Annotated in this window: 90 protein-coding genes and 8 pseudogenes (1 of these 98 cut by a window edge); 58 read left to right on the plus strand and 40 right to left on the minus strand. The window is 72.4% G+C overall.

The genetic code is table 11. The features are described 5' to 3' along the window. Positions 1–1,210, plus strand: the 3' portion of a protein-coding gene (locus ADK41_RS18610; RefSeq protein WP_030822600.1) for an LVIVD repeat-containing protein. Its footprint begins 293 nt before the window's first position; 1,210 of the gene's 1,503 nt are visible here — the last part of the coding sequence; its start codon lies off the left edge, out of view; it ends in the stop codon at positions 1,208–1,210. Here the strand turns inward: ADK41_RS18610 and ADK41_RS18615 are convergent. From ADK41_RS18615 to ADK41_RS18630, 4 genes are all read right to left on the minus strand, one after another. Beyond that, entirely contained in the window at positions 1,198–1,875 is a 678-nt protein-coding gene (locus ADK41_RS18615) for a TetR/AcrR family transcriptional regulator (RefSeq protein ID WP_030822603.1), read from the minus strand. The genes ADK41_RS18610 and ADK41_RS18615 overlap by 13 nt on opposite strands. Before the next feature lie 176 nt (positions 1,876–2,051). Further along, positions 2,052–2,732 carry a phosphatase PAP2 family protein gene (locus ADK41_RS18620; RefSeq protein WP_030822606.1) on the minus strand — a complete coding sequence of 227 codons (681 nt, stop codon included), beginning with the start codon at positions 2,730–2,732 and terminating at the stop codon, positions 2,052–2,054. Between the two features lie 425 nt (positions 2,733–3,157). Then, the gene (locus ADK41_RS18625; protein ID WP_030822609.1) at positions 3,158–4,093 is read right to left on the minus strand and encodes a M56 family metallopeptidase; all 936 of its coding nucleotides are present in this window, start codon (positions 4,091–4,093) and stop codon (positions 3,158–3,160) included. Between the two features lie 104 nt (positions 4,094–4,197). Beyond that, positions 4,198–4,746 (minus strand): DUF5134 domain-containing protein, encoded by a 549-nt coding sequence (locus ADK41_RS18630; protein WP_030822612.1) that lies wholly within the window; start codon positions 4,744–4,746, stop codon positions 4,198–4,200. 159 nt (positions 4,747–4,905) lie between these two features. Here ADK41_RS18630 and ADK41_RS18635 point away from each other — a divergent pair, with 159 nt between their 5' ends. Then, entirely contained in the window at positions 4,906–6,585 is a 1,680-nt protein-coding gene (locus ADK41_RS18635; RefSeq protein WP_030822615.1) for an FUSC family protein, read from the plus strand. Beyond that, positions 6,582–7,163: a MarR family winged helix-turn-helix transcriptional regulator gene (locus tag ADK41_RS18640; RefSeq protein ID WP_030822618.1), complete on the plus strand. Its 582-nt coding sequence runs from the start codon at positions 6,582–6,584 to the stop codon at positions 7,161–7,163. Before ADK41_RS18635 ends, ADK41_RS18640 begins: the two co-directional genes overlap by 4 nt. Before the next feature lie 22 nt (positions 7,164–7,185). Here the strand turns inward: ADK41_RS18640 and ADK41_RS18645 are convergent, their stop codons facing one another. Together ADK41_RS18645 and ADK41_RS18650 are read right to left on the minus strand one after the other, a co-directional pair. Beyond that, complete coding sequence (locus tag ADK41_RS18645) at positions 7,186–7,950, minus strand: VOC family protein (protein ID WP_030822620.1); 765 nt, start codon at positions 7,948–7,950, stop codon at positions 7,186–7,188. A gap of 78 nt (positions 7,951–8,028) precedes the next feature. Beyond that, the gene (locus tag ADK41_RS18650; RefSeq protein WP_030822623.1) at positions 8,029–8,430 is read right to left on the minus strand and encodes a VOC family protein; all 402 of its coding nucleotides are present in this window, start codon (positions 8,428–8,430) and stop codon (positions 8,029–8,031) included. An 82-nt stretch (positions 8,431–8,512) separates the two neighbouring features. On the opposite strand from ADK41_RS18650, the gene ADK41_RS18655 reads away from it, so the two are divergent. Beyond that, complete coding sequence (locus ADK41_RS18655; protein WP_030822626.1) at positions 8,513–9,055, plus strand: GNAT family N-acetyltransferase; 543 nt, start codon at positions 8,513–8,515, stop codon at positions 9,053–9,055. 4 nt (positions 9,056–9,059) lie between these two features. Here the strand turns inward: ADK41_RS18655 and ADK41_RS18660 are convergent, their stop codons facing one another. Further along, a complete protein-coding gene (locus ADK41_RS18660) occupies positions 9,060–9,743 on the minus strand; it encodes a glycerophosphodiester phosphodiesterase (protein ID WP_030822629.1) in 684 nt (227 codons plus the stop codon). A 252-nt stretch (positions 9,744–9,995) separates the two neighbouring features. Between ADK41_RS18660 and ADK41_RS18665 the strand changes: the two genes are divergently transcribed. The 4 genes and pseudogenes from ADK41_RS18665 to ADK41_RS39470 all read left to right on the plus strand — a co-directional run. After that, a complete protein-coding gene (locus tag ADK41_RS18665) occupies positions 9,996–11,393 on the plus strand; it encodes a DUF6421 family protein (protein ID WP_030822631.1) in 1,398 nt (465 codons plus the stop codon). A gap of 38 nt (positions 11,394–11,431) precedes the next feature. Further along, positions 11,432–12,178: an SDR family NAD(P)-dependent oxidoreductase gene (locus ADK41_RS18670; RefSeq protein WP_030822635.1), complete on the plus strand. Its 747-nt coding sequence runs from the start codon at positions 11,432–11,434 to the stop codon at positions 12,176–12,178. Continuing rightward, complete coding sequence (locus tag ADK41_RS18675) at positions 12,175–13,245, plus strand: threonine aldolase family protein (protein ID WP_030822638.1); 1,071 nt, start codon at positions 12,175–12,177, stop codon at positions 13,243–13,245. The genes ADK41_RS18670 and ADK41_RS18675 overlap by 4 nt, the downstream gene beginning before the upstream one ends. A gap of 75 nt (positions 13,246–13,320) precedes the next feature. Continuing rightward, positions 13,321–13,890 (plus strand): annotated as a pseudogene (locus ADK41_RS39470) (transglutaminase domain-containing protein); the annotation flags it as partial. Between the two features lie 399 nt (positions 13,891–14,289). On the opposite strand, the gene ADK41_RS18685 reads toward ADK41_RS39470, so the two are convergent. After that, the gene (locus ADK41_RS18685; RefSeq protein ID WP_030822644.1) at positions 14,290–15,018 is read right to left on the minus strand and encodes a lysophospholipid acyltransferase family protein; all 729 of its coding nucleotides are present in this window, start codon (positions 15,016–15,018) and stop codon (positions 14,290–14,292) included. A gap of 234 nt (positions 15,019–15,252) precedes the next feature. On the opposite strand from ADK41_RS18685, the gene ADK41_RS18690 reads away from it, so the two are divergent. From ADK41_RS18690 to ADK41_RS18705, 4 genes are all read left to right on the plus strand, one after another. Then, complete coding sequence (locus tag ADK41_RS18690; RefSeq protein ID WP_199822366.1) at positions 15,253–15,633, plus strand: TlpA family protein disulfide reductase; 381 nt, start codon at positions 15,253–15,255, stop codon at positions 15,631–15,633. Positions 15,634–15,829: 196 nt separating this feature from the next. Next, entirely contained in the window at positions 15,830–16,339 is a 510-nt protein-coding gene (locus ADK41_RS18695; RefSeq protein WP_030822650.1) for a flavin reductase family protein, read from the plus strand. A 217-nt stretch (positions 16,340–16,556) separates the two neighbouring features. After that, positions 16,557–17,345, plus strand: coding sequence for an electron transfer flavoprotein subunit beta/FixA family protein (locus tag ADK41_RS18700; RefSeq protein WP_030822653.1), 789 nt, complete (start codon positions 16,557–16,559; stop codon positions 17,343–17,345). A gap of 61 nt (positions 17,346–17,406) precedes the next feature. Continuing rightward, positions 17,407–18,369: an electron transfer flavoprotein subunit alpha/FixB family protein gene (locus tag ADK41_RS18705; protein WP_030822656.1), complete on the plus strand. Its 963-nt coding sequence runs from the start codon at positions 17,407–17,409 to the stop codon at positions 18,367–18,369. A 57-nt stretch (positions 18,370–18,426) separates the two neighbouring features. On the opposite strand, the gene ADK41_RS18710 is transcribed toward ADK41_RS18705, so the two are convergent. Continuing rightward, positions 18,427–19,329, minus strand: coding sequence for an endonuclease/exonuclease/phosphatase family protein (locus ADK41_RS18710; RefSeq protein WP_030822659.1), 903 nt, complete (start codon positions 19,327–19,329; stop codon positions 18,427–18,429). A 146-nt stretch (positions 19,330–19,475) separates the two neighbouring features. Here ADK41_RS18710 and ADK41_RS18715 point away from each other — a divergent pair, with 146 nt between their 5' ends. Next, positions 19,476–20,780, plus strand: a complete 1,305-nt coding sequence (locus ADK41_RS18715; protein ID WP_053635309.1) for a DUF6986 family protein — start codon at positions 19,476–19,478, stop codon at positions 20,778–20,780. A gap of 353 nt (positions 20,781–21,133) precedes the next feature. Here ADK41_RS18715 and ADK41_RS18720 read toward each other — a convergent pair whose 3' ends face one another. Beyond that, a complete protein-coding gene (locus ADK41_RS18720) occupies positions 21,134–22,228 on the minus strand; it encodes a LacI family DNA-binding transcriptional regulator (RefSeq protein ID WP_199821823.1) in 1,095 nt (364 codons plus the stop codon). Positions 22,229–22,425: 197 nt separating this feature from the next. Between ADK41_RS18720 and ADK41_RS18725 the strand changes: the two genes are divergently transcribed. From ADK41_RS18725 to ADK41_RS18735, 3 genes are all read left to right on the plus strand, one after another. Beyond that, positions 22,426–23,379, plus strand: a complete 954-nt coding sequence (locus ADK41_RS18725) for an ROK family protein (protein ID WP_030822668.1) — start codon at positions 22,426–22,428, stop codon at positions 23,377–23,379. Positions 23,380–23,641: 262 nt separating this feature from the next. Further along, positions 23,642–23,833 carry a hypothetical protein gene (locus ADK41_RS18730; RefSeq protein ID WP_030822671.1) on the plus strand — a complete coding sequence of 64 codons (192 nt, stop codon included), beginning with the start codon at positions 23,642–23,644 and terminating at the stop codon, positions 23,831–23,833. Positions 23,834–23,986: 153 nt separating this feature from the next. Further along, positions 23,987–25,027: an NUDIX hydrolase gene (locus ADK41_RS18735; protein WP_030822674.1), complete on the plus strand. Its 1,041-nt coding sequence runs from the start codon at positions 23,987–23,989 to the stop codon at positions 25,025–25,027. Positions 25,028–25,036: 9 nt separating this feature from the next. Here ADK41_RS18735 and ADK41_RS18740 read toward each other — a convergent pair whose 3' ends face one another. After that, positions 25,037–25,801: an MBL fold metallo-hydrolase gene (locus tag ADK41_RS18740; protein WP_051843041.1), complete on the minus strand. Its 765-nt coding sequence runs from the start codon at positions 25,799–25,801 to the stop codon at positions 25,037–25,039. 79 nt (positions 25,802–25,880) lie between these two features. After that, positions 25,881–27,242, minus strand: a complete 1,362-nt coding sequence (locus ADK41_RS18745) for a dipeptidase (protein ID WP_030822680.1) — start codon at positions 27,240–27,242, stop codon at positions 25,881–25,883. A 195-nt stretch (positions 27,243–27,437) separates the two neighbouring features. Between ADK41_RS18745 and ADK41_RS18750 the strand changes: the two genes are divergently transcribed. Continuing rightward, on the plus strand, positions 27,438–28,670 hold the full coding sequence (locus ADK41_RS18750; RefSeq protein WP_030822683.1) for a geranylgeranyl reductase family protein: 1,233 nt from the start codon (positions 27,438–27,440) through the stop codon (positions 28,668–28,670). Here ADK41_RS18750 and ADK41_RS18755 read toward each other — a convergent pair. Further along, the gene (locus tag ADK41_RS18755; RefSeq protein WP_030822686.1) at positions 28,660–29,115 is read right to left on the minus strand and encodes a nitroreductase family deazaflavin-dependent oxidoreductase; all 456 of its coding nucleotides are present in this window, start codon (positions 29,113–29,115) and stop codon (positions 28,660–28,662) included. The two genes, ADK41_RS18750 and ADK41_RS18755, sit on opposite strands and share 11 nt — an antisense overlap. A gap of 186 nt (positions 29,116–29,301) precedes the next feature. On the opposite strand from ADK41_RS18755, the gene ADK41_RS18760 reads away from it, so the two are divergent. After that, positions 29,302–30,036 (plus strand): TetR/AcrR family transcriptional regulator, encoded by a 735-nt coding sequence (locus tag ADK41_RS18760; RefSeq protein ID WP_037803723.1) that lies wholly within the window; start codon positions 29,302–29,304, stop codon positions 30,034–30,036. A 105-nt stretch (positions 30,037–30,141) separates the two neighbouring features. Here the strand turns inward: ADK41_RS18760 and ADK41_RS18765 are convergent, their stop codons facing one another. Next, a complete protein-coding gene (locus ADK41_RS18765; protein ID WP_030822692.1) occupies positions 30,142–30,426 on the minus strand; it encodes a DUF6332 family protein in 285 nt (94 codons plus the stop codon). A gap of 211 nt (positions 30,427–30,637) precedes the next feature. On the opposite strand from ADK41_RS18765, the gene ADK41_RS18770 reads away from it, so the two are divergent. Continuing rightward, positions 30,638–31,033, plus strand: coding sequence for a MarR family winged helix-turn-helix transcriptional regulator (locus tag ADK41_RS18770; RefSeq protein ID WP_030822695.1), 396 nt, complete (start codon positions 30,638–30,640; stop codon positions 31,031–31,033). Positions 31,034–31,058: 25 nt separating this feature from the next. Here ADK41_RS18770 and ADK41_RS43265 read toward each other — a convergent pair. From ADK41_RS43265 to ADK41_RS18790, 3 genes and pseudogenes are all read right to left on the minus strand, one after another. After that, positions 31,059–31,741: pseudogene (locus ADK41_RS43265) on the minus strand (maleylpyruvate isomerase N-terminal domain-containing protein); the annotation flags it as partial. A gap of 38 nt (positions 31,742–31,779) precedes the next feature. Continuing rightward, positions 31,780–32,658 carry an SDR family oxidoreductase gene (locus ADK41_RS18780; RefSeq protein ID WP_234318638.1) on the minus strand — a complete coding sequence of 293 codons (879 nt, stop codon included), beginning with the start codon at positions 32,656–32,658 and terminating at the stop codon, positions 31,780–31,782. A gap of 167 nt (positions 32,659–32,825) precedes the next feature. Continuing rightward, a pseudogene (locus ADK41_RS18790) lies at positions 32,826–33,356 on the minus strand (hypothetical protein); the annotation flags it as partial. 252 nt (positions 33,357–33,608) lie between these two features. Between ADK41_RS18790 and ADK41_RS18795 the strand changes: the two are divergent. Next, the gene (locus ADK41_RS18795) at positions 33,609–34,271 is read left to right on the plus strand and encodes a hypothetical protein (RefSeq protein WP_030822704.1); all 663 of its coding nucleotides are present in this window, start codon (positions 33,609–33,611) and stop codon (positions 34,269–34,271) included. A gap of 175 nt (positions 34,272–34,446) precedes the next feature. Beyond that, positions 34,447–35,079 (plus strand): class F sortase, encoded by a 633-nt coding sequence (locus ADK41_RS18800; protein ID WP_030822707.1) that lies wholly within the window; start codon positions 34,447–34,449, stop codon positions 35,077–35,079. 70 nt (positions 35,080–35,149) lie between these two features. On the opposite strand, the gene ADK41_RS18805 is transcribed toward ADK41_RS18800, so the two are convergent. The 5 genes from ADK41_RS18805 to ADK41_RS18825 all read right to left on the minus strand — a co-directional run bounded on the left by ADK41_RS18805 (position 35,150) and on the right by ADK41_RS18825 (position 41,514). Continuing rightward, entirely contained in the window at positions 35,150–36,787 is a 1,638-nt protein-coding gene (locus ADK41_RS18805) for a cellulase family glycosylhydrolase (protein ID WP_030822710.1), read from the minus strand. Positions 36,788–36,866: 79 nt separating this feature from the next. Then, positions 36,867–37,955 carry a GDSL-type esterase/lipase family protein gene (locus ADK41_RS18810; RefSeq protein WP_030822712.1) on the minus strand — a complete coding sequence of 363 codons (1,089 nt, stop codon included), beginning with the start codon at positions 37,953–37,955 and terminating at the stop codon, positions 36,867–36,869. Positions 37,956–38,499: 544 nt separating this feature from the next. Then, entirely contained in the window at positions 38,500–39,993 is a 1,494-nt protein-coding gene (locus ADK41_RS18815; RefSeq protein ID WP_030822715.1) for a tripartite tricarboxylate transporter permease, read from the minus strand. A 1-nt stretch (position 39,994) separates the two neighbouring features. Then, positions 39,995–40,534: a tripartite tricarboxylate transporter TctB family protein gene (locus tag ADK41_RS18820; RefSeq protein ID WP_030822717.1), complete on the minus strand. Its 540-nt coding sequence runs from the start codon at positions 40,532–40,534 to the stop codon at positions 39,995–39,997. Next, positions 40,531–41,514 (minus strand): Bug family tripartite tricarboxylate transporter substrate binding protein, encoded by a 984-nt coding sequence (locus tag ADK41_RS18825; RefSeq protein WP_030822719.1) that lies wholly within the window; start codon positions 41,512–41,514, stop codon positions 40,531–40,533. Before ADK41_RS18825 ends, ADK41_RS18820 begins: the two co-directional genes overlap by 4 nt. A gap of 303 nt (positions 41,515–41,817) precedes the next feature. Between ADK41_RS18825 and ADK41_RS18830 the strand changes: the two genes are divergently transcribed. The 3 genes from ADK41_RS18830 to ADK41_RS18840 all read left to right on the plus strand — a co-directional run bounded on the left by ADK41_RS18830 (position 41,818) and on the right by ADK41_RS18840 (position 44,764). After that, entirely contained in the window at positions 41,818–42,567 is a 750-nt protein-coding gene (locus tag ADK41_RS18830) for a response regulator (RefSeq protein WP_037803725.1), read from the plus strand. Between the two features lie 152 nt (positions 42,568–42,719). Further along, entirely contained in the window at positions 42,720–43,832 is a 1,113-nt protein-coding gene (locus ADK41_RS18835; RefSeq protein WP_030822725.1) for a Gfo/Idh/MocA family protein, read from the plus strand. Next, positions 43,832–44,764, plus strand: coding sequence for a PmoA family protein (locus ADK41_RS18840; protein ID WP_030822728.1), 933 nt, complete (start codon positions 43,832–43,834; stop codon positions 44,762–44,764). Before ADK41_RS18835 ends, ADK41_RS18840 begins: the two co-directional genes overlap by 1 nt. A gap of 269 nt (positions 44,765–45,033) precedes the next feature. On the opposite strand, the gene ADK41_RS18845 is transcribed toward ADK41_RS18840, so the two are convergent. Next, the gene (locus ADK41_RS18845) at positions 45,034–45,705 is read right to left on the minus strand and encodes a phosphatase PAP2 family protein (protein ID WP_051843045.1); all 672 of its coding nucleotides are present in this window, start codon (positions 45,703–45,705) and stop codon (positions 45,034–45,036) included. A gap of 85 nt (positions 45,706–45,790) precedes the next feature. Next, positions 45,791–48,037, minus strand: a complete 2,247-nt coding sequence (locus ADK41_RS18850; RefSeq protein WP_030822732.1) for a heavy metal translocating P-type ATPase — start codon at positions 48,035–48,037, stop codon at positions 45,791–45,793. A gap of 188 nt (positions 48,038–48,225) precedes the next feature. On the opposite strand from ADK41_RS18850, the gene ADK41_RS18855 reads away from it, so the two are divergent. After that, positions 48,226–49,173 carry a hypothetical protein gene (locus ADK41_RS18855; RefSeq protein ID WP_030822735.1) on the plus strand — a complete coding sequence of 316 codons (948 nt, stop codon included), beginning with the start codon at positions 48,226–48,228 and terminating at the stop codon, positions 49,171–49,173. Between the two features lie 6 nt (positions 49,174–49,179). On the opposite strand, the gene ADK41_RS18860 is transcribed toward ADK41_RS18855, so the two are convergent. Together ADK41_RS18860 and ADK41_RS18865 are read right to left on the minus strand one after the other, a co-directional pair. Next, on the minus strand, positions 49,180–51,015 hold the full coding sequence (locus ADK41_RS18860; protein WP_030822738.1) for a glycoside hydrolase family 15 protein: 1,836 nt from the start codon (positions 51,013–51,015) through the stop codon (positions 49,180–49,182). Between the two features lie 65 nt (positions 51,016–51,080). Next, entirely contained in the window at positions 51,081–51,860 is a 780-nt protein-coding gene (locus tag ADK41_RS18865) for a DeoR/GlpR family DNA-binding transcription regulator (RefSeq protein ID WP_030822741.1), read from the minus strand. A 125-nt stretch (positions 51,861–51,985) separates the two neighbouring features. Here ADK41_RS18865 and ADK41_RS18870 point away from each other — a divergent pair, with 125 nt between their 5' ends. Both ADK41_RS18870 and ADK41_RS18875 read left to right on the plus strand, forming a co-directional pair. Then, positions 51,986–52,867 (plus strand): SIS domain-containing protein, encoded by an 882-nt coding sequence (locus ADK41_RS18870; protein WP_030822744.1) that lies wholly within the window; start codon positions 51,986–51,988, stop codon positions 52,865–52,867. Between the two features lie 20 nt (positions 52,868–52,887). After that, complete coding sequence (locus tag ADK41_RS18875) at positions 52,888–53,754, plus strand: class II fructose-bisphosphate aldolase (protein WP_030822747.1); 867 nt, start codon at positions 52,888–52,890, stop codon at positions 53,752–53,754. A gap of 1 nt (position 53,755) precedes the next feature. Here ADK41_RS18875 and ADK41_RS18880 read toward each other — a convergent pair whose 3' ends face one another. Further along, complete coding sequence (locus tag ADK41_RS18880; protein WP_030822750.1) at positions 53,756–54,889, minus strand: methyltransferase; 1,134 nt, start codon at positions 54,887–54,889, stop codon at positions 53,756–53,758. A 67-nt stretch (positions 54,890–54,956) separates the two neighbouring features. Here ADK41_RS18880 and ADK41_RS18885 point away from each other — a divergent pair, with 67 nt between their 5' ends. From ADK41_RS18885 to ADK41_RS18905, 5 genes and pseudogenes are all read left to right on the plus strand, one after another. Continuing rightward, positions 54,957–55,631: an alpha-ketoglutarate-dependent dioxygenase AlkB family protein gene (locus ADK41_RS18885; protein ID WP_030822753.1), complete on the plus strand. Its 675-nt coding sequence runs from the start codon at positions 54,957–54,959 to the stop codon at positions 55,629–55,631. Between the two features lie 13 nt (positions 55,632–55,644). After that, complete coding sequence (locus ADK41_RS18890; RefSeq protein WP_030822755.1) at positions 55,645–56,886, plus strand: ROK family protein; 1,242 nt, start codon at positions 55,645–55,647, stop codon at positions 56,884–56,886. Then, a complete protein-coding gene (locus ADK41_RS18895) occupies positions 56,861–57,805 on the plus strand; it encodes an NAD(P)-dependent oxidoreductase (protein ID WP_380956604.1) in 945 nt (314 codons plus the stop codon). The genes ADK41_RS18890 and ADK41_RS18895 overlap by 26 nt, the downstream gene beginning before the upstream one ends. A 32-nt stretch (positions 57,806–57,837) precedes the next feature. Further along, a complete protein-coding gene (locus ADK41_RS18900) occupies positions 57,838–58,257 on the plus strand; it encodes a PPOX class F420-dependent oxidoreductase (RefSeq protein WP_030822761.1) in 420 nt (139 codons plus the stop codon). Between the two features lie 463 nt (positions 58,258–58,720). Continuing rightward, positions 58,721–59,007, plus strand: a pseudogene (locus tag ADK41_RS18905) (SHOCT domain-containing protein). Between the two features lie 182 nt (positions 59,008–59,189). Here ADK41_RS18905 and ADK41_RS18910 read toward each other — a convergent pair. Continuing rightward, a complete protein-coding gene (locus tag ADK41_RS18910) occupies positions 59,190–59,735 on the minus strand; it encodes an ATP-binding protein (RefSeq protein ID WP_199821825.1) in 546 nt (181 codons plus the stop codon). A gap of 183 nt (positions 59,736–59,918) precedes the next feature. Continuing rightward, entirely contained in the window at positions 59,919–60,242 is a 324-nt protein-coding gene (locus ADK41_RS18915) for a hypothetical protein (RefSeq protein ID WP_030822767.1), read from the minus strand. Between the two features lie 331 nt (positions 60,243–60,573). Between ADK41_RS18915 and ADK41_RS18920 the strand changes: the two genes are divergently transcribed. Continuing rightward, positions 60,574–61,698, plus strand: a complete 1,125-nt coding sequence (locus ADK41_RS18920) for a PLP-dependent cysteine synthase family protein (protein ID WP_030822770.1) — start codon at positions 60,574–60,576, stop codon at positions 61,696–61,698. A 528-nt stretch (positions 61,699–62,226) separates the two neighbouring features. Here ADK41_RS18920 and ADK41_RS18925 read toward each other — a convergent pair. Continuing rightward, positions 62,227–63,066, minus strand: coding sequence for a DeoR/GlpR family DNA-binding transcription regulator (locus tag ADK41_RS18925; RefSeq protein ID WP_030822772.1), 840 nt, complete (start codon positions 63,064–63,066; stop codon positions 62,227–62,229). Positions 63,067–63,352: 286 nt separating this feature from the next. Between ADK41_RS18925 and ADK41_RS18930 the strand changes: the two genes are divergently transcribed. Further along, positions 63,353–65,722 (plus strand): hypothetical protein, encoded by a 2,370-nt coding sequence (locus tag ADK41_RS18930; RefSeq protein ID WP_030822775.1) that lies wholly within the window; start codon positions 63,353–63,355, stop codon positions 65,720–65,722. On the opposite strand, the gene ADK41_RS18935 is transcribed toward ADK41_RS18930, so the two are convergent. The 3 genes from ADK41_RS18935 to ADK41_RS18945 all read right to left on the minus strand — a co-directional run bounded on the left by ADK41_RS18935 (position 65,692) and on the right by ADK41_RS18945 (position 69,608). Then, the gene (locus ADK41_RS18935) at positions 65,692–68,127 is read right to left on the minus strand and encodes a right-handed parallel beta-helix repeat-containing protein (protein ID WP_030822778.1); all 2,436 of its coding nucleotides are present in this window, start codon (positions 68,125–68,127) and stop codon (positions 65,692–65,694) included. The genes ADK41_RS18930 and ADK41_RS18935 overlap by 31 nt on opposite strands. A 123-nt stretch (positions 68,128–68,250) precedes the next feature. Beyond that, a complete protein-coding gene (locus ADK41_RS18940) occupies positions 68,251–68,856 on the minus strand; it encodes an Rv1733c family protein (RefSeq protein ID WP_030822781.1) in 606 nt (201 codons plus the stop codon). Between the two features lie 323 nt (positions 68,857–69,179). Continuing rightward, positions 69,180–69,608 carry a DUF6643 family protein gene (locus tag ADK41_RS18945; protein WP_030822784.1) on the minus strand — a complete coding sequence of 143 codons (429 nt, stop codon included), beginning with the start codon at positions 69,606–69,608 and terminating at the stop codon, positions 69,180–69,182. A gap of 295 nt (positions 69,609–69,903) precedes the next feature. Here ADK41_RS18945 and ADK41_RS18950 point away from each other — a divergent pair, with 295 nt between their 5' ends. Beyond that, positions 69,904–71,178: a TerD family protein gene (locus ADK41_RS18950; RefSeq protein WP_030822787.1), complete on the plus strand. Its 1,275-nt coding sequence runs from the start codon at positions 69,904–69,906 to the stop codon at positions 71,176–71,178. 17 nt (positions 71,179–71,195) lie between these two features. Here the strand turns inward: ADK41_RS18950 and ADK41_RS18955 are convergent, their stop codons facing one another. Next, positions 71,196–72,413, minus strand: a complete 1,218-nt coding sequence (locus ADK41_RS18955; RefSeq protein ID WP_051843046.1) for a glycosyltransferase — start codon at positions 72,411–72,413, stop codon at positions 71,196–71,198. Between the two features lie 16 nt (positions 72,414–72,429). Between ADK41_RS18955 and ADK41_RS18960 the strand changes: the two genes are divergently transcribed. From ADK41_RS18960 to ADK41_RS18985, 6 genes are all read left to right on the plus strand, one after another. Beyond that, complete coding sequence (locus tag ADK41_RS18960; protein ID WP_030822792.1) at positions 72,430–73,224, plus strand: glutamate racemase; 795 nt, start codon at positions 72,430–72,432, stop codon at positions 73,222–73,224. A gap of 50 nt (positions 73,225–73,274) precedes the next feature. Continuing rightward, on the plus strand, positions 73,275–73,820 hold the full coding sequence (locus tag ADK41_RS18965; RefSeq protein ID WP_030822794.1) for a hypothetical protein: 546 nt from the start codon (positions 73,275–73,277) through the stop codon (positions 73,818–73,820). 272 nt (positions 73,821–74,092) lie between these two features. Beyond that, positions 74,093–75,706 (plus strand): apolipoprotein N-acyltransferase, encoded by a 1,614-nt coding sequence (lnt, locus tag ADK41_RS18970; RefSeq protein WP_030822797.1) that lies wholly within the window; start codon positions 74,093–74,095, stop codon positions 75,704–75,706. A 65-nt stretch (positions 75,707–75,771) separates the two neighbouring features. After that, entirely contained in the window at positions 75,772–76,251 is a 480-nt protein-coding gene (locus ADK41_RS18975) for an NUDIX hydrolase (protein ID WP_030822799.1), read from the plus strand. 54 nt (positions 76,252–76,305) lie between these two features. Beyond that, a complete protein-coding gene (locus ADK41_RS18980; protein WP_030822802.1) occupies positions 76,306–77,106 on the plus strand; it encodes a 3-hydroxybutyrate dehydrogenase in 801 nt (266 codons plus the stop codon). A gap of 87 nt (positions 77,107–77,193) precedes the next feature. Next, positions 77,194–79,182, plus strand: coding sequence for a helix-turn-helix domain-containing protein (locus tag ADK41_RS18985; RefSeq protein WP_030822805.1), 1,989 nt, complete (start codon positions 77,194–77,196; stop codon positions 79,180–79,182). Between the two features lie 42 nt (positions 79,183–79,224). Here ADK41_RS18985 and ADK41_RS18990 read toward each other — a convergent pair whose 3' ends face one another. From ADK41_RS18990 to ADK41_RS43280, 3 genes and pseudogenes are all read right to left on the minus strand, one after another. Then, a complete protein-coding gene (locus ADK41_RS18990) occupies positions 79,225–80,613 on the minus strand; it encodes an MFS transporter (RefSeq protein ID WP_030822809.1) in 1,389 nt (462 codons plus the stop codon). A 321-nt stretch (positions 80,614–80,934) separates the two neighbouring features. Then, positions 80,935–81,642 carry a hypothetical protein gene (locus ADK41_RS43275; protein ID WP_234318639.1) on the minus strand — a complete coding sequence of 236 codons (708 nt, stop codon included), beginning with the start codon at positions 81,640–81,642 and terminating at the stop codon, positions 80,935–80,937. A gap of 172 nt (positions 81,643–81,814) precedes the next feature. Continuing rightward, positions 81,815–82,015, minus strand: a pseudogene (locus tag ADK41_RS43280) (transcriptional regulator); the annotation flags it as partial. A gap of 223 nt (positions 82,016–82,238) precedes the next feature. Between ADK41_RS43280 and ADK41_RS19005 the strand changes: the two are divergent. The 3 genes and pseudogenes from ADK41_RS19005 (at position 82,239) to ADK41_RS19015 (ending at position 83,926) form a co-directional block, all read left to right on the plus strand. After that, positions 82,239–82,561: pseudogene (locus tag ADK41_RS19005) on the plus strand (carboxymuconolactone decarboxylase family protein). A gap of 76 nt (positions 82,562–82,637) precedes the next feature. Next, entirely contained in the window at positions 82,638–83,072 is a 435-nt protein-coding gene (locus ADK41_RS19010) for a cupin domain-containing protein (protein WP_030822818.1), read from the plus strand. Continuing rightward, a complete protein-coding gene (locus tag ADK41_RS19015) occupies positions 83,069–83,926 on the plus strand; it encodes an aldo/keto reductase (protein ID WP_030822822.1) in 858 nt (285 codons plus the stop codon). Before ADK41_RS19010 ends, ADK41_RS19015 begins: the two co-directional genes overlap by 4 nt. A gap of 454 nt (positions 83,927–84,380) precedes the next feature. Here the strand turns inward: ADK41_RS19015 and ADK41_RS44300 are convergent, their stop codons facing one another. Both ADK41_RS44300 and ADK41_RS19020 read right to left on the minus strand, forming a co-directional pair. Next, entirely contained in the window at positions 84,381–84,902 is a 522-nt protein-coding gene (locus ADK41_RS44300; RefSeq protein WP_078661856.1) for a WhiB family transcriptional regulator, read from the minus strand. 153 nt (positions 84,903–85,055) lie between these two features. After that, on the minus strand, positions 85,056–85,448 hold the full coding sequence (locus ADK41_RS19020; RefSeq protein ID WP_051843047.1) for a diguanylate cyclase domain-containing protein: 393 nt from the start codon (positions 85,446–85,448) through the stop codon (positions 85,056–85,058). Between the two features lie 147 nt (positions 85,449–85,595). On the opposite strand from ADK41_RS19020, the gene ADK41_RS19025 reads away from it, so the two are divergent. The 3 genes from ADK41_RS19025 (at position 85,596) to ADK41_RS19035 (ending at position 93,732) form a co-directional block, all read left to right on the plus strand. Beyond that, positions 85,596–87,875 carry a helix-turn-helix domain-containing protein gene (locus tag ADK41_RS19025; protein WP_051843048.1) on the plus strand — a complete coding sequence of 760 codons (2,280 nt, stop codon included), beginning with the start codon at positions 85,596–85,598 and terminating at the stop codon, positions 87,873–87,875. A 1,241-nt stretch (positions 87,876–89,116) separates the two neighbouring features. Then, positions 89,117–92,434, plus strand: coding sequence for a right-handed parallel beta-helix repeat-containing protein (locus ADK41_RS19030; RefSeq protein WP_030822831.1), 3,318 nt, complete (start codon positions 89,117–89,119; stop codon positions 92,432–92,434). Between the two features lie 74 nt (positions 92,435–92,508). After that, on the plus strand, positions 92,509–93,732 hold the full coding sequence (locus ADK41_RS19035; protein WP_030822834.1) for a S8 family serine peptidase: 1,224 nt from the start codon (positions 92,509–92,511) through the stop codon (positions 93,730–93,732). Positions 93,733–94,060: 328 nt separating this feature from the next. Here the strand turns inward: ADK41_RS19035 and ADK41_RS19040 are convergent, their stop codons facing one another. After that, positions 94,061–97,999, minus strand: coding sequence for a type VII secretion protein EccC (locus ADK41_RS19040; protein ID WP_030822837.1), 3,939 nt, complete (start codon positions 97,997–97,999; stop codon positions 94,061–94,063). A gap of 199 nt (positions 98,000–98,198) precedes the next feature. Here ADK41_RS19040 and eccD point away from each other — a divergent pair, with 199 nt between their 5' ends. The 11 genes and pseudogenes from eccD to ADK41_RS19090 all read left to right on the plus strand — a co-directional run. Continuing rightward, the gene (eccD, locus tag ADK41_RS19045; RefSeq protein ID WP_030822840.1) at positions 98,199–99,599 is read left to right on the plus strand and encodes a type VII secretion integral membrane protein EccD; all 1,401 of its coding nucleotides are present in this window, start codon (positions 98,199–98,201) and stop codon (positions 99,597–99,599) included. A gap of 30 nt (positions 99,600–99,629) precedes the next feature. Continuing rightward, positions 99,630–101,123, plus strand: coding sequence for a type VII secretion protein EccB (gene eccB / locus ADK41_RS19050; RefSeq protein WP_030822843.1), 1,494 nt, complete (start codon positions 99,630–99,632; stop codon positions 101,121–101,123). A gap of 150 nt (positions 101,124–101,273) precedes the next feature. Continuing rightward, positions 101,274–101,819, plus strand: a pseudogene (locus ADK41_RS39500) (transposase family protein); the annotation flags it as partial. Positions 101,820–101,964: 145 nt separating this feature from the next. Beyond that, the gene (locus ADK41_RS42165) at positions 101,965–102,306 is read left to right on the plus strand and encodes a hypothetical protein (protein ID WP_030822846.1); all 342 of its coding nucleotides are present in this window, start codon (positions 101,965–101,967) and stop codon (positions 102,304–102,306) included. A gap of 49 nt (positions 102,307–102,355) precedes the next feature. After that, positions 102,356–102,667, plus strand: coding sequence for a WXG100 family type VII secretion target (locus ADK41_RS19060; RefSeq protein WP_030822849.1), 312 nt, complete (start codon positions 102,356–102,358; stop codon positions 102,665–102,667). Between the two features lie 79 nt (positions 102,668–102,746). Next, positions 102,747–103,217: a type VII secretion system-associated protein gene (locus ADK41_RS19065; RefSeq protein ID WP_030822851.1), complete on the plus strand. Its 471-nt coding sequence runs from the start codon at positions 102,747–102,749 to the stop codon at positions 103,215–103,217. Positions 103,218–103,263: 46 nt separating this feature from the next. Next, positions 103,264–106,044: an AAWKG family protein gene (locus ADK41_RS43945; protein ID WP_030822854.1), complete on the plus strand. Its 2,781-nt coding sequence runs from the start codon at positions 103,264–103,266 to the stop codon at positions 106,042–106,044. 59 nt (positions 106,045–106,103) lie between these two features. Then, on the plus strand, positions 106,104–106,553 hold the full coding sequence (locus ADK41_RS19075; protein ID WP_030822857.1) for a YbaB/EbfC family nucleoid-associated protein: 450 nt from the start codon (positions 106,104–106,106) through the stop codon (positions 106,551–106,553). Next, positions 106,546–106,905 carry a hypothetical protein gene (locus ADK41_RS19080; protein ID WP_030822860.1) on the plus strand — a complete coding sequence of 120 codons (360 nt, stop codon included), beginning with the start codon at positions 106,546–106,548 and terminating at the stop codon, positions 106,903–106,905. The genes ADK41_RS19075 and ADK41_RS19080 overlap by 8 nt, the downstream gene beginning before the upstream one ends. Positions 106,906–107,958: 1,053 nt before the next feature. Then, positions 107,959–108,342: an RICIN domain-containing protein gene (locus ADK41_RS40930; RefSeq protein WP_158717647.1), complete on the plus strand. Its 384-nt coding sequence runs from the start codon at positions 107,959–107,961 to the stop codon at positions 108,340–108,342. A 397-nt stretch (positions 108,343–108,739) separates the two neighbouring features. Next, positions 108,740–110,914 (plus strand): annotated as a pseudogene (locus ADK41_RS19090) (hypothetical protein); the annotation flags it as partial.

A 110,914-nucleotide genomic window follows, 5' to 3' on the forward strand; every position in this document is an offset into this window, starting at 1 on the left:
CCAGGGCCGGTACGCCTTCGCCGGCAACTACGACGGCTTCCGCATCTTCGACATCAGCGACCCGAAGGCGCCGAAGACGGTGGCCCAGGTGCTGTGCCCCGGCTCGCAGAACGACATCTCCGTCTCCGGCGACCTGCTGTTCCTGTCCACCGACTCCTCGCGCAGCGACAGCAGTTGCAACAGCACCACGCAGCCGGCGACCGAGAAGTCCTCATGGGAGGGCATGAAGGTCTTCGACATCAGCGACAAGCGCAACCCGCGCTACGTCGCCGCCGTCGAGACCGCCTGCGGCTCGCACACCCACACGCTGGTGCCCGAGCGCAAGAACGTCTACATCTACGTCTCGTCGTACTCGCCGAACGCGGCCTACCCCGACTGCCGGCCGCCGCACGACGGCATCTCGGTGATCAAGGTGCCGCGCAAGGCCCCGCACGAGGCGGCGCTGGTCGGCTTCCCGGTGCTGTTCCCGGGTGAGGGCCCGGACGGCGGCGGCAACCCCGGCGCTCCCACCAACCCGGGTGTCTCCAAGACCACCGGCTGCCACGACCTCACCGTGCTGCCGTCGAAGGACCTGGCCGCCGGCGCCTGCATGGGCGACGGCATCCTGTTCTCCATCAAGGATCCCGAGCGGCCCAAGGTGATCGACCGGGTACAGGACAACGTCAACTTCGCGTTCTGGCACTCGGCGACCTTCAACCAGAAGGCGGACAAGGTCGTCTTCACCGACGAGCTGGGCGGCGGTGGCGGCGCCACCTGCAACGCGGAGACCGGCCCGAACCGCGGCGCGGACGGCATCTACGACATCGTCGGCAAGGGCGACCGGCAGAAGCTGGTCTTCCGCAGCTACTTCAAGATCCCCCGCCACCAGGCGGACACCGAGAACTGCGTGGCCCACAACGGCTCGCTGATCCCGGTCAAGGGCAAGGACCTGATGGTCCAGGCCTGGTACCAGGGCGGCGTCTCCGTCTGGGACTTCACCGACTCCTCGAAGCCGAAGGAGATCGCCTACTTCGAGCGCGGTCCGCTGAGCACGGAGCAGCTCCTCACCGGCGGCTCCTGGTCGGCGTACTACTACAACGGCTACATCTACTCGAACGACATCGCCAAGGGCTTCGACGTCCTGAGGATCGACGACCGGCGCACGGACCCGGCCCGCCGGGTCCACCTGCGTGAGCTCAACGTGCAGACCCAGCCGGACTACTTCGACTGAGCGTCCGGCTCCGTGGCGAAGAACCGGGACATGTCCGTCCGGTCCTTCCCGCACGTCCCGCCGGGCACCTCGGTGTCCGGCGGGACGCCCATCTCCCAGTCGAGCCGGTAGCGCTTGAACAGCTCCGCGCGCAGCACCGGGACCGGCATGGGCGCGCCCGGCATCAGGGCCGCGTACACGGCGCCCATCAGCAGGGCGCGCAGCATCGGATAGTCCGCGTCGACGTCGTGGGAGCCGTGCCGGGCGACGGTGTCGCCCAGCAGCTCGGCCAGCCGCCGCTGCTCGGGGCAGGGCAGGAACCCCTCGGCCTGCAGCAGTCCGGCCATGTGCTGACGCATCAGCACCGGCCGGTCCCGCGCCAGGCCCAGGATCGCGTCGATGGCCCGTGCCATCCGCTCCCGGCCGTCCTCGGTGCGCGGCTCCCGCTCCAGGGCCTCCTCCAGGGTGCGGTGCATCAGCCGGTGCACGGCGGACTGCACCAGCTGGCGTTTTCCCGGGAAGTAGTACGACACCAGGCCCCGCGCGGAGCCCGCCCGGTCGGCGATGTCGCCCAGCGTCGTCGCCTCGTACCCGTGCTCGTCGACCAACTCCACGGCGGCGTGCAGAAGCCGCTCCTTCGAACGCCTCCGCAACTCTTCATTGACCAGGGCGCTGCGCGGGGACATGCTGGACTCCTGCGTTGACTGGCTGCCAGCCAACTATACTCAGCGCGTCCGGTCAGGCCCCTTGGCGGGCCTTTCCGGGGTGCCGTTCACCTCGGGCGACGCGGGGGATCGCCCGAGGTGAACGGTCTCGGACACGGGGAGAGCGGCCTCGGGCCGTCAGCTCCGGGGCGCCGGGCTCACCGGTGCGCCGGACGGCGCCGCCGGTGGATTCCCACGGCCACGACGACCACCAGGGCGCCGATCAGCCAGCCGCCGAGGACGTCCGTCGGCCAGTGGACGCCGAGCCAGACCCGGGTGAGGCCGACGCCGGTCACCGAGAGGGCCGCCACGGCCAGCGCCGTGCGCCACAGGGCGCGGCCCGCCCCGTGGCGGTGCAGCAGCCACAGCAGCAGGCCGCAGACGATCGTCGCGGTCATGGCGTGCCCCGACGGGAACGCCGCGTAGTGCGCGGAGTCCACCGGGTCGGGCCAGACCGGGCGGGCGCGGTCCAGCGCGGCCTTCAGCCCCTGCTGCACCGCCGTTCCGACGGCGACCGTCAGCACCAGCCAGAGCGCCGTCCACGAGTCCGCGTACCGCCGGACCAGCAGCACCGCCGCCACCCCGCACAGCACCCGCATCGTCCACGGATCCCAGACCCAGTCCGTCAGCACGCGGGACGTCTGCGTCAGCCCTCGCTCCTCGACCGCCCAGCGGTGAGTGGTCCGGGCGATGTCGGCGTCCAGCTCGAGCAGCGGACGCCACTCGACGCCGACCAGCGTCAGCAACAGCGCCGAGCACAGCGCGAGCGCTCCGGTGAGCAGGGCGGCCGGGCGGTGCCCCGGCGGCCTGGGCGGGGATGCGGCGTGGGGGGTGTGCATGAGGCGATCCTTGCTGAACGCCGGCGTCCGGTGCCAGTACCCCGTCCCCGCCGGGCTTTTCCGGGCCCGTGTCAGCCCCTTTCAGGACATGCGTCTGCCCTTCCCCGGCTCGCGCAGTCCTTCCCCGGCTCGCGCGGGTCCTTCCTGGACCTGTGTCCGCCTTTTCCGGGCTCGCGCGGGTCCCTCCCGGACCTGTGTCCGCTCTTTCCGGGTCCGCTCGGGCCCCCGGGGCCCGCCCGCTCCCCGGGCCCGTGTCCGGCCCTCTTCGGGTCGGGCCCGTGCCCTCCGGTCCGTGCGCCCTCGTGTCCGCCCTTTCCGCGCCTGCCCGTTCCCCGTTCGTGTACGGGCCCCTCCGGATCCTGCCGGTCCTCCCCGGGCCGTCGGCCCGCTCCGGCGCCGTCCCGGCGCGCCCCGGCGGACGCGGGTCAGCCGAGCGCCCGCAGTCCCGGCACGAACGCCACCAGTACCGGGATCACCGGAACCAGCGACGCCACCGCCGTGAGCCGCAGCCGGCGCCCCGCGGTGAGCCGGTCCGGGGGAGTGAGCAGCCGACGCACCCGGGCCGGTACCTGGGCCTGCGGGGCCGGGCAGGGGCCGAACACACCGCGGTGCTCGTTGAGTTCCACCAGGGCGAGAGCCGTGGTCAGCCGGCCGAACCGGCGGGACGCCACATCGTCGGCGGCGAGTTCGACCAGCCGGTGCATCTCGTCGCGGAACGCCGCGAACACCGGAACCTGCGGGAAACCGCCCGCCAGCGCGGAGGAGCAGTGCAGCAGCCAGTCGTGCCGGGCCCGGGCGTGCCCCCGCTCGTGGGCGAGGACGGCGTCCAGCTGCCTGCCCTTCAGCCGGCGCAACGCGGCCGTGGTGACCACCAGCCGGGGCGGGGTACCGGGCAGCCACCAGGCGTCGGGCCGCTCGCCCTCCAGGACCACGAGCCGGTCGGAGCCCGGCTGCTCCCCGGGCAGCAGCGGGACCCGTACCCGCAGTTCGGCGCGGCGCGTCCGGCGCCGGGCGCGGGCCCGTACGACCTCCCGCACCAGCATCGCCGCGCTCCACAGCCCGCCGCACGCCAGTGCCACCGCGGTGGTCTGCGCCCAGAGCCCGGCCGTGCCGAGCGCGTACGCCTCCACGACCGCACGGGGCGCGGCGGCGAACACCTGGCCGCCCACCGCCCGCCAGGCGGCCGCCGCGCTGAACGTCATCGACAGCGCGCAGCACAGCAGCACCGCCGCGATCACGCACTGCCACGCCCACAGCGCCACCACCGGTTCACGGTCCGGCCAGTCGGCCCGGGCGAGCAGCCGGGGACCCAGGACAGCGGCCAGGACACCGAGCAGCAGCAGGACCGCGGGGAGGATCATGCGTGCAGCCTATGAGCGCGGGCCGCCCGAGGACACGGCCGAACGGACCGGAGTGACGCAGCCAACGGTCCCGCGCGGTCGCCGCCGCACCGCGCGGCCCGCCCTCACATCGTCAGCAGCATCGCCACCATCGCGATCCCCATGGACAGCCGGCAGGCCCGCGCCAGCTCCGGCCGGTCGCCCCAGCCGGTCTCCCGGCCGCCCCCCGCCACGGCGGCCACGGGCACCAGCCGTACACCGGTGGCGAGCACGTACGCGACGAAGTAGAGCAGCAGGGACCCGGTCAGCAGGGGGACGCCCGCACCGCCGTGCCCGTGCCCCTTCCCGGTGGAGGCGGCCATGGCCACCGCCATGTACACCATCGCCCCGGCGCCCACCAGATGGTGCAGGTGCCGCACGCCGGTGCGGGCCGCCCACAACGCGTGCAGCCCGGCCGCGCCGAACACCACCGCGAGGGCCGGCCAGGCCCACGCCGGCGGGGTGAACACCGCCGCGGGCACGGCCATCACGGCCATGCCGAAACCCATGAGCGCCTCGCCGCCCGCGGCGCGGCGCTGCTCCGCCACATGGCTGCGCATGCGCAGCAGACAGTAGGCGCCGGTCGTCGCGCAGAGCGCGACCAGCAGCCAGCCGGACGACGCCGGTCCGTGCACCCGAACCTCCCCCTCGGCCCGCTCGACGGTCGGTCATGGCATGCCCGGCCCCGGCGGTGGACACCCGAGCGCACGGAAGTGCGGGGGGAGCGCCCGGGGGAGCGCGGCAGGGCGGCCCCATATTTTTTACGAGTAAAACACCTGCTAAGGTTGTTCTTCATGCGCAGTACCACCCCCACCACCCCGCAGGCCGTCCGGCGTCTCCCGCTCGCCGCCCCGTTGCGCCTCGGGCGGCCCTCCGACATCTGGTTCAAGCCCGCCCTCAGCGTGGTCGCCGCGGTCGCACCGCCCAATCTGCTCCTGGTGGCCCTCGGCCGGCTCGACCTCGCGATGTACACCATGGCGGGATCCCTGTGCGCCCTCTACGCCCACAACCGCCCGTACGCCGCCCGGGCCAAGGCGCTGGTGTGGGTGGTGCTCGGCATGCTCGCCGGCCTAGCCGTGGCCCTGGTCGCCGCCTCGCTCACCACGAACGCCGTCGTCCTGGTCGCCGTCGGCTCCGTCCTGGCCGCCGCGCAGAAGGCGCTGTGCGACGCAACCCGCATCGGCCCGCCCGGCCATGTGATCCTCATCTTCGTCAGCTCCGCCGCGTTGTTCATGCCCCAGACCCTCGGGCAGGTCCCCGGTCACCTCGCGCTCGCCGCCGTGGCGGGCGTGTGGGCCTGGCTGGTCGGCATGGCGCCCGTGCTGCTCCGGCCGCACGGCCCGGAGCGCCGGGCCACCGCCCAGGCCCTGAGGTCCGCCGCGGCGTACGCCGAGACGGCGGGCGCCGGAGAGGAGCACCCGCGCGCCCGTGCCGACGCCTACGCCGCCGTCCGGGCCGCGTGGCAGTCGCTGTCGGCCGCGGGGAACCGTCCTTCGGCCGCCCGCCGGGGGCTCGAACGACTCGTGATCCGCGCCGAGGTCGCGCTCGCCGCGCCGGCCGACGTCGCCCCCGCGCGTCTGCGCGGCTGGGCCCGCGACCTGCGCGGCACCGGCCCGGTCCCGCGCCCCGACGACCCCCGCGCGGGCGCCGACGAACTCCTGGGCGTGGCCGCGGAACGCGCCGTCGCGCCGCGCTCCCTGTGGAGCGGGCTCGGACCGCTCACCCCGATCGCCGTCCGCACCGCGCTCGGCTGCGCGCTCGCCGGCTACGCCTCCCTGGCTCTCGGCGTCGGCCGCCCCTACTGGGCCCTGGTCACCGCCGCCTCGCTCTACCAGGCCAACATCACCCTCACCTGGGGCCGTACCGTCCAGCGCGTCGTCGGCAACCTCGTCGGCGTCCTGATCTTCGCCGCCGTCGCCCCGGTCGCCCACCTCGGCCCGCTCGCCCTCGTCCTGTGCTGCCTCGCCTTCAACTTCGGCGCCGAGGCGTTCATCAGCCGCAACTACTGGCTCGGCAGCGTCTGCGTGACCCCCCTCGCCCTGCTCGTCACCGAGTTCCCCGGCCACCAGCCGACCGGAGAGCTGGTCGCCGACCGCGTCGTGGACACCCTCGTCGGGGCCCTGGTCGGATTCGCCGCGGCCATGGTGGTCACCAACCGCAGGGCGGGAAGCCGTGTCGAGGGGGCGCTCACCACCGTCGGCCGTGCCCGTGAGGGCGCTGCCCGCCTGCTGGCCGACCCGCAGGCCGCGCCCGCGGCCCTGGACGCCGCCCGCCGCGGCCTGGCCGCCGCCCTGGTCGACCTGCGGGCCACCGCCGACGCCGCGTCCGGCGAGTGGTGGCAGCGCGCCCTGCCCCAGGAGAGGGTCGTGCTCGTCGAGCAGGCGGGACACCGTACGCTCGCGGCGACGGTACGACGCCTGGGACTGCTCCCGGACCCCGGCACGGGCACGAACACGGAGGACGCGCGGCCATGACGGCGACCGAAGGACCAGGGGCGGCCGACGGCGGGGCGCCGGCGACGACCGGCGGGGACGCGCCCGGACGCTCGCGGGACGACACCGTCGCCGCCGTCGTCCGGCAGTGGCGGGCCGTCCATCCCGGCCTCGACACCGGCCCCATGGAGGTCATCGGCCGCATCAACCGCTGCGCCGCCCTCCTCCAGCAGGCGGAGGACGCCCCGCTGCGCCGGGAGGGGCTGACCCGCCCGGAGTTCGACCTGCTGGGCGCGCTGCGCCGCACCGGCCACGAGCTGACACCCGGCGAGCTGGCCCGCGAAACCTTCTCCTCGGGCGCCGCCGTCACCAAACGTCTCAAGCAGCTCGGCGAACGCGGGCTGGTGGAACGGCGCGGCGACACCCGCGACCGCCGGGTCGCCCACGTCCGTCTCACCGACGCCGGACGCGACCTGGTCGACGGCGTCCTGCCCGCGCAGCTCGCCTACGAGACCGCCGTGCTGTCCGGTCTGGACGGCCCGGAACGCGGCGAGCTCGCCGCCCTGCTCAGCGAGCTGCTCGGCCGGCTGGAAGGACGCCTGGGCGCGCTGCGGGCGTGACGGCCGACGGCCCGTCCCCGGCTCACCTCCCGTCCGCCGCCCGGTACACGCCGAACATCGCCCCCTGCGGGTCGCGGAGCACCGCGATGCGCGGCCCCTCCGGGTGCGAGACGGGCTCCATCAGCACCGTGCCCTCCACCGTCGTGGTCGTCACCGCGGCGTCGTCCACGTCCTCCACGGCGAAGTACGGCAGCCAGTGCGCGGGCACCTCGTGCGGGAACTTCTCGTCCATCGTCACCATGCCGCCGAAGGCCGCGCCGTCGACGCCCCACCGCGGGTACCGCCGGGAGGCGTCCACGCTCCAGCCGAACACGCCGGTGTAGAACGACACGGCCTGCCGCGGCGCCCGCGTCATCAGCTCCACCCAGCCCAGGGATCCGGGCACGTCGAACACCCCGGCGCCCGGGAAGGCATCCGCCTGCCACAGCTGGAAGACGGCGCCGGTGGGGTCGACGGCCACCGCGGAACGGCCCGCGTCGAACACGTCCGTCGGGCCGAGCAGCGCCTGCCCGCCCGCCGCCCCCACCGCACGGAGGGCGGCATCGATGTCGGCCACCGCGAACGACACGTTCCAGGCCACCGGCTGCCCCTCCTGGTACAGCGGCGCCAGCGCGGCGACCGCCGCGTCACCCAGGTACGCGACGGTGTGGCCGCCCGACTCCTGACGCGGGTCCGTCTCGGGACGCCAGCCGAACAACCGCGTGTAGAACCGCCGGGCGGACTCCGGATCGGTGGTCCCCAACTCGGCCCAGCAGAGCCCACCGGTCACCGGCGCGGACTGTTCCATGACGCTCCTTCCGTCCCCCCGGCACGCCAAGCCCGGCCCCCGGCCCCGGCCATCCGGCGCGAAACCGGCCGATGCCGCCTAGATGCCCGGCCGGTGGCGCAGCGGGTGCTCGGCCGGGATCTCGACCAGCACGATCGGTGTGCCGTCCGGGTCGGCGATCCACATCTCGAGCAGGCCCCACGGCTCCAGCACCGGCGGACGGACGATGTCGACACCCTTGGCCGCCAGTTCCTCGTGCGCGACCGCGATGTCCTCGACCTGGAGCCACAGCCGTACGTCCGGGGACGAGGACGACGCCGAGGGGTCCGCGCGGCCCGAGAGCTCCAGGAACCCCCCGCCGAGGAAGTAGACGGTGCCGCGTTCCGGTCCGGTGCCGAACTCACGGTGGACGGCGAGGCCCAGCCGCTCCCCGTAGAAGGCGCGGGAGCGGTCGGGATCGGTGGGGCGGAGCAGGACGCGGCTGCTCAGTACATGCACCATGCGGCCGAGCGTAGTGGCCGGGTTAGTCTCGTTCCCGCCCGAGCCACGCCGGAAGGCGCCCAGACGAACCGGAGACGTGCCCATGGAATCCGCCACCGACACCGCACTGACCTTCCGCGACGCGACCGACGCCGACGTGGACGCCCTCGTCGCGCTGATCCAGTCGGCGTACCGGGGCGAGTCCAGCCGGGCCGGGTGGACCACCGAGGCGGACATCCTCCAGGGGCAGCGGACCGACCCGGAGGGGGTGCGGGAGGTCATCAAGGCTCCGGACAGCCGGCTGCTCGCGGTGGAGCGCGCCGGCCGCGTGGTCGCCTGCTGCCAGCTGGAACACCGCGGCGCGCACGCCTACTTCGGGATGTTCGCGGTCAGTCCCGCCCTCCAGGGCGCCGGACTGGGCAGGACGATCATCGCGGAGGCGGAGCGTCAGGCCCGCGAGACCTGGGGGGTGACCGAGATGCACATGACGGTGATCTCCGTGCGCGAGGACCTGATCGCCTGGTACGAGCGGCGCGGCTACCGCCGTACGGGGGAGACGACGCCCTTCCCGTACGGCGACGAGCGCTTCGGCATCCCGCAGCGGGACGACCTGGAGTTCGAGCTGCTGGTGAAGGAGCTGGTCTGACGGCTCACGCCGTGAAGCGGCCGGTGCGCTTGATCTCCGGGTAGTCGGTGGTGGCGCCGTCGAGCCCCAGGGCCCGGACCAGTCTGAGGTGGTCCTGGGTGTTCACCACCCAGCCGATGATCCGCAGCCCGGCCTTCCGCGCCCGCTCCACGGTCTCCAGGGTGAGCCGGCGGATGTTGAGGCAGACGGTGGATGCGCCCGCCCCGACCGCCCGGTCCACGATGCCGGTGTCGTAGCGGCTCGCGATGAGCGCCGTACGCACCCCCGGCACCAGGCGGGCGATCTCCGCGACGGCCTCGTCGTGGAACGAGGACACCTCGACCCGGCCGGCCAGGCCCCGCCCGTTCATCACCTCGGCCAGCGCCCGCGCCGCCCGGACGTCCTTGATCTCGGCCTGCAGCGGCGTCCGGACGGCGTCGAGCACCTCCTCGAGGACGGGAATCCGCTCGCCCCGCCCGGCGTCCAGGGCGCGCAGCTCGGCGAGGGTCTTGTCGGCGATCGCGCCCGTGCCGTCCGTGGTGCGGTCCACCTCCGTGTCGTGCATGACGACGAGCGCGCCGTCCTTGCTCAGGTGCAGATCGAGTTCGATGACGTCGAGGCCCGCTTCCTGGGCGGCGACGAAGGACCGGAGGGTGTTCTCGGGTTCGACGCCCATGACTCCGCGGTGACCGATGGTGAGGAAGTTCAAGATCCGACTCGCTTCCGTCGACGGCGGCGGGGGACCGCGTCCCTACGGCCCTCCTGGACCGTATCGCCTGTGCCCGCCGCGTCCAGAGGTTGAACCGGGATCGTGGGCACTGTCGCCGCACCGATGTTTTGCAGGAAAAAATGCGGTGAGTGTAGGGGTGGAGCAGGATAATTTCCCGAGGCTCCCCTTGCTGGGAGAAACCTCATATGTATACGGTCTGCTTACGCGAGGTTCTCCTGTGGAGGATGGGACATGACGGAAATTCTTGTGCAGGTGGGTGCTGAGGGGCAGGTTCCTTCGGCGACCAGGGTGGTGGAGCACCCGGCATGGCCCGTGCTCAAGGATGCCGTGGAGCGGATCCGGCCCTGGCAGTCCAAGGACGGCTCGATCGACTTCGACGCCGACGGAGCCCCGGTGCGCGCCGACGCCGAGCGCGCGGTGCGCGCCGTGATCGGCGCCGTCGAGGAGCTCTCCCCCCTGCTCCCGCACGACCGCGCCTATCACGAGGCCCTGGCGAAGGACCTGGGCCGCTGGGCCGAGGGCGGCTTCGAGGTGCCCGACTTCCTCGACTCGCTGCTGGCCTTCCAGCCGGCCGCGAGCCGCGCGGACGGCCTCCAGCATCTGGTCGTCTTCCCGATGTACACGCAGAACGGCAATCCGGACCGCAACCTCGAGGCGGTCGTGCTGCGCATGGTCTGGCCCGACTGGCTGGCCGAGCTGGAGCGCACCCGCTACGACAACCCGCTGTTCTGCGGCATCACCTTCGAGGACTTCACCTCGGGCTACGACACCAACTCCGCGGTCCTCTTCCCCGAGACGATCGCCGTGCGGGAGGCCCCCGAGCGGTTCACCTGGGGCGGCATCTTCTGCGACCGCGAGGCCGCCCGCTTCCGCCGCGTCACCGAGGCCGCCGTGGACATCCTGGGCCTGGAGCTGCCCGAGGACGTCGCCGCGATGGTGCACGACCAGAAGCGCTGCGAAGAGGCGTTCGTGCTCTGGGACATGGTCCACGACCGCACCCACAGCCACGGCGACCTGCCGTTCGACCCGTTCATGATCAAGCAGCGCCAGCCGTTCTGGATGTACGGCCTGGAGGAGCTGCGCTGCGACCTCACCGCCTTCAAGGAGGCCGTGAAGCTGGCCGGCGACGGCGTCCCGCAGGCCCGCGACGTCCAGGTCGCGGTGCTCTTCGACCGGATGTTCCGCTTCCCGGTCACCGGCGAGCGCGTGCGCAACTACGACGGCCTCGGCGGCCAGCTGCTCTTCGCCTACCTGCACAAGCACGACGTCGTCCGCTGGACCGACAACAAGCTCTCCATCGACTGGGAGCGCGCCCCGCAGATCACCAACCAGCTGTGCGCCGAGATCGAGACGCTGTACCGCGACGGCATCGACCGCCCCAAGCTCGTCCACTGGTTCGCCGGGTACGAGCTGGTCTCCACCTACCTCTCCCCGCACCCGGGCTCCACGTGGGCCAAGGGCCCCGACGCCCTCGACCTGACGCTGCCGCCGCGCAAACTCGTGGACGAGGTGCTCGCGGACGAGTTTCCGCTGAGCATGTTCTATGAGGCACTCTCCAAGAAGCTGAAGAACGTGATCGCCTCCACTCGGGGCATCACGGCGGACGGTGCCGAGCGGGTCGCCGCGTGAGCGATCGCGGGTCCACAACTGCTCAGGAGGCGGGAACCATGGGGAACGGGGCGCTCGAGGGCGCGGTGATCGCGGTGGCCGGCGCGGGGGGACCCGCGGGCCGGGCGGCACTGCTCAGGCTGGCCGAGGCGGGAGCGACCGTCGTCGGCTCGGACAACGACCCGGAGCGGCTGGCGGAGGCCGTGGACGCGGCGCGCTACGCGCACGGCGGCGCCACCGTCACCGGAGACACGGTCGACCTGCTGGACCTGGACTCCACCCGCGACTGGGCCACCCGGGTCGAGAAGGAGTTCGGCCGGGTCGACGGACTGGTCCACCTCGTCGGCGGCTGGCGCGGCAGCGAGACCTTCACCAAGACCAGCCTGGACGACTGGGACTTCCTGGAGCTGCTGCTGGTGCGCACCGTGCAGCACACCTCGCTCGCCTTCCACGAGGCGCTCCAGCGCAGCGACCGCGGCCGGTACGTCCTGATCAGCGCGGCCGGCGCCACCAAGCCCACCGCGGGCAACGCCGCGTACGCGGCCGGCAAGGCCGCCGCCGAGGCGTGGACGCTCGCCATGGCCGACTACTTCCGCAAGGCCGGGGGCGAGCACGGGCCGACGTCGGCGGCTGCCATCCTGGTGGTGAAGGCGCTGGTGCACGACGCGATGCGCGCCGACCGCCCCAACGCGAAGTTCGCGGGTTTCACGGACGTCAAGGACCTGGCCGAGGCCATCGTCGGAGTCTGGGACAAGCCCGCCGCGGAAGTGAACGGAAACCGTCTGTGGCTGACCGAGAAGCCGTGAACCCACCGAGGACCGACGCGCGTCGTCATCACGACCCGGACGTCCGCGGTTTCGCCAGCGACAACTACGCCGGGGTCCACCCGGAGGTGCTCGCCGCCCTGGCCGTGGCCAACGGGGGACACCAGGTCGCGTACGGCGAGGACGCGTACACCGAGAACCTCCAGCAGGTGGTCCGCAGCCACTTCGGGCCCACCGCCGAGGCGTTCCCGGTCTTCAACGGCACCGGCGCCAACGTCGTCGCGCTCCAGGCGGTCACCGACCGCTGGGGTGCGGTGATCTGCGCGGAGAGCGCCCACATCAACGTGGACGAGGGCGGCGCCCCGGAGCGGGTCGGCGGCATCAAGCTGCTGACCGTGCCCACCCCGGACGGCAAGCTCACCCCCGAGCTGATCGACCGGCAGGCGTACGGCTGGGACGACGAGCACCGGGCGATGCCCCAGGTGGTCTCCATAACCCAGGCCACCGAGCTGGGCACGGTGTACACCCCGGACGAGATCCGCGCCATCTGCGAGCACGCCCACGCGCACGGCATGAAGGTGCACGTCGACGGCTCCCGGCTGGCCAACGCCGCCGCCACGCTGAACGTGCCGATGCGCACCTTCACCGACGCGGCCGGCGTGGACCTGCTCTCGCTGGGCGGCACCAAGAACGGCGCCCTGTTCGGCGAGGCGGTCGTGGTGCTGAACCCGGACGGCATCCGGCACCTGAAGCACCTGCGCAAGCTGTCCATGCAGCTCGCGTCCAAGATGCGCTTCGTCTCGGTGCAGCTGGAGGCCCTGCTCGCCCGCGACCTGTGGCTGCGCAACGCCCGGCACGCCAACGAGATGGCCCAGCGCCTGGCCGAGGGCGTGCGCGCCGTGCACGGCGTGGAGATCCTCTACCCGGTGCAGGCCAACGCGGTCTTCGCGCGACTGCCGCACGACGTGAGCGAGCGCCTGCAGAAGCGGTTCCGCTTCTACTTCTGGGACGAGGCGGCCGGCGACGTCCGCTGGATGTGCGCCTTCGACACCACCGAGGACGACGTGGACACGTTCGTGGCGGCGCTCAAGGAGGAGATGGCCCGCTAGCAGGACATGCATAGGTATGCGGTCGACTGGAAATTCATTGGCTTTCGGTCGACCGCGTTCCTATGCTCCGGCGGCATGCAGCTGATCCAGGAAACCCCGGGCCTCTCCGCCTGTCTCGCTGCCGGCGAGGCGATCGCCCCTCATCATCCGCTGGTCCGCGAGACGGCGGCGCGCCTCGCCGCCGGGGCGGCCGACTCGTACGACTATGCGCGGGCGGCCTTCGAGTTCGTGCGCGACGCCATCCCGCACTCCCAGGACCCTGGTGATCTCCGGGTCACCTGGCGCGCCTCCGACGTCCTGGAGCAGGGCACCGGCATCTGCTACGCCAAGGCCCATGCGCTGGCCGCGCTGCTGCGGGCCGGGGACATCCCGACCGCCCTCTGCTACCGGAACCTCGGCATCGTGCACGGCCTGGTCGCCGTCCGTTTCGACGGCGCCTGGCACCGCCAGGACCCGCGGGGCAACAAGCCGGGGGTCGACGCGCGGTTCTCCCCGGACGGCGAGCGGCCGGCCTTCGTCCCCGATGCGGCATCCGGTGAGGCGGACTGCCCGGTCCTCTACGCCGCACCGCATCCGGTCGTGCTGAATGCCCTCGAAGCCGCCCCCGGCCGGCCGTACCTGTGGCGGACCCTCCCCACCGCCCTCCGACCCGAAGCGGCCCAGGACCTCCACGCAGGACCGTGTCCGCCGAGGTGCGTGCCCTCGCGCCGGGCTTCACCCATGCCGTCGTCGAGGCCCACGGCCCGGCCGGCGGACCGCTGGAGAAGTCCGGTCCCGGCGCGGAGGCGGCCCGGGGCGGCCGTTGGTCCGTCCCTCGTGCGTGACGGGGGACAGGGCGGACGCGGACGCGCGACCGGGGCGCCTCGCCCTGTCGAGGCGGCACTGGCTGCTCGGCTCGGCCGTGGCACCGGTGCTGCCCGCCACCGCGCCGGCGGCCCCGCCGGCCCTGGCGGACTCCGGCGGCGGCCCGCCCTGCCAGGAGGTGCCGGCCTCGACCCGCGCCCTCGCGAAGGACCCGGCTGCCGCCACCCCGGCGCGGTGGGGTCAGCGGGCCTCGGCCTCGCGGACCTGCTCCGGGGTCGGGGCCGTACCGCCGAGGTGGGCCGGCATCCACCAGGTGTCGTCCGGGCCCTTGGGGCGCACCGGATAGGCGCGCTGCGCCGCCTCCAGCAGCTCCTGCACCCGCTCGCGCAGCTGACGGGTGATCACGCCCGCGTACTTGTCCTTGGACGCCTCGATCGCCTCGCCCACGCGCAGGGTGACCGGGGTGTGGCTGCGTCCGAAGTTGCGCGGGTGGCCCTTGGTCCACAGTCGCTGCGTGCCCCACACCGCCATCGGGATCAGCGGCACGCCGGCCTCCTGCGCCAGACGCGCGGCACCCGACTTGAAGCTCTTCAGCGTGAACGACTGCGAGATCGTCGCCTCCGGGAAGACGCCCACGATCTCCCCCGACCGCAGCGACCGCAGCGCGTGCTCGTACGCAGCCTCGCCCTGCTCCCGGTCCACCGGGATGTGCTTCATGCCGCGCATCAGCGGACCGGAGATCCGGTGCCGGAAGACCGACTCCTTCGCCATGAAGCGGACGAGTCGTTTCTGGGGGAGTGCCGCCAGGCCGTTGAAGACGAAGTCCAGATAGCTGATGTGATTGCTCACCAGCACGGCGCCGCCCGAGCGCGGTATGTTCTCCGACCCCTGACAGTCGATCTTGAGGTCCCACACCTTGAACAGGGTGCGTGCGAAACCGACGACGGGCCGGTAGACGAGTTCTGCCATGGGCGGGTCGGAACCCTTCCTTCTCTGCCTGGGAAGGAAGCTCCCAGTCGAAGTTACGGAGCCGTAGGTTTTACGGCTTGTCGCAGATGGTGCCCGAAGAACGGCCGGTGAACCAGTCCCGGTGCCCGTCGGCGGCGAGATTCTCATCACGTCCACCACTTGGGCCACCTCGGGCTTTGCGCCCCGGCCGGGAATGCCCGCCCTCCCGGCGGCGCTGGAGACCGTTGACGGACGATGCACGAGAGGAGTGCGCGAGTGCGGGACGGGGACGACGGAGGACGGCTCGACGTGCCGCAGCCGTGGGCCGGGCTGGGAGCGGACCTGGGGGAGCGCGCCACCCTGGTGCAGTTCTCCAGCGCCTTCTGCGCGCCCTGCCGGGCGACCCGGCGGGTGCTCGCCGAGGTGGCCGCACTGGTACCGGGCGTGACCCACGTGGAGATCGACGCCGAGGCCCGTCTGGACCTCGTGCGCCGTCTGGAGGTCGTGAGGACGCCGACGGTGCTGGTCCTCGACGCCGCCGGCCGGGTCGTGCGGCGCGCGGCCGGGCAGCCGCGCAAGGCCGATGTGATCGCCGCGCTCGGGGAGGCCGTGCGGGGGGAGGCCGGGCCGCGGTGAGGCGTTTTCCGCATCACGGGACCGACTTGACTGTGCATGCCACCCGTCGTCAGCCTGGCCCCATGCCTTCGGGACTCCTTCACCTCCGGCGGGTACCCGGCCGCCCGGCTGCCGCCGCCCGCGCCGCGCGCGTGCGCCGACCGGGTCGGTGAGCAGCCGCGAACCCGTTCGTCACCTCCCGCAGAAGGACAGTTTCATGACGGCCACGTCCGACCTGGGCACCGCCCGGCCCGCCTCGCCCGAGCTGTTGCGCTCCGTCTTCCGCAGGCATGCGGCGGGCGTCGCCGTGATCACCGCGTGCGGTCGGTCCGGTCCGGTCGGCTTCACCGCCACCTCCCTCGCCTCCGTCTCCGCCGAGCCTCCGATGCTGTCCTTCGGCGTCGGCAGCAAAAGCTCCAGCTGGCCCGTGATCGAGACGGGCGAGCACGTCGGCGTGCACCTTCTCGGGGAGCACCAGCAGGAGCTCGCGGAGACGTTCGCGCGCAGCGGCGCCGACCGCTTCGGCCCGGCCACCGCCTGGCGGAAGGGCCCGGAGGGGGTCCCCGTGCTGGACGACGTGCCGGCCTGGATGGTGTGCAGGGTGGTGGCCCGGGTGCCCGCCGGCGACCACCGGATCGTGATCGCCGAGGTCCTGCTCGGCGACCCCACGGGTCACGGCCGTCCGCTCCTCTACCACCAGGGGCGCTTCAACGGCCTGCGCGGCTGAGACGGGGTTCCCCTGGTCGCGGGCCCGTCGAGTTCCGGTTACGCTGCGTTGCGAAGGTCACAGTTCAAAGCGCTTGCTTAGCGGGAAGGAACTGGGTGTACTGACGAGTAATATTTCGTTCGGAGCGCGGGCCGCCCCGACCGGGATCGCCCGCTTCAGGCGCCTATGCTGCCTGCAGGCAGGCAGCCAGAAATGACGATGCAGTAGGAGAGCCGGCGTGAGCTTGAGGATCGTTGTCACCGTGAAGTACGTGCCCGACGCCACTGGCGACCGGCACTTCGCCGATGACCTGACCGTCGACCGGGACGACGTGGACGGCCTGCTCTCCGAACTGGACGAGTACGCGGTCGAGCAGGCGCTGCAGATCTCGGAGAACTCCGACGACGACGTGGAGATCACCGTACTGACGGTGGGCCCCGAGGACGCCAAGGACGCCCTGCGCAAGGCGCTGTCCATGGGCGCGGACAAGGCGATCCACGTCGAGGACGACGACCTGCACGGCACCGACGCCATCGGCACCTCCCTGGTCCTCGCCAAGGCGATCGAGAAGGCCGGCTACGACCTGGTCGTCTCCGGCATGGCCTCCACCGACGGCACCATGGGCGTCGTGCCGGCGCTGCTCGCGGAGCGTCTGGGCGTGCCGCAGGTGACCCTGCTGTCCGAGGTGTCCGTCGAGGACGGCACGGTCAAGGGCCGCCGCGACGGCGACGCCGCCTCCGAGCAGCTCGAGGCCTCCCTCCCCGCGGTCGTGTCGGTCACCGACCAGTCGGGCGAGGCGCGGTACCCGTCCTTCAAGGGCATCATGGCGGCGAAGAAGAAGCCGGTTCAGTCCTGGGACCTGTCCGACCTCGACATCGACGAGGACGAGGTCGGTCTCGAGAACGCCTACACGGTCGTCGACTCCGCGACCGAGCGCCCGGCCCGCACCGCCGGCACGATCGTCAAGGACGAGGGCGAGGGCGGCAAGCAGCTCGCCGAGTTCCTCGCGAGCCAGAAGTTCGTCTGAGCCACGAGGCTCCACTCGCTTCCCGCCCCTCACCCTTCGCAAGCAGGAGAGAAGAAGTCCCATGGCTGAAGTTCTCGTCTACGTCGACCACGTGGACGGTGCCGTCCGCAAGCCCACCCTGGAGCTGCTGACCCTGGCCCGCCGCATCGGCGAGCCGGTCGCCGTCGCGCTGGGAGGCGGCGCCGCGGACACCGTCGCCGCGCTCGCCGAGCACGGCGCGGTGAAGGTCCTCACCCACGAGGCCGCCGAGTACGCCGACTACCTGGTCGTGCCGAAGGTGGACGCTCTGCAGGCCGCCCACGAGGCCGTCTCCCCGGCCGCCGTGCTGGTCCCCTCCTCCGCCGAGGGCAAGGAGATCGCCGCCCGCCTGGCGCTGCGTCTGGGATCGGGCGTCATCACCGACGCCGTCGACCTGGAGGCCGGCGACGAGGGCCCGGTGGCCACGCAGTCGGTGTTCGCCGCCTCCTACACCACCAAGTCCCGCGTCTCCAAGGGCACCCCGGTCATCACGGTCAAGCCGAACTCGGCCGCCGTGGAGGCCGCCCCGGCCGCAGGCGCCGTCGAGGCCCTGTCGGTGACGTTCTCCGCCCAGGCGACCGGCACCAAGGTCACCGGCCGTACGCCGCGCGAGTCGACGGGACGTCCGGAGCTGACCGAGGCCGCGATCGTGGTCTCCGGCGGCCGCGGTGTCAACGGCGCGGAGAACTTCGGACTCATCGAGGCGCTCGCCGACTCGCTCGGCGCCGCCGTCGGCGCCTCGCGCGCCGCCGTCGACGCCGGCTGGTACCCGCACACCAACCAGGTCGGCCAGACCGGCAAGTCGGTCTCGCCGCAGCTGTACATCGCCTCCGGCATCTCCGGCGCGATCCAGCACCGGGCCGGCATGCAGACCTCGAAGACCATCGTGGCCGTCAACAAGGACGCCGAGGCCCCGATCTTCGACCTGGTCGACTACGGCGTCGTCGGCGACCTGTTCGACGTCGTGCCCCAGCTCACCGAGGAGATCAAGAGCCGCAAGGGCTGATCACCCGAGCCGTCCCAGGCCCCCGCGACCGGCGCCGGTCGCGGGGGCCTCGGCGTGTCACGGGGTCGGGGCGGCCCGGACCGGCGGATGGCCGCTGGGGAACCGGCCGTCCACCGCGAAGGCGTCGACCGACGCCCGGCGCACCGTGACGCCGGGCGTGGCCAGGATCCAGTCGATGCGCGCACCGCCCGGCACCGGGGGCCGGTACCCGTGGAACGTCCCGTACGCGTCCCCGCGCTCGGCCGCCGCGTCCCAGGTGTCGACGAGCCCGGCGCCCAGCATCGTGTCGTACACGGGGTCGCCGTGGGCCGCGACGTCGAAGTCCCCCGTCACGATCACCGGGTGTAAGCGCGACAGCGCGCCGACGCGTTCGGCGACGAGGGCGGCGGCCCGCTCCCACGCGTACCGGCTCGCGTTGTCCAGGTGGGTGTCGAGGACGCAGAACTCCCGGCCACCGGCGCGCAGATCGCGGAAGCGGACCCAGGTGGCCATGCGGAGGTGGGCGTTGCCCCAGGTGTTCGAGGCGATCACGTCCGGGGTGTCGGACAGCCAGAAGTGGTCGTACTCCAGCGGGTCGAGCCGCCGGGTGTCGTGGAAGACCGCCATGGACTCGTCCCGGCTGCCGCCCGCCCGCCCGGTGCCGATCCAGTCGTACGACGGCCCCAGGCCGGCCTCGACGTCGCGCAGTCGCCCGTACAGGGCCTCCTGGGTGCCGAGGAGGTGCGGGCGCTCGCGGCGCAGCAGTCGCCGCATCACGGGCCTGCGGGCGGCCCAGCTGTTCGGCTCGGCCGTGCTCGCGAAGCGCAGGTTGAACGACATGACCTCCAGCGGACGCCCCGGGCGTCCGTCCGCCGGGGCCGGCTCCGGGGGCGGTGCTGTACTGGACAGGGGAAGGGCGACCGAGGCGGCGAGCGCGCCCTTCGGTCCCGGACGGCGTGTGACACGGCTGCGAGTCGGCACGGTCACACGGTGCCAGAGAGACGTGAACATGCCGAGATACGGGAGCGGGCCGGGGCGCGGGAGGGCGTTGACCGGCGAGAAGGAGGCCCGATAGCTTCATTCAACGGATTGTTGATTCCGTATGGCGGAAGTGCGGAGGGTGCAGGATGGGCCAGGAGCGGCGGGAGCGGGTGGCGACCAGTCTCGCGGACGCCGTCGGTGAGGAGATCGGCGCCTCCCTCACGCCGGTCGACGCCGAACTGGAGCGCCGCTACCCCGGGGACCCCGGCACCCGCCAGCCCGTCCACACCGTCTACGTCCCCGGCGACGCCTTCGCCGCCGGCACCCTCCGCACCTGGGGCGACCGGGCCCTCGCCGCGCTCGACGCACACGCCCCGGACGCCGCCTCCCTCGCCGCCGTCCTCGGGCTCGACGGCGACCTGGCCGAGGACGTGTACGACCGCGTCCGCGCCAAACTGGAACGCGAGCCGGTCGAGGACCTGCGCGTCGACTTCGAGGACGGCTACGGCAGCCGTCCCGACGCCGAGGAGGACGAGGCCGCGGCCCGCGCGGCACGGATCGTCGCCGAGACGTACGACGACGGCACCGCGGCCCCCTGCACGGGCATCCGCGTGAAGTGCATGGAGGCCGCCGTCCGCGACCGGGGCATCCGCACCCTCGACATCTTCCTCACCGGTCTGCTGGAGGCCGGAGGCCTGCCGGACGGACTGGTCCTGACCCTGCCCAAGGTCACGTATCCCGAGCAGGTCGCCGCCATGGCCCGGCTCCTCGGCGCCTTCGAGGAGGCACGTGGTCTCGCACCCGGCCGGATCGGCTTCGAGATCCAGATCGAGACCAGCCAGTCCATCCTCGCCGCCGACGGCACCGCCACCGTCGCCCGTATGATCCAGGCCGCCGGGGGCCGCGTCACCGGGCTGCACTACGGCACCTTCGACTACAGCGCCTGCCTCGGCGTCTCCGCCCCGTACCAGGCGAGCGACCATCCGGCCGCCGACCACGCCAAGGCCGTCATGCAGGTCGCCGCCGCGGGCACCGGCGTACGCGTCTCGGACGGCGCCACCAACGTCCTGCCCGTCGGCCCCACGGAGCAGGTCCACGCCGCCTGGCGGCTGCACTACCGCCTCACCCGCCGCGCCCTCGCCCGCGCCTACTACCAGGGCTGGGACATGCACCCCGGCCACCTCCCCACCCGCTACGCGGCCGTCTTCGCCTTCTACCGCGAGGGCTTCGCGCGGGCCGCCGACCGTCTCGCCCGGTACGTCGACCGGGCCGGCGGCGACGTCATGGACGAGCCCGCCACCGCCAGGGCCCTCGCCGGACACCTGCTGCGCGGCCTGGACTGCGGCGCCCTGGACGGCGCCGAGGTGGCGCGCCTGACCTCCCTGTCCCGCGCCGGCCTGGAGGGCCTCGCCTCGCCCCGGCGGGGCGACCGCACGGCCTTTGCGCGGTAGCCCGGGGCATCCCCTTGCCCCGCCTGTCGATTTCCGATGGATTTCCCTCGCGGTTCGGTTCGAGGAGGGGGTGACGGGACGGCCGACCGTGCTCGCGCTGCGCGCCGTGACGGCCCTGACCGTCGTCCGTGCCCCCGCCCCGGAGGCGGCGCCGCCGACGCGTGTGGGAACCGACCGCGAGCACGGGCGCGCGGTCCTCGTGCACCAGGCGGTCCGGCAGCAGCCGCTCCCCGTCCAGCAACCCCGAACCCCGCGGCCACGCGCCCGGACACGGCAGCGGGTGCTCGCGCGGCGCCTTCTCCAGCCCCGGCGCCCGCGGGGGCGCGGTCCTCCACCACCGGCGCCGCCCGTCGCTAGTCCGCCGGGGGCAGCTCGCCGGAGCCGCGGGTGATCAGCCGGGTGGGGAGCTCGATCCGCTCCGGGGCGAGCAGGGTGCCGTCCAGCTGGCGGAACAGCCGCTCCGCCGCGGTCCGGCCGAGGGCCGCCGCGTCCTGGGCGACGACCGTGACGCCCGGCTGGAGCAGATCGGCGAGCTCGATGTCGTCGAAGCCGACCAGGGCGACCCGGCGGGCGTGCCCGGCCAGCACCCGGATCACGGTCACCGTCACCCGGTTGTTGCCCGTGAAGATCGCGGTGACCGGATCCGGGCCGGAGAGCATCTCCTCGGCCGCCCGGCGCACCCGCTCCGGGTCGGTGACGCCCAGCGACATCCAGGAGTCCGCCACCGTTATCCCCGCGTCCTCCATGGCGGTCCGGTAGCCGCGCAGCCGCTCGGCCGCGGTGTGGATGCGGGGCATGTCGCCGATGAAGCCGATCCGGCGGTGACCGTGCGCGATCAGATGGCGCACGCCGTCGCGGGCGCCGCCGAAGTTGTCCGAGACGACGACGTCCACGTCGATGTGCCCGGCCGGACGGTCTACGAAGACGGTGGCGACGCCCGCCTTGATCTCCGGCGCCAGGTAGCGGTGGTCGTCCCCGGCCGGGATCACCACCAGCCCGTCCACCCGGCGCGCGCACAGCGCCAGCACCAGCTCCTGCTCGCGGTCGGCGTCCTCCGCGCTGGAGCCGTTGATCAGCAGGGCGCCGTGCGCGCGGGCCACCTCCTCGACCGCCCGGCTCAGCGGCCCGTAGAACGGGTCCGCGAGATCCTCCAGGACCAGACCGATGCTGGCGGTGCGGCCCTTGCGCAGCACGCGGGCGCTGTCGTTGCGGCGGAAGCCGAGCGCCTCGATCGCCTCCTGGACGCGGCGCTCCGTCTCCGGCGTGACCCCGGGCTCGCCGTTGACCACGCGGGAGACCGTCTTGAGTCCGACCCCGGCGCGCGCGGCCACGTCCTTCATCGTCGGGCGGTTGCCGTAACGGGTCCCTGGGATGCGGTCGGTGCGGCGGGTCGTCTCCGGCACGGTGCGGTGTCCTGTCCTGTCGGCCACGGGGATGCGTGGGGCCATGGGGTCGTAAGAGGATGTGGCGTCGAGCATAGAGCCTGGACAACGTTGTCAGGCTCGGGGGACACTGTCCCACGCGCACTCCGGTCCGCACCTCGCCGCACGATCGGGCCGTTGCTCGCGCCCCATGTGTTGCCTCGTGGTCGCACATGGTCGTTCTCGGCGGTTTTCTGATGTTTCAACGGGGAGAAACGACACTGATGCACACCGACCTCGTGGCCGCGCTCGACATAGGCGGCACCAAGATCGCCGGCGCGCTGGTGGACCGCCAGGGCCGGATCCTGGTCCGCGCCCAACGTCCGACGCCCGCGCAGGAGAACGGTGAGACCGTGATGCGGGCGGTCGAGGCGGTGCTCGGTGAACTCGCCGCCTCCCCGCTGTGGCAGCGCGCCGGCGCGGTGGGCATCGGCAGCGCCGGCCCCGTGGACGCCTCCGCCGGCACGGTGAGCCCGGTCAACGTGCCCGGCTGGCGCGGCTATCCGCTCGTCTCCCGGGTCCGGGACGCGGCCGGGGGCCTGCCCGTGGAGTTGATCGGCGACGGGGTGGCGATCACGGCCGCCGAACACTGGCAGGGCGCCGCCCGCGGCCACGACAACGCGCTGTGCATGGTCGTCTCGACCGGGGTCGGCGGCGGCCTGGTGCTCGGCGGCCGGCTGCATCCCGGCCCCACCGGCAACGCCGGCCACATCGGTCACATCAGCGTGGACCTCGACGGCGACCTGTGCCCATGCGGTTCGCGCGGCTGTGTGGAGCGCATCGCGAGCGGCCCGAACATCGCCCGCCGGGCCCTGGACGACGGCTGGCGTCCCGGTCCGAACGGCGACGCCTCCGCCGCCGCGGTGGCCTCCGCCGCCCGGGCCGGGGATCCGGTGGCCGTGGCGTCCTTCGAGCGGGCGGCCAGGGCGCTGGCCGCCGGGATCGCGGCCACCGCGACACTCGTCGAGATCGACATCGCGGTGATCGGCGGGGGCGTGGGCAAGGCGGGCGAGGTCCTCTTCGCCCCCCTCCGCAAGGCCCTCACCGAGTACGCCACCCTGTCCTTCGTCCGGCGCCTCGCCGTGGCCCCGGCCCGGATGGGCACGGACGCGGGCCTGGTGGGCGCGGCGGCCGCGGCGCTGGCGGGCAGGACGGACACGGCGGTGGCAGGGGTCTGAGGGCCGGGTCCGGGCCCGGGCGTCCGGGGCCGCTGGTCCGGTCGCCGGGGTCGTGGGCGGCGCGAAGGGTGCGGAAGCCCTCCGGTCCGGGCGCGGACGTCGTGACGTCCGGTCGCCGGTGTCCGCCGCCGGTCGCTCCCGGCCGGTCGCCGGCGCCCGGGCTCCGCGGTGCGGCCCGTCGTGCGCGACGCCGCGCCGGCCACCGGGGCGCTCCGGGGAACACGTGCGTGACCCCGGGGCCGTTCCGGCCGTTGTGGAGGGTATGAAGAAGCGCAGCATGCTGGCCATCGCCTCCCTCGCCACCGGCTTCGTCGTCGCGGCCGTCACCCCGTCGCACGCGGTCGCCGACGGTGTCGCCCCGCTCGGCGTCGACGACGCCCTCGGCGCCCTCGACCGGACGGTCGCCGAGGACAACACCCTCGACCTGGACGTCGACCGGGGCGACAAGGCCTGAGGAGTCCCACGGCACGACGTACGGCGCCGGCGCCCCCGGACGACGGGGGCGCCGGCGCCGTACCCGTGGTTCTCGCGCGTTCTCAACCGGATCTGGTTTCCGTGGCAGGGTGGAGCGGGCAAGCCACAGGGGGCCAACAGAAGAGGGGGAAACGTGATCGTCTGGGTCAACGGCGCGTTCGGTGCGGGAAAGACCACCACCGCGCACGAACTGATCGAGCTGATCCCGAACAGCACGCTCTTCGATCCCGAGGTCATCGGCGGAGCACTGGACCGGCTGCTTCCGCCCAAACGCCTCGCCGAGGTCGGCGACTTCCAGGATCTCCCGATCTGGCGACGACTCGTGATCGACACGGCGGCCGCGATGCTCGCCGAGCTCGGCGGGACCCTCGTGGTCCCCATGACCCTGTTGCGCCAGGAGTACCGCGACGAGATCTTCGGCGGGCTCGCCGCCCGCCGGATACCGGTCCGGCATGTCCTCCTCGCCCCGGCGGAAACGATCCTGCGTGAGCGCATAGCCCGCCGCGAGGTCCCGGCGGACCTCCCCGACGGCGAGCTGCGCGTCCGGCAATGGTCGTACGACCACATCGAGCCGTACAAGGCGGCCCTCGCCGCCTGGCTCACCGCCGACGCCTACCCGGTCGACAGCACAGCCCTCAGCCCCCACGAGACCGCCCTGCGGATAGCCGAGGCGGTCGGCAGTGGGGAGGCGGCGGCCTGCGACATCGTGCAGACGCCCGAACCCACCGCGGAGACGGTCGCCGCCGGCGTCCTGCTCTTCGACGAGCGGGACCGGGTCCTGCTCGTCGACCCGACCTACAAGCCCGGCTGGGAGTTCCCTGGCGGGGTCGTGGAACGCGGCGAGGCGCCCGCGCGCGCGGGCATGCGCGAGGTCGCCGAGGAGACCGGGATCCGCCTCGACGACGTGCCGGCGCTCCTCGTCGTCGACTGGGAGCCACCCGTGCCGCCCGGGTTCGGCGGCCTGCGGCTGCTCTTCGACGGCGGCCGTCTCGACTCCGCGGACGCCGGACGCCTCCTGCTGCCCGGACCGGAACTGCGCGGCTGGCGCTTCGCCTCCGAGGCCGAGGCCGCCGATCTGCTGCCCCCGGTCCGCTACGAACGGCTGCGGCGGGCCCTGCGGGCACGGGAACGCGGGAAGGCGATGTACCTGGAGGCCGGGGTGCCGGTCGGCTGAGGCCGTCGGTCAGTCCGGGACCCGGTCCGCTCCGCCTGCCGCCGCCACGTCCCTGTCCGCCCGGTCCACCGCCGCACGCAGCGCCCGGGCCGCGCCTTCGGTCACCGGTTCGCCGTGGCCGAAGCAGGCCACCTCCGCGTCGAGAGCGGCCGGCCGGTGACAGGCGGTGAGGACCTGCCGCCCGTCGAGGTGGAACACACCCGGCATCACGGCGCCGTCCACGGGCGAGGCGGCCACCGTGTCGCCGGTGAACAGCACGTCGTACCGGGGCAGATGCAGCGCGACACTGCCGAGCGTGTGTCCCGGCACGTGCACGACGTGCGCCCCGCCGCCCACGTCGAGAACGTCGCCGTCCGACAACTCCACGACCCCGGCCGGGCGCGTGAAGTCTCCCGGGGGGAGGAGCCGCGCCGCCCGCTCGTGCAGGGGCCGCTCCCACTCCTCGAGCACCGGGGGCGGGCCCGGAACCTCACCGCGCACGTGCGGTGCGTCCAGCCGGTGGGTCAGGACCTCGGCACCGGTGAGCGCCGCCACCTCGGCCGCTCCGCCGGCGTGGTCCTCGTGGAAGTGGGTGAGCACGACGCGGCGTACGTCCCGCGGGTGCCGGCCGAGCGCGGTCACGGCCTCGGCGATCGCCGCCCCGGAACCCGCGGGCCCCGCGTCGATCAGCGTCAGCTCCTCCCCGTGCCCTGCCGCGCCGTCGCGCCAGAGGTACGCCTGACCGACGGGGAAGCGCAGGAGATGGAGGCGGGGGTGGAGTTTCACGACGTCCATGGGACGACCGTAGGGCGAAGCCCCCGCCCGCGGACGGGGACTCTGCCGTCGGCAGAGCGGCGGACCGCTCCCTTCGGCGTCAGTTCGCGCCGGCCGCGTAGGCGCGCAGGAACAGGGCCTCCGCGACCGACAGCCGCTCGAGTTCGTCGGGGGACACGCTCTCGTTCACCGCGTGGATCCGCGCCTCCGGCTCGCTCAGGCCGATGAGCAGGATCTCCGCCTTCGGGTAGAGGGCGGCGAGGGTGTTGCACAGCGGGATGGAGCCGCCCTGACCCGCGTACTGCATCTCCTGGCCCGGGTACGCCACCGCCATCGCGTCGGCCATGGCCCGGTAGGCCGGGCTGGTGGTGTCCGCGCGGAACGCCTGCCCCTGACCGATCTGCTCGGTGCTCACCCGCGCACCCCACGGCGTGTGCGCCTCCAGGTGCGCCCGGAGCAGCCCGGTCGCCTCGACCGCGTCGACGCCCGGCGGCACCCGCAGGCTGATCAGCGCGCGGGCGCTCGACTGCACCGACGGCGTGGCCCCGACCACCGGCGGGCAGTCGATGCCGAGCACGGTCACCGCCGGGCGCGCCCAGATGCGGTCGGCGACCGTGCCGGAACCGATCAGCTCCACCCCGTCCAGCACCTTGGCGTCCTCGCGGAACCGCTCGTCGTCGTACTGCAGTCCGTCCCACTCCTCGTCGCCGGTCAGCCCGTCGACGGTGGTGCCGCCGTCCTCGGCGCGCAGCGAGTCCAGCACGCGCACCAGCGCGGCCAGCGCGTCCGGTGCGGCCCCGCCGAACTGGCCGGAGTGCAGGTTGCCCTCCAGGGTGTCGATCCGCACCCGGATGAGCGTCATGCCGCGCAGGGTGGAGGTGACCGTCGGCAGGCCGGCGCGGAAGTTGCCCGCGTCGCCGATCACGATGGCGTCGGCCGTCAGCAGACCGGGGTGTTCCTCGGCGTACCGTTCCAGACCGCCGGTGCCCTGCTCCTCCGAGCCCTCGACGATCACCTTGACGTGCACGGGGACGCCGCCGTTCGCCTTCAGCGCCCGCAGCGCCAGCAGGTGCATGATCACGCCGCCCTTGCAGTCGGCGGCCCCGCGCCCGTACCAGCGGCCGTCGCGCTCGGTCAGCTCGAAGGGCGGAGTGGTCCAGCCGGACTCGTCCAGCGGCGGCTGCACGTCGTAGTGCGCGTACAGCAGCACGGTCCTGGCGCCCTCCGGGCCCGGCAGGCAGCCGTACACCGACTGCGTGCCGTCCGGGGTGTCGAGCAGCGCCACGTCCTCGAAGCCCTCGGCGGTGAGCGCGTCCGCGATCCAGCGCGCGGCGCCCTCGCTCTCCTCGCGCGGGAACTGGCCGAAGTCCGCCACCGACTTGAAGGCCACCAGTTCGGTGAGCTCCTCCTTCGCCCTGGGCATCAGCGAGGCGACGGTCGCGGCGACCGGATTCGACGACATGGGCACGCTCCTTGTGGGTGCGACGTTGAAGCTTCTGCGAACTTCTTTGTACGAGATGATCGTGCGGTGTGCGTGAGGACCCGTGTACGGGGCACTTGCGCCGCCGATCCTCCCACAGTGGCCCGAGGTGAACGCCGCCGTAGGATGCGGGAGGACAGGAGCGGCAGGCGGCTGGATCGGGAGCAGTAGACCATCGTGAGCAGCGAGAACTCTTCGGCGGACGACGTACGGCAGGTGTGGGACGTCGTCGTGGTGGGCGCGGGACCCGCGGGGGCATCGGCCGCCTACGCGGCGGCGGTCGCGGGGCGGCGCGTGCTGTTGCTGGAGAAGGCGGAGCTGCCGCGCTACAAAACGTGCGGCGGCGGCATCATCGGTCCCTCCCGCGACTCGCTTCCGCCCGGCTTCGAACTTCCGTTCAAGGACCGGGTGCACGCGGTGACGTTCTCGAACAACGGCCGCTTCAGCCGCACCCGCCGTTCCCGGCAGATGCTGTTCGGGCTGATCAACCGGCCCGAGTTCGACCAGCAGCTCGTGGAGCACGCGCAGAAGGCGGGCGCCGAGCTGCGCACCGACGTCGCCGTGCAGCGGGTGGAGCAGCACGGCTCGGCCGTACCCGACCGGCGCACGGTCGCCGTCGTCCTGCAGGGCGGCGAGACGGTGCTCGCCCGGGCCGTGGTCGGCGCGGACGGCAGCGCCGGCCGCATAGGGGCCCACGTCGGCGTCAAGCTGGACCAGGTCGACCTGGGCCTGGAGGCGGAGATCCCGGTGCCGGAGACGGTCGCCGAGGACTGGAAGGGGCGGGTGCTCATCGACTGGGGCCCGATGCCCGGCAGTTACGGCTGGGTCTTCCCCAAGGGCGACACGCTCACCGTCGGTGTGATCTCGCGGCGCGGTGAAGGCGCCGCGACCAAGCGCTACCTGGAGGACTTCATCGGGCGGCTCGGCCTCGCCGGCTTCGAACCGAGCGTCTCCTCCGGCCACTTGACGCGTTGCCGCGCCGACGACTCGCCGCTGTCGCGCGGGCGGGTGCTGGTGTGCGGGGACGCGGCCGGGCTGCTGGAGCCGTGGACCCGCGAGGGCATCTCCTTCGCGCTGCGCTCGGGCCGGCTGGCGGGGGAGTGGGCGGTGCGGATCGCCGAGGCGCATGACGCCGTGGACGCGCGCCGGCAGGCGCTGAACTACGCCTTCGCCGTCAAGGCGGGACTCGGCGTGGAGATGAGCGTCGGCAAGCGGATGCTGGCCGCGTTCGAACGGCGCCCGGGGGTGTTCCACGCGGTCCTCACCGGCTTCCGCCCGGCCTGGAAGGCGTTCAAGGACATCACGCAGGGTTCGACGACGCTCGGCGAGCTGGTCCGCACCCACCCGTTGGCGCACCGCGCGCTGGTGGCGCTGGACCGGCGTCCCGCGGGCGACGAGGTCAGCTCCTGACGGTGATCCGGAAGACCGGGTGGTCGTGGGCGGCCGCGACGATCTCCGCGTCGGAGGACCGGGCGGTGACCCCCTGGAAGTACTGGTTCACCTCCCAGCCCCACTTCTCCAGGTAGGCCCGCAGGATCGGGAGCTTCTCCTCGTCGGGAAGCTCCACCGCGGTGAAGCCGCGGACCTTGCGTCCCACCTGCAGTTCCCCGCCGCCGGCGGCGCGCATGTTGCGCACCCACTGGGAGTGGCCGCGTGCCGAGACCAGGTACTGCTCGCCGTCGTGGGTGTGTGGGTTGACCGGGATGCGCTGCATCCGCCCGCTCTTGCGGCCGCGGACGGACATCTCCGCGGTTCCGGCGAGGCTGAGACCGTGCCGGGCCAGCCAGCCGATGACGCGGTTGAGCCGAATGGCCAGAGGGCTGCCCTTGAGGTAGTACGGCGTTGACAACGACATCGGTGACCCCCGGGTCGGAGTGGTTCGGAGTGATGGCGAGAGCGCTGCTCTCTTTTGTGAGCACTGCTCTCGTGGTGCGCCTTCAGTCTGTAGGACGCTGGACGGCAAAGCAAGAGCAATGCTCTCGTTTGTGTGCGCCGCTCTTGTTTGTGTGCACTGCTCTGAGTTCATGGAACACTGGACGGCATGACCAGCTCCGCACACGGGGTCCGCGCCCGGGCCAGGATCGAAGTCACCGCGGCCATCAAGGAAGAGGCCCGCAGGCAGCTCGCGAAGGAGGGCGCCGTCAAGCTCTCGCTGCGGGCCGTCGCCCGCGAGCTCGGCATGGCCTCCTCCGCGCTCTACCGCTACTTCCCCAGCCGTGACGACCTGCTGACCGCGCTCATCATCGACGCCTACGAATCCCTCGGCGCGGCGGCCGAAGCGGCTCGGGACGCGGCCGCCGACGTCGGACCGGTGGGGCGCTGGACCGCCGTGTGCGAGGGCGTGCGCGGCTGGGCGCTCGGGCACCCGCACGAGTACGCGCTGATCTACGGCACGCCGGTGCCCGGCTACACCGCGCCCGACACGACCGTCCCGGCCGCCGCCCGCTCCGCCCTCGTCGTCATCGGCATCCTCCGCGACGCGCACCGGGGCCTCGGTCTCGCCGAGCCCCCGCTGTCGGCCGAGCTGAGGCCCGAGGCCGTGCGCATGGCCGCCGACCTCGCCCCCGACCTGCCGCCCGGGGTGGTGGCGAGGATGGTGGCCGCCTGGGCCCAGCTGTTCGGGCTGATCGGGTTCGAGGTGTTCGGCCAGTTCAACCGGGTGGTGGAGGACCGCGACGCGTTCTTCCGCCACGCGGTGGGGCGGCTCGCGCACACCGTGGGCCTGGTGTACCCGCAGCAGGGTCCCGCGGGCGGGCGCGCCGCCGAGCCGTCGTAGGAGGCGGGGCCGGACGGACGCACTGCGTCAGGAGTACGCGCGATCACCACGCCGGGCCGGCGTCGCACCGGGCGCCCGTGACCGGGCCCGACTGGTGGCGCCGGCCTACGAGCCGTGGTCGGTGCGGCCCGGCAGGCCGGGTTGGTCCGCCCGCCGGAACCGGATCAGCACGGACACCGTGCGGACGGCGAACAGCAGCGTCGCGAGCAACGGTCCGGTGTGGCGCAGCACCGTCTCGAAGGCGCCCGGCAGTTCGAAGAGCAGCGCCGGCCCCGTCACGGCCCCGAGGACGACCGCCGCCGCGAACGCCGCGCTGCACAGGGCGTATCCGATCTCGACGGTGATGGCGTCCCGCGCGGCCTGACTCCGCCGTCCCCCGTACCTCGTCACTTCCGCCCCCCCCCGCGTCCGGTCACTCAAGGAGTGAAACAGGCGTGCGCCCGGCGGGCAAGGAAACCGGCCGGTGCGCACGGGGGACGGCCCCCCTGTGCGCGGGCGTCGGCGGGGCGCGCCCCGGGCCCGGTGTCCGTCGGGGACGGAGGCGGCGGGGGAGGGGTCATACCCGGGAGACGTGCGTGCGCATGCCTGCTACGGTGCGCCCATGGCGGCGAAGCAGGCCGAACAGGCGCTCGTGGAACGGTGGCGGGGTGTACTCGCGCTGCATGCGCGCACCCAGTGCGAGATCGACCGCGCCCTGCACCGACACGGTTTGTGCGCCAGCGACTTCGAGGTCCTCGACATCCTCGCGCAGGGTTCCGGACCGGGCGGCTGCTCCTACCGCGTCCAGGAGATCTCCGAGCACGTCCACCTGAGCCAGAGCGCGCTGTCCCGGCTGGTCGCCCGGCTGGAGAAGGAGGGCCTCGCCGAGCGCGGGACGTGCCCGGAGGACCGGCGGGGAGTGCGGGTGTCGCTCACGCCGAAGGGCCGTGCGCTGCACGGCGAGGTACTGCCCGTCCAGCGCGCGGTGCTGGCGCGGATGCTCTCGGACGCCGGCTGACCGGGCCGGCGAGGGACCCTCGGAGCACGGCGGACGTCTCCCGCCGCAGCGCGGCGAGCCCCGGATCACCCGACACCGGCGCCCGCTTCCACAGCGCGGGACACAACCGCGCGGCGGGTCCGGCGAGTTCGCACTCCGCGTCCACGGTCGCGTCCCCGGTGGTCTCCGGCGGCTCCCGGGACAGCCGTACGGTCCACGCCGCGTCCGCGTCGGTCGCGCGCACCCGCGGGACCCGGGGCGCCCGGGTGGGCACCCGGCTCCCGGGCCGGGCGTGGAACCCGCGCGGCAACCCGTCGACGCCGTCCACGGCGAGATCCGCGGTGATCGGCGACGGCGTGCCGCCGCGTGCCGACTCGGCGTCGAACCGGTGGACGGTCGTCTCGTACGCCTGCCGGCGGGCCCGGAACGCGAGGGCGGTCCGGGCGGAAAGGTGAAGCACTCCACGTCGGGCGCCGCGCCGACCGGGGTGTCCACCGGGCGGCGGTGACCGTCGCGGTAACGGGCCACCGGCCCGGGGCGTTCGCCCCTCGGACGCGGCGCGGTGTGCCCGTCCGCGACGAAGGCCGCGGCACACCGGTGCACCACGCCGGTGTGCCGCACCAGGTCCCGCGTACGCCACCCCGGGCAGGCCGCGCCGGCCCGCTCCGCGGCGTCGGCCGGCAACCGGCCCTCCTCCTCCCGTACGTCCGGGAACCAGGCGGTGGCCATGGGCAGGGGACCACCGTACGGACACGCCTGCCGGGGCCCTACGGAAGCGGGGTCCCGCCCGTCGCGTTGACGATCTCCGCGGTGATGTACGACGCCTCCTGCGAGGCGAGGAAGACGTACGCCGGGGCCATCTCGGCCGGCTGGGCCGGACGCCCGATGGGCGCCTGCTTGCCGAACTCCGTGGTGTCCGGCAGGGTCGCCGGGATCAACGGCGTCCACACCGGCCCCGGCGCCACGGCGTTGACCCGGATGCCCCGCTCGATCAGCATCTGCGCCAGCCCCTGGGTGAACGTGACGATGGCGCCCTTCGTGGTCGCGTAGTCCAGCAGGTGCGGGCTGGGCTTGTAGGCCTGCACGGAGGCCGAGTTGATGATGCTTCCGCCCTCCCGCATGTGCGGCACGGCCAGCTTGCACAGCCAGAACATGCCGTACAGGTTGGTCCGCAGCACGCGGTCGAACTGCTCGGTGGAGATCGCCTCGATGCCGTCGGGCTGCGACATCTGGTACGCCGCGTTGTTCACCAGGACGTCGATCCGGCCGAACTCCGACACCGCGCGGTCGATCAGCGCCCGGCAGTTCTCCTCCTCCCGCACGTCGCACACGACGGGCACGGCCCGCCGGCCGGCCTCCTCCACCCACCGCACGGTCTCGGCGGCGTCGTCCTTCTCGCTGTCCAGATACGTGAAGACCACGTCGGCGCCCTCGCGGGCGAACGCCAGCGCGACCGCCCGGCCGATCCCCGAGTCCCCGCCCGTGATCACGGCCACGCGGTCCGTCAGCCGGCCGCTGCCCCGGTAGGAGTCCTCCCCGTGGTCCGGCGGCGGGTCCATGGGACCGGTCCAGCCGGGATGCGGCTGGTCCTGGGACGGGAAGTCGGGGGTCGGGTGCTGCTCGACGGGATTCTGCTGCTCGGTCACGGTCTCTCCCATGTCCGTGGAGGGGCGGTCGGGTGATCGGCGCCCGCCGACGGAAGACCGGCGGGCGCCGATCACCCGGGTACCCCGGCACCGCGCACCTGATCCGGCACCTCCCACCGCCACCCGGACGGCCGGGGGACCGCACGGAGTCGGTCCGTGTGCACGTGGCGGGTCGCGAAGCCGACGACGGTGGCCACCGCCGCCGGCACCGCCACGCCGGTCAGCGCGGCCGGAAGACTGAACCAGTCCGCCATGAAGCCGATCGCGGGCGGGCCGAGGAGCATGCCGCCCTAGCCCAGGGCGGAGGCGGTGGCGAGCGCGCCCGCCCGCTCGACGGCCACGGGGAACGGGTTCGCGAGCCCGAGGCCGGTGACCGCGTAGCCGAGCAGGGCCGCCCACAGGGACGGCGCGGGCGCGCCGAGCAGCATGCCGGCCGCCGCGGTGGAACCGCCGGCGAGGACGGTGCGGGTCCGGCCCAGCCGCTCCAGCAGCGTCGTTCCGAAGAGCCGTCCGACCGTCATGGTGATCACGGCCCCGGCGGAGACGCCGAGCAGGGCCAGGCCGAGGGCGCTCGCGGAGGCGCCGGTCTGTTCCTTGACGGCGGGGATGCGTACCACCCAGCCGGCGAAGACGAAGCCGTCGAGGGCGAAGAAGGCGGTCAGGGCGAGACGGAGTCGGACGAGGTCGGCACCCGGCACCACACTGTGCGAACGGGCTTTGTTTATTAGCGACATAAAGTCAGGTCAGGGGGGTGTGCGACCCGGGGCGAGGGAGGCCGGACGGGGGTGGGCGCGGCCGGTGTGCCGCCGGAGGGGTGGAGGCGTTAACCCGTGTGAACCTCCTGGATGGTGGGACCGGGCGCCATGGCCGAGCGTGGATCATGCCGGAGCCCGGGACACCTGTGCTGACGAGGAGTCAGCTGCCCGGCCTCCCGTGGAAGGACTCCCAAGATGCGTTCTGCCCGCATGGTGCTCGCCACCGCGACGGCCACGGCGGCCCTCGCCATCGCCGCGCCCGCAGCCTACGCCGACCACTCGGGCGACGAGGGGCACGACAAGTCTTCCTACAGCAAGGAGCACGAGAAGGAGAGCAAGGAGCAGGGCCAGGAGGACAAGGAGTACGACAAGGAGAGCAAGGAGCAGGGCCAGGAGGACAAGGAGTACGGCGAGGAGAGCAAGGAGCAGGGCCAGGAGGACAAGGAGTACGGCGAGGAGAGCAAGGAGCAGGACAAGGAGGCCAAGGACTACGAGAAGGACGGCAAGGAGTACGACAAGGGGGCCAAGGAGTACGACAAGCCGCACGGCGGCATGAACACCGGCGGTGGGGCCCTGGCCGCCGTGAGCGAGGAGGACTGGGGCGCCGCCAAGGACCCGAAGTACGACCCCGAGACGTACAAGGAGAAGGACGACTCGCACGGCGAGGAGTCCTACGGCGGCAAGCAGGACAAGCAGGAGAAGGAGTGGAACAAGGAGAAGCCGCGCGGCGGGATGCACACCGGCGGCGGTGGGCTCGCCGAGTCCGGTGTCACCGCGGGCGGCCTGGCCGCACTGGCGGTCCTCGGCACCGGCGCCTACGCGCTGCGTCGTAGGAAGGCCGCCGGGAGCGTGGCCTGAGCCATGCCCGGCGCCATAAACGGGGCCGTCGTACGCGCCTCGCGCGTCATGACGGCCCCGCTCGCTCGTCCGTGTGCCGTGTCCGAATGAGGTGGTCCTCCCCATGCAGGCCAGTCCCCCTTCCCCCCTCGAAACAGATCAGACGTCGCCGACCCGGCGGAGGCTGCGCGCCGTCATGACGGCGGTCTTCTGGAGCGGTGCCGGCCTGCTGCTGGCCACGACGCTGATGGGCGGCGGGGAGGGCCCTCCCGACGACGCCCACGGGCCGCGCGCGGCCTCCGCGGTCTCCGCCGCGCCGTCCGCGAGCGCCTCGGCCGCCGGCGGGTCCGCCACCCGCGAGCCGGCGGCCGGGCCTCTGCCGCGGTCCGAGCCGACCCGGCTGCTCATCCCCGCCATCGACGTCGACGCCCCCTTCACCGACCTCGCCATCGGCGGCAAGGGGCGGCTGGAGCCACCTCCGCCCCACGACACCAACCTGGTCGGCTGGTACGCCAAGGGAGTCTCCCCGGGCGAACGCGGTACGGCGATCATCGCCGGGCATGTGGACACGACGACGTCCCCGGCCGTGTTCGCGCGGCTCGGCGAACTGGAGAAGGGCGACCGTTTCCGGGTGCTGCGCGCGGACGGCAGCAAGGCGACGTTCGTGGTGGACGAGACGGAGTCCTTCGAGAAGGACGACTTCCCCGACGAGCGGGTGTACGCCGACACCCCCGACGCCCAGGTGCGGCTCATCACCTGCGCCGGGGACTACGACCGCGCCGCCAAGGACTACACCGAGAACCTGGTGGTCTTCGCCCATCTCGTCTGAACCGGCTCCGAACCGGCCGGGACGGCGGACTGCCCGGAAGGGGGGAGAGCGCCTTCCGGGCAGCGGTCCGTCAGGCCACGGAGCAGTCCGCGCCGTTGAGGCTGAACGCCGTGGGGCCGGGGTTCGCGCCGGTCCGTGAGGCCGTGAAGCCGAGGCTGACGGAGCCCGAGGCGGGGATCGACGCGGTGTACGAGGCGGAGACGACGCTGACTGCGGAACCGCTCTGCGTCGGCGTACCGCCCCACATGTGGGTGATGCGCTGGTCGGCGGGGAAGGTCCAGCGCAGCGTCCAGCCGTTCACCGCCGAGCCGCCCGTGTTGCGGACGGTGACCTCGCCCTGGAACCCGCCGGGCCACTCGCCCGTCACCCGGTAGCCGATCTCGCAGGCGCGCGTCGTGCCGCCGGAGGACGTGGTGACGGTCACCGTGGCGGAGCGCTGCGAGCGGTTGCCGGCGGCGTCCCGGGCGTAGACGGCGAAGGTGTGGGACGTGGCCGGGGTGAGTCCGGTGACGGTGGCGGTGGTGCCGGCCGTCGTGACGACGGTGCTCTCCGCACCGCCGGCGATCCGCACGACGTCGTAGCCGGTGACCCCGTTCGCGTCGGTGGCGGCGCCCCAGGCGAGGGTCACGGACGAGGAGGTCACCGCCGAGGCGCTCGGAGCGCCGGGAGCGGTCGGGGGCGTGGTGTCGCCGCCGGAGCCGGACCCGTAGACCGCGGCCTCCTCGGACGTGGCGGCGATCCCGTCGGCGCCGTTGAAGATGCGCTCACCCCAGCCGGTCAGCTGGTTCGGGTCGAAGTTCGTGACCATGTCGAGGTACTCGACGCCGCCGCCGTTGCCGCTCCAGGACCAGCCGAGGTAGCCGAGGCCGAGCTGCCGGGTGACGGCCAGGATGGTGTCCTCGTCGGGGTCGCCGTCGGAGTGGTTGTGCCCGAACTCACCGACCACGATGGGGAGTTTCGCCGACACGAAGCGGCCCAGGTAGTCGCTGATCTCGGCGGCGGTGTCGAAGACGCCGTACATGTGGATGGAGAACACGGTGTTGGCGTCCGGGTCGGCGGCGAAGACCGAGGCGGCGTTGTCGCGCATGGTGAACGCCCAGTCCTGGCCCCAGTTGGGGGCGTCGACCATGATCGTGTGGTCGAATCCGGCGTTGCGCAGCTTCTGGATCGCGGCCTTGGTGTCGGCCGTCCAGGCCGTGTAACCGGTGTTGCCGTACGGCTCGTTGCCGATGTTGACGATGACGTGGTCCTCCTGGCCGGCCAGGGCGCTCTGGACGCTGATCCAGTAGTCGGCGGCGCGGGAGAGGGTGACCGCTCCGCTCTGCTCGCCGTAGCCGGTGGTGTCGTGCACCTCCAGGACGCAGATCAGCCGGTTCTGCTTGCACTGCGCGACGACGCCGGCCACGTCGGCGGTGTCGTTGCGGGTCCAGCGGTCGCCGCTGGAGAGGACGACGCGCACGGTGTTGGCGCCCTTGGCCTTGATGTGCGCCAGCGAGCCGAGCCGGTCGGCGTACCAGGTGTGCGCGTGGTTGACACCGCGCATCACGAAGTCGTTCCCGGACGCCTCGAGGAGCCGGCCGTTCTCCACCCGGAAACCGGGGGGCGCCGCGTGCGCCGGAGTGGTGAGGGCGAGGAACGGGAGGAGGAGTCCCAGGAGGACGGCGAGCAGGCCGGCGGTTCGTGGGGAGGCGGGCGTACGGGGTCTCATGGCGGCTCCAGTGGGGGTGCGGTTGGCTGTCCGTGCCGTGCGGTTGCTCTGTGCGCCGTGCGGTGGTCCGTGCCGTGCGTCAGGAGGTGGCCGTGCAGTCGACGGTCGCCGCCGGGGCGGTGGAGGTTGCCGGGGCGGTGGCGATGAGGCCGAAGGCGGCACTGGCCCCGGGCGCCAGGGTCCCGTTCCACTGCGCGTTGGTGACGGTGGCCGTGCCGTCGGCGGACGTGCCGAGGGTGCCGTTCCAGACCTGGCTCACCCGGGCGCCGTCGGCCGGTACGACCGTCACCGTCCAGCCCGTGACGGGGGCGGCGGAGGTGTTGCGCACCGTCACCTCGGCCTGGTACCCGCCCTGCCAGCCGGAGACCGCCCGGAAGGACGCGGTGCAGCCGGCGTCGCCGGGCTCCTCCGGGTCGTCCGGGTCGCCGGGGACGCCCGCCTCCAGGAGCGCGGCCAGGGCCGGGAACCAGCGCGCGGCGATCTTCTCGTTGCCGGCGGCGTTCGGGTGGACGCCGTCGTAGGTGTCGGTGGCCGTGTCGAACCCCGTCCACTGGTCGACCACGGTCACCGGGGAGCGGTCGGTGCTCGTCGCCGCGGCCCACGCGGGGATCCGGGCGTTGAAGTCGACCACGCGCTGGGCACAGGCGGCGCAGGTGCTGGGGTTCATCGGGATGATCCGGGCGACGAGGACCCGCATGTCCGGGTTGGACTCCCGCATCTGCCCCACGAGCCTGGTGTAGGCGGCGAGGATGCGGTCGGGGGAGACGTTGCTCCAGACGTCGTTCGTGCCGAAGTGCATGACAACGATGTCCGGCAGTGTCGCCGCCAGCCGCGCGGGGAGCAGGTTCCGGTCCGCCACGTTGGTGACCAGTTCGCCGCCGTGCCCTTCGTTGTCCCCGTCGTGGGCCACGCCGCAGCCCTGTGCGGGCAGGGTGCCGACGAAGTCGATGTCCGTGTGTCCGGCGTCCAGCAGCCGGTTCCACAGCAGGGCCCGCCAGCAGCCCGGCGACCCGGTGATCGAGTCGCCGAGCGGCATGACGCGCACCGGGTCGGCCGCCGCCGGCGAGGCCGCCGCGGTCGGTGCGGGGGCCGGTCCGAGGAGGAGCAGGGCGGCCAGCAGGCCGAGGAGCGGAAGCGTGCGTAAGCGCAGGGGGAGGATGCCGCGCATGGTTGTTCCCCTTCCGTAGAGGATGTGGGAGCGCTCCCATGCAGGACATCAAGCCATTGTTGTCATTGACGCGTCAAGAGGTGGGGTCGAGGTCGGTGCCCGCGAAGGGCCGGACCTCGCCCTCCGGCCCGCCCGCTCGCCGTGGTGGACGGGCGGGCCGCGACCACCGTACGGCCGGGTTCGTCGCGGGCCGGGCCGGTCCTGCGGTGCCGCGGCGGGGAGCCGGGTGGGTACCGCCGGGAGCATCGTGCCGTCGCCCAGGGGCGCCGTGCGCGGTACGAGGGCGCCCTCCCCGGCGATCCGGAGCAGGTCCGGGAGCGCGTAGGGCCCGGCGCCCTCGAGGCCGGCCTGGCGGCCCATGCCGCCGAGGCCCGCCGCGGCCGTCCGGCTCAGCGGGTCGCCCGCAGGCCGGACCCGCCCTCGGGGCCGTGGTCGTGCGTCCCGTGCCGTGGGCGGAGCCGACGTACCGCGGGCGCACCGGCCGGTGTGATCCGTGCCCGCCCGTCGGGGCACGCGCGCCCCGACGGGCGGAACCCGCGAGCGGTCAGGCCCCGGCGCCCTTCCGGGGCAGCGCCTTGCGCACCAGCGGCCAGGCCAGCAGCAGCACGACGACCGCGTAAACGATCACCGAGAACGGCGTGTCGGCCAGCCCCGTGACGCTGCCGTCGCTGATCTGCAGGGCGCGGCGCAGCTGCTGTTCGGCGGCCGGGCCGAGGATGACGCCGATGACGGCGGGCAGCACCGGCAGCCCGTACCGCCGCATGCCGAAGCCGATCAGACCGATGACCAGCAGGATCACCAGGTCGATCACCTCGCCGCCGACCGCGTACGCGCCCACCGCCGCGAAGAACATGATCCCGGCGTAGAGGTACGGCCGCGGGATGCGCAGCAGCTTCGCCCACACCGGGGCCAGCGGCAGGTTGAGGGCGAGCAGCAGCACCATGCCGACGAACAGCGAGGCGATCAGGCCCCACACCAAGTCCGGTTCGCGCTCGAAGAGCAGCGGGCCGGGCTGGATGCCGTACTGCTGGAACGCGGCCAGCATCACCGCGGCGACCGCCGTGGTCGGCAGGCCCAGGGTCAGCATCGACACCAGCGTGCCCGCCGCCGAGGCCGACGCCGCCGACTCCGGGCCCGCGACGCCCTCGATGGCGCCCTTGCCCCACTCGTCCTTGTGCTTCGACAGCCGCTTCTCCGTGACGTACGACAGGAAGGTCGGGATCTCCGCGCCGCCCGCCGGGATCGCGCCGAACGGGAAGCCGATGAACGGACCGCGCACCCAGGACTTCCAGGTGCGCCGCACATCGGCACGGCCCAGCCAGGGCCGGCCCACCGGGATCGGGTCCGGCGGCCGGCGCCGCAGATGCGCGGCGACCCAGAGCGCCTCACCGATGGCGAACAGGCCCACCGCGACGATCACCACGTCGACGCCGTCGGCGAGTTGCAGCGAGCCGAACGTCAGCCGCTGCTGGCCGGTCATCCGGTCCAGACCCACCAGACCGATCGTCAGACCGATCAGCAGCGAGGCCATGCCCCGGATCCGGGACGAACCCAGCACCGACGTCACGGCGATGAACGCCAGCACCATGATGGCGAAGTAGTCCGGGGCGCCGATGTCCACCGCCAGGTCGGCGACCGTCGGGGCCAGCGCGACCAGCAGGAGCGTGCCGACCATGCCGCCCGCGAAGTGCCCGATGGCGGCGGCCGCGAGGGCCTGGGCGCCGCGCCCCGACTTGGCCATGGGGTTGCCCTCCATGGCCGCGACCACCGCCGCGCTCTCCCCGGGCGTGTTCAGCAGGATCGAGGTCGTCGAACCGCCGAACATCGCGCCGTAGTAGATCCCGGCGAACATGATGAACGCGCCGGTCGGGTCGAGTCCGTACGTCACCGGCAGCAGCAGCGCCACCGCCATCGCCGGACCGATGCCGGGCAGCACCCCGATCGCCGTGCCGAGCAGCACGCCCACGGCGGCCCAGAGCAGGTTGAGCGGGGTGAGGGCCGTACCGAAGCCGTCCATGAGGGAGTCGAGGGCGTTCACGTCACAGCACTCCCATCAGCGGACCGCCGGGCAGCGGCACTCCGAGCAGGTGGTCGAACACGGCGTAGGTGACGAAGGAGAGCACCGCCGCGATCAGCGGATCGCGGTCGGCTCTGCGGCTGCCGAGCGCGAAGGCCGCGCCCCAGAAGAGCAGCGCGCCCGCGACCGGGAAGCCGAGCGGCTCGATGAGGACGGCGGCGCCGAGGAACACCCCGGTCAGCAGCAGTACCGTGCGCCAGTCGGCGGGTTCGGACAGGTCGACGTCCTCGCCGGTCTCGGCCTGGCCCCGGCCGCCGCGCAGGACGTCCACCGCGAGCAGGGCGGCGACGACGAGCAGGCCGGCGCCGACCACGACCGGCACGGTCCGCGGGCCGACGGGCCCGCGCTGGGCGATGTCGACGTCCATGGTGAGGGCGTCGGTCAGGACGAGTACGCCGAGCGCCAGCAGCAGGACGCAGACGCCGAGTTCGGAGTGGTCGCGGAGCCAGGAGCGCCGCTCGGCGGCGGGCTCCGGGGAGGTGCCGGTGTCCGGTGTCGTCACAGTCCGAGCTCCTTCAGCACCGAGACCACGCGCTTGTCCTCCGCGTCCAGGAACGCGCCGAACTCCTCGCCGGCCAGGAAGGCGTCGTCCCAGCCGTTGCGCTCCATCGACTCCCGCCACTCGTCCGAGGCGTGCAGTTCCCGCACCAGGCGCACGAGCTTGTCGCGCTCGGCGTCGGTGAGGCCGGGCGGGGCGACGATGCCGCGCCAGTTGGTGAAGCGCACGTCGTAGCCCGCCTCCTCGAGCGTGGGCGCGTCGAGGCCGGCGACCCGCTCCGGGCCGGTGACCGCGAGCAGGCGCAGCTCGCCGGACGTGATCTGGTCGAGGTACTCACCGACACCGGAGACGCCGAAGGCGACCTTGCCGCCGAGGATCGAGGCGAGCAGTTCGCCGCCGCCGTCGAAGGGGATGTAGTTGACCTGCTCCGGGGGGATCCCGGCGGCCCGCGCCATCAGCATCGGCGCGAGGTGGTCGGGCCCGCCGGGGGAGGAGCCGCCGCCCACCGGGAGTTTTCCGGGGTTCTCCTTCCAGGCGCCGATCAGATCGTCGATCGTCGCGTACGGGGAGTCCTTCCCGACCACGACGACGTCCTGCTCCTCGGTGAGCCGGGCGATCGGGGTGGTGTCCGCGAGGGTCTTCGGCGCGTCGTTGGAGCGGACGGCGCCGACCACGCCCAGGCCCATCGACATGGCGAGCCTGCCGTTGCCGTGCTCGCTCACCAGCCGGCTCAGGCCCACGGTGCCGCCGGCGCCGGGCAGGTTGAACACCTCGACGGTATGGGTGAGTCCGGCGTCCTCGGCGTTCCTCGCGGCCGTGCGGGCCGTGATGTCGTAGCCGCCGCCGGGCGAGTTGGGAACCATGAGGCGCAGGCCCGGGATCTGTGTGCCGGTCTCGGCGCCGTCGCCGGTCGTGAGCAGCGGCGGGCCCACGAGCACGAGTACGGCGGCCCCGAGCAGGGCGAGGGGTGTGCGCAGGCGCACGAGTGCCACCACCTGTCGGTCGGTCGTCTGGGATCACGTCAGGCCCCGCGGGGAGGGTGACGCGGGCCACATGGTGCCCGCGCGCCGCCGGACTGTCGCGCTTGCGGAACCAATGGAGGTTGTGGTCATTGCGTCAGCGCGGGTGTGCCGGTGGTGCACGTCCCTTTCCCCGGCCGCAGGTGGGGGCCATGATGGGCGGTTCCGGCGCCCGCGCGGCGCTGCGTCGCGGCCGCCGGAGGGGACGGCCGCCGCCCGGGCGGCCGCGGTCACCTCACCGGCGCGGTGGCGGAAGGGGCGGAAGCGATGAGCAGCACGCGGGACGGGCGGTCCGCGGCCGTCGACGCGATCGGTGTGCTCGTGGTCGACGACGACTTCCGGGTGGCCCGGGTGCACCGTGCCTACGTCGAACGCCTCGACGTGTTCCGGGTCGTGGGCGTCGCGGGGACCGGTGAGCAGGCGATCGCCGCCGTGGACGAACTCCGTCCCGATCTGGTGCTGCTCGACCTGTACCTGCCCGATCTGTTCGGTCTCGACGTCGTCGCCCGGCTGCGGGCCGCCGGGCACGACTGCGACGTGATGGTCATCAGCGCCGCCCGGGAGGCGGACGCGGTGCGCGGCGCGGTCCGGCACGGGGTCGTCGACTATCTGCTCAAGCCGTTCGACTTCGAGGACCTGCGGGGGCGGCTGGAGCGTTACGCCGGCCGGCGCGGCCGGCTGCTCGACACGGTGGTCCGCGGTCAGGCGGACGTCGACCGGGTGCTGGCCGGGGCGGCGGGGCCGGTGCGCCCGGGGCTGCCCAAGGGCATGAGCGCGGAGACCGCCGGGCTGGTCGAGCGCACCCTGCGCGAAAGCGACGGCACCCTGTCGGCCACCGAGTGCGCCGCCCTGACCGGGGTCTCGCGGGTCAGCGCCCGCCGGTACCTGGAGTACTTCCACACCGTGGGCGCCGCGGAGGTGTCGCTGCGGTACGGGGCGACGGGGCGGCCCGAGCGGCGGTACCGGTTCCTGGGGCGGGGCGGGGGACCGCGGTCGGGGGACGGGGCGCGGGCGTAGGGGTGGTCCGGAGCCGGATTTCGGTTCCGGGCGGTCCCGAATACGGGGTCCGGGGTTGTTCCCGTCGGCGGGCGGGCCTAGGGTCGACGGTGAGGGAAAGCGCTTTCTAACGCTTTCCGGCCTGCCTACGCCGTCGTTCCGAGGAGCGCCGCATGTCCTTGCCCCCCGTCCGCCGCCGTGTCGCCGTCGTGGGCACCGGCGCCATCGTCAGCGAAGGCCACCTGCCCGCGCTGCGCGACCACGCCGACCGCACCGAACTGGTCGCCGCCGTCGACGTGGACCAGGGCCGGCTCGACGCCTTCCGCGCGTCCGCGGGGGGACGGGTCGCCGGATTCACCTCGATGGGCGCGATGCTGGACGCCGTACGGCCGGACCTGGTGCTGATCGGGACCCCGCCGTCGCTCCACCGGGAGCAGACGGTGGCCGCGCTCAAGGCCGGCGCCTGGGTGCTGTGCGAGAAGCCGCTGTGCCTGTCGCTCGCCGAGTACGACGACATCGCGGCCGCCGAGGAGGCATCGGGGGCGTACGCGTCCGTGGTCTTCCAGCACCGCTACGGCTCCGGCGCCGTCCACGCCCGCGAACTGATCCGCGGCGGTGAGCTGGGCGCCCCGCTGGTCGCGCACTGCCAGACCACCTGGCACCGGGACGCCGCGTACTACTCCGTGCCCTGGCGCGGACGCTGGGCCACCGAGGGCGGCGGGCCGACGATGGGGCACGGCATCCACCAGTTCGACCTGCTGCTGCACCTGCTGGGGGAGTGGGAGGAGATACGGGCCATGGCGGCGCGCCTCGTCCACGACACCGAGGGGGAGGACGTCTCCACCGCCCTGGTCCGCTTCCGCGGCGGTGCGCTCGCGACCGTCGTCAACAGCGTGCTCTCACCGGACGAGGTGAGCCGCGTCCGCGTCGACTGCGCGGACGCGACGGTCGAACTCACCCACCTGTACGGGCATTCCAACGGCGACTGGAGCTACACCCCGGCCCGGCACGTCCCCGCCGAGCGCGCCGAGGCGTGGCGTACGCCCGCACAGGACGTGCCCAGTTCGCACACCGCGCAGCTGGGGGCCCTGCTCGATGCCTACGACGCCGGCACCCGGCCGCCGGGGAGCGGACCGGAGGCGCGGAGCACGCTCGAGTTCGCCGCCGCCCTCTACAAGGCCGCGTTCACCGGGCTGCCGGTGCGGGCCGGGGAGATCGGCCCCGGTGATCCGTTCCACGCGGCCATGCACGGCGGTCACCCCGACTGGGCGCCCGAGGAGCACTGATGAGCATCCGCGTCACTCATGAGATCGGCGAGGCCGTGGTGGTGGCCGCCGGGGGCACGGAGATCCTGCGGTACGTCTACCGGCCCGATCCCGAGGCGTTCGAGTCCCGGAAACCGTACGCCCATCCGGTGCGGACGCTGGGCGGGCGCACGGTCACCGGGTACCGGCCGAACGACCACCGCTGGCACAAGGGGCTGCAGATGACGGCCAGCCACCTGTCGGGACAGAACTTCTGGGGCGGTAACTCGTACGTGCACGGGCGGGGTTATCTGCCGCTGCCCGAGCGCATCGGATCGATGCGGCACGACGGGTTCTCCGCCTTCGGGGCCGGGGGCGACAGGTTCGACTGCGCCGAGGACCTGACGTGGGTGGAGAACGGCGGCGCCGAGTGGGCGCGCGAGGAGCGCGGACTGAGCGTCCACTCGGTGGACGAGGAGGCCGGGGCCTGGGTGCTGGACTGGTCGATCCGGCTCACGAACCTGCGTGACGTGGCGCTGGAGTTCGGTTCACCCACCACCGCCGGCCGTGAGATGGCCGGCTACACCGGGCTGCAGTGGCGCGGGCCGCGCGACTTCACGGGAGGCACGGTCCTCGTGCCGGACGTCGGCGCGGGCGCAGGTGCGGAGGCCGGGAAACTCATGGGCACGCAGGGGCCGTGGCTCTCGTTCAGCGCCGAACACGACGAGCACGACGCTCACTCCACGCTCGTCTTCGCCCACGCGCCGGAGAACCTCGACGGGAGCGCCGTCCACCCGTCGCACTGGTTCGTGCGCGCGCAGCCCATACCGTCGGTGGCGTTCTCCTGGGCGTTCTTCGAGGAGTTCGCGCTGCCGCCGGGGGAGTCCTTCTCGTACCGCTACCGGATCGTGGTCGCGGACGGCGCGTGGGACCGGGAGCGGGTGGAGGCGCACCTGGACGGTCTGCCGTGGTGAGCGGCCCCGCTCCGCTTCCCGGCGCGGTCGGTCTCTCGCATCTCGACGCCTACGACGGGGAGGCCGCCGCCTCCACGGGCCGGCCCTGGCGGACGGCCACGAGGACGTGGCGCGTGCCCTGACCCATGTCTTCGGCGAGGCGACCTGTCCGCAGTGCGAGAGGCGCTGCTCCGTCGTCGGACAGGTCATCGCTCGTCCGGGCTGAGCCCGCGGGCGCGGGAACACGGCCGACGGGACGGCGCACCGCCCCCGTCACCGGCGTCCGCGGGTCACGGCCGGCGCAGGAGCCGCATCCGGTGCGGTGCGTACGACGCCGGAAGCCGGGCCGCCCCCACGGCCAGCGCGGTGGCGGCGCTGGCGATGCCCAGGATCGCCCCGGCGGCCACATCGCCCGGATAGTGCACACCGGTGTGCACCCGCGAGTACCCCACCGCACACGCGAGCGCCCCCAGCGGCACGGACGCCGCGGGCAGCACCGTCCCGACCGCCGTGGCGAACGCGACCGCCGACGCCGTGTGCCCCGAGGGGAACGACGCCGACGTCGGCATGGGCACGTGCCGGTCCACGGTCACCCGCGCGGCCTCCCGGTCCGGCCGCGCCCTGCGCACCAGCCGCTTCCCCAGCAGGTTCGCCGACGCCGACGCCACGGCGACCGCCCCCACCCCCGCCAGCGCCGCCCGCCGCGGCCGTGCCCCGCTCAGCGCGAGGACCCCGGCGACGGCGAACGAGATCTTGGAGTGGTCGGCCGTGTGGGACAGCCTGCGCAACGCCCGGTCGAGCGTCGGCGTCGGCGTGGCGGCGACCGCCGCGTACAGGGCGCCGTCCACCGCTCTGAGGTCGCCGAGGACCGCGGCGGCGACCCTGCGCAGTCCGTCGGCGGGCGGTACGTGCCTGGTGAGCGGACGGCTGACGTCCTGGTCGGTGGTGGGCGGCTCGCTCATCTGTCTCTCCCGCGGTGTCATCGTGGGCGAATCACCAGGTGCCCACGGTACGCATGATCCATCCGCACGGACGCGCCCACCCCGGTCAGCCGGCCCGGAAAGTACGCAGGCGCAGCGAGTTGCCGACCACGAAGACCGAGGAGAAGGCCATGGCCGCCCCGGCGAGCATCGGGTTGAGCAGTCCGGCCGCGGCGAGCGGCAGGGCGGCGACGTTGTAGGCGAAGGCCCAGAACAGGTTGGACCGGATGGTGCCCAGGGTGCGTCGGGCGAGCCGGACGGCGTCCGCCGCGGCACGCAGGTCCCCTCGGACGAGGGTGAGGTCGCCGGCCTCGATCGCGGCGTCCGTGCCGGTGCCCATGGCCAGGCCCAGGTCGGCCTGGGCGAGCGCCGCCGCGTCGTTGACCCCGTCGCCGACCATGGCGACCGAACGGCCCTCCGTCTGAAGCCGCTTGACCACGTCCACCTTGTCCTGCGGCAGCACCTCGGCGATGACGTCCTCGACGCCGACCTCGCGGGCGACGGTCCGGGCCACCGCCTCGTTGTCCCCGGTCAGGAGGATGGGCCGCAGACCGAGCGCGCGGAGCCGGCGGATCGCCTCGGGGCTCGTCTCCTTCACGGCGTCGGCGATCTCCAGCACGGCGCGCGCCGTACCGTCCCACGCGGCCAGGACCGCGGTGTGTCCGGCCCGCTCCGCCCGCTCCACGGCCCGGGCCAGGTCCTCGGGCAGTTCCAGGGACCACTCCCGCAGCAGCCGGTCCCGGCCGACGAGGACCGCGTGTCCGTCGACGACGCCCTGGACGCCGAGGCCGGGGACGCCCGCGAAGTCCTCCGGTACGGGCAGCTCGCCCAGCTTCTCCCGTGCGCCGTCGGCGACGGCCCGTGCGATCGGGTGCTCCGAGGAGTGCTCCAACGCGCCCGCGAGCCGCAGCACTTCGGTCTCGTCGACGCCGTCGGCCGGATGCACGGCCAGCAGGGTCATCCGGCCCGTGGTCACCGTGCCGGTCTTGTCCAGGACCACCGTGTCGACGCGGCGGGTGGACTCCAGGACCTCGGGACCCTTGATGAGGATGCCGAGCTGGGCGCCGCGTCCGGTGCCGACCAGCAGGGCGGTGGGGGTGGCGAGTCCGAGGGCGCAGGGGCAGGCGATGATCAGGACCGCCACGGCGGCGGTGAACGCGGCCGTCGGTCCGGCGCCGTTGCCGAGCCAGAAGCCCAGGGTGCCCAGCGCCAGGGCGATGACGACGGGGACGAAGACGGCGGAGACGCGGTCGGCGAGCCGCTGGGCTGCGGCCTTGCCGTTCTGCGCGTCCTCCACCAGCCGTGCCGTGCGCGCCAGCCGGGTGTCGGCCCCGACCCGTGTGGCCTCCACGACCAGCCGTCCGTCCACGTTGACCGTGGCCCCGGTGACCGGATCGCCGACGGCCACCTCCACCGGCACCGACTCACCGGTGAGCATCGACGCGTCCACCGCGGAGGAACCCTCGACGACGGTCCCGTCGGTCGCGATCTTCTCGCCGGGGCGCACCAGGAAGCGGTCGCCCGTGCGCAACTCGGCCACGGGAACCGTCTTCTCCCCTCCGTCGGGGGTCAGTAAGGCGACGTCCTTCGCGCCCAGTTCGAGCAGTGCCCTCAGCGCCGCGCCGGCCTTCCGCTTGGCGCGCGCCTCGAAGTACCGCCCGGCCAGGACGAAGGCGGTCACGCCGGCGGCGGCCTCCAGGTAGATGTTCCCGGCGCCGTCGCCGCGGGCGATGGTCAGCTCGAACGGGTGCGTCATGCCCGGTGTGCCCGCGGTGCCGAGGAACAGCGCCCACAGCGACCACAGGAACGCCGCCGACGTGCCGACCGAGACCAGCGTGTCCATGGTGGCCGCGCCGTGCCGGGCGTTGGTGAAGGCGGCCTTGTGGAAGGGCCACGCCGCGTACGTCACGACCGGAGCGGCCAGGGTCAGCGACAGCCACTGCCAGTACTCGAACTGCAGGGCGGGGACCATGGCCATCGCCACGACGGGCGCCGCCAGTGCGGTTGCCGTGACCAGTCGCCGTCCGAGCGGCCGGAGTTCGCCGGAGTCGTCCTCCTTCCGGGAGGGCTCGTCGGATGGTGCGGGCCGCTCGGCCGTGTATCCGGTGGCCTCGACGGTGGCGATCAGGTCGGCCACGGTGGTCTCGCCGCCGTAGCTGACCCTGGCCTTCTCGGTGGCGTAGTTGACGGTGGCGGCGACCCCCTCCATCCGGTTGAGCTTCTTCTCGATCCGCGCGGCGCACGAGGCGCAGGTCATCCCGCCGATGGCGAGTTCCACCTCGGCGATGTCGGCGCCCGCTGTACGGACGGTCATGGCTGCTCCTGGAACAGATGGGTGACGGATACGGGGCAGGGGTATCGGGGCGAGTGATCCATGTATACCCCGGGCGGGTATGTGTGGCAAGGATTCCATGAGTTGACTTCATACCCCGTGGGGGTATCTTGAGCTGTATCGAGCGGCTCGTGGCGAGCCGCCGGCCCCCTTTCCGAGGAGAGACGGTCATGAACACCGGACTGAAGATCACCGCGTTCGCCGCCGCCCTGGCCGCCGCCTTCGGCACGGCCTACGGCGTCGGGGAGAGCCTTGATCCGGTCGTCGCGGACCGGGCGCCGGCGCACGACGAGCGGCACACCCCGCCCTCGACGGAGGCGGACGGTCACGCGGGGCACGACACGCCGCCGGCGGGAGGGCTCCAGATCTCCGAGAGCGGCTACCGGCTCGATCTGCGGACCCCGCGCGTCACCGCCGGGCACCGCACCGAGCTGCGCTTCGCCGTCCGGGACGACCACGGCCGGGCGGTCACCGAGTACCGCCGCGAACACGACAAGGAGCTCCACCTCATCGTCGCCTCGCGCGACCTGCTCACCTACCGCCACCTGCACCCCACCCGCGCCGCCGACGGCACCTGGACCACCCCCGTCGACCTGCCCCGCGCCGGCGGCTACCGGGTCTTCGCCGACTTCACCCCGGCTGCCGAGGGCGCGCGCGACCTCACGCTCGGGGCGGACCTCGCCGCCTCCGGTCCCTACCGGCCGCAGGAGCTGCCGCGGGCCGTCGGCACGGCCCGTGTCGACGGCTACGAGGTCGAGCTGGCCGGGGCCCTGCGCCCCGGGCGGGCGAGCGAACTGAGCCTGTCGGTCTCGCACGGGGGGAAGCCCGTCACCGACCTCCAGCCCTACCTCGGCGCCTACGGCCACCTGGTCGCCCTGCGCGCCGGGGACCTCGCCTACCTGCACGTCCACCCGACCGGCGCACCCGGCGACGGGAGGACCGGGCCCGGCCCGGCGGTCTCCTTCACGGCCACGGCGCCCAGCAGCGGCGACTACCGGCTGTTCCTGGACTTCAAGCACGACGGCGTCGTCCGTACCGCCGCGTTCACGGTCCACGCCGGAGCGGCGGAGGAGGCGGCCCCGCCGGCGCCGGAGCACTCCGACGGCCACGGGCACTGAGCGCACTCAGCCCAGGGCGCGGTCCAGGTTGAACGCGGCGCTGATCAGGGCGAGGTGGGTGAACGCCTGCGGGAAGTTCCCCTGTTGCTCCCCGGTGTGACCGATCTCCTCGGCGTACAAACCGAGATGGTTGCCGTAGGTCAGCATCTTCTCGAAGGCGAGGGCCGCCTCGTCGAGCCGCCCGGCGCGGGTCAGCGCCTCGACGTACCAGAACGAGCAGATGGAGAACGTGCCCTCGGCGCCGTGCAGTCCGTCGGGGCTCACCAGCGGGTCGTAGCGGTAGACCAGCGAGTCGGACACCAGGTCCTCGGCGAGGGAGTCGAGCGTCGACAGCCACTTCGGGTCGGTCGGCGCGATGAACTTCGCCAGCGGCATCATCAGGATCGCCGCGTCCAGCACCTCCCCGTCCTCGTGCTGCACGAAGGCCCGGCGCGACGCGCACCAGCCGCGGTCCATGATCCGCCGGTAGACGGCGTCGCGGCTCGACTGCCAGTGGGGGAGATCGGCGGGCAGGCCGCGCCGGTTGGCCATCCGGATGGCCCGCTCGATCGCCACCCAGCACATCAGGCGCGAGTACAGGAAGTTCTTCCGCCCGCCGCGGGTCTCCCAGACCCCCTCGTCGGGCTGGTTCCAGTGCGCGCACACCCAGTCCACCAGCGCCGTCACATGGTCCCACTGCTCGCTGGAGATGGGCTCGGCCCACTTGTCGTAGAGGTAGATGGAGTCGATCAGCGCCCCGTAGACGTCCAGTTGCAGCTGGTCGGCCGCCGCGTTGCCGACGCGGACCGGCGCCGAGCCGCAGTGGCCCTCCAGATGGGCCAGTTCGCGCTCGGGGAGGTCGGTGCGGCCGTCAATGCCGTACATGATCTGCAGCGGGCCGGAGGGCTTGCGGTCGCCGGGGCTGATGTGCCGGGAGACGAACCCCATGAACGCCTCGGCCTCCTCGGTGAAGCCCAGCCGCAGCAGCGCGTACACGCAGAACGCCGCGTCGCGCACCCACACGTACCGGTAGTCCCAGTTGCGTTCCCCGCCGAGCTCCTCGGGCAGGCTGGTCGTCGGCGCCGCCACGATCGCCCCGGTCGGCGCGTAGGTGAGCAGCTTCAGGGTGAGGGCGGAGCGGTGCACCATCTCCCGCCAGCGGCCCCGGTACCGGGAGGAGGACAGCCACCGCCTCCAGTACGCCACCGTCGCACCGAACTGCCGCTCCGCCTCCCCGCACTCGCAGTGGTCCGGGGCCACCTCAGCGCCGACCCGGTCCAGGGCGAGGACCGCCGTCTCGCCCTCGGCCAGCTTGAACTCGGCCCGTACGTCCGTCCCGTCGGTCTCCGTCGGGACGGTCGCGGTGAGCGCCAGGGACAGCTCCTCCGAGTCGAAGACCGCGATGCCGCCGGTCAGCCGCACGGTGTGCGGCCGGGAACCGTACGCGAACCGCGGCGCCACCAGCGCCCGGAAGGGCACGGAGCCGCGTACGCACAGCACCCGCCGGATCAGCCGGTGCCGGGCCTCCTCGGCCGGCGTGCCGCCGACCGGCATGAAGTCCTGCACCTCGCCGACCCCGTCCTCGGTGAAGAACCGGGTGATCAGAACGTTGGTGTCGGGGAAGTAGAACTGCTTGGTGCGGGCCGGCGCGGACGCCGCCAGCTCGAAGCAGCCGCCCTGCTCGGCGTCCAGGATCGCGCCGAACACGCTCGGTGAGTCGAAGGACGGGCAGCAGTACCAGTCGATGGTGCCCTCGGTCCCCACCAGCGCCACACTGCGCATGTCGCCGATCAGCCCGTGGTCGGCGATCGGCACGTACCGGCGCGCGCGGGCCCCGTCCCGCTCCTTGGTCGCCCCGTCCATCGCAGCCTCCCTGGGCCGGCACGCCGTGCTCACCTGCCAGCTTAGGCAGCTTCGGCCCGGCCGGCTCAGGCCAGCACGACCCGCAGTCCCGCCTCCTCGAAGCGGCGTACCGTCTCCGGGTCCGCGCCCGCGTCCGTGACCAGGGCGTCCACCTGCTCGGCCGCGCAGATCCGGGCGAACGCGCGCCGGCCCAGTTTGCTGGAGTCGGCGGCCACGATCACCCGCTCGGCCCGCTCGCACAGCAGCCGGTCGACCGCCGCCTCCGCCTCGTCGTGGGCCGCCGCCCCGTGCACGGCGTCGAAGGCGACGACACCGAGCACCGTCACATCGAGGGTGATCTGCCCCAGCACCCCGTCCGCGAGCGGCCCGACCAGCTCGTACGACTGGGCCCGCGCCACCCCGCCGGTCAGCACGATCTTGAACTGGGGCCGTACGACCAGCTCGTTGGCGATGTTCAGCGCGTTCGTCACCACGGTCAGCACGGGCGACCCCGCGGCGAGGTCCCCGCGCACGGCCAGCGCCCGCGCCACCTCCGTGGTGGTCGTGCCGCCGGTCAGCCCGACCGCCTCGCCCGGCGCGACGAGACCCGCCACCGCCCTCGCGACGCGCTGCTTCTCGGAGGCGTGCCGCGCGGTCTTGTAGCGCAGCGGCAGCTCGTACGACACCCCGTGCACCACCGCGCCGCCACGGGTGCGCACCAGCATCTGCTGTTCGGCGAGCCGGTCGAAGTCGCGCCGGATCGTCGCGGGCGACACCGCCAGCTCTCCGGCCGCCTCCTCGACGTCCAGCCGGCCGCGCTCGACGAGCAGCTCCAGCAGGGCCTTCCAGCGGGCGTCCCGCGACATCCGCCCTCCCGTCTCCCGTGGTCTCCGGCGACCCTAACGCACCCGACCTTCGACCGAATGCTTGATTCTGCTCGAAACCTCGCTCAATCTTGCAAGAACAATCACCGAGCCTTCGGGGGTGCGACATGACCCATGTCGAGGACGAACTGGGCAGCCAGCCCGAGTGCTGGAGCCGCGCCGCCGCGCAGGCCGCGTCCCACGTCCCGGTCCTCCCGGCGCCCGGGGAGCGGGTCGCGGTGGTCGGCTGCGGGACGTCGTACTTCATGGCGCAGGCGGTCGCGGCCCTGCGCGAGGACGCGGGCCGGGGCGAGAGCGACGCCTTCGCCGCCTCCGAGTTCCCGCGGCACCGGGCCTACGACCACGTCGTCGCCCTCACCCGTTCCGGCACCACCACCGAAGTCCTCGACCTGCTGGGCCGGTTGAGGGGCGGTACGCGTACCACCGCGGTCACCGCCGATCCGGCCGCCCCCGTGGTGTCGCTCGCCGACGAGACGGTCGTCCTCGACTACGCGGACGAACGCTCCGTCGTCCAGACCCGGTTCGCCACCACGGCCCTCACCCTGCTCCGTGCCCACCTGGGCCTGCACACCGAAGAGGTCGTCGAGGACGGGCGCACGGCCCTGCGCGATCCGCTGCCCGAAGGGCTGGTGGACGGCGCCCAGTTCACCTTCCTCGGCCGCGGCTGGACCGTCGGCCTGGCCAACGAGGCCGCACTGAAGATGCGCGAGGCGGCCCTCGCCTGGACGGAGGCCTACCCGGCGATGGAGTACCGGCACGGACCCATCAGCGTCACCACCTCCGGCACCGCCGCCTGGATGCTCGGCGACGCCCCGCACGGGCTGGCCCGGCAGGTGCGGGACACCGGCGGACTGTGGATCGAGGGCGCCCTCGACCCGCTCGCCGAACTCGTCCGCGTCCAGCGGCTCGCGGTCGCCGTCGCCGCGGCCCGCGGCCTGGACCCCGACCGGCCCCGTCACCTCACCCGCTCGGTCGTCCTCGCGCCCTGACCCGTCGGAAAGGACGGACCGTGCCCCTCACCACCACCGGCGAGCTCGTCACCCGCGCCGCCGTCCACCGCTCGGCGGTCGCCTCGTTCAACGTCATCACCCTCGAACACGTCGAGGCCGTCATCGCCGGCGCCGAGTCGGCGAACGCCCCCGTCGTCCTCCAGGTCAGCGAGAACGCCGTCAGGTTCCGCCGCGGCCGGCTGCTCCCGCTCGCCCGCGCCGCCGCGGCCGCCGCCGAACACGCCGCCGTCCCCGTCGCCCTGCACCTCGACCACGTCCGGAGCGACGCCCTGCTGCGCCAGGCCCCGGACGCCGGATTCGGCTCCGTGATGTACGACGCGGCCCGGCTGCCCTATGCCGACAACCTCGCCGCGACCCGGGCCGCCGTCGACTGGGCGCACGCCCGAGGACTCTGGATCGAGGCGGAGCTGGGGGAGATCGGCGGCAAGGGCGGGCAGGGCGCGCCGGATGCCCACGCCCCGGGCGCCCGTACCGACCCCGACCGGGCCCGCGCCTTCGTCGCCGACTCCGGCGTGGACGCGCTGGCCGTCGCCGTCGGCACCACCCACGCCATGACCACCCGCACCGCCGCCCTCGACCACGCCCTCCTCCGACGGCTGGCCGCCACCCTGGACGTCCCCCTCGTCCTGCACGGTTCCTCCGGCCTCCCCGACCACGAACTCGCCGCGGCGGTCACGGGCGGCATCACCAAGGTCAACGTGGGAACCGCCCTGAACATCGCCATGACCGGCGCGATCCGGGAGTTCCTCACCGCCCACCCCGAGGCGGTCGACTCCCGCGGCTACCTCACGGTGGGCCGGGAGGCGATGGCACGGGCGGTGACGGGGATCATCGGGGCGCTGGACACGGTCCCGGCGTCGTCCTGAGTCAGCGCCTCACGGCCTTCAGGACCACGAACTTCGGGTCCGACGCCACCACTTCGCTGTTGCCGAACAGCCGTCGCAGCTTCACGTGGTACCCCAGGTGGCGGTTGCCGACCACCCACAGTTCGCCGCCCCGGCGCAGGGCGCGCCGGGCGCCGGTGAACATGCGCCAGGCCGTGGCGTCGGTGGTCGCCTGGTGGGAGTGGAAGGGCGGGTTGTTCAGCACGAGGTCGACACTGCCGGCCGGTACGCCCGACAGGCCGTCGCCGACCCGGAACTCGGCCTGTCCGCGGACGTCGTTCTCCCGGTACGTGGCCCGCGCGGACGCCACCGCCTGGAACGACTCGTCCACGAACAGCACCTCGGCGCGCGGATCCGCCAGCGCCATCGCCGTACCGACCACGCCGTTGCCGCAGCCCAGGTCCACCACCCGTCCGCCGTCCTTGCCGGCGGGCAGGTGCTTCAGGAAGAACCGGGTGCCGATGTCGAGGCGGTCGGCGCAGAAGACGCCGGCGTGGTTGACGACCGTCGCACCCGACACCGGGCCGATGCCGTCGGGCAGCGCGTAGCGGTACGGCCAGGGGTTCGCGGGACGCTCCCGCGCGGGGTCGGGCGTGCAGAGGATCAGCCGCGCCTTCTTCTCGGCGAGCGAGGTCCTGGTCGGGCCGAGGATCCGCTCGAAGAGGTCCAGCGTCGAGGTGTGGATCTCCTTCACCATGCCGGCGCCGACGACGACCGTGTCCTCGTGCACCGCCGGCGCCAGCCGCAGCAGCTGGTCCTCCAGCAGCGCCAGACTCTTCGGCACACGGACGAGCAGGACGTCGATCCGGTCCGGCGGGGGGTCCTGCGTGGTGAGCAGCCGGACCGTGCCCGGCGCGACGCCGTTGCGCGCCAGGTTCGCGCGGGTCGCCTCCTGCCCGAGCCAGGAGTCGGTGATCTGCGTCGGCCGGTGCGCGGCGAGCGCCGTGACCAGCGCCCCCCAGCGGTCGCCGACGACCACGACCGTGCCGGACGGCGGGACCCGCCGTTCGGCGAGGTGCCTGAGGAGATACTCGTCGGACGCGTCCCAGGCGCGCAGCCCGTCCCGCGGGTCCTCGGGGAAGCGGGCCAGCACCGGCTCGCCCCACGCAGTCGTCATACGGTCGTTCATCGTCCGACCAGGCTAGCCCAGCCGCGGCTCAGGGCGCGTCCGGCAGGATGGGGGCATGGACACCGAGCTGTTCCCCAGGGCACGCGGCGAGATCGCTCCCGGCGCGGTGCACGTGCCGGACTGGCTGAACGCGCGGGAGCAGCGCGAGCTGCTGGACGCCTGTCGTGACTGGGCCCGGCCGCCCGCCGGACTCCGTACGGTCCGCACGCCCGGCGGCGGCGCCATGACCGCCCGGCAGGTGTGCCTCGGGTGGCACTGGTATCCGTACGCCTACGCCCGCACCGTGGTCGACGGTGACGGCGCGCCGGTGAAACCATTCCCCGCGTGGCTCGGCGAGCTGGGCCGCCGCGCGGTGACCGAAGCGCTGGGCGCGGACGCCGCGCGCGGTGCCGCGTACGACATCGCGCTCGTCAACTTCTACGACGGCGACGCCCGCATGGGCATGCACCGTGACGGCGACGAGAAGGCGGACGCGCCCGTGGTGTCGCTGAGCCTCGGCGACACCTGTGTCTTCCGCTTCGGCAACACCGCGACCCGGACCCGCCCCTGGACGGACGTGGAGCTGCGCAGCGGCGACCTGTTCGTCTTCGGCGGGCCCTCCCGGCTCGCCCACCACGGCGTTCCCCGGGTGCACGCGGGCACGGCGCCGCCCGAGTTGGGGCTGACCGGCCGCCTGAACATCACGCTGAGGGTCAGCGGTCTGCGGTCCGCCTCCGGGTGCGGATCATGACAGACTCGCGTGCATGAGCGGGAAGGCGGACCCCCGGCCGGCGGGGGAAGGGACCACCTCGAGGACGCGGCTGGACCGGGGGCGCGGCGCGCTCGGACCCGCGCTGGAGCTCGTGCACACCGGACGCGCGCCGACCCGTGCGGTGCTCACCGCGGAGCTGGGCGTGACCCGCGCGACGGCCGGTGCGGTCGCCGCCGAACTGGAGGCCCTCGGGCTGATCCGGGTGGACGCCCGGCCCGGTGCGGCGGCCGGTTCGCAGGGGCGCCCCTCGCACCGGCTCTCGGTCGCCGAGGACGGGCCCGTGGCGCTCGCCGCACAGGTGCACTCCGACGGTTTCCGGGCGGCCCTGGTCGGGCTCGGCGGCCGGATCGTCGCCACGGCGCCCGGCTGCGAGGTCGTCGACGCCGACCCGGCGAAGGTGCTCGGCTCCGTCGTCGCGGCCGGCGCCGAGCTGCTGGAGGAGACCGGACGGCGGTGCGTGGGCGCCGGGCTCGCCGTGCCCTCGGCGGTGGCCGAACCGGAGGGGCTCGCCCTCAACCCCCTGCACCTGGCCTGGCCCGCGGGCGCCCCGGTGCGGGAGATCTTCGCCGAGCAGGTGCGCGCGGCCGGCCTGGACGGGCCCGCCTTCGCGGCCAACGACGTCAACCTCGCCGCCCTCGCCGAACACCGGCACGGTGCCGGGCGCGGCTCCCGCGACCTGCTGTGCGTGGCCACCGGCCACCGCGGTGTGGGCGGCGCGCTGGTGCTCGACGGCCGCCTGCACTCGGGCAGTTCGGGTCTCGCCCTGGAGGTCGGCCACCTCGCCGTCAACCCCGAGGGCCGCCCCTGCCACTGCGGCAGCCGCGGCTGTCTCGACGTCGAGGCGGACCCGCTGGCCCTGCTCACCGCGGCGGGCCGCGCGCCGGGCCCCGAGATGTCCCTGCTGAAGCAGGCCGACGACCTGATCCACGGCCAGTACGACGACCCGGCCGTGCGCACCGCCGCCGAGTCCCTCATCGACCGCCTCGGGCTCGGTCTGGCCGGACTGGTGAACATCCTCAACCCGGACCGGATCATCCTCGGCGGACTGCACCGCACCCTGCTGGAGGCCGACCCGGACCGGCTCCGCGCCGTCGTCGCCGACCGCAGCCTGTGGGGCCGCAGTGGCGGCGTCCCCATCCTCCCCTGCACCCTGGACCACAACAGCCTGGTCGGCGCGGCGGAACTGGCCTGGCAGCCGGTGCTGGACGATCCTCTCGGGGCACTGGTGCGATGAAGCAGCCCGACAGACAGAAAGCGACGTCATGACCGACAAGCTCACCGTCAGCGTCCTGGGTACCGGCATCATGGGCGCGGCGATGGCCCGCAGCCTCCTGCGCGCGGGGCACACCGTACGGGCCTGGAACCGCACCCGCGCCAAGGCCGAACCGCTCGCCGCCGACGGCGCGCGCATCGCCGGCACCCCCGCCGAGGCGGTCGAGTCCGCCGACGTGGTGCTGACCATGCTGTACGACGGCCCGGCCACCCTGGAGACGATGCGCCAGGCCGCCCCCGCCCTGCGCGACGGGACCGTGTGGGCGCAGTCCACCACCGCGGGCATCGAGGGCGTCGCCGAACTGGCAGGTTTCGCCCGCGAGCACGGCCTGCTCTTCTACGACGCCCCGGTCCTGGGCACCCGTCAGCCCGCCGAGACCGGACAGCTGACCGTGCTCGCGGCCGGCCCCGCCGAGGGCCGGGACAGGGTGACCCCGGTGTTCGACGCCGTGGGCGCCCGCACCGTGTGGGCGGGGGAGGACGGCGCCACGGCCGCGGCGACCCGCCTGAAACTGGTCGCCAACAGCTGGGTGCTCGCCGCGACCACCGCCGCCGGTGAGGCCCTGGCCCTGGCCAAGGCACTCGACGTCGCACCGGACGGCTTCTTCGACCTCATCGCCGGCGGTCCGCTCGACATGGGCTACCTGCACGCCAAGGCCGGGATGATCCTCGACGGGCGGCTGTCCCCGGCCCAGTTCGCCGTGACGACCGCGGCGAAGGACGCCAGACTGATCGTGCGGGCCGGTGAACAGCACGGGGTCCGCCTGGACGTGGCCGCCGCGAGCGCCGAACGGTTCGAGCGGGCCGACGCGCGGGGCCACGGCGACGAGGACATGGCCGCCGCCTACTACGCCAGTTTCGACGACGACCCGACCACCTGATCGGCCGAGCCGCGAGCACGAAGGAGTCCGCAGTGTCCAAGCCCCCGCTTCCCCCCGAGGCGCAGGAACTGCTGCGCAAGCCCAACCCCTGCGTCATGGCCACGCTGCGCTCCGACGGCGCGCCCGTGTCCACCCCCACCTGGTACCTGTGGGAGGACGGCCGCGCGCTGATCAACTTCGACGAGGGCCGGGTGCGCCTGAAGCACGTCCGCCGTGACCCCCGCGTCACCCTCACCGTCCTGGCCGGCGACGACTGGTACACCCATGTCACCCTGCTCGGCCGGGTGACCGAGATCTACGACGACGAGGACCTGGCCGACATCGACCGCCTCTCCCGGCACTACACCGGCAACCCGTACCCCGACCGGGAGCGGACGCGGGTCAGCGGCCGGCTCGAGGTCGAGCGCTGGCACGGCTGGGGCGCGATGAAGGACAGCGACCAGTCCGGCTGACCGCCCGCTCCGTGGCCGGCCCCCGGGGCCGGGCCACGGCGAGGGCCCGGACGGGGTTCTCGGACAGGACGGGCGCCCCGGGGACTGACACGTGCGGCACGGCGCCGGGGACGGCGGGGACCGCGCTCGCCACTGACGCCCCCCGGGGCAGCCGGTTCCGCTCCGGGTGCCGACACGTGCGGCACCCGGAAGACCGCGGCGTCCGTCCCGGGCGCGTCGTGTCCCCGGAACGAGAAGCGCGCCGGCTCCCGGCGGGCGGTGTCCGCGGCGGCCGCGGCGAGCGCCGCGCCGCCCCGGCCGCCCGCACCGTCGAGTGCTTCCCGGGGAACGCGGCCGTCCGTGGACTTTCCGCGGAGCGTACGCGGTGCCGCCGGGCGTACGACGAACCGGCCCCCTCGTGGGACGGCCCTCGGAGGCGTCGCGCAAGGAGCGACGAGGCAGCGCGTCCGAGGAGCCGACGATCATGCGGACCCCGGCGGACTCCGGTGACGGCGGGCCCGGCCTGTGGATCCTGTTCCTCGCCCTGATCCGTCCCCTGGCCGTCGGCGGCGGCGTCGCCCTGCCGCGTCGCACGGTGGGGCGGGGACGCCGTGGCCCCGGGCCGGACGGCCCGAGGCGGAGGACGACTCGCCCCTCGCGGTGCTCGGTCGCCGCTTCGCCTCCGGCGAGATCGACGAGGACGAGTACCGGCGTCGGCTCTCGGTCCTGGACGAGCGGTTCGACCGGCGCGGCGAGGGGAGCGGGCGATGACCACGAGGAGCGCCGGTGCGTTCGCGGGGATCGTGGCGCGGGTGTGAGCCGGGGCGGGGCCGCGCGGCCCGGCGCTCGCGGGGCGCCTCCCTCAAGGGCGGGAGGCGCTCCGCCGCCGGGGGCGCCTCCCGGGCCCGCAGGGCGCCGAGACGGGCGCCGGCCGTCCGCGGATCGCGGAGCGGTCAGCCGGGGACGGCGGAGCGGGCCGGGGCCCGTTCGGAGTGGCGGTCCCCGGTGGTGCGTTCCACGAGGGCGACCTCCGCGAAGCGGTGGTCGGCGGGCTCACCGGCCGTGATCCGCGGCCGCCGGTCCCAGGCGGGCGCGGCGGCCGCGGCCGGCGTCGGCAGGGTGAACCACACGATCTTGCCGGACGCGCCGTCCGGCACCGCGCCCCAGCTCTCGCTCATCGCGGCGACCATCGCCAGCCCGCGCCCGCACGTGGCGAGCGGGCTGGCGTCCGCCACGACCGGCAGGCGCGGGTCGTGGTCGCGCACCGAGACCTTGAGCCGGTCGAGCAGCAGCTCGATCTCGACGGTGCACGTCTTGTCGGGCAGGGCGTGCCGGTGGACGTTGGACAACAACTCCGTGACGCCGAGCGAGGCCCGGTCTATCAACGAGTCCATGTGCCAGTAGCGCAACTGCGCAGATACGATTCTGCGGACCTGGCCGATCCGCGACGGCAGGGCTTGGAGCTCCACCGCGCAGTGCCTGCTTGGGTGAGTGATCACGGCTGCGACTCCCCGACGTGAGGTCCGGAAGAACACGGAAGACGGATCCAGCAGGGCGCCTGCGTGACGCTGCCGCCTGCTGTCGTGGCCGGCGGGCTGGTTCGCAGCGTTATCGCCGGTAAACCCAGAGTGACGTGAGACCAGCGTGGCGCACGAGGTGAAGTGACGCAAGTCACGGGCATCTCAGGCGCCGCGCCCCGACGCCCGGCGTACGGCCTCGATGAAACGGCGGGCGGCCGGCGGGCCGGGTTCGCCCGGCGCGGGCTCGTGGTCGCCCAGGGTCAGCGAGTACCGCTTGCCGTTGAGGTCCGCGAGCGCCCGGTCCTCGGGTGCGAACCAGGGCCTGGACGCCCGTACCGCCTGCACCGGCGCGCTGTCGATCTCGCTGCCGTAGCTGGTGAGCAGCTCCAGTCGGCCCTCGCTGATCCGGACCTGGCCGGCCCGGGTGAGCGAACGCAGCCGCTTGCCGATCCGCACGCCCGTGGCCGTGAACTCCGGCTCCGCCATGCCGCCCGCCCCCTTGTGCGCGTCGGTGTGCCGGACCGTGCTCCACGGGCCGGCTCCTGCCCAGCTCCAGTGTGCCCCCGTACGGGGCCCTGCTCACGCCGGTGCAGTCTGCCCGCACCCGCCGCCGAGCACCAGTGCGCGCACCTTTGTTCCCCGGGCCCGGGGAGCACTCGCGCCCGTGCGCCCCCCTGTCGCCCCCTGCGCTCCCCAGGGGTGCCTTTGAGTGGCTCAAAGGAGTGTTTATGCAGGTGAGAGGGGGTGCGGAGGGTGCCTATGATCGGGGTGCCGACCGCGCGGGACGCCGTCGGCGCTCAGCGTAAGGAGCCCCGCCGTGAGCACTCCCCGACAGACCCCGACCGGCGCCACCCTCGACGTCGACCACAGCGACGCCGCCTACCGGTCCTGGCTGAAAGAGGCCGTGCGCAGGGTGCAGGCCGACGCCAACCGCTCGGCCGACACCCACCTGCTGCGCTTTCCGCTGCCCGAGCGGTGGGGCATCGACCTCTACCTGAAGGACGAGTCGACCCACCCGACCGGCAGCCTCAAGCACCGGCTGGCCCGTTCGCTCTTCCTCTACGGGCTCTGCAACGGCTGGATCCGTCCGGGCCGCCCGGTGATCGAGGCGTCCAGCGGTTCCACGGCCGTGTCGGAGGCGTACTTCGCGAAGCTGATCGGCGTGCCCTTCATCGCCGTCATGCCGCGCACGACGAGCGCCGAGAAGTGCCGCCTGATCGAGTTCCACGGCGGCCGGTGCCACTTCGTGGACGACCCCCGCACGATGTACGAGGCGTCCGCCGCCCTCGCGGCGGAGACCGGCGGCCACTACATGGACCAGTTCACCTACGCGGAGCGGGCCACGGACTGGCGGGGCAACAACAACATCGCCGAATCGATCTTCCGCCAGCTGGAGCTGGAGCGCTTCCCGGAACCCGCGTGGATCGTCGCCACGGCCGGCACCGGCGGCACCTCGGCGACCCTCGCGCGCTACGTCCACTACATGCAGTACGACACCCGCATCTGTGTCGCCGACCCGGAGAACTCGTGCTTCTTCCAGGGCTGGACCACCGGCGATCCGGACGTCGCCTGCGACCGCGGCTCCCGTATCGAGGGCATCGGCCGGCCCCGTATGGAGCCGAGCTTCGTGCCCGGCGCGATCGACCGGATGATGAAGGTGCCCGACGCGGCCAGTGTCGCCGCCGTGCGGGCCCTGGAGCGGGTCATCGGCCGCAAGGCGGGCGGCTCCACCGGCACCGGGCTGTGGAGCGCGCTGAAACTGGTCGCGGAGATGGTCGCGGAGGGCAGGCGGGGGAGTCTGGTGACGCTGCTGTGCGATCCCGGGGACCGGTACCTGGACAAGTACTACTCGGACGCCTGGCTGGCCGGGCAGGGCTTGGACATCGCGCCGTACACGGCGGCGATCGAGTCCCTGCTGCGGACCGGCGTCTGGCCCGACTGAGGGCCGCCCGCGAGCCGGCGGGCCGGCGAGGTCACCGCGGGGCGGAACGTCCGCCGCGGTCCCGGCCGGGCGGCCCTCGGCAGGAGACGGCACGGGCGCCGTGCCGTCGGCCGCGAACGTCCACGGCGTCCGCGTGCCCGCCCCGGCCGGGGCGGGCCGCCGCTCCTCGGCCGGGGCACGGGCGCCCGGCGCGTTCGTCACGCCGACGCGGTAGGCGTACCCCTCGGGCTCCTCGCTCACGAGGTCCGTCTCGCGGAAGCGGGCGTCGCCCCGGAGCCGGATCCCGCGTCCCGCGCCGTCGTCGAGCGGGCGGGGCGGCGTGACCGGCCGGACCACTCCGTCCGGCCGGTCGCGTCCTTCGCGAGCGCGCGGTGGACGGACCCCGGCGCGACGGCGGTCTTCCGCCCGAAGACCGGACGTACGGGCGCGGTCCGGACGAACTCGTGCCCCGCGGGGCGTGGACGGCGGGCCGCGGACGTGACCCCCTGGACGGAGACCGGACCCGGCGGTGGACGGGCCGGAGGCCCGTCAGACGTCCGCGGCCTTCGAGGACGCCTCGGGCTCGCCCGCCACCACCAGCCGCCGCAGATGCTCGGACACCTCCGCGCGTGCCCCCGCGGGCAGCCCGGAGTCCGTCACCAGGGTGTCGACCTGCTCCAGGGAGGCGAACGAACTCAGCCCCACCGTGCCCCACTTGGTGTGGTCGGCGACCACGACCACCCGCCGGGCCGACTGCACCAGACGCCGGTTGGTCTCCGCCTCCGCGAGGTTCGGCGTCGACAGTCCCGCCTCCACCGATATGCCGTGCACCCCGAGGAACAGCAGGTCGAAGTGGAGCGCCGCGATCGCCTGGTCGGCCACCGGCCCCACCAGCGAGTCGGACGGCGTGCGCACCCCGCCGGTCAGGACGACCGTGGCCGCGCCCTGTCGGGTCCCCGACGTGCGCTGCGCGGCGTGGAACACATCGGCCACCCGCACCGAGTTGGTGACCACCGTGAGGTCGGGGACGTCGATCAGCCGGTGCGCCAGCGCGAACGTCGTCGTACCACCCGAGAGCGCGATCGCCGCGCCGGGGGAGACCAGTTCGGCCGCCGCCCGCGCGATGTCCTCCTTGGCGGTCGGCTCCAGGCCCGACTTGGCCTCGAACCCGGGCTCGTGCGTACTCGCCTCCACCACCGGGACCGCGCCGCCGTGCACCTTCTCCAGCACGCCCTGCCGGGCCAGCGCGTCGAGGTCGCGGCGGACCGTCATGTCCGACACGCCGAGCTTGCGGGTCAGCTCGTTGACCCGGACCCCGCCCCGGCGCCGGACCTCGTCGAGGATCAGGGTGCGCCGCTGCTCCGCGAGCAGGTTCTGATTCTCGCTCACGTACGCTCCGGTCCTTTCGCCGCAAACCGCCCGACCCGCCCCGCACTCTCCGCGACGAGCGGGTTTCCGCCCGTCATCGGTGCGCGGGCGTCCCATCCTCGCACGCCGTGCCCCGGCCGGCGTCACCAGTGTCTCGTCGCGCTCATGTCATTGACGCCCCGCATGCCGCTTGCCCGTCGCACGGAACGGGGAGATTACGTGACGAGAGGCGCGGGCCGTTCCGCCGCGGGCGGTCCCGTGCCCGCACGGACGGAGCCGACGGGGCGTCACGGGGGAGGTGCGAAGCATGGGGAACGCGCAGCCGCACGGACCGGCCGAGGGTACCGAGGGACCCGCGACGCGGCCCGGGGAGCCCGGGACCTCCTTGGAACTCCTGGTCCACGGAGTGGGCGGCACCACCCCCGAGGAGATGCTCGACGATCCGCGCACGGTCCGGATCACCGGTGACGACATCGCCGCCGTGTTCCGCCGCGCCGACGACGTCGACGCGGAGCGGCGACCCGCCGGACGACGCGAGGGGCCCGTCCCCGAGGCCTACGTCTGGTGCAACCTCACCTCCGGGAACGGCACCCGCGCCCTGTGGCTGCTGCTGCTCCCCTTCATGGTGGTCAACCTCGCCCACTGGATGCGCCCCACCGCCCACGGTCGCCGGCGCACGGTCCGGCTGTACGGGCTGCTGGTGCGGCTGACCGGACTGAGCCTGACGGTGCTGCTCGTCGCGGCCGCCTGCGAGGTCGCCCTCGACCTGGCCGCCTGGCAGTGCGCGGGCACGCACGCGTGCGCCGCACGGCACTCCTGGCTCGGCTTCCTCTCGCCCCGGGCGTCCGACGGCGGCTGGTGGAGCACACCGGGCCGCAGGCTGGCGCTCGCCTCCCTGGTGCCCGCCGCCCTCACCGGCCTGCTGTGGTTCCTGTCCCTGCGCACCTGGAGCGCCTACGAGTCCCAGCAGCCGATGACCCACGAGCCCGGGCCCGAGGAGGGGGACGGGCACACCGCACTGGGCCGGCCCGGCTTCTGGTACGGCCGGCGCCTGGTCGCCCGGCTGCGCGCCGCGCACACCGCCGCCGGACTGCTGACGGTCGCCGCCGCGGTCGGCTCCGCCGCCGCCCGCCACGACCGCGGGCCGGGCGGCCCGGTCGTCCTGGGCGTCCTCGGGATCCTCCTGGAGACGGCGCTGGCCGTCGGGGCGGGCGTCGTGGTGGCGGTGGTGTGCCGCCGGGGCCGCACCGAACGCCGTCTGGACGGCGAACTCGACCGGCGCCTGGTGCGGTGCCTGCCGCTCGCCGCGCTCGTCCTGCTCGCCCTCACCCTGCTCTACGCCGGGTGGGAGCGCCCCGGCTGGGAGTCGGCGGGCAGGCTGCCGGGCGACGTCACCTTCGGCGCCCTCGCCCTCGCCCAGGGCCTGCTGGTGATCGTGCTCGCCGGAGTCGCCCACAGCCTGCACCGCACCGACCCCGACCGGCGCGCCGCGATGCGCGGCCTGGCCGGGCCGGCGGTCGCCATGCTCGCCTGCGCGCTGGGCGGCGTCATGTCCGGCGGCGTCTCCCAGCGGGTCTCCGACTGGCTGGACGGCACCGGGACCTCGATCCCCGGCCCGCCGGTGCTGCTCACCTGGCAGGCGTCCGTGATCCCGCCGCTGCTCCTGCTGCTGCTGGTGCTGTGCGGCTGGCTCGCCCGGCGCGCCTGGCGCATCGCCCGGGGGGAGCGCGCCGCCGTGGAACGCGAGTACCCCGGCGAGACGGGCGACCCCGGCCGCACCCGCCGCATCGCCTCCGTGCGCGCCGTGGCCGCGCTCACCGACCGCGGACCGCGCGTCCTCGCCGTCACCTCCGCCGCGACCCTGCTGCTGGGCGCCGCCGCCCTCGTCGGCGCCCTGACCACCGACGAGACACCCAGCGAGGCGACGCGGGACTCGTACGCCGTGGTCCACGGCGCCGCCGAGACCGCGCAGGCGCTGGGCTCCTGGCTGATCGGACTCGGCTTCGTCCTCTTCGTCACCTGGGGCCGCCGCGCCTACAAGGACGCCTCCGCGCGGCGCACCATCGGCATCCTGTGGGACGTCGGCACCTTCTGGCCGCGCGCCGCGCACCCCTTCGCGCCGCCCTGCTACGCCGAGCGCGCGGTGCCCGACCTGACCTGGCGCATCGCCACCTGGACCCGGGCCACCGGCGGCCGGCTGGTGATCTCCGGCCACTCCCAGGGCAGCGTCCTCGCCGCCGCCACGGCCTGGCAGCTCCCGCGGTCCACCCGCAGACGCGTCGCGCTGCTGACCTACGGCTCCCCGCTGGAGCGGCTGTACGGCCGCTGGTTCCCCGCCCACTTCGGACCGGACGCGCTCAGCTCCCTGCACCGGGAGGTCGACTGCTGGCGCAACCTCCACCGGCGCACCGACCCCATCGGCGGCCCGATGCGGCTGCCCGGCGATCGCGGCCCCGACGTGGACCGCCCCGCGCTCAAGGACCCCCTCGCCTACGGCCGCACCGAGACCCACCCCCTGCCCGCGCCGATCCTCGGCCACTCCGGCTACCAGACCGACCCGGCGTTCGCCGAGGAACGCCGCCGCCTCCTCGCCCGTCTGCGTCCCGAGGTGCCGGCGCCCCGGCACGCGGGGGAGCCCGACGGCGCTCAGGGCAGCACGGGCAGGTCCTCGGCGTAGAGGAGGGTCAGGTCGTCGGTGGTCGGCTCGTCGAGCTGGGCCACCCGGCTCGCGTGCCGCTCGACCATCGCCTCGAAAGTCTGCCGCGCGGTGCGCCCGTTGCCGAACGCGGGCCCCTTGGGGAGGTCGGCGAAGTACGCCAGCACCGCCTCGTCGGCGCCCGGCGCCAGCCGGTACTCGTGCTCCTCGGCCTGCTGCCGCACGATCCGCAGCAGCTCCTCGGGGCCGTAGTCGCCGAAGGTGATCGTCCGTGAGAAACGGGACGCGACGCCCGGGTTGACCGACAGGAACCGCTCCATCTCGGCCGTGTATCCGGCCACGATCACCACCACCGCGTCCCGCTGGTCCTCCATCAGCTTCACCAGCGTGTCGATGGCCTCCTTGCCGAAGTCGCGCCCGGCGTCCTCCGGGGAGAGCGCGTACGCCTCGTCGATGAACAGCACACCGCCGCGCGCCTTGTCGAACGCCTCCTGGGTGCGGATCGCCGTGGAACCGATGTGCTCGCCGACCAGGTCCACCCGGGACACCTCGACCAGGTGCCCCTGCTCCAGCACCCCGAGCGAGGCGAGGATCTCGCCGTACAGACGGGCGACGGTGGTCTTGCCCGTGCCGGGGGAGCCCGTGAACACCAGATGCCGTTTGACCGACGCCGCCTTCAGGCCCGCCCGCTGCCGGCGCCGGCCCACCTCGATCATGTCGGTGAGGGCGCGCACCTCGCGCTTGACGCTCTCCAGGCCCACCAGCGCGTCGAGTTCCCCGAGCACGGCCTTGGACGTGCGGGTCTCCCGCTCCGGCCCGGGGGCGGGAGCGGGCGGTGCCGGCTCGGCCGTCCGGGCGGCGGGGACCGTGCTCAGCAGACCGGTGGTGCGGCCCACCGGCTGCACGGCCGGCTCCGGCGACGCCGGCGGCCTCGGACCCCCGCTCTCGTCACTGGTGCAGTCCTCCACGACGGGACCGCCCGAGCCGGACGCCGCGTCGCCCTCGGCGAACTCGTACCCACCGCGCGCGCAGCGCTCCGTACGGCACTTCCGCAGCGTCGTACGGCTGCCGTCGATCACGTGGAAGCCGTAGCCGCCGCTGTCCGTGACCCGGCAGTTCACGAAGGTGCCGCGGCCGCCGGCGGAGACGTAGACGCCGGCCTCGGCGGGGGAGCCGACGGTGCAGCGCTCGACGGTGGGGTCGGCGCCCTTGGTGACGATCACGCCGGTCTGCACGGCGTCCAGGGAGCAGTTGCCGAGGGTGCCGCCGCTGCCGTGGTCGCGGAACCAGGCGCCCGTCGCCGCCTCCCGGATCCGGCAGTCGTCGAGCTGTGCGGTGGCGCCGTCGCTCACCGACACGGCCGTGTTGCGCACCTGCGTCAGATCGCTGTCGACGACGTCCGCGCGGGAGCCGCGGTCGAGCACGAACAGGGCGTCCGGCACGTCGTGCACCCGGCAGGAGTCCAGTACGGCGGTGGCGCCGTCGCTCACCCACACCGCCGGGTAGTCGCCGGTGCTGTCGAAGATCTCGCACTGGTTGGCGTCCACGCGCGTGCCCGGGTCCCACACCGACAGACCGTTGCGGCCGAACCGCCGCACGCTGGTGCGGGTCAGGGTGAGCACCGAACGGGACCGCAGGTCGACCGCGTTCTCCGGGACGTCGTGGATGCGGCAGTCGGCCAGCGTCAGCACCGCGTCCGTGTCGAGCGTGACCCCGTCCCCGGTCGTCCGGTGCACCTCGCAGTCGGTGAGGTGCGCGGTGGCGCGACCGGTGACCTGGACACCGCTGCCCCGCACCTCGTAGACCTCGCAACCCACGGCCTCGAGCGCCGAGTTCTCCCCGGTCGCGGTCAGTCCCGAGCCCGAGGCGTGGTGCACCCGGCAACGCTCAAGGCGGGGACGGGCGCCGCCGCGCACCGCGACCCCCGCCTGCCCCGCGGCGACCACCTCGCACTCCTCGAACACCCCGCCCCCGCCGTCGACCACGGCGATGCCGGCGCCCGCCGGATTGTCGACCGTGCAGCGGCGCACCGTGGGCCGGGCGCCGCCGCGCACCTCGATGCCGGCCGCGGCCCGGGCGACCACGCGTATGTCGCGCAGTTCCGGAGTGCCCTCCTCGACCAGCACGGCCGGGGCGGTGGCGTCCTGCCCCTCCACGTGCAGGTCCTGGACCACCGCCGAGGCGCGCACGGTCAGCGGAACGCCGTCCGGGGGCGCGATGCGCACCGAGCCGGGTGAGCCCTCGGGGCCGCGCAGGGTCACCGCCCGCTCCACGACGAGGTTCTCCCGGTAGGTCCCGGGAGCGACGGTGAGCACGTCGCCCTCGGCCGCGGCCTCCAGGGCGGCGGCGAGCGATGCGTACTCACCCGTGCGGCGTCGCCACCTCGATGTGCCGGTGTGCGTCACCTGGACCGTGCCCTGTGCCATGGCGTAGCTGTGCCCCCACCTTGTCGTACGTGGCTCGTTCGCGCGTGTGTCGTCGCCGATCGGTTCGGCCGGACCACCGTAGCGTGCGCGCGGGCGCCGGGTTGACCGGAGCCGTGACGTCGGTCAGCTGCCGGCCCCGGTCCTGCCCCAGTCCGGGCCCGCACTCTCCCACGCCCGGTCCCAACGCGCGTACCGGCGGCGGACCATGCACCAGACGGCCAGCCGTCTGAAGCCCTCGACGAGGGCCGCGGTCACCAGGGCGGCGCCGACGCCGGCGAGCACGGCGTGCGTCGTGGCCGTCGCGGTGTCCAGGGGGCGGGCCACCGTCGTCCCATGCCTGTCGGTCCACGTCCGGAAGCGGTCGCCCGGCCGGGGGTCCTCCAGGCGCGTCGGCACCGGCCCGCTCCGCTCGGTGCCGTCCGGCGCGGTCCAGTGGGCGAGGACGCGGTGGCGCGGCTCCCCGCCGACGGGTGTCTCCGGATCGGCGGCCGGCGGGGACGGATCCGGCATGCGCACCACCGTGGCCGTCACCAGGTGCCGGGACTGGTGCTGGGCGCGGACGGAGCGCTGCAGGGCGTCCTGGACGGCGCCTCCGACGAGGACGCCGGCCACCGGGACGGCGACGAGGAGGAGCAGCAGCGCCGCGAACGCCGTCCAGGCCTCGGCCAGGTCGGTCCCGCGGCACAACGGGTTGTGCCGCCAGCGCCGGAGTCCGCTGATCGCTCGCACGGGCCGCGCCCCCTTCCCCCGCGGGTCCTTTCACGGATCTCTCGTGTAAGGCCAACGCGCGAGCCCGGGGCCCTGTTCCCGCACCCGCGACGGGAACCGCGGCGTGCGGACCTCCACGACGACGCCGGTGCCTCCGTTCCCGGCGCGGACAGCCGGGCGCCGCCGTCCGAGGCGCCACCGCGTTCCCCGCCCCGTCGGGCGGAAGTCCGGTCCCCCTCCCCCGGGGCAGCCGGAAGCGGCCTCGGGGGCCTCCGGCGAGTCGGATGCGGACGGGCATGCCCGCGGGGCCGTCGTGCCGTACGGCACGACGGCCCCGGGCGGGCTCAGTACCCGCGGTACTGCTGGCTGTTGTACGGGTCCTGGTAAGGAGCGGGACCCGGCCGCGGGGCCGCGGGGCGCATCGCCTCGTAGCCGGCGGGCTGGACCGGACGCGGCGGCTGCGGCTGGGGGCCGGGGTAGCCGCGCGGCGCGGTGGCCTGCTGCGGGATGTACGCCGCGGGCGCCTGCTGGAGCGGGGCGGGCTGCGGCGCCTGCGGGTAGCCGTAGGAGGGCTGGGACGGGGCCGCCGGGAGGGCGGGCAACGCCGAGGGGAGGGCGGGCAGATGACTGGCCGGCGCCTCGTACGCGGCGGGGACCCGGATCGGGGCGATCTGCGGGGTACCCCGCTCGGCGACGAGCGAGTCGTAGATCGGGGTGTCCGGGAAGGCAGCGGAGTAGTAGCCGCCGCCATAAGTGGAGCGGGGGGAGGTCATGGCACATAAGTTAAGCCCACGATGTGCTGGTTGGGGAGTCCGATAAGAGGGTTGTTTTCCATGCCCGCCGTGACCGGGGATCCCCAATACGAGCGAACTTATGGAAAACGGGCACATCGGCAGGCATATTTCGTGTAAAGGCCGAGTTCCGGGCCGGTTACCGGCGGTTGGCCACCGGTTCCCGCACACTCCCCGTGGGAGCTCCCCGCGCGGAGGAATAAGTTGTGCGGACGAAGACCGACGGACGCCGGGACCCGACCTGGCGCGGCGACCCGTGATGGGGGCGGACATGTCAATGCCGAAGGGATCGAACACACCGGTGCCGACGACGGCGCTGCGGGTGGACGTGGGCCGGCGCTCCGGCCCCGGCGTACCCGACACGGACGCCTCGGCCCTCCTGCTGGCCGGCGGGAAGGTCCGCTCCGACGACGACTTCGTCTTCTACAACCAGCCCGCCCACTCCTCCGGCGCCGTGCGCCACGAGGGCAAGCGGGAGACGGGAGGGCGGGTCACCGACACCCTGCTCGTCGACCTCGCGCGCGTGGAGCCCGGCATCGAGACGGTGATCCTGGCCGCCTCCTGCGACGGCGGCACGTTCGGACAGGTCCCGGACCTGTGCATCGAGGTCGAGGACGCCGCGAACGGCACCGTGGCGGCCCGCTTCGACAGCACGGGCGCGACCACCGAGACGGCGTTCGTCCTCGGCGAGTTCTACCGGCGCCAGGGCGCCTGGAAGTTCCGCGCCGTCGGCCAGGGCTACAGCAGCGGGCTCGAGGGCCTCGCCACCGACTACGGCATCACGGTGGACGAGCCGCAGCGCACTCCCACGCCCCCCGCCGCCCCCGCGGCGCCGGCGCCGCCCGTCGCACCCCCGGTCACCGTGCCTCCTCCGGTCGCACCGCCCGTGCCGTCCGCGCCCCCCGCGCCGGTCCGGCTGACGAAGGTGACGCTCACCAAGGCGTCCCCCTCCGTCTCCCTGGCCAAACAGGGCGGCACCTCGGGCACCCTGCACGTGAACCTCAACTGGGAGGTCCGCAAGCAGTTCTCGGGCTGGGCCGGCAAGCTGGGCCGCCCGGTCGCCGTGCACTCCGACCTCGACCTCGACCTGTGCGCCCTGTTCGAGCTCACCGACGGACGCAAGGGCGTCGTCCAGGCCCTCGGCAACGCCTTCGGAGCGCTGCACCAGCCCCCCTTCATCCACCTGGACGGCGACGACCGCACCGGCGCCGTGGCGAGCGGCGAGAACCTCACCGTCAACCTCGACCACAAGCACCTCCTCCGGCGCGTCCTCGTCTTCGTCACCATCTACGAGGGCGCCCGCTCCTTCGCCGACCTGCACGCCACGGTCACCCTCCGGCCGCAGCACGGCGCACCGATCGACTTCTCCCTCGACGAGTGCACCGTCCCCTCGACCGTGTGCGCGCTCGCCCTGATCACCAACACCGGCGGCGGCGAACTCGTCGTCCGGCGCGAGGCCCGCTATCTGGTCCCCGAGCGTGGAGTGAGCCCGCAGCGCACCGTCGACCACGCCTACGGGTGGGGCATGAACTGGACCCCCGGCCGCAAGTGAGGCGAGGTGACGGGCGGTCAGCCCTCCTCGGGCACGGCGTCCGGACGCGCGTAGGTGCGGCCCTTCCAGGCCGCGCCGCGCCCCCGGTGGTGCCGCACCGCCGAGTCGACCGTCATCAGCAGGTACAGGAACGCGGTGAACGGCAGCAGGGGAGCGAGCCACAGCGGCTGCCGGTAGTAACGGAGCATCGGGACGTACGTGCCCGCCATCATCAGCCAGGCCGCCGCACCGAGGACCGTCGCCGCCCCGTCCCCCGCCACCGCGCCCGCGGCCACCGCGACGGGCGGCACCAGATACACCAGGGTCAGCCCGGCGACCGTACCGGCCAGCAGCACCGGGCTGTGCCGCAGCTGCGCGTACGCGCTCCGCGCCACCATGCGCCACAGATCGCGCAGCCGCGGATACGGGCGCACGCTGTCCACCCGGTCCGCGAGCCCCAGCCAGACCCGCCCGCCGCTCCGCTTCACCGCGCGGGCCAGCGCCACGTCGTCGATGACGGCCTGCCGGATCGCGTCCGGGATCCGCGCCCGCCCGGCCGCCTCGGCACGCAGCAGCACACAGCCGCCCGCCGCGGCGGCCGTCCGGGTCCCCTCCCGTCCGATCCGGCGGAACGGGTACAGCTGCGCGAAGAAGTAGACGAACGCCGGCACGACCAGGCGTTCCCCGAGACTCTCCACCCGCAGCCGGGCCATCTGCGACACGACGTCGAACCCTCCGGTGCGGGCCGCCGCCACCAGCCGGCGCAGACCGTCCGGGGCGTGCGCGATGTCGGCGTCCGTCAGCAGCAGGTACTCGGGGTCCCGCGCGCGTGCCAGTCCGACGCCGTGCCGCACCGCCCACAGCTTGCCGGTCCAGCCGGCGGGCGGCTCACCCGGGGAGTCCACCGTGAGCGGCAGCCCGCCGTGCCGGTCCGCGAGCTCCCGCGCGAGCTCCCCGGTGCCGTCCGTGCTGCCGTCGTCGACGAGGAAGACCTCGGCCCGGCCCGGATAGTCCTGGGCGAGCAGCGAGGGCAGGCTCGCGGGAAGCACCGCCGCCTCGTCGCGCGCGGGGACCACGACGCACACCGACGGCCAGGTCCCCGGGTCGCGGGACGGCGGGAGCCGCACGTCCGTACGCCAGAAGAAGCCCTGGCAGAGCAGCAGCCACCCCCAGGCGGCGAGTGATCCGGCGGCACTCCACACGATGGCGCTCACCTGCCGCAGTCTGCCCCACGGCAGGGGTCCGAAGCGGCTCATCGTCTATCGTGGCCGGGTGAAGATCGCGCTCATGGACTCCGGAATCGGCCTGCTGGCGGCCACCGCCGCGGTGCGGCGCCTGCGCCCCGACGCCGATCTCGTCCTCTCCCTCGACCCCGACGGCATGCCCTGGGGGCCCAGAACCCCGGAGGACCTCACCGGGCGAGCCCTCGCCGTCGCCGAGGCGGCGGCCGCGCACCGGCCCGACGCGCTGATCGTCGGCTGCAACACCGCCACGGTGCACGCCCTCACCGCCCTGCGCGCCCGCCTCGAGCCCGGTCTGCCGGTCATCGGCACCGTCCCGGCGATCAAACCGGCTGCGGCCGGCGGCGGACCGCTGGCGATCTGGGCCACACCGGCCACGACCGGCAGCCCCTACCAGCGGGACCTGATCGAGAACTTCGCCGACGGCGTCGCCGTCACGGAGGTGCCGTGCCGGGGACTCGCCGAGGCCGTGGAGCGCGCGGACGAGACGGCGATCGACGCCGCCGTCGCCGCCGCCGCCGAGCTGACCCCGGACGATGTGACGACCGTCGTCCTGGGCTGCACCCACTACGAACTGGTCGCCGAGCGCATCCGGGCCGCCGTGCAGCGCCCCGGCCGGCCGCCGCTCGCCCTGCACGGCTCCGCCGGAGCGGTGGCCGCCCAGGCCCTGCGCCGCCTCGGCGAGCAGCCCGCCCCCGGGGCACCGGCGAGCGGCGCCCTGACGGTGCTGCTGAGCGGACGCGAGGGCGCCCTCCCCACGGCCGCCCTCACCTACGCGGAGGGCCGGCTGCTGCGGCAGGCCGCCGCCACCCGGACGGCGCAGTAACGCTGTGCTGCGCGGTACCCACTGAGCGGATCCTGAGTAACCTCGAATCCATGAGGGACCACCGCCACGGCGAGCACGCCCCGTACTCCGGGGTCTGGACCGGTCGCGCGACCAACCGCTTCCAGTGGCTCCTGGCGCTGATCGGCGCCGCCTGCCTGGCGCTCGGCATCACGCTGGCCGTCGACTCCGCGTGGACGGCCGGCGCCGCACCGCTGGCCATGGCCGTCGTCGGCTGCATCGCCGCCGGGCTGCTGGTCCTGTTCGGCACCCTCGCCTTCGTGCACGTCGCGCTGCGGGTCGACGAGGAGCACCTGGAGGTGCGCTGCGGCCACATCGGCGTGCCCCGCCGCCGGATCCCGCTCGCGCACGTCGTGGGCGCGGAGTTCATCCCGCACGTCACCCCGCGGCACTGGGGCGGCTGGGGCTACCGCTGGCGGCCCGAGAAGGGCACGGCGGTCGTCGTGCGCCGTGGCGAGGGCGTCATCCTGCGCCTGTGGGACGGCCACACCTTCACGGTGACGGTGGACGACGCGGAAGCGGCGGTGACGGTCATCCGCGACCGCCTCCGCCCCCACCAACCGGGCGCGACCCACTGACCACCGCGCCGGTCCGGCCCGCCGCGCAGCCCGCGGCCACGGCCCGGCCCGCGAGCGGCATGCCCTCGGGGCGGCCGCTCCCGGCCCCGCCGCCGTGATCGGCGGCCGGGCCGCGCGGACCCCGGCACCGCGACCCCCGCCGCGTCCGGACCGGCCGAAGCCCTCGCCGTGGAACCCACCCCGCACACCCGGGCAAGCGCGGGCCCGCCCGGCCTCCTCCGCCCCGCCGACCGTGCTGTCGGCCACCAGGTCACGCGCCGTAGACTCCCGGAGTGACCGTCACCGCAACCTCCGTCGGCGAGTCGGACCCGAAACCGCCGCAGACCGCGCCCCCGGCGCGGGGCAGGTGGCTCGTGCGCCTCCTCCCGGCCGCCGCAGCCGCGCTCTCGGGCCTGCTCCTCTACGTCAGCTTCCCGCCGCGCACCCTGTGGTGGCTGGCCGTGCCCGCCTTCGCCGTCTTCGGCCGGGTGCTGCGCGGCCGGAGCTGGAAGGCGGCGCTCGGTCTCGGCTACCTCTTCGGCCTCGGCTTCCTGCTGCCGCTGCTGGTGTGGACCGGGGTGGAGGTCGGTCCCGGCCCGTGGATCGCCCTCGTGGTGATCGAGGCGGTCTTCGTCGCGCTGGTCGGCGCGGGCGTCGCCGCGGTGTCGAAACTCCCCGGATGGCCGGTGTGGGCGGCGGCGCTGTGGATCGCCGGGGAGGCGGTGCGCGCGCGCGTGCCGTTCAGCGGCTTCCCCTGGGGCAAGGTCGCCTTCGGGCAGGCGGACGGTGTCTTCCTGCCGCTCGCCGCGCTCGGCGGCACTCCGGTGCTGGGCTTCGCCGTCGTGTTGTGCGGCTTCGGACTCCATGAGATCGTCAGGCTGGCCCTCCGGGCCCGGCGCACCGGAGGCCTGCGGCGGGCCGCGGCGGTCGTCGGCGCGCTGAGCGTCGTCGTGCCGCTGGTGGCGGCCCTCGCCGCCCGCTCGCTGGTCGGCGACAAGGCCGAGGCCGGCACCGTGACCGTCGCCGTCATCCAGGGCAATGTGCCCCGCCTCGGCCTGGACTTCAACTCCCAGCGGCGCGCGGTCCTCGATCACCACGCGCGGGAGACGGAGCGCCTGGCCGCCGACGTCGCGGCCGGCAGGGCCGAGCAGCCCGACATCGTGCTGTGGCCGGAGAACTCCTCCGACATCGACCCCTTCACCAACGCCGACGCGCGCGCCGTCATCGACAGGGCGGCCAAGGCCATCGGCGCGCCCGTCTCGGTCGGCGGCGTGGTCGACAGGGACGGCGAACTGCTCAACGAGCAGATCCTCTGGGACCCGGCGAAGGGCCCCGTCGACACCTACGACAAGCGGCAGATCCAGCCGTTCGGCGAGTACCTTCCGCTGCGCTCGCTGGTGGGGGCGATCAACGAGGAGTGGACGTCGATGGTCCGCCGGGACTTCAGCCGGGGCGGCGAGCCGGGCGTCTTCACCATGAACGGCGCCGGCGTCGGCCTGGTCACCTGCTACGAGGCCGCCTTCGACTGGGCGGTGCGCGACACGGTCACCGCCGGCGCCCAGCTGATCTCGGTGCCCAGCAACAACGCCACCTTCGGCCGCAGCGAGATGACCTACCAGCAGCTCGCCATGTCCCGGGTCCGCGCCGTGGAGCACAGCCGCGCCGTCACCGTGCCGGTGACCAGCGGGGTCAGCGCGATCATCATGCCCGACGGGGAGATCACGCAGAGGACCGGCATGTTCGTCGCCGACTCGCTGGTGCGGGAGGTGCCGCTGCGCACCTCGCAGACCCCCGCCACCCGCCTCGGCGTCCTCCCGGAGGCCGCCCTCGTGCTGGTCGCCGCGGGCGCACTGGGCTGGGCCGTCGCCGCCGGGGTGCGCGGGCGACGCGCCGGTGACGTGCGGTAGTACGTCCGCCGCACGTTCCCTGAAGCGAGGGAGAGGGCCCCGACCGGCCGGTTAGGGTCGGGGACATGGCTATCCCTGACTTCATCCGCACCCTGCGCGCCTCCGCCGGTCATCAACTGCTCTGGCTTCCCGGGGTCACCGCGCTCGTCTTCGACGACGAGGGCAGGGTTCTGCTGAACCGCCGGACCGACACCCGCAAGTGGTCGGTGATCGGCGGCATCCCCGATCCCGGGGAGCAGCCCGCGGCCTGCGCCGTACGGGAGGTCGAGGAGGAGACCGCGGTGCGCTGTGCCGTCGAGCGGGTCGTCCTGGTCCAGGCGCTGGACCCGGTGACGTACGGCAATGGCGACGTCTGCCAGTACATGGACATCACCTTCCGCTGCCGTGCCCTCGGCGGCGAGGCGCGGGTCAACGACGACGAGTCGCTGGACGTCGGCTGGTTCGCCGTGGACGCGCTGCCTGAGCTCGACGAGTTCGCGCACCTCCGGATCAAGCAGGCCATGTCCGACGCACCCACATGGTTCGACCCCACTGGGCTTGGCTGAACTGTAGGGCCTGACCACATGGGGCGGCATACGGGTGCTGCCTAGGGTCGAGACATGACCGCGCCCCGTGCCCTTCCGGCCCTCCACGCCACCCCGCTCGACCTCGGTGGCCGTACCGCCCTCGTCACCGGCGCCGCCGGCGGCATCGGCCGCGCCTGTGCGCTGCGGCTCGCGGCCGCCGGGGCCGAGGTCAGAGCCGTCGACCGGGACGCCGCGGGCCTGGAGACGCTCGCCGAGGCGGTCTCGGACCTCGGGGGCGTCGTCGAGCCGCACGTCCTCGACCTCACCGACCTGGACGCCGCCGAACGCGCCGCCGCGGGTGCCGACGTGCTGGTCAACAACGCCGGGCTGCAGCTGGTCCGCCCCATCGAGGAGTTCCCGCCCGACGCCTTCCACACGGTGCTCACCGTGATGCTGGAGGCGCCCTTCCGGCTCATCCGGGGCGCCCTGCCCCATATGTACGGCCAGGGATGGGGCCGCATCGTCAATGTGTCCTCGGTCCATGGACTGCGCGCCTCGGCCTATAAGTCCGCCTATGTGGCCGCCAAACACGGTTTGGAGGGACTGTCCAAGACCACCGCTCTCGAAGGCGCGCCCCATGGCGTCACCTCCAACTGTGTGAACCCCGCCTATGTGCGCACCCCGCTGGTCGAGAAGCAGATCGCCGACCAGGCCCGGTCCCACGGCATCCCCGAGGAACGCGTCCTGTCCGAGGTGATGCTGCGGGACAGCGCCGTCCGGCGGCTCATCGAGCCGGAGGAGGTCGCCGAGGCGGTGGCCTACCTCTGCGGCCCGCGGGCGTCCTTCGTGACCGGCACCTCACTGGTCCTGGACGGCGGCTGGACCGCGCACTGAGGCATCGGCCGTCAGCGGCCGGCCGTCGGCCGACGGGGTTTTCCACAGGCCTGACGGGGCGGCCGGGGGATGAGGAATCCTGTGAGCATGTCCCGTGATCACGTGCAGTCCGCCGAGCGTCCCGCCCCCGTGGCCGGAGCGCCGGACCGGGCGCATCCCGACGCCGGCCCCGCCACCGGCGGCGCCGAGACGCCGTTCCTGGAGCTGCTGGCCCGCGGGGCCTCCGCCGAGGCGTACGAGCAGCCGGTGCTGCTCGCCCGCGCCGAGGGACTGTCCACCGAGCGGATCACCGCCCTCCAGCGGGCCAAGGTGCTCGCCCTGCGGGTGCGTGCGGAGCTGGAGGGCCGCCGTCGCCGGGAGGCCGAGCTGTCCGCCCTCTTCGAGACCGCCCACGACCTCGCCGGACTGCGCGACCTGGACGCCGTGCTCCGGGCGATCGTGCAGCGCGCCCGCTCCCTGCTCGGCACCGACGTCGCCTACCTCAGCCTGAACGACCCGGCCAGGGGCGACACCTACATGCGGGTCACCGAGGGCTCGGTCGCCGCCCGCTTCCAGCAGCTGCGCCTCGGCATGGGGGAGGGGCTCGGCGGCCTCGTCGCCCAGACCGCCCGCCCCTACGTCACCGACGACTACTTCCGCGACGACCGCTTCCGGCACACCCACAGCATCGACACCGGCGTACGGGACGAGGGGCTCGTCGCGATCCTCGGCGTGCCCCTGATGCTGGGGCACCACGTCATCGGCGTCCTGTTCGCCGCGGACCGGCGCGCCCGGGTCTTCGAGCGGGAGCAGACCGCCCTGCTGGGTTCCTTCGCCGCCCTCGCGGCGGCCGCCATCGACACCGCCAACCTGCTCGCCGAGACCCGCTCGGCCCTCGCCGGCCTGGAGCGCGCCAACGAGATCATCAAGGACCGCAGCGCGGTCATCGAGCGCGCCTCGGACGTCCACGACCGGCTGGCCGAGCTGGTCCTGCGCGGGGGCGGGGTGCACGACGTGGCCGCCGCCGTCTCCCAGGTCCTGGACGGCACGGTGGAGTTCGCCGAGGCCACCGCGGCACCCGCCCCGGCCCTCGAGTCCTCGCGGGCCGAAGGCCACGCGGTACGGCACCGGGACGACTGGATCGCCGCCGTGGTCGCAGGCGACGAACTCCTCGGCGCGCTCGTCCTGCGCGGCCACCCCGGCCTCGACCCCGTCGACCAGCGCACGCTGGAACGCGCGGCCATGGTCACCTCGCTGCTGCTGCTCGCCCGCCGCTCCGCCGCCGAGGCCGAACAGCGCGTCCGCGGCGAGCTGCTCGACGACCTGCTCGACGCCCGCGACCGGGACCCGCGCCTGCTGCGCGAGCGCGCCGCCCGGCTGCACGCCGACCTCGACGCCACCCACGCCGTGCTCGCCGCCCGGCTGGAGGGCTCCGCCGCCGACGCCGACGAGGAGGCGGACGCCCGCAGACGGCTGTGGGCCGCGGCCTCCCACCTCGCGGCCACCCGACAGGGCCTCGCCGCCGCACGTGACGGCGGCACCGTCCTGCTGCTGCCCCTCGCCCCCGGCGACACCGCCGCCGACCTGGCCCGGCGCACCGCCCGGCACCTGGGCACGGCCGTCCACGCACCGGTCACCGTCGGCGCCTCCGCCCCGGTCGAACCCCTCACCGCCCGCCCCGACACCGTGGCGGCGGCCTACGCGGAGGCCCGGCGCTGCCTCGACGCCCTCCGCCTCCTCGGCCGCTCCGGCGACGGCTCGGCCGCCGAGGACTTCGGCTTCCTGGGGCTGCTGCTGGCCGGCGAGCGGGACATCGCCGGCTTCGTCGGCCGCACCATCGGCCAGGTCGTCGCGTACGACGAACGGCGCGGCACCGAACTGCTGCGCACCCTCGACGCCTACTTCGCCTGCGGCATGAGCCCCGCCCGCACCAAGGACGAGCTCCACGTCCACGTCAACACGGTCGCCCAGCGGCTGGAACGCGTCGGCCGCCTCCTCGGCGACGACTGGCAGAGCCCGGCCCGGGCCCTGGAGATCCAGCTCGCCCTGCGCCTGCACCGCCTGGCGGCGGGCACTCCGCCCTCCGCGCGGCACTGACCCCGTACGCCGGGGAGCGTACGGGGCCGGCGCCGCGCCGGATCAGACGGGGCGCGCGTCCCGGGAGGCCGGGGCCGCCTCGACGGGCCCTCCCGGGTCACCCGACGGGGCCACGTCCGCCAGGTCACGGTGGCGGGTCTCCTTGGCCGCCGCCACGGCGACGACCGTCAGCAGGCTCGCCGCGATGACGTACAGGGCGATCGGGGTGGAGCTGCCGTGGTCCGCGAGCAGCGCGGTGGCGATCAGCGGCGCCGGCGCGCCCGCCGCGACGGAGGCGAACTGGGCGCCGATGGAGGCGCCGGAGTAGCGCATCCGGGTCGCGAACATCTCCGAGAAGAAGGCGGCCTGCGGCGCGTACATCGCCCCGTGCAGCACCAGACCCACGGTCACCGCCAGCAGCAGGCTGCCGAAACCGCCGGTGTCGATGAGAGCGAAGAACGGGAACATCCACAGCCCCACCCCGACCGCGCCGATCAGGTACACCGGACGTCGGCCGAGCCGGTCCGACAGCGCGCCCCAGGCCGGGATGACGGCGAAGTGGATCGCCGAGGCGACGAGCACCGCGTTGAGCGCGGTCTGCTTCGAAACCCCCGCGGAAGTGGTCGCGTACACGAGGATGAACGCGGTGATCACGTAGTAGCTGATGTTCTCCGCCATGCGCGCCCCCATCGCCACCAGCACGTCACGCCAGTGGTGCCGCAGGACCGCCACGACCGGCATCCGCTCCGTGCCGGCGTCCGCCTTGCGGGCCTCGGCCCGCTCCAGCGCCTGCTTGAACACCGGCGATTCGTCGACGGAGAGACGAATCCACAAGCCGACGATCACCAGCACCCCGGACAGCAGGAACGGGATCCGCCAGCCCCAGGCCCCGAACGCGGAGTCCGACAGCACGGCGGTCAGCAGCGACAGCACACCGGTCGCCAGCAACTGCCCCGCCGGGGCGCCGGTCTGCGGCCACGAGGCCCAGAACCCGCGCCGCCGGGCGTCCCCGTGCTCGGACACCAGCAGCACGGCGCCGCCCCACTCACCGCCGAGGGCGAACCCCTGGACCAGCCGCAGCACGGTGAGCAGCACGGGCGCGGCGCTGCCGATGGTCGCGTGCGTGGGCAGCAACCCGATCGCGAACGTCGCCCCGCCCATCATCAGCAGGCTCAGCACCAGCAGCTTCTTGCGCCCGAGCCGGTCCCCGTAGTGCCCGAAGACCAGCGCGCCGAGTGGCCGCGCGGCGAACCCGACGGCGTAGGTGAGGAACGACAGCAGTGTGCCGACGAGCGGGTCGGAGTCCGGGAAGAACAGCTTGTTGAAGACGAGCGCGGCGGCGGAGCCGTAGAGGAAGAAGTCGTACCACTCGATGGTGGTGCCGATGAGGGACGCGGCGACGATGCGCTTGAGGTTGTTCGGGGCCGGTGGAGCGGTTGCGGGCGACGACATCGGCACCACTTCCTGGGGTGTGACGGGGACGTTTGCGTGTCGCCACACCGATCCGCAGGTCAGGCGCACATGTGGCGGGGCAACATAGTTCGAGGGCCGGCTATGCGCGCGGCCACCATGCCGACTCATGGAAAGGCGTCTCAAGGGACCGGTGGTGGTCGAGACGAGTGCCGTCCGGGACGTGTGGTTCAGGGTGATGTGACGGTGCCGTGCTGACTCCCGTGCTGGTTTGGTGCTGACTAAAATCCCACGTCATCACCCGTCCTCACCTGGGCCTTGACCCCTGATTCTGGCAGCGCACCTTTCCTGCCATGCGCTCGTTCAGTACCGTGCCGTTCGTGATGCTCGAGGACTGGGTGATGCAGGACCCAACGGCGACCGAACCTGATGCTGTCGGGCCTGATCCCGGATCCCGGCTGTGAGCCGGCGCGATGGGTGTGGTCGCTGTGCGACTGGGCCGACGTCGATCCGTTGACGGTTGTCGGCTCGGCGTAGCGGTGGGGTAGGGCGGTCAGGACCCGGTGTCGGCTCGTTCCTGAGCGGTGGATGCCCAGGACGCGAGCAGCACGAGGGCGTCGTGGTCGGGGTGTCTGGTTCGGCGCTGTAGGTGCTCAGGGTGAGACCGGGGTGGGCGGGCAGTTCCATGGCGTCGAAGTCGAGGGTGATCTCGCCGATGGCCGGGTGGCGGAAGGCTTTGCGGCCCGTGTGGTGGAGGCGCACGTTGTGCCTGGCCCAGGCGGTGCGGAACTCGTCGCTGCGGATGACGAGTTCGCCGATCAGGCCGGTCAGATCAGTGTCGCCTGGGGCGTGACCGGCTTCGGTGCGCAGCAGCGAGACGGTGGTGTTGACCGAGGCGTCCCAGTCGGGGAAGAAGCCGCGGCTGGTGGCGTCGAGGAACTGGAAGCGGGCGATATTCACCGGGGTAAGGGCCGCGGTCGTGAACAGGGGAGCGTACAGGGCGCGACCGAGGTCGTTGACGGCGAGGATGTCGAGACGGCCATTGCGGATGAAGGCCGGTGAGCCGGTCATGGACTGCAGGACCCGCCTGAGGCTGGCGGGGGCAGTGTCCTTGGTCCGGCGAGCGGTGCGGCGGGCCGGGCGCCGGCGCTGGGCGCCGGCGCTGGGCGGCGGCCAGGTCGTGCAAGTGGGAGCGTTCGGCGTCGCCGAGACGGAGGGCGCGGCAGAGCGCGTCGAGGACTTCCTCCGAGGCGCCGGCGAGCCGGCCGCGCTCCAGGCGGACGTAGTAGTCGACGCTGACACCGGCGAGCACGGCGACTTCCTCGCGGCGCAGTCCTGGGGCCCTGCGGTTGCCGTTCCCGAAGGCGGGCAGGCCGGCCTGCTGCGGAGCGATCTTGGCGCGGCGGGTGGCGAGGAACTCTCGGATCTCGCGGGCGGTGTCCATGACGTCCAGGTGAGGAGCAGTGGAGCGCGGCTGGGAGGTTCTGCCGGTACCTGGAACGACAGAACCTTCCGCGCGCCTTTGAGCTGCGGTTTCCTCGATGGTGGCAGCGGATGCAGCCCCGGGCCCCGAAGGCGGGCACCCTCTGCGGATACCTGTCGGCCCCGGTGACCGACGGTGTTCAACACCGCGCCCTCATGTTCGTACCATTGCAAGGAGTCACCTCATGGCACAGCAGTCCGCGCCTCAGGAGCTGGCCGGCATTGCACCGAAGCTCGTCGAGCTCACCAACGAAGTCCTGTTCCAGGAGACGTGTGGGAGCGCCCCGGGCTCTCCCCGCGGGACCGCAGCCTGGTCACGGTCAGTGTGCCGGCCTCCCTCTACCGTAGCGAGCAGCTGCCGTACCACCCGGGTGTAGCCCTGGACGACGGGCTCACCGTGGAAGAGCTGTCCGAGGCGATCACGCACCTGGTGTTCTACGCCGGATGGCCCGACGCCATGACTGCGGTCACCCTGTTGAAGAAGATCGCGGACGAGCGCTCCGTCTGATCCTCGGCGCCAGCGGTAAACCGGCCCCGCATGATCAGTGGGGCGTAAGAACCACAGCAAAGGAGCAAGGCACAACATGGCCGGCAACGGATTCGACCAGATCTTCCCGCTCGGCGAGAAGAACGACGCCTACGCGCAGTACTTCATCGGCCAGAGCTACCTGGCCCCGCTTGCCTCGGGCAGTGTCCCCGTCAGCAACGTCTCCTTCGAGCCGAGCTGTCGCAACAACTGGCACATCCACCACGGCACGGACGGCGGCGGTGACCAGATTCTGCTGTGCACGGCGGGCAGCGGCTGGTACCAGGCCGAGGGCGAGGACCCCATCAGCATGGAGCCGGGAACGGTGATCCGCGTCCCGGCAGGCACGAAGCACTGGCACGGCGCGAAGGCCGACGCCTGGTTCTCCCACCTCGCCTTCATCACCCCGGGTGAAGGCGTCAGCAACGAATGGCTCGAGCCCGTCACCGACGAGGTGTACGGCAAGCTGCCGAAGAACGGATCGAACGCATGACCATCCTGGATGAGACCTACACCCTGTCCAACAACGTCGAGATCCCCAAGCTGGGGCTCGGCACCTGGTTCATCGACGACGACCAGGTGGCCGAGGCGGTCCGCGCGGCCGTGGAGATCGGCTACCGCAACATCGACACCGCCCAGGCATACGGCAACGAGCGCGGCGTCGGCCAGGGCGTGCGCACCGCCGCGGTACCCCGCGACGAGCTGTTCGTGTCGACGAAACTCGCCGCCGAGATCAAGGACCACGACCAGGCGGTCGCCTCGATCGACGAGTCACTTCACAAGCTCGGCCTCGAGTACATCAACCTGATGCTCATCCACAGCCCGCAGCCGTGGAACGACTTCCGCGGCGGCGACTACGCCGAGGGCAACCGCGCAGCATGGCGCGCGCTCGAAGAGGCACACCAGGCCGGCAAGATCCGCTCCATCGGGGTGTCCAACTTCCAGCAGCAGGACCTGGAGAACCTCCTCCAGGGCGCGACGGTCGTGCCACACGTGAATCAGATGCTCGTCCACGCGGGCAACACCCCGTCGGAGCTGCTGGACTACTGCGAGGGCAAGCAGATCCTCGTCGAGGCGTACTCGCCGATCGCACACGGCGCGATCCTGGAGAATGCCGAGGTCAAGGCGATGGCGGAGCGGTACGGCGTGTCCGTCCCCCAGTTGTGCATCCGCTACACCCTGCAACTGGGCACGGTGTCGCTGCCCAAGACGGCGAACCCCGAGCACATGCGCTCCAACGCCCAGGTCGATTTCGAGATCTCAAGCGACGACATGGACGCTCTGCGGGGCCTGCGCGCCGTGGACTACGGCGAACACAGGGCGTTTCCCGTCTACAGCGGCAAGTGACGCCAGACGAGCGGCACTTCTTCGACGACCTCACGCTGAGCGGCAGCTCGAAGGGGTCCCTCGACCGATGACCTCCACGCTCTCCCGCCGCGACATCCACCCTCGCGGCGGGACTGTGAATCGTTTCGATTGGCCCTGTCCCACATGCGGTGGTGGCGGTGAGTCATGACGGCGACAGACAGGTCATCGGTCGTAAACCCGCAGGCCGGTGCCTCGCAACAGGCCTTCCCGGGGATCCGGCCGATCGCTTGGCGCCCGGTCGTGAGAGTTCGACGCGACAAGTCCGGTGGCCCGGCGCGATGCCGTCCACCTCGGAGTGTCAAGGCCGGAGCACCAACCGTATCCTCCGTAAGGGAGAGGTGCTCGCCGTGTACGAGCTGTCACCACCGCATGTGAGCCGGAGCTGCTCACCGTACAGACCCCGCTGCTCAGGTGGTGACTGCTCAGGGCCGGCTCAGTACACCTCCTCAGCGACGGCTGCGCGCGAGCGGACACCGGGTGCCGGCGGCTCCGGCCCTCGGGCGTGGGCGGCCAAGAGTCGGCGAGGCCCGCGGTTGTCCCGCCTCTTGTACTCGCGGTCCGGATGCGCGAGACGTGCCTGACTGACGGTTGGCGGCTGATGTCGTGCGGCGAGCACACGCTCGCGCCGTGCACGGTCCACAGTAGCGACGATCGTGATCCAATCGGGCCCGAGACGGGCAATCAGGCGGGAACGCAACACGGTCCGCTGCCGGGCGGTGGTGCCCGCCCAGATACCCGTCGGTGTCTCCTCCGGATGCGCGAGGGCCCACTTGAGGCACTGAGGCGCGATCGGGCACACCGCGCACTGTGCCTGGGCAGCCGCTATGCGCTGGGCGACCTGGTACCCACGTTCTTCGTATTCGTGGACGAAGAGCTCAGGATTTGTCCGGCAGCTGGTCGGTTTGTGGATGCGGGGGAACGGGATGTCGGCGGCAGAGGGATTGGCGGAGCTCATCGGGTGTACCTCGATTCGAAGGCGCGGACAGGCGGACGAGGGTTTGTGCGGCCGGATCGTGTCGGCGGCGAGCCGGTCACAAAGCGTCGGGCGCTCGATTGCGTGCCGGGTGTTCGGTCGAGGGCGGTTCTCTTCGGTACGGGGCAGGGACGGTCATGATGCTTGTGCCGGGTCGCGGGTGCCGGGGCGTCCGGCCCGGCGGCCTTTGACGGGCGCATCCGCCCCGTGCCGGGCCCCGGCGAGGGTTGCCCGGTCGGTGTGCTTGCCGTCGTAGAGAGCAGCATCAGCAGCTCTGAGCAAACGCGACAGGTTGGTGGTGCCGATCGCGTCGGGCGTCGCAGCCCCGACGGAGGCCTCGACGTTGACGACCTGGCCGTCGTCCAGAAGGCCCGGCTGGGTGAGCGAAGACATCAGGCGTGCGAGGCGTGCGTGCTGGAGATCGGAGCCGAGCCGGGTCGTGAGAGCGAACTCGTCCCCGCCGAGCCGGCCGACGGCGGCCGTGTTGCCCGCCCACTTGGCGAGCCGCTGCGCGGTCGCGGTCGACAACTGGCGAGATCCCGGTGGGCCTCGTGGCGAACTAATCTGGTACCTCGACCTTCCGTCACAGGTTCCCCCTTGAGGCGGAGCTGAGTTCCTTCTGGCTGCGGGGACTCGGCGGGGTCGATCGCGTAAGGGCTTGGTGGAAGGCGTTCGGTGGACTCACAGCAGGATTTCGGGATGCAGTTGCGGACGTTCCGGCGCGTTCGGAGCTTGTCACTGACCCAGCTGTCGGCGTTGACCCACTTCAGCAAGGGGTATCTCAGCAAGATCGAGAACGGCGCGAGGCCGCCGACGCACGAGCTCGCGGTTGCGTGCGACCGGGCCCTCGAACTGGACGGTGTGCTGGAAGCACTGGTGTCCGTTTCCCCGCCGAGAGCGGCGGTCGAGCGCAAAGCACCTGTTCCGGTGCCGGCTCAGCTGCCCTCTGCTGCATCGATGGTCGGCCGGTCGGAGACGGCTCGTCACCTGTTTGAGACGGTGACGGGCATGGCCGGTCGGGCCGTGGTGATCGGCATCGACGGGATGGCCGGGGTGGGCAAGACCACGATGGCTCTGCATGTCGCGTACAACCAGCGGGATCGCTACCCCGATGGTGCGTTGTACTGCGACCTGCAGGGCCACTCGGAGGCTGCGGGGCCGCTCCCGCCGGGACAGGTGCTCGGAGACTTCCTGCGTGCGTTGGGCGTTGAGGCCGGCGTCATCCCCGACGCCACGGCCGAGCGTTCCAAATTGCTGCGCTCGACACTGAACGGACGACGCGTCCTCATGGTGCTCGACAACGCGGCGACCAGCGCCCAGGTCCGCCCCCTGCTTCCCGGCGCGGCCGACTGTCTTGTGCTGGTCACGAGTCGCAGCCGGCTCGCCGGTCTTGCCGTCCACGACCACGCGCGCCTCTTCACACTGGATCCGCTCGAAGAGGAAGACGCGTTGGCGCTGTTGCGAGCCCGGGTCGGCGGAAGCCGGGTCGATTCCGAGCCCGGCGCGGCCACGGACATCGTCCGATGGTGCGCGCGTCTTCCCCTTGCCCTGGCGATCGCCGCGGATCTGGCTGCCGAACGCCCTCACGTCGTGCTCGCCGACCTGGCGGCTGACTTGGCGCAGGAACCCAACCGCCTCAATCTGCTGGCCTCCGAGGAAGACCCGAGGACGGCGGTGAGCGCCGCCTTCTCCCGGTCCTACGCCACTCTGGCCGCGCCGGCGGCCCGTGCGTTCCGCCTTCTCGCGCTGCACCCCGGGCGGGGCATCAGCGCGGAGGCAGCCGGTGCCCTGCTGGGCACGACCGCCGAAGACGCCCGGCGCCAGCTGCGTACGCTCGTGCGCGCACACCTGCTCACAGAGCCGACGCCACACCGCTACGGATTCCACGATCTGCTGCTCCTGTACGCGATGGACAAGGTCAGACAGGAGGAGCCGGCCGAGACGCGCCGGCAGACCATGCGTCGATCGCTGGAGTGGTATCTGCACACGGTGAGAGCCGCTTCGCAGGTGATCACTCCGAACCGCTGGCTGAATGAGCTGCGCGATGTGTCGCCTCCCGGTGACGGGGTGCCGACGTTCACCGAGCGTGCGCAGGCCCTGCTGTGGTGCGAGACCGAGCGGCGCAATCTGATCGCCGCAGTGGATGAGGCCGCCGCACTTGGAATGCACGCGGTGGCTTGGCAACTGGCCGCTGCGCTGGTCGGATTCCTCTATCTGCGCAAGCACCGTTCCGACTGGGATCACGTAACGCGGCTGGGGCTCGCCTCGGCCATGCAGGTCGAAGACCTGGAAGCCCGGGCTCGCATGCACACCTACCGGGGTGGCTCCTGCGCGGAGTCGCACGACTACGCCGAAGCGATCGCTCAGTTCGAACAGGCGCTCAGTGTGTACCAACGCGTCGGAGACACATGGGGACAGGTCAACGCGCTCAGTAATCTCGGTGACGTGAACCTCCGACAGGGGCGCTACGCCGAAGCCCTTGTGCACCTCGAGCCCGCCGCGGCTGCCGGACGCGATGTCCAGCAGCCCTGGATCATGGGAATCCTCCTCAACAACCTCGGTGAGGCGCGGGTCCACGTCGGCCGCTGCCAGGAGGCAGTGATGGTTCTTCAGCAGGCTCTCGTGATGCACCGGGAGATCGACAACACCTGGGTCGAGGCCATCACCCGTACGAACCTGGGCATTGCCCACTACCACCTCGCGGAACCGGAACAGGCGGTCACCTACTTCGATGAGGCCTTGCGACTCCACCATGCCGCCGGAAATGAGTGGGGAGAAGGCTGGACCCTCCACCACCACGCCCTGTGCCTTCAGAAGCAGGGTTACGGGGCCGAGGCGCTCGAGATGTGGAAGAAAGCGTTGACCGTGCTCGAATCTCTCGGCGATCCACTCGCCGAGACGGTCCGTGCCCACGTCGAGGAACCGGCCCTCGGCCCGCTGGGACCGGACGCGTGAAGGCGTCCCCAATTCCAGCCTCCCTTCCGGCGTGATGCGTTCGGCAAGGTCGGGAACACTGGCCGACTGCATCCGGCGCGGATGGCGAACGACACGGCGTGCGTACGGTTGCGCAGCCCGTGGCGGCTCAGGAGGGCAGCCAGGGAGCTCATGATGGTGCGCGGAGAAGAGCTCGGCCTGACGGCGCGACCGCCTGCTCGGTCCTGTTCCGGAGGAACGGATCCCCGGCGATGGCTTCGCCTGCTCAGCGCCTCCCTGAGCACCGGCAAGTGAGGATGGGGCGAAGCCGGCCGAGATCCGTGGGTCCGATGTCCCCGGAGCGGGCCACCGACGCGTCGGGTGGATCGTCGTGGACACTGCCGCATCGGGGCATGAGGCGGATGCGGTCATCGAACTGGTCTCCTCACTGGAGAATGCTCTCCTTCGGCCGACAGGACGGGCACAGGCTTCGTGCTCGATGATCGTGCGCTGGGACGCGACCCTCCAGGGTTGCCAAGTGGACAACTGCGTTGGCTACAGCCGCGACGCTGGGACCGGGACGCGTGGGCGTACGGTGGTGCGCGCGACCGGTCCGTCAGGCGCTGCAGGTCCAGTTCGGCCAGGAGGCCGACGAGGACCAGAGAGGGCGTTCACTGCAACCGGGCTGCAGCAGTGTGTGATCAGTGATGATCCGGTGGTGCGGGGCTCCATGCGGATGCGGACGCGCCTGGAGGAGCTCTTCCCGTCGCTCGCCCGAGTCCGGGGCCGGTGAGAGTGCTCCCTGGTGGGCGAGCGCTGGTAGCGCTGCGGTGGTGGACAGCGGCTGCTCCGCATGGGCGGGAAGGTGCCCCTGGCGGGTATGGTGGAATGCCGTCGTAGGCAAGGCTCAGGGGTACCCTTGCGCAGCAAAGGCTCGCTCGTGCCTGCTCGCCTCCTTTGTTCACCCCGTGAGTAAAGTTCCTGGCTGAAGGCGAGACGGGCGAAGTCGGCGGTCTCGTGGAACGTGCGATCCCCATACGGCCGTCGGTCGGCAGGGAGCCGGCTGCTCGCCACTGGCAGCGGCGGGCGCCGAAATGGTGTGCAGTCGACCACCCCGCCGCAGAGCCGGCTTCATGGTGAGATGGGTCCCGGCATGCTGTGCGGCGCGAAGTCGATGCCCCTATGGAGTAGTTCGACACCTCGGTACCGGCATGATGTCCCTGCCCATTCGTGGCACCAGGGGTCTCGTGGGCGCCACGGTGCCGAACGGAGGAGGAAAGTGCGTGTCACGCCAGGTACTTGCGGTCAGCCCGGAGCGGCCCGACGGCTTTCGGACGATTGGTGAGGCTCTGGCCAGGGCGCGCAGTGGTGCTGTCGTCAGAGTCTCGCCCGGCATCTACACCGAGAACCTGACCATCACCACCCCGGTCACCATCGTGGCGGAGCAATCCCGTGGCACCGTGGAGATAGCACCGCGTCGCGGCAGCGCGATCGTGCTCAAGGCGGAGGCCGCGATGCTGACCGACCTGGTGCTGCGCGGGCGGGACGACGAGCTGCCGGTCGTCGACGCCCCGCGCGGGCAGGTCGCGATGGAGGGCTGCGAGATCACGGGCTCCGCCTGGACGGCCGTGCTCGCCCGTGGCAGCGGTTCGCTCGCCCTCCGCGACTGCCGGGTCAGCAACCCGGGCGGTGCCGGGATCGTGGCCACCTCCGAGGTCGAGAGCTCCGTCGAGTCCTGCATCATCGAGCACCTCGGTACCACTGGGGTGGTGATCGGTGAACGAGGCCGGATCATGCTGCGTGGCTGCACCATCCGCAACGCCCGCGGGAACGGCGTGCTCGCCAACGGAGAGTCCCAGGGATCGGTCGAGGAGTGCGACATCTCCTCGACCGACAAACCGGCCATCGCCCTGGAGGGCAACAGCGCAACTCGGGTGCTGCGTACGGTGGTCCACGACACGAGCACGGGCATCATGCTGAACAGCCAGGCCCGAACGGCGCTCGAGGACGTGCGGGTCACCGGCACCACCGGTGTCGGCATCGCGGTCACCGGAGGCAGCAACCCGGTGCTGCGCCGTTGCCGGACCGCGCGTACCAAGGGGCATGGACTGCTGGTCAGCGACCGCTCCCGGGGCACGTTCGAGGACTGCTGGCTGGACGCCGCGCAGTCCCCCGGGCTGCGCGTGAGCGGGCCGTCGTCTCCCGTGCTGGTCGGGCTCACCGTCCGGGACTGCGCCACGACCGCGGTGCTGCTGGAAGAGGAGTCGACGGCCGAGCTGGACCGCCTCGAGGTCATCGACGCCCAGGGAACGGGCGTTTCCATCCGCACGAGAGCCAATCCGCTGATCCGCCGGGCGCGGATCAGCGCTCCGAGCGGTCATGGTGTGGAGACCGTGAAGGAAGGCCGGGGGCGGCTGGAGGACTGCACCGTCGACGCGGCCGGTCGCTGCGGCATCAGGGTCGAAGACGACGGCAACCTGTACGTCGGCGGCGGCGCCGTCACCTCGGCCGCAGAATCGGGCCTGTCGATCGCCGCCGGGGGAATCGTGACCGTACGGGATCTGGAGATCACCGGTGCCAAGGGCTCGGGGGTCACCGTCGACGAGGATGGCGAGGTGACCGCCACCCGCGTCCGGGTGGGCGGCAGCGGCCGCCACGGTGTCCGGATCGCCGAAGGCGGCGGCGGCTCGTTCAACTCCTGTGAGGCCGGGAGCAGCTCCGGCGACGGGTTCCGCATCGAGTCCGCCGCGCCCGTCTCCGTCGTCAACTGCACCGTCCGGGACAACAGTGGCGGCGGGCTCCTCCAGACCCGGCCCGGTGAGCGGCTCGCCGTCGAAGGGCTGGTCAGCACGGGCAACGGGAAGCAGGACTCCTGGGGCGCCGGGGGCACCGGCGACAGCGGAATAGGCGGTGAGGACGCGTGGCTGAGCCGTGAGGACGGTCCGCTGTCCGCCCTTGACGCTCTGATCGGCCTCGACAACGTGAAGCAGCAGGTGCGTACGCTGGTCAACCTCACGCGGCTGGCCCAGCATCGCACCCGGTTGGGCATGGCCGCTCCGCCGATGAGCCGTCACCTGGTCTTCGCGGGCCCGCCCGGCACCGGCAAGACCACGGTGGCCCGGCTCTACGGGACGATCCTGGCGGAACTCGGTGCGCTGCGCTCAGGTCACCTGGTGGAGGTCTCCCGGGCCGACCTGGTGGCACAGGTCATCGGTGGTACCGCCATCAAGACCACCGAGGCCTTCAACCGTGCTCTGGGGGGTGTCCTGTTCATCGACGAGGCGTACACCCTGCTGTCCGATGGACGCGGTTCCGGCGCCGACTTCGGACGGGAAGCGGTCGACACGCTTCTCAAACTGATGGAGGACCACCGCGACGACGTGGTGGTGGTGGCCGCCGGCTACTCCGCCGAGATGCAGAGCTTCCTGGCATCCAATCCAGGTCTGGCTTCACGCTTCTCCCGCACCGTGGAGTTCGAGAACTATTCGGTGCCCGAACTGGTGGCCATCATGGAGAGCATGTGTGCGGGACACCAGTACGTGCTCGGTGCCGCCACGCGCAAGGCACTCACGGTGCATTTCGAGCGCATGCCCAAGGACGGGTCCTTCGGTAACGGCCGGGCCGCCCGTCAGGTGTTCGAGCAGATGGTGGACCGCCAGGCGTCCCGTCTGGCCACGCTCACCCACATGACGGCGGAGGACCTGCCACTGCTGCTGCCCGAGGACGTGGGGGAGGAAGCCGCGCGAGCCGTCTCCGAGGAGGCCGCACCCGCGGACAGTGAGAACAACCCGCTGGCCCGACTCGGTGACCTGGTGGGACTGGCCGGGGTCAAGCGGGACGTCACCAACCTCGTCAACCTGCTGTCCGTCACGCGCCAGCGGGAGGCCGCGGGACTGCCCGCGCCGCAGATCAGCCACCACCTGGTCTTCACCGGCCCGCCCGGCACGGGCAAGACCACGGTGGCACGGCTCTACGGTGAGCTGCTCGTCTCGCTGGGCGTACTGCCCCGCGGCCAGCTCGTCGAGGTGGCCCGCGCCGACCTCGTCGGCCGGTACGTCGGCCATACGGCCCAACTCACCCGGGACGCCTTCGAACGGGCCCTGGGGGGCGTCTTGTTCGTCGACGAGGCGTACACGCTCACGCCCACCGGGCCGGGCTCCTCCTCGGACTTCGGGCAGGAGGCGGTGGACACTTTGCTGAAGCTCATGGAGGACCATCGGGACGAGGTGGTGGTCATCGTCGCCGGCTACACCGAGGAGATGGAGCGCTTCCTCTCCTCCAACCCGGGCCTCTCCTCCCGCTTCTCCCGGCGCGTCGGGTTCACCCACTACTCCTCGGACGAACTCGTCACCATCGTGCGGCAGCACGCGGCCACCTCCGGGTACGAGTGCGGGCCGGGCACCGGCCAGGTACTGCGGGCGTACTTCGAGTCGGTCCCGCGTGACCGCTCGTTCGGCAACGGGCGCCTGGCCCGCCAGGTCCTGGAAGGCATGATGACGCGCCAGGCCGGCCGCCTCAGCACGATGACCGCCCCCAGCGTGCAGGACCTGCGCCTGCTCCTTCCCCAGGACGCGGTGCAGGAGGAGGCCGTACCCGAGTGACGAGCGGCGGGGGAGGCGTCCGCGAAGCACACGAGGCTCAACGACCATGACCGGACACCGTCTACGTTTCCAGGATGCACACCATGCGCCGTCACACGCTCCGCCGCTCGTCGATGGCGGCCCTGCTCACTCTCCTGTCCACGTCCACGCTGGCCATGGGCGGCACCGCGCAGGCCGGCGCCGTGACCCGTGAGCCGGTGCGCCTGCCCGCGATGCCGTCCCGGCTGGCGGACGGGGCCGCCTGCACCGGCGGCTCGGAAAAGGTGATCGACGCGGTGCCCCAGGAGCAGCAGGACCTGCAGCTCGCCAGGGTCCGGCAGTTCGCCGACGGCGACGGGGTGACCGTGGCCGTCGTCGACACGGGGGTGTCGCTCAAGGCACCGACGCTGAAGGGCAGGGTCACCGCCATCGGCGAGGCCGACGACGACTGCGTCGGTCACGGCACCTTTGTGGCCGGGCTGATAGCCGCCACCACTGCGGAAGGCTCCGGATTCTCCGGGGTGGCCCAGCAGGCGGATATCCTGGCCGTGCGGGGCACCGACGCCCGCGGCAGGGCGACCGACACCACGGTCGCGGCCGGTATCCGGGCGGCGGTGGACGCCGGAGCGGAAGTCGTCCAGGTGTCCCCGGCCCTGACCCGCAACTCCGCGAAGCTCAGGAGTGCCGTCGCCCACGCCGCCGCCCACGACGTGCTGATCGTGGCCGCCGCCGTCCCCGACAGTCCCCAAAGCCCTGCCTCCGCCGCCCCGCCCAGGGACTACTGGCCCGCGGCCGAGCAGGGTGTGCTGTCCGTCATCGACCTCGGTGCGCAAGGCAGCCGTCCACGGGGCGCACTCACGCCACGGCGCGCGGACCTTGCGGCACCGGGCGACGGTGTGGTCGGCATCGGCCCGACGGGACGGGGCCACTTCGTCGGCTCGGGAGCGTCGCTCGCCGCCGGATACGTGGCCGGCACGGCCGCCCTCATCCGGTCCGCCCATCCCGAACTGACCGCCGGGGAGACGGCACGGCGGCTGACCTCGACCGCTTACCCGGCGGGTGTACCCCGGCTCGACGCGTACGGCGCCGTCACCACGGTTGCCGCCCCCTCTGCCGCGCCGGCGGAGGCGGCAGACGATTCCGAGCCGGTGCGGCTGCCGACGGATGAGGCGGGTGCCCGCGCGACACAGCGAGCTCTGGTGATGGTGGGCGCCGGCGCCGGTCTGCTCGTGCTCATGGCCTGGGCCGCAGTGATCGTCCCGAGAGGCCGTGCCCGCGGATGGCGGCCGGCCCGGGACGACGCTTCGACGACGACCTGAGCCGAACGGCGGATCACCACCGCTGGGTACGGGCCTTCACGTACCTGTGTCCGATTCTGCGACCGCCTGTTGCGCGAGCGGTTCCCGAAAGTCGTTGTCACCAGGGGAATGGCGTCAGTCGGCGCCCGCGTATACGCAAGGCCCCGGCGGCAGGCAGGGCACGGCCGGGCACTGTGGGCCTCCCACCGTTGAGACGATCCACACGGCGACGAGCGACCCCGGGGGCGCGAACTCACCCGCGACCCCGGAACCGTCAGACCCTCGGACCACATCCGCACACGTCGACCGGGACGAAACGCCGCCCTGCGCGAGGTCACTTCTCGCCCGGCTACTCCTCGGCCTGTTCGCCGACGATGGCCGTCTGCATCAGTACGGCCTTGCGGCGGGCGATGTAACGTGCCCGGCCGGGCGGCAGGTTGCGTGGCTTGACGTTGTCGAAGACGTAACCCTCCGACGGCGGACACGACATCAGCAGGCCCGGGGTGTTGACCTCGTCGAGGCGCCTGAGCAACTGGTCGCTGAGGCCCCGGCCGGCACCGGTCGCGGAACGCAGCACCACCAGGTGAAGTCCCACCTCATGTCCCAGAGCCAGGTACTCGAGAAGGGCCTCGAACGGGTGGTCCATGATGCTGCCGGAGCCGACCATGTCGTAGTCGTCCACGAGCACGAACAGCCGTGGCCCCGTCCACCAGTCCGCGAGCCGCATCCGGGCCGGAGAGATGTCCTCACCGGGGAGGCGGGTCTTGAGGGCCCTGGCCGATCCGGCCACCAGCTCCTTCAGGTGATCGAGCGACACCGCGTGCCCGAGGCGGTACTCCTCCGGGACCGCCTCGGCCAGTTCACGCCGGTAGTCCACCACCAGGATGCGAGCTTCACCCGGGCTGTAGCGGGCGGTGACCGCCTTGGCGACCAGCCGCAGCAGATTGGTCTTGCCGCTTTCGGTGTCTCCGATGCCCACCAGGTGGGGCGTGCGGCTGAAGTCGTGCCACACCGGCGACAGGGTCTCCTCGTCGAGCCCGAGAGGAATGCGCAGTCCGTCCGCCAGTTCCGGTTCCGGCAGTTGTGTGAGGGGCAACCGGTGCGGCAGCATCCGCACCGGCGGCGCGGGAGGCCCCGCCCAGTGCTCGGCGATCTGTTCCACCAACGCGGCGACACCGTCGCTGAGATCGTCGGAGGTATCCCGGCCGTCGATACGCGGCAGGGCGGTCAGGAAGTGCAGCTTGCTGTCGACCGTCAGTCCGCGGCCGGGGCTGCGCGGCACGGTGGCGGCCTTGCGGATGTCGACCACGGAATCCATCGAGTCGCCCAGCCGCAGCTCCAGCCGGGTGGCCATCTGGTCACGCAGCTGGGACGACAGCTCCATCCATCGCGCGGTGGAGACGACCAGGTGGATGCCGTAGTTCAGGCCCTGGGACGCGATCTGGCCGAAAGCGGGCAGGAGCGCGTCGAACTCCTGACGCATCGTGCCCCACCCGTCCACCACCAGGAAGACGTCACCATGGGATTCGTCCTCGAACTCCCCGGCCGCACGGCGTCTGCGGTAGGTCGCCATCGAGTCGATGTTGTGATCGAGGAAGAACTGTTCGCGATGGTCGAGCACGGCCGTCACCTCGGCCACCGCGCGGCTGATCCGCTCGCCGTCCATCCGGTTGGCCACTCCACCGACGTGCGGCAGGCCGGCCAGCCCGGCCAGCGTGCCGCCACCCAGATCCAGGCAGTAGAACTGCACTTCGCGCGGGGTGTGGGTGAGCGCGAGAGCCGCGATCAGGGTACGCAGCACCGTCGACTTGCCGCTCTGTGAACCACCCGCGACAGCGATGTGCCCACCGCTGCCCGAGAGATCCACCACGAGCGGATCACGCCGTTGCTCGAACGGCCTGTCCACCAGCCCGACCGGCACCCGCAGAGAGCCGACGCCCGGCCAGCCGGCGGAGACGAGCCCGCGCTCCGGATCGGCGGTCAGCCCCGGCAGCAGGGCGTCCAGGGCCGGTGGCTCGGCCAGCGGCGGAAGCCACACCTGGAGGGCCGGCAGCCCCGTCCCCCGCAGCCGCTCCACGGCGACCGACAGCAGCGACGCCCCGTTCCCGTTCTCCTCGACCTGCTCCTCCTCCTGCTCTGCTTCCGGCAGCTCAGCAGGCGCGCGCGGCACCACATAACCGGCCGTCCACGGAACCACCTGGCTGGCGACCCGTGCCTGAGCCACCGCCCCGCGCCGCGGTTGGTACACCCCGGACACGTACGCCGCCCGGAACCGGGTCAGCGCGTCCACGCCGCTCTTGAGGAAACCGGCGCCCGGCTGCGACGGCAGCTGGTAGGCGTCCGGCACGCCCAGTACGCCACGGCTCTCCATGGCGGAGAAGGTACGCAGACCGATGCGGTAGGACAGGTGGCTCTCCAACTGGTGCATACGCCCTTCGTCGAGGCGCTGCGACGCCAGCAGCAGATGGACGCCGAGGGAACGGCCCAGCCGGCCGATCATCACGAACAGTTCCATGAAGTCCCGGTGCGCCGAGAGCAGTTCACTGAACTCGTCGACGACGATGAACAGGCTCGGCAGCGGATCCAACGGCGTCCCCGCGGCGCGAGCCTTCTCGTACTCGAGTGCCGAGGAGTAGTTGCCGGCCGCCCGGAGAAGTTCCTGGCGGCGTATCAGCTCGCCGTGCAGGGCGTCCCGCATCCGCTCGACCAGAGCAGCCTCGTCGGCCAGGTTGGTGATCACGGCAGAGGTGTGCGGCAGTTCGTCCAGGCCCAGGAACGTGGCGCCGCCCTTGAAGTCCACCAGGACGAAGTTCAGGGTCTCCGAGGAGTTCGTCAGCGCCAGGCCCAGCACCAAGGTGCGCAGCAACTCGCTCTTGCCCGAACCGGTCGCGCCGATCAGCATGCCGTGCGGACCCATGCCCCCCTGCGCCGCCTCCTTGATGTCCAGCTCCACCGGAACTCCGTCGCCACCCACCGCGATCGGGACCCGCAGCCGGGCAGCGCCCTTGTTGCGCCCCCACAGAGCGGCCGGCTGATGACGGGACAGGTCGGGGATTCCCAGCAGAGCCGTCAGCTCCACATCCGTCGACAGCGGCTCGACGGTCTCCGTGGTCAGCCCCGTGCGATACGGGGCGAGCATCCGCGCAAGGGCCTCGGCGCCCACCGGACCGACCGCGTCGGGACGACCCAGCGGGGTCGACTGCTCCTTGCGGTTCCGGTCCGTGCGCACCAGCCGCACCCCGTCCGGCTGCACATCCAGCCGCAGCGTCGTTCGTCCCGGACGCCACCGCAGGGACTCCGACAGGTCGAACACGATCACGTTGCGGAACCCGGGGCCGTCGAGCCGGTGCCCGGACGGCACCTGGACCCCGTCCACCACGAGCACGGTGAACGGCTCGTCGCGGCCGGGCACGGCCTCGGGGTCGAACGCCGGACGCTCGGTGAACTCCCCTCCGAGCAGGTCCTCCAGGCCGTTGAAGTCCGACGCCACCATGCGGGCCGGCCCGGCGCCGTCCTGCTCGTGCGGGTGCAGGTTGTGCGGCAGCCACTTGACCCAGTCCCACTCGGCCCGGCGCTCGTCGCTGACAGCCAGCGCGATCCGCACGTCCTCGGGGGTGTGGAAGAGAGCCAGTTGGCACAGGGCGGCCCGCACCATGCCGCGCACCGCCGCCTCGTCCCCGCGCAGCAGCACCCGTGCCCAGGACCGCAGGTAGAGCGCGATGGGCTGGTCCGGCACGGTGCTGTAGGCGCGCATGAACCGTCGCAGCGCGTGTGCTGACAGGGGCTCGAGGTCCTCCACCGGCTTGGTGGACAGCGGGGTCAACCGCAGCGCCAGTTGCTGGTCACCGACGGCCACCCGCACCTCGGCGAAGTCGTCGTCCTTGACCCGGCGCTCCCAGAGCCGCGTCGTCCGCACCAGCGAACGCATCGACGCCGGCTCCGGGTGACGCCAGGCGAGCGCCAATTGCTGCTCGCTCACAGCCCGGTGGACCTGCCGCCGGGTCTGCGTCAGGTAGCGCAGATAGTCCCGGCGCTCGCCCCTGAGGCGCTGCTTGCGCTCGCTGCTCTGGCGCATCACCTGGCCGATCATCATCACTGCCGAGGCCAGGACCATGATGCCCAGGGCGATGTACGTGAAGACACTGCCGGACCCACCGGGCCGCAGGAAAGCCAGCATCATGGAAACGGACATCATCGCCATGGGCAGATACGTCCACACCGCCGAGTTGTCCGGAACGGTCTCCGGCAGTGTCGGCGGCTCCTGGAGGGTCAGTTCACCCTCGGGCATGTCCGGCCCGCGCCGACGGGCAGGGCGACGGAAAAGGACGATACTCAACTACTGACTCCTTAACGAGCGCACGGCTCCTGGACGGGGTCATCAACGGGAAGTCGCGTAGCGGGCCATGAGCGGCCCAAGGTCTCAGTACTCTGCAGGCGTTCAGAACCAAGCCCAGCGGATGAACCCCGGGAAGCGTGGCCCCCCACCAATGACTGAGAGCTCTGTGGCCGGCCTGTGCCACATCACCGTTCGTGCCCCTGCCAAGACGATAGACCTGGCTGTACCCGCCGATGTGCCGGTTGCCGACCTTCTGCCGACCGTACTGAGTTACGCGGACGGTGACCTGGAGGAAAACGGCCTGGAACACGGCGGCTGGGTCCTGCAACGTCTGGGCGGAGCCCCTCTCGACGAGGAGGCGACTCTCGAGACGCTGGACCTCAAGGACGGGGAGGTAATGTACCTTCGTCCCCAAGCCGATGCCCTGCCGGAGGTGCGCCTCGACGACCTCGTCGACGGGATCGCCGGGGTCACAGGGGAACGGCTGCACGGCTGGAACCCTCAAGGCAGCCGCCGTGTGCTGCGCTGTGCGGTGGTCGTCTGTGTGTTGACGTCCCTGGGAATACTGGCCTGGCCGTCGGGCTCGCTCGCCCTGCGCGTCGCGACCACCGTCGTCGCCGGGCTGCTGCTCCTCGCGGGTGCGGCCTCGGCGAGCCGGGCAGTGGGCGATGCGGCAGCCGGTGCGACGCTGGGAATCCTGGCGGCGCCGTGCCTGGCGTTGGCGGGCTGGCTGCTGCCCGGAGGAGAGATAGCGGGCCCCCAGGCGCACCACGTGCTCGGCGCCCGGTTGATGGCCGCAGGTGTGGCGGCTGCCGGAGCAGCCGTGCTGGCGGTCGCGGCGGCGGCCGTGTACACGCCTTTCTTCATCGCCACAGCGCTGATCGCGATCCTCTCCGCGGCCGCCGGGGCGCTGATGAGCGTCTTCCATCTGCCCGTGGACAGTGCTGGCGCGGGGGTGGCCGCAGCGGTCGTCGTTTTCGGCAGCTTCGTACCGGTGCTGTCCTTCAAACTCGCCGGCATGCGGATGCCCGCTCTGCCCAACAGCGCCCGGCAGTTGCAGGAGGACATCGAGCCCTACAGTGGCCGTGACGTCGCCGTCAGGACCGAACTGGCCAGCGACTGGATGACCGCCCTGTACACGGCCACCGGGGTCATCTGCGCCGGCACCCTGGTCGCTCTGGCCCACGCGCCCGGCCTGGCCGAGACGCTGACCGCGGCGGCACTCTCACTGCTCCTGCTGCTGCACGGACGAGGCATGGTCAACGTATGGCAGCGCCTGGCCCTGGTGGTGCCGGGCATGTGGGGAGCCGTCCTGCTGGCCGTCGGCAGCGCGGCAAGCCTTGCTCCGGCCGACCGGCCGGCCCTGGTCATAGGGCTGCTGGCACTGGCCGCAGTGCTGGCCGTCGCCTCATGGACCGTGCCCGGCAGGCGCATGGCGCCGCACTGGGGCCGCGCGGCCGAACTGCTGCAGTCGCTCCTGGCCATCAGCCTGCTGCCGCTGACGCTCTGGGTGCTGGGCGTCTTCGGTGCCCTCCGGGCGATGAACGGCTGAACAGGCAAGGACCGGGAGGGATACGAACCGATGCAGTCCAAGCGTGACCAGGTACAGGCCCACACGTTCGCCATGGGCAGACTCACCGCGGGCATGCTGCTCGCCGACCCCGATGCTCCCGAGAGTCCGACGGGACGTACCACCCGTGGTGTGTTCATCGGCCTGCTCGTCGCGGCGCTGATCTCCGCGGGCGCTTTCGTCTACGGGCTGATCGTGCCGGGCGGGAACGACTCCTGGCAGACCGGGAACAGTCTGATCGTCAACAAGGACACCGGAGCCCGCTACCTGTACATCGACGGCCGCCTCAGGCCGGTACGCAACTACGCATCGGCCAGACTCATCGGCGGCGCCGACCTGAAGACCACCGACGTGCGCACGCCATCGCTGCGGGGAACCCCGGTCGGGGCCCCGGTGGGCATCCCCGGCGCCCCTGAATCCGTTCCAGCGGCGGACGACCTGGACAACGGCGCCTGGCATGTCTGCTCCACCATCAACATGTCCGGCACCGCGGACGGCACGGACACGACACCGACCGCGGTCACGACGCTCGTCGTGGGCGCCCCCCTGGAGAACAAGGGGGTCTCCGGTGACCAGGGACTCCTGGTGACCGGCCCGGACAAGGCGACCTACCTGGTCTGGAGGGGAAGCCGCCTCGAACTGGACAGGGCCTCCGGCGCCGCCGTCTCCCTGGGATACGGTTCCGTGACACCGCGGCAGGTGTCCGCCGCCTTCCTCGACGCCCTGGCCGCCGGCCCGGACCTGACCTCACCCGACGTACCCGGCCGGGGCGTCGCCGGGCCGTCCTTTGCCGGCCGCAGCAGCACGGTGGGACGGGTGTACCTGGCCGAACTGCCCGGTTCGGCCGAGCAGCAGTACTACCTACTGCGGAAGGAAGGCCTGGTGCCCCTGACGGCCACGGAGGCGGCCCTCGCCCTCGGTGATCCGGCCACCCGCGAGAACGCCTACGGGGGAGCCTCTCCCACGGCCGCGCCACTGAGCGCCGACATTCTCAGGGAGCACCTGGCGCCCGGCACCGCCGACACGCCACCGGTCTCCAAGGGGCTGCCCGAATCCCCGCCCCGCGCGGTCTCCGTGCCGGAGGGAATGTCCGCCTGCGCCCGGGGTGAGTCGGTCGACGGCCTCACACGTATCACCATGGCGCTGGTGCCGCTGAGTTTCCTGGCCCCGGTCACCCAGACGGCCCCCGGAGAGTTCGCACCGGCGTGCCTGCCGGTTGACGACGTCGTCGTCCGGCCCGGCCACGGTGCCCTGGTGAGGGTGCTGGGCGCAGGTGGCACACCGGTGGGCGACACGACGTACCTCGTGGCCGACAACGGCGTGAAGTACCGGGTGCCGTCCCAGGCCGCACTCGAGGCGCTGGGATACGCGAGCGGCGATGTGGTGGCGCTGCCCTCCCCGCTGCTCTCCATGCTGAAGTCCGGACCGGACCTGGCCCCGGGCGCCGCCGCACAGGGTCGTACCGCCCCCAGCACCCGGACTTCCTGCGAAGACGTCACGGGCTAGGCCATAGAGCAGCCCGCCGACGATCGAGCTGTGCGAACAGAGGGACGCATGCCCCGGCTGTTCGATCACTGAACCTCCTTCATCCTGTGCCGCAGGGGTGAAATGAGCTGGTCAGTGGGGGGTGACGAGGCAGGGCCCCTCGTCGTCGGCGTGGTGATTCCACTCAGCACACCGGCGACCGGAGGGGCCCCGCTGGTTCCGTATCGAGCCATGCTCGACGTTCCTCACGAGCTGGTCGAGCATGGCTCCTGGCTCATCTACGCCCGAAGGCGTGAACTGAACTCGCCGTGGCGGAAGCCGGGCCGCTTCCCACAGGCCTTGCCCGCCCTGGCCCCTCTCCGGAAGAACGAGACATTCGCCCAGTCCGGCGCCGGTTTCGGTGCCTCAGAGACAACTGCCTGACGCTATGCCGACGAGGACCTGGACGTTCCCGCCTCGTGGGCACCCGGCCCGCACGAGGCCCTGACCGGCCTGAGTGAGGGCGACTTCGTCATCGTGGACGGCACGCCGATCCCGATCGACCGCACCGCTGCAAACGAGCCGTACCACTCGATGAAGCACCGCAGACACGGCATGAACGTGCAGCTCATCGCCCGTCCGGACGGCACCCCGCTCCGGTTCTCGCGCGCAGCCCCGGGACGCACCCATGACCTGACCGCGGCTCGCGCCCACCGCATCGTCCAAGCCGTCCACACCCTGCTGACCTGCACATACTCAGGGTGGAACGGTTCACTGAGAAAAGTTCCTCAGATAAACCTCAACCGAAACCGCTCTCAAGGTGAGCAGCCCTACTCTCCTTCCCGGCCCACAAGTACGCCCTCAACCACCAAGGGACGGGACTATGACAGGCAACATGCAGCAGTCGGACGCACGACTGACTCAGAACGGCATCGAGTCCCTCAATCAGGCTCGCAACGAAATCGTGAAGTCCCGACGGCACGTGGAGACCTTGAAGGAGGTCCTCAGGAGCAAGTACAAGGGCGGCGACGGCGCGGCGTACGGCGAGTTGCTGAGGCTGTGGGACGAGAAGTGCGCGATCGTCCAGAGGAACGTCGAGGACATGATCGACAAACTCGGCGGCAGCCGGCAGACGCAGGCAAGGACACAGGCCGCTGCGATGGACTCCATCGCCCAGGGCTCTGCCACGTCCCAGGCGGTCTTCGACGCCCTCAAGAACGCCTGACCCGATTCCTCGGCCCCCCGCCACACCTACGACTGAGAAGAGATTTGTGATGGACGACGGCTACATCTACGTCGATTACACGCACCTGAACGATGTCGGCGACTCCATGGCCCAGCAGACCAAGCTCATCGCCGGAATCGTGGAACGCCTGGAGACGGAGCTCCAGCCACTCAAGAACACGTGGATCGGCCTCGACGCCACGGAGTACCAGAACAGGCAGCGGGAGTGGGACGGGGCGGTCCTGGGGATGCAGCGCCTGCTCACCTCGCACGCCGGCCTGCTGGCGGAGATCGGATCCAGCTACAAGCAGAGCGAGAACCAACTGGCCGGCCTCTGGTCCCAGGTCACCATCGGCCGCTGAGTCGCTGAACTCTTCGGTCCGAAGCTGTTCGCCGTCCGGCCGCCGGGCCGGACGGCGAACAACCATCAGGAGAAAAGATATGACCGATCTGACGCAATTGGACGCCTCGCACCTGCAGACCTTCATCGACACCGAAGTGGCTGACTTCAACAAGGACCTTGAAGGCACCGAAAAGGACGTACCCGGAGGCGCCCGGGCCCTGAAGAGTCTCGTAGAGGGGTACCACACCCCCGAGGGGAATCACCTTCAGGAAAATCCCTATCTGACCATCGGGCTCATGGCGGCTGAAGGTGGGCTGGTGAAGGGAAATACCCTCGTCAGTCGGATAGCGGATGCCACCAAGGGGATCGTCGATGTCCTGACGGCTGAGCAAAACCTGTTCAAGCACATCGCCAGAAACCTGGAGGAGACGATCAAGGTCTTGCAGAAGAATCAGGACCAGAGTCTCACCGCGATCAGTGCGGAGAAGATGCTCGACCTCTTCTCCGATGTCGACAACGATCTGAGTGGCACACCTGCTTCGGGCAACTCCACCTCCAGGACGGCGTAGTTGCCGTCCTCCCTCCCTCCTCTTCCTACCCCAGGAGCGTGCTGCTGTGGCTGCCGAGCCTTCCTTTGAGGCCGACCCCGATGACTACTGGGGGAGGGCCGTGTCTCTCCTCACCGGCTACATGATGCCGAAGAGGAGCACGCTCTTCGACAAACTCAAGAGCGAAGGCGACATTCCCCTTTTCCGTATGGGCTTCAAGGACATGAGCATGAGACCGGTCATGCCCGAGGACTATGCGGCGATCAGTGGGTGGATGACCCATAAGGGAGAGGATTACGACCTGGTCTTCTACACGGCGAAGGGTCGCGACAGCGTGGAGATGCAGCGGGCCCGGATCGTGTTCATCGGGGTGCTCACCGATGAGAACGGCAGGGCGGTGCTGTACACGGGGCCCGAGAGCAGGAGGACGGGCGGCGAGTTCACGAGCGTCGTCGAGAAGGATGCGCAGTGGGACAGCGCGCCGCCGGCACGCTACATCTTCGGAGGCAGAGCGGCGCTCGAGGCGTTGCAAACAGGTGACCGGACCACCAAGAATTTCGCCTACAACGGATTGTCGGTCGCGGACGTCCATGCTGTCGATCTCAAGGCGTTCACGCGCACGGCGCAGGCATTCGACCGGGTGAAGAGTTTCTTTGAGAACCAGAGCGACACGCTGGAGCGATGGGAGAAGTCGCTGGGCGACGAGCAAGCGTCGTGGAAGGGGAAGGCGGCCCAGGTCTTCCACAACCTCATCGTTCAGGTGCGATCGAACTATGCCGACTACGTGGATCAGTTCGGAGGCAAGGATTACAAGGCCGTCAACACCACGCTCGATGGCTACAGGCCCCACTCCCGCTTCGGCGATGCCTTGGCGGGAGCTCAGTGGAACCTGGCGCTTCAAGCCCGCGTGCTCCTGAACGCATGGAACGCATGGGCCGCCGACGGCAAGAACGACCCACACCGGGCAGTGCTGGAAGAGCTGAACGAGGTGTGGAATTGGGTGGTGAAGAACAACATCAGTCAGGTGGGCAAGACCGAGTATCACGGCGGCCGCTCGGGCCTTTCGACTACGTACCACACCACCGAGGCCTTCAGCCAAGTCCACCCCAAATACGGAGACCTCGCGGAACGTAGCACCTACAGGAAGATCGCCGAGGCGGCGGTGGAACGGTGGAACAAGCGTGTTGAAGAAGTGCTCGAATACTATGCCCGTGATGCCCTGGCCAGTCTCAACAACCGCTGGCTCGACGCTGCGGCAGTCTTCACTCAGCCGGTGGAGAGCACCAGTCGCACCTCGCTGACGGAGGCCTGGCAGAAGGAACAGACTCAGCTCAACCAGGAGAAGCTCGACCAGACCAGCCAGGCCCTCACGGAGAGCCTCGCCGGCCTGGGCAAAGTCGTCACCGACTTGAGCAAGGGATCGAACGACCAGACCAGCCGGGCCCTCACGGAGAACCTCGCGGGCCTGGGCAAAGTCGTCACCGACCTGAGTAAGGGATCGAACGACTTCAGGAGTGAGCAGGGCGGCAGCCTCCAGAGCCTCAACGCCGATCCGGGCGGCCTCGTCGGAGGACTGCCCCAAGGCATGGACGGCCCGGGCAGCGGGCTCAATGGTTTCGGCACCGGCGGGGGGTCCGTGGATTCGGCAGGGCTGCCGACAACCGTGCCGCTGAATCCCCTGCTCGGAATCGGCTCGGCCTCCAGCCTGAACTCTGCCCCGGCCGGTACGAACAGCAGCCTCCGAAACCCGGACGGCAGCACCACCGTCCTCAACTCCGACGGGTCGTTGGCCACCATGCACCCGGACGGTGGCCTGAGCGTCTTCAACCCGGCCACCGGCACCATGACCATGACCTCGCGGGACGGGAAGACAAGCAGCACATCTCTTGACCCGGGCGTGGTGCTCGAGAATCCGGACGGCAGTACGACGACGCTGAACCCTGAGGGGAAGCTGACCACCATGTTCCCGGACGGGAGCAGCACGGTGGTTGATCCGTCGTCCGGTGAGGCCGTGACGACCCGTCCCGACGGCTCGGTGATCACTGAATTCCTGAATCCGTCGGTAGCCACTGGCCCCACGCCCGATGACAGCACGGCGCTGCCGTCGCATGCCGAGATCTCGGCCCGGCGCCCGGATCTGACTCGTCTGAACGACTTGGTGACCAGCACCGATCTCCATGGTGATGCCGGCGTGGGAAGGGGCAGCATGACCCTTCCAGCCGCCGCATTCGTGGCGGACGCGACCGATTCCTCCTTCACCTCCGACGACTTCGCGACTTCTCAGCTCAACCCAGCGGTCAGCCGGAGCGGTGACGACGGCACGTTGTCGTACGAGGAGGACGACAGCACCCCCTATTCCGGAGGCGCGTTGGGGGCGCCCCCGACCAACGAGTGGGCCTCCGAGACGGGGTTGCCGAGCGGCGCCGTTCCTCTGAATCCGGACCTCGCCGGTGTAACGGATGGTGCCGGCGGTGGCAGTGGCAGCGGCGGCACGGGCATGCCCATGATGCCGATGGGCATGGGCGGCATGGGTGGACCCGGCGGAGCCGGAGGGGGCGGTGGCTCGTCGAACAGCGAACGGGTCCGCAACGTTTTGACCGATGGCGACGGCGCCGCCGTGCGCAGGCCGAAGCCGCGTGCTGATACGGCCGAGGACGGCGAGGACAGGGCTTACGCCAGAGGAGGACGAACCACCACGTCGTCGTCCTACCTCCCGGCGGGCGGCCAGGGCACCCAGGGTGCCCAGCGGACGGAGACGAGCGGCCGGGATCGGTCCGGTTGGGAGCCCGAGGACGGGGACGTCTGGGGCGCGGACGAAGGTGGCGCTCCGGCGGTCATCGGCCGGTGACGTCGGCCAAGGGACAGGACAACAGGGCGAAGGAGGATCCGGTGACTGAACCGGCGTCTATGGAGAAGAAGCTGGCCGATGCGATGGCCGAGCTCGAAGCGACCCAGGAGGCGGTGGCCAAGGCTGAGGCGGAGCTGAGGGAGGCGTCGTTCACCGTGCGGTCCAAGGACCGGGCGGTGGAGGTGACCGTCGGTCACCAGGGCGAGCTCACAGCACTGAGGTTTCTGGAGGGCAAGTACCGGCGCATGGCGGCGGGGGAGCTTGCCGCGAGTGTCCTGGACGCGGCGGAACGTGCCAGGACGCAGATGTCCCGACATGTGATGGAGACGTTCCAGCCTTTCACCCAGCCGAGCACGGCGGTGCCGGAGCTGGCGGGAGTGGACATCGACTGGGCCGAAATCTTCGGTCCCGCGGTCCTGGAGGCACCGGAGCGGGCGGCCGGTCGCAGGGGCAGTGGCCGACTGCGTGACGAGATCCACGAGGACGGGGAGGACGATCACGATGTCTGATGCCAACGCCTATACCGCTGATACGGCCCGGATCCAGGGTGGTATCCGGCAGGTTCACGAGATCAGCACGGCGGCGCAGAGCATGCTGCGGAATTTCGAGAAAAGCCTGAAGCCGACCGCGGGCTGGCCCGGCGAAGACGACAGTTTCGCCAAAGCGACCAAGCCGCATGCGCAGAGGGAGAACGTGACGGCTGCGGAAACCATGCGGGCGATAGCGGAAGCGATCGTCGCCATCGCCGATGGCACCAGCGAGAACGTGAAGAACATCCGGTCCACGCAGGCCGGGAACCTGGATGCCATCCTCCGGTCGCCGGGCGGCAACTCCACTGGAACCAACGGCAGGAAGCACTGACTCCGGCACGGCAATCACATTCCCACCGCTGGTGAACAATCTGTTTGTTCGTCCTTGGAGGCGGGCGGCCGTCCATGGAGTCCGGTGCCCCGCCCCGGGGGATATTCCCGGACCGTGCCGCCGGGTGTCGAGCCCCTGCCGCATATCCAGGGCAATGTTCGTATGATCCCGTCGCACCGTAGGAATGACACGATGACCACAGCACAGCCTCAGGGCACCCAGAACATTCCGTCGCAGGCCGGGGAATCGGCAGCGGCGCAAGGAGACACGGCAACGGGGACGGTGGAGGCTGCGGGTTCACCGGCGGTGCTGCCGGCTTCCCCGGCCGGAGGCGTTGCGACTGTGCTTCCCGTCGTAGGGAGTGCCGAGCAGGGGACTCCCGGTCCGGAGCCGGCGTCGCCGGTCGTCGGGGAGTCGGAAGCGGCAGGTGTCGCGGCAACCGCCGGGGAGGGCGGTGAGGCGGGAGCGGAGCCTGCTGCAGCGGTCGATGTGGAGGAAGAGTCAGGTGAGACGGCTGGTGGCATGGACAAGGCTGCCGCGGACGTCCCGCCTGGGCGGCCGCACAAGAGTCTGCTGGCCGGGGCTGCGATCGTGGGATCTCTTCTGGTGGCGGTGCCGTTCCTGGTGAGCAGCGGCGGTGAGGAGGAGGGCGTGGCTCCTGCGGGTGCGACGCCCGGCACGGTGCTGGGGGCTCCCGCGGGTAACGTCATGGCCGGCCCCATCGAAACAGCGCCGCCGACCGCGAACAGCACCTCTCAGAAGCCGAGTCCGAGCAAGAGTCCCGCTGGGCAAGGGCATGCCGAAGGGCCCCAGGCGGGAGGGGGGAGCGCTGCCGGGATACCTGTAGCCCGTGAGGTGGGGGGCAGTGGCCCTGCGTCGGCGGATAAGGATCCGAAGCCGTTGCCGCGGCCCAGCGCGGCTCGGACTCCGGGTAAGTCCGGGTCGTCCGGGGAGTCCTCCAGCCCGGGTAAGTCCGGGTCATCCGGGAAGTCCGGGAAGTCCGGGAAGTCCTCCAGGCTGAGTAAGTCCGGCTCTTCCGGGGAGTCCTCCGGTGTGCCCGGTGTTTCCATTCGCAGCCACCACTCGGGCCAGTGCATCGATGTCACGGACGGTGGGGGTGACGGTACGCCGTTGCAGATCTGGGGCTGTAGCGGAGCGGCACAGCAGACGTGGCGTTTCATGGGCGACGGGACGGTGCGTTCCATGGGGCTGTGCATGGATGTCGCCTGGGGGGCGACGGGCAACGGTGCCGTGATTCAACTGGCCAGATGCAGTGGCCATCCCGCCCAGCAGTTCCGGCTGAACTCCTCGCACGACCTGGTCAATCCGCAGGCTGACAAGTGCGTTGACGTGAGGGAGCAACAGGTGGCCAACGGCAGCCGGTTGCAACTGTGGGATTGCAACGGACAGGACAACCAGAAGTGGAGCGCCGGCTGAGGCTACCCGTTGCGTCGCCCGTGACAGAGAGAAGTCGGCCGATGCGGTGGCCGAGCTCGAAGCGACGCAGGACACGCCGGCCAGGGCTGAGGCGGGGCTGGGGGACTTTCCAGCCTCTCGTGCGGTCGAGCGTGGCGGTGCCGGAGCCGGCGGGCGTGGACATCGACGATCCAGGCCGGCGTCCGGCGGGTTCATGAGATCAGCGCTGCGGTGCAGCGCATGCTGCGGAGGTTGAGCGCGGTCTGAGGCTGATTGCGGGCGGCCGTCGCGATCGCCGATGGCACCAGTGAAAACGTGAGGAATATCCGGTCCGCGCGGGCCGGGAGCCTGGCCGCGATCCTTCGGTCGCCGGGTGGCAACTCCACTGGAAACAAGAGTAGGAAGCACTGAATCTGACATGGCAATCCAGGTCTCACCGCTGGTGAACAACATGCTGTTCGTTCTTATCGGCGAGCGGTTGATGCAGGCGAATGAGGACCTGGCTCGTGACAGTCATGCGGCGTTCAGGGGTTTGGCTCATGATGTCCGTGGTTTGTCGGATGTCATTGAGCGTACGGTTTCGGGTACTGCGAGGGCGTTGCCGCCGCAGGTGGGGAACGATTATCTGCGTGCCATGGGTATGTTCGTGGATACGGGTGGTACGGGGTATCTGAGGCAGTTCGCGGGGCAGTTGGACGATATTGCCGATGGCCGGGTGAAGACTTCGTACGACATTATGGAAGGCAAGTGGCAGATCAGTGCTGAGGTCATCCGGCTTCTGATCGAGCTGAAGACCCTTCTTTGGTTGTCGGCTGTCACGGGTGGTGCTACTGCGGGCAGGGCGGTGGTTGCGCAGCAGCGGAGTCGTGTGGCGGTGCTGCTGATTCTGCATCAATTGCTGAGCAAAACACATTTGCTGCCGGTGTTGAGTGAGGCGTTCGAGGAGGCTTTCCAGTCGTTCGCTGTGCGTCTGGGGATGATTGCTTTCACGTCAGGTGAGCAGAGCTTCAACGGATTCGACTGGGGGCAGATCGGGCAGGACGCGGTGTTCGGTGGTCTTGCCGGTGGATTCTTCGGCCGTATCGCTGGCGGCAACGAGAAGTTCTTGGCTCTGTTCCGTGATGACGTCAGGCGTGGTGCGTTTGCCAAGAGTGTTGCGGATGATGTGACGGTGAAGGTGGGGGCCGAGCCGGGGACTGGTCATGTGAACCAGGGGAGCGGTGTCGCCCGGCAGCCCCACGCTTCCAGTGTTTTCCTTGCCTCGGGTGGTTCGGAGGCGCTTGCGGAGATTCTGGGCAGTGGGTTGTTCCACGGCAACTGGGCGACCTCGTGGGACACGTTCCTGGGTGCGGGCGTCAGTGGCAATGTCGGCGAGGGGCTCAATAAGGGTGCGGAGAAGACTGGTCTGGCGATCAATCTGGCGTTCAACAAGGGCTTCTCTTCCGAGGTCCCTTCATGGCCTGCCGATGCGCAGAACGCCGGGGTGAACACGGTCGGTACCGACGAGGGTGACGGTGGCGGGGGCGCGGTGGGCGGTGGCGGTGAGGCAGCCGTCGGCGGCACGGGTGTCACGGGCGCTACGGGCAGTGAGGCGGCCGGCGTCGCTGGTACTGCCGGGGCTGCCGGTGTCACGGGCGCTGCTGTTGCTGGTGCTGGGGTGGTGTCTGGACGGGCTCCCACGGTGTCTGGTGCGGACGCCGGGGTCTCGGATGCGGGTGTTGTACAGGACCAGGGTGCGGTGAGGTCGGCCGGGGTGCCGTCGGCCGGGAGCCCGGGAAGTGCGGAGTCGGGCGGGGCTCGGCCGCGTCCGGCCGGTGAGGTAGGCACAGGGTCTGCGGCCGGGGGTGTCACGGAGGTCGCGGCACAGGCGCTGCCTGCCGTGGGTTCGAGTGGCACGGGCGTGTCTGCCGTCGCCGGGCGGCCTGCTGAGGTGGCGGCGGTGGGTGAGGGGCGCGCCCCGGCCGCTGAGGTGACCGCGGGGCTGGAGCCCGCGGAGCCGGTGCAGGTTGTGGCGGGTGCGGTTTCCGGCGGGGCTGGTTCTGCGGCGATGGGAGCGAGTACCGCTGCCGTTCAGGCTGCCGGCCCTGTGGCCGATCCGGGTCGGGTCGCCAACCAGCCGGTGTCTTCTGCCGGTCGGCCGTCCACGGTGTCTGAGCCGGCCGGCGACACGGGGCGTGCTCGTATCGGTGAGCGTAGTGAGCAGGCCGGTGCCCGGCCGTCTGGCCAGGTGAACCCTTCTGCCCGGTCCGGGGCTGCTGACGGCTCGGGCGATGTGGTCGCCGCCGACGTGGTGCAGCAGGCCGGGACCGATGAGCGGACCATGCCGGAGGCTGTCGATGCCGCGCGGCGGCCGGGCCACGGTGTGTTGTCCCTGGGTGATGGCCGGGTTGAGAACTCCTCGACGCAGGCCGGTGGGGCTGGGACGGTGCCTTCGGCGGGTCCGGGTGTGTTGTCGGGGGGTTCGTCCGGTCCGGGTCGGTTGTTGGGTTCGGGTGAGGTGCGTACGGATCGTTTCGTTCCGGGGTCGGGGGAAGCGTTCGTGGTGGAGGTGGGCGGGGACGGGTTGCCTGGTCGGGTGCTGCCGGGTGGGTCG

Source organism: Streptomyces caelestis (assembly GCF_001279005.1).
Classification (GTDB): domain Bacteria; phylum Actinomycetota; class Actinomycetes; order Streptomycetales; family Streptomycetaceae; genus Streptomyces; species Streptomyces heliomycini.

Bases quoted from the DNA above. Each gene is read 5' to 3' on its own strand.
- ADK41_RS18730 (WP_030822671.1), top strand. From the start codon at position 23,642: ATGAAGAAGCGCAGCATGCTGGCCATCGCCTCCCTCGCCACCGGCTTC.
- ADK41_RS18860 (WP_030822738.1), bottom strand. From the start codon at position 51,015: ATGGACGGGGCGACCAAGGAGCGGGACGGGGCCCGCGCGCGCCGGTAC.
- ADK41_RS18975 (WP_030822799.1), top strand. From the start codon at position 75,772: ATGGCTATCCCTGACTTCATCCGCACCCTGCGCGCCTCCGCCGGTCAT.
- ADK41_RS18945 (WP_030822784.1), bottom strand. From the start codon at position 69,608: ATGACCTCCCCCCGCTCCACTTATGGCGGCGGCTACTACTCCGCTGCC.
- ADK41_RS18725 (WP_030822668.1), top strand. From the start codon at position 22,426: ATGCACACCGACCTCGTGGCCGCGCTCGACATAGGCGGCACCAAGATC.
- ADK41_RS18950 (WP_030822787.1), top strand. From the start codon at position 69,904: ATGCCGAAGGGATCGAACACACCGGTGCCGACGACGGCGCTGCGGGTG.
- ADK41_RS18755 (WP_030822686.1), bottom strand. From the start codon at position 29,115: ATGTCGTTGTCAACGCCGTACTACCTCAAGGGCAGCCCTCTGGCCATT.
- ADK41_RS19010 (WP_030822818.1), top strand. From the start codon at position 82,638: ATGGCCGGCAACGGATTCGACCAGATCTTCCCGCTCGGCGAGAAGAAC.
- ADK41_RS19015 (WP_030822822.1), top strand. From the start codon at position 83,069: ATGACCATCCTGGATGAGACCTACACCCTGTCCAACAACGTCGAGATC.
- ADK41_RS18965 (WP_030822794.1), top strand. From the start codon at position 73,275: ATGAGGGACCACCGCCACGGCGAGCACGCCCCGTACTCCGGGGTCTGG.
- ADK41_RS18645 (WP_030822620.1), bottom strand. From the start codon at position 7,950: ATGGAACAGTCCGCGCCGGTGACCGGTGGGCTCTGCTGGGCCGAGTTG.
- ADK41_RS18655 (WP_030822626.1), top strand. From the start codon at position 8,513: ATGGAATCCGCCACCGACACCGCACTGACCTTCCGCGACGCGACCGAC.
- ADK41_RS19075 (WP_030822857.1), top strand. From the start codon at position 106,104: ATGGAGAAGAAGCTGGCCGATGCGATGGCCGAGCTCGAAGCGACCCAG.
- ADK41_RS18665 (WP_030822631.1), top strand. From the start codon at position 9,996: ATGACGGAAATTCTTGTGCAGGTGGGTGCTGAGGGGCAGGTTCCTTCG.
- ADK41_RS18885 (WP_030822753.1), top strand. From the start codon at position 54,957: ATGGACACCGAGCTGTTCCCCAGGGCACGCGGCGAGATCGCTCCCGGC.
- ADK41_RS18990 (WP_030822809.1), bottom strand. From the start codon at position 80,613: ATGTCGTCGCCCGCAACCGCTCCACCGGCCCCGAACAACCTCAAGCGC.
- ADK41_RS18840 (WP_030822728.1), top strand. From the start codon at position 43,832: ATGAGCATCCGCGTCACTCATGAGATCGGCGAGGCCGTGGTGGTGGCC.
- ADK41_RS18810 (WP_030822712.1), bottom strand. From the start codon at position 37,955: ATGCGCGGCATCCTCCCCCTGCGCTTACGCACGCTTCCGCTCCTCGGC.
- ADK41_RS18935 (WP_030822778.1), bottom strand. From the start codon at position 68,127: ATGGCACAGGGCACGGTCCAGGTGACGCACACCGGCACATCGAGGTGG.
- ADK41_RS18830 (WP_037803725.1), top strand. From the start codon at position 41,818: ATGAGCAGCACGCGGGACGGGCGGTCCGCGGCCGTCGACGCGATCGGT.
- ADK41_RS19035 (WP_030822834.1), top strand. From the start codon at position 92,509: ATGCACACCATGCGCCGTCACACGCTCCGCCGCTCGTCGATGGCGGCC.
- ADK41_RS43275 (WP_234318639.1), bottom strand. From the start codon at position 81,642: ATGACCGGCTCACCGGCCTTCATCCGCAATGGCCGTCTCGACATCCTC.
- ADK41_RS18705 (WP_030822656.1), top strand. From the start codon at position 17,407: ATGGCTGAAGTTCTCGTCTACGTCGACCACGTGGACGGTGCCGTCCGC.
- ADK41_RS18745 (WP_030822680.1), bottom strand. From the start codon at position 27,242: ATGTCGTCGAATCCGGTCGCCGCGACCGTCGCCTCGCTGATGCCCAGG.
- ADK41_RS18615 (WP_030822603.1), bottom strand. From the start codon at position 1,875: ATGTCCCCGCGCAGCGCCCTGGTCAATGAAGAGTTGCGGAGGCGTTCG.
- ADK41_RS18620 (WP_030822606.1), bottom strand. From the start codon at position 2,732: ATGCACACCCCCCACGCCGCATCCCCGCCCAGGCCGCCGGGGCACCGC.
- ADK41_RS18740 (WP_051843041.1), bottom strand. From the start codon at position 25,801: ATGGACGTCGTGAAACTCCACCCCCGCCTCCATCTCCTGCGCTTCCCC.
- ADK41_RS42165 (WP_030822846.1), top strand. From the start codon at position 101,965: ATGACAGGCAACATGCAGCAGTCGGACGCACGACTGACTCAGAACGGC.
- ADK41_RS18865 (WP_030822741.1), bottom strand. From the start codon at position 51,860: ATGTCGCGGGACGCCCGCTGGAAGGCCCTGCTGGAGCTGCTCGTCGAG.
- ADK41_RS18985 (WP_030822805.1), top strand. From the start codon at position 77,194: ATGTCCCGTGATCACGTGCAGTCCGCCGAGCGTCCCGCCCCCGTGGCC.
- ADK41_RS18880 (WP_030822750.1), bottom strand. From the start codon at position 54,889: ATGACGACTGCGTGGGGCGAGCCGGTGCTGGCCCGCTTCCCCGAGGAC.
- ADK41_RS18980 (WP_030822802.1), top strand. From the start codon at position 76,306: ATGACCGCGCCCCGTGCCCTTCCGGCCCTCCACGCCACCCCGCTCGAC.
- ADK41_RS18685 (WP_030822644.1), bottom strand. From the start codon at position 15,018: ATGGCAGAACTCGTCTACCGGCCCGTCGTCGGTTTCGCACGCACCCTG.
- ADK41_RS18870 (WP_030822744.1), top strand. From the start codon at position 51,986: ATGACCCATGTCGAGGACGAACTGGGCAGCCAGCCCGAGTGCTGGAGC.
- eccB (WP_030822843.1), top strand. From the start codon at position 99,630: ATGCAGTCCAAGCGTGACCAGGTACAGGCCCACACGTTCGCCATGGGC.
- ADK41_RS18720 (WP_199821823.1), bottom strand. From the start codon at position 22,228: ATGGCCCCACGCATCCCCGTGGCCGACAGGACAGGACACCGCACCGTG.
- ADK41_RS18640 (WP_030822618.1), top strand. From the start codon at position 6,582: ATGACGGCGACCGAAGGACCAGGGGCGGCCGACGGCGGGGCGCCGGCG.
- eccD (WP_030822840.1), top strand. From the start codon at position 98,199: ATGACTGAGAGCTCTGTGGCCGGCCTGTGCCACATCACCGTTCGTGCC.
- ADK41_RS44300 (WP_078661856.1), bottom strand. From the start codon at position 84,902: ATGAGCTCCGCCAATCCCTCTGCCGCCGACATCCCGTTCCCCCGCATC.
- ADK41_RS18850 (WP_030822732.1), bottom strand. From the start codon at position 48,037: ATGACCGTCCGTACAGCGGGCGCCGACATCGCCGAGGTGGAACTCGCC.
- ADK41_RS18930 (WP_030822775.1), top strand. From the start codon at position 63,353: ATGGGGAACGCGCAGCCGCACGGACCGGCCGAGGGTACCGAGGGACCC.
- ADK41_RS18690 (WP_199822366.1), top strand. From the start codon at position 15,253: ATGCACGAGAGGAGTGCGCGAGTGCGGGACGGGGACGACGGAGGACGG.
- ADK41_RS18695 (WP_030822650.1), top strand. From the start codon at position 15,830: ATGACGGCCACGTCCGACCTGGGCACCGCCCGGCCCGCCTCGCCCGAG.
- ADK41_RS18715 (WP_053635309.1), top strand. From the start codon at position 19,476: ATGGGCCAGGAGCGGCGGGAGCGGGTGGCGACCAGTCTCGCGGACGCC.
- ADK41_RS18835 (WP_030822725.1), top strand. From the start codon at position 42,720: ATGTCCTTGCCCCCCGTCCGCCGCCGTGTCGCCGTCGTGGGCACCGGC.
- ADK41_RS18955 (WP_051843046.1), bottom strand. From the start codon at position 72,413: ATGAGCCGCTTCGGACCCCTGCCGTGGGGCAGACTGCGGCAGGTGAGC.
- ADK41_RS18635 (WP_030822615.1), top strand. From the start codon at position 4,906: ATGCGCAGTACCACCCCCACCACCCCGCAGGCCGTCCGGCGTCTCCCG.
- ADK41_RS18915 (WP_030822767.1), bottom strand. From the start codon at position 60,242: ATGGCGGAGCCGGAGTTCACGGCCACGGGCGTGCGGATCGGCAAGCGG.
- ADK41_RS18795 (WP_030822704.1), top strand. From the start codon at position 33,609: ATGCGTTCTGCCCGCATGGTGCTCGCCACCGCGACGGCCACGGCGGCC.
- ADK41_RS18760 (WP_037803723.1), top strand. From the start codon at position 29,302: ATGACCAGCTCCGCACACGGGGTCCGCGCCCGGGCCAGGATCGAAGTC.
- ADK41_RS18625 (WP_030822609.1), bottom strand. From the start codon at position 4,093: ATGATCCTCCCCGCGGTCCTGCTGCTGCTCGGTGTCCTGGCCGCTGTC.
- ADK41_RS19065 (WP_030822851.1), top strand. From the start codon at position 102,747: ATGACCGATCTGACGCAATTGGACGCCTCGCACCTGCAGACCTTCATC.
- ADK41_RS18670 (WP_030822635.1), top strand. From the start codon at position 11,432: ATGGGGAACGGGGCGCTCGAGGGCGCGGTGATCGCGGTGGCCGGCGCG.
- ADK41_RS19080 (WP_030822860.1), top strand. From the start codon at position 106,546: ATGTCTGATGCCAACGCCTATACCGCTGATACGGCCCGGATCCAGGGT.
- ADK41_RS18855 (WP_030822735.1), top strand. From the start codon at position 48,226: ATGAACACCGGACTGAAGATCACCGCGTTCGCCGCCGCCCTGGCCGCC.
- ADK41_RS19060 (WP_030822849.1), top strand. From the start codon at position 102,356: ATGGACGACGGCTACATCTACGTCGATTACACGCACCTGAACGATGTC.
- ADK41_RS19040 (WP_030822837.1), bottom strand. From the start codon at position 97,999: ATGCCCGAGGGTGAACTGACCCTCCAGGAGCCGCCGACACTGCCGGAG.
- ADK41_RS18845 (WP_051843045.1), bottom strand. From the start codon at position 45,705: ATGAGCGAGCCGCCCACCACCGACCAGGACGTCAGCCGTCCGCTCACC.
- ADK41_RS18805 (WP_030822710.1), bottom strand. From the start codon at position 36,787: ATGAGACCCCGTACGCCCGCCTCCCCACGAACCGCCGGCCTGCTCGCC.
- ADK41_RS18770 (WP_030822695.1), top strand. From the start codon at position 30,638: ATGGCGGCGAAGCAGGCCGAACAGGCGCTCGTGGAACGGTGGCGGGGT.
- ADK41_RS18800 (WP_030822707.1), top strand. From the start codon at position 34,447: ATGACGGCGGTCTTCTGGAGCGGTGCCGGCCTGCTGCTGGCCACGACG.
- ADK41_RS18650 (WP_030822623.1), bottom strand. From the start codon at position 8,430: ATGGTGCATGTACTGAGCAGCCGCGTCCTGCTCCGCCCCACCGATCCC.
- ADK41_RS18890 (WP_030822755.1), top strand. From the start codon at position 55,645: ATGAGCGGGAAGGCGGACCCCCGGCCGGCGGGGGAAGGGACCACCTCG.